Consider the following 115,343-nt stretch of genomic DNA (forward strand, 5'->3'; position numbering starts at 1 on the left):
CTGGACAGATCAATTACGCCTACAAAGTAAAGTTTCCTGACGGACGAGAAGAGACGCTTACTACTTATCCTGAGGAGGAAGTAGAGTTACTAGAGATGATCGTCACCAACCCAGAGGTGATGCCTAAGATCACTGATTTTAGTATTTGGAATGATGAAGGAGATCAGACAGAGTTAGCCTTTACAGGAACGAAGCTTTTTATCATCATTTATAATGTGCAAAAAAGTGAAGCGGACAATTATAAAGTCATCAGCGAGTTGATAGATCAAGTGGAGCAAGCGGGTATTGTACCTGTGATCTTGACGGCTTCTAGTGAAGCTGATATTGAGGCGCTTCGATTTGAGCATCAGTTAGCTGCACCTTTCTACTATGCAGATGCCACAGTACTCAAAACCATCATTCGATCAAATCCAGGTTTGATGCTGGTCTCTGAGGGGACGATCTTAGGTAAGTGGCATCACAATGACACCCCAAGTCTGGAGGAGATTAGCACAAAACTCAATCAGTGAACAAGATTCAGAAAATCGTTTTACTTGGATTACCAGGTAGTGGTAAAAGTCACCTTGGAAATCAACTGGCCAGTGCTTTAGGCTTCGGTTTTATTGATTTGGATGCTCAGATAGAAAGTCGAGAGCAAACAAAGATTTCGACTATTTTTAGCGAAAGAGGGGAGGCCTATTTTAGAAAAATAGAGCATGAAGTTTTGCTTGATGTACTGAATCAGGAACACCAATCTTTTGTATTGGCATTAGGAGGAGGGACTCCTTGTTTTTTTGACCACATGGATCTGATCAATGCTCATGCGATATCAGTCTTTTTAGATACTCCTTTACAGACCATTGCGCAGAGACTCTCTACAGATGAGGTGGCTAAGCGACCACTTTTCGCTGGCTCAAATCATGGAGAGCTTATCCTCAAATTAAAAAGCCTGCTCGCAGAAAGGATTTATTTCTACGAACAGGCTCAGTTCAAAATTGATTCCGCAGACATTACAGTCGAACAGCTGACTGCACTGCTTTTTGATCAGTTGGCTAGAAATTAAAGCCTACTGTCAAAATTCCTGAATTAATACGGTTCTCAAACTCTGCCACAGGCGTATCAAACGAAGTTGAGTATGGTGAATACAACGTATTGAACTTGGTATTGACAAAGGCAAAATCTACATAATAGTTTTGGAACTTCAGCCCTGCACCAAAGCTAATTGCCTGTACACTGCGGTCATAATCGCTGTCAGCATATGGATCTCCTTGTATATTATATCCTGCTCTCAATCGGAACATGTCATATCTGAATTCACCACCTAAACGGTAATTGATCGTATTTTGATAGATGTTTCTGATCGTTTGATTATCCTCTCTAGGAGAGAAATCTCTTGAGTTGATTCGCATCCTTGTATAATCTACGAATTCCACATCTGCACTGACGAAACCAAACTTCCCTGCGAAAAGTGTCGCACTTGTATTGATTCGCATAGGAGTAGTGATGCGATAGTCAGAGACAAAAACAGGAGTCTCTCCAAATTCATCGTTGAGGAAGATGGACTCTAAGTCGCCATCCTCATTGATGAATTGATATTCGAAATTATTATAAAAGGCATCTATTCTGCCAAAGCTTTCTTCTGATAGACGATAAGTGGTAGGTGTTTTGATCGTAGCTCCCAAGTTGAGCCAGTGAATAGGTTTTACAATTACACCGACAGTAGCATTGACTCCAGTACCATTGATAGCCAATGTCTCGTCTATATTAAAACCACTGATCGCAGGATCATCAAAGCTCTCGGAAAACTGGTTATTGATCGAGTAGTTCAAAGAAGAAATTCCAATGGAAGCACCGAAAAACACTTTGTTGTCATAATTACCACCATAAGAAAAATTGATATCATCTATACGGCCCCTTGTCTCTATAAGCTCACTTTGAAAAGGAGGTGCTAGTGTAAATGGGATATACTCATTTGGAAAGTTAGGATCTGGATCGATCAAGTATGAATTATAGGCAGCACCAGCCAAGCCAAATCCACCAATCTCACTAGGAGAGATCCCTGAGCCTTGTTCTACAAATGAGTCGATAATCGAGGATACACCATTTTCTCCTACATATCGCTGATTATTTCTAAAGTTACGCATGCGGCTATAGCCAATACCGAAACTACCACCTCTCCACTTACCTAGTTGTAGCGGGTCTTTGACATTGCTGATAACTAGTCCTAAGTTACCAATATTAAAATTAGAAGCATTGTCGCTGTCATTAAAGCCAAGATAGTTGCTGTCAGAACCGAAACCACTAAAGCTAGGGCTAAAGCTAATTTCTGATCTTCTGATAAAGCCTAATCCAGCTGGGTTTCCAGAAATATTGCTAATATCACCACCTAGAGACATCTGCGCACCACCGATACCCAAGACTCTGGCAGAGGCACCATATTGTGTATTGCTAAAAAGTAGGGCGTCATTGTAGTATCCAGCTGCTCCTGGTACCACTTGAGCATATATAGGCTGAGCTATAAACAGTGCTGCTACGATGCCTAGTATGTTTTTTAACCTTTTCATATGCTTGAATTTAGAGATAGTTATTCCACTGACCCTGTCCAAAGGTCATTCCATTATTTAAAAATTTCGGAAAAATTTTGGTAAAAAAAAGAGGGAATTAATTCCCTCCTCTTCTTGAGCCACCACCTGAAGAGACACTTCCTCCTCTAGATCCTCCACCTGTCGATCCTCCAGTTCTTGCAGGAGGTGAGTAGTTACTTCTACTCGGTGGAGTATAAGTAGATCTACTGTTAGAGTTAGATCTGCTTGGTGGCGTATAGGTTGATCTACTGTTCGTATTTGTTCTAGGCGCACTATAAGTGTTTCTAGTAGGTGCAGTTGGTCTGCTATAAGCGCTTCTAGTAGGTGATGTTGTTCTACTATTAGGAATATATGTAGCTCCTCTTCTGCCTGTTGCTGCTGGACTTACTCTACTGCCAGTTGTTCTAGCAGGTGCAGCGTTTCTTACTGCTGGACTGTTAGTCGGGCTATAAGTTCTGCTGTTAGTTGTTGCAGGACTGCTGACCGCACCACTTCTCATAGCTGCTGCAGATCTCGTTTGACCATTATAGTTACTTACCGAACCTGTCGCTCTACTTCTATTGTAGTACTCATTTTGAGACTTTGAGAAATCACGACTATCTGTATTCGTATTAGTATAAGCTACTCTATTTGGTCTACCAGGAGTCACATTAGCATTATTAGCAGTTGAGACATTTGGTACTGTTGATCTACCCATTCTAGAACCTCTTACGATGTCTCTAGTTGGTCTTTCCACACCTGGGTTTACGATAATTACATTTGGTCTTCCCCAGAAAGGACTTCCCCAAGGATTACCCCAGAAGCCACCGTAAGGATTGCCCCATGCGTAAGTTGGTCCCCAGAAAGGATCGTAAAATCCACCACCGATAGGACCGCCCCAGAAAGGATCATAGAAACCATTACCCCATCCCCAAGGTGAACCAAAGCCAGTTCCAAATCCAAAACCTACATTAAATCCAGTCCAAGAGTTCCAGCCTACATTCCAACCAGTATTAAACCCAGGTCTAAATCCCCATGGATCATAGAAGCCACCCCAACCAAATCTATTGAATCTGTTAAATCTACCGAAAGTATTGAATGTATTGAAGTTGTTAAATACTGGTCCAGTAGGATTATTATATCCATAGAAGTTGTTGTACACATTGATGTCCTGCTGGCCATCAGCAGTAGTATTATATTGCTGTTGTTGACCTTGAGTTTCATCATAGTAATAAGCGTCATTACTTTGGCTGCTGTAAGCATCTCTACTAGTATCGTTAGACCCTTGATTTTGCTGCTGGTAGCGAGCAATATATTCGGGGTTCACATTTCTAGCGGAGAAGTTCTCCTCCTGAAGCGTGTTATAATTCTCTTGTCTTTGATAGGATACAAAGTTTTGAGGATTATTATTAGGCACAGCTCCTTGTATGTTAGCTACAGGGCCTCCTTTGGTGGAAGCAAAGTAAACATCATCGTACTGTTCACTGCTTGAAGCCATGAAGTCAGGGCTACATGAGTACATTGTGACACCTACTCCTAATAGCACAATCTTGGGCGAAATGGACTTGAACATAGTTTTCTCCTTTCTTATTGATTTCTCCTCTAATATACGGTAATATTTATTATGGGTTTAAAAATATTAAAAACTTATATTTGTTCCTCATCTAAATAATGAAATTTTAATAGTAATATTTTATCCTATATTAATCCATTATGAGCAAGGCGTTGCCAAAAAGAAGTGAGGATTACTCACTGTGGTACAATGAGTTAGTGAAAAAAGCGGATCTGGCAGAGAACTCTGCCGTACGTGGATGCATGGTGATCAAACCCTATGGATATTCTATATGGGAAAAAATGCAGGCGCAGTTGGATAAGATGTTTAAAGATACTGGTCATACCAATGCCTACTTTCCTTTATTCATACCAAAGTCATACTTAAGTAAAGAGGCTAGCCATGTGGAAGGCTTTGCCAAAGAGTGCGCTGTAGTGACGCACTATCGTCTCAAAAATGCGGAGGATGGCAGTGGCATCGTAGTAGATCCAGACGCTAAGTTGGAGGAAGAGCTGATCGTGCGTCCTACTTCTGAGACAGTGATTTGGAGTACGTATAAAAACTGGGTGCAATCATACCGTGACTTGCCTCTTTTGATCAATCAATGGGCCAATGTAGTCAGATGGGAGATGAGAACGCGTCTATTTTTAAGAACAGCTGAGTTTCTGTGGCAAGAAGGACATACTGCGCATGCGACTAGACAAGAAGCCATGGAAGAGACTGAGCAAATGCTTGGCGTCTATGCACGATTTGCAGAGGAGTTTATGGCAATGCCAGTGATCAAAGGAGTCAAAACTGCCAACGAGCGCTTTGCTGGTGCAGATGAAACGTATTGTATAGAGGCATTGATGCAGGATGGTAAGGCACTTCAAGCAGGAACCTCACACTTCTTAGGTCAGAATTTTGCCAAGGCATTTGAGGTGAAGTTTGCCAATAAGGAAGGAAAGTTAGATTATGTCTGGGGGACTTCTTGGGGAGTAAGTACTAGACTCATGGGGGCACTGATCATGGCGCACTCCGATGATGATGGATTAGTATTGCCTCCAAAGTTGGCACCTATTCAAGTGGTGATCGTACCGATCTTTAAAAGTGAGGAGGAGCTGGAGCAAATCACTGCTGAGGTCAAGAAAATCAAAGACAAACTTTTACCAGCTGGTATTTCTGTGAAGTTTGACAATAGGGACACACATAAGCCAGGTTGGAAATTTGCCGAGTACGAACTGAAAGGTGTGCCAGTTCGTATAGCCATTGGTCCTAAAGACTTAGAAAATGGTACAGTAGAGCTAGCTAGAAGAGACACAAAGACTAAAGAGGTGTTTGATTTAAAAAATGGGGATATCCTAGAAAAAATCAGTACACTTTTGGATGATATTCAAGCCAACATCTATCAAAAGGCATTTGACTACAGAGCTGCCCACATCACTGAGGTCAATTCTTATGAAGAGTTCAAGGAAGTGCTTGAGGGAAAAGGGGGCTTCATCTCTGCGCACTGGGACGGTACTTCTGAGACGGAGACGCGTATCAAAGAAGAGACTAAAGCCACTATTCGTTGTATTCCTTTGGATCAAAAGCAAGAGGATGGCAGCTGTATCTTGACAGGTAAGCCATCAAAAGGTCGTGTGATTTTTGCAAAGGCATATTGATACAAGGCTAGAATTTGTATATTGAGAAAAATATAAGCAAATGATAGAATGGATTGGGCTCATCGTACTAGCAGGACTAGGACTTGTACTGATTTTAGCGGAGATCATATTTGTGCCAGGAACCACTATAGTAGGAATCTTAGGCGTTTGTTTTTCTGCGATCAGTGTGTTCTTTGCTTTTAGTTATTTTGGTCCAACCATTGGTTATATCTTTTTGACACTCACTTTAGGAGTGAGCTTGTTTGCCTTGATTTATGGATTTAGATCTGGGGCTTGGGATAAATATAGTCTCAAGAGCTCTATAAATTCCAGAGTCAATGAAGGTGTTCATGATGGTCTGGAAGTAGGTCAAGAAGGGGAGGCACTTTCAGATATTAAGCCAGTAGGCAAAGCAGATATTTTTGGAAAAGTATATGAAGTAAAGTCTACTGGTACCTATGTGCCAGCTGGTACTAAGGTCAAAATCATTAGTTTGAAAGATAATAGAATCACAATTGAACCCTTAATTTAATTAATATGGATGGTAACATTTTAGTCATTGTGGCGCTTTTCGCGTCCATTATAGTTCTTTTTATATTTCTCTATTTCGTACCTGTCAATCTATGGATCACGGCTCAATTTGCCAGTGTGAGAGTTGGTTTGTTGGAGCTAGTTGGGATGAGAATCAGAAAAGTACCACCAAGTATTATTGTTAATTCATTGATTACATCGACTAAGGCTGGTCTTTCTTTGACAACAAATGATCTAGAGACACACTTTCTAGCAGGAGGTAATGTGCCAAATGTAATCAGAGCTTTAATCTCTGCTGATAAGGCTAATATCAACCTATCTTTTAAGCAGGCTACAGCTATTGACTTAGCGGGTAGAGACGTATTCGAGGCTGTTCAGATATCTGTCAATCCAAAAGTAATCACTACTCCTAAAGTAGCAGCAGTAGCCGCAGATGGTATCCAATTGATCGCTATTGCTAGAGTGACCGTTCGTGCTAACATCCAACAGCTAGTCGGTGGTGCTGGTGAGGATACGATCTTAGCCAGAGTAGGTGAGGGTATCGTTACCTCTATCGGTTCTGCTAATTCACATAAGAACGTACTAGAAAATCCTGATAAGATTTCTAAACTCGTACTTCAGAGAGGGCTAGATGCCGGTACAGCTTTTGAAATCCTGTCTATCGATATCGCAGACGTAGATGTAGGAACAAACATCGGTGCTAAACTTCAAATAGACCAGGCAACAGCAGATCTTAAGGTCGCAGAAGCTAAGGCCGAGGAAAGAAGAGCCATGGCCGTAGCTGAAGAGCAAGAAATGCGCGCAAAAGCACAAGAAGCAAGAGCAAAGGTAATAGAAGCAGAAGCACAAGTGCCTCAAGCTATCGCAGAAGCTTTCAGAAATGGTCAGTTAGGTGTGATGGATTACTATCGCATGCAAAACATCCAGGCAGATACTGACATGAGAGAAACTATCTCAAACTCAGGAGATAGCTCCAAATCTGGTGGCAAATCCACTAAGAAATAAAGTAATTGAGGCTCGATTTATTCGAGCCTCTTGTTTTTAATCGTTATTCCATAGCGGTTTTATCCATTCATACCGATATAATTATATTTTTTTGAATTAAATGTTTGAGTAAAGCGTTTAGTGATTATATTTATAAAAATTCCAATCAACCTCAAATACCCACCCACACACATTACATTTCAATTACCATTATCCATTACACATGCTAGCACCAAGATTTAACACTAAGGGAACCTTCCACTTAGAGCTTAAAAACAGAATTTCTGCTTACTTTCAAGAAGTAGGTAAGTCAAGTACCGGTAATTACAAGTTATTTATCAAAGCCATTTTAATGGTTATCAGCTTTATTGCTGTTTATGTTCATCTAGTTTTCTTTACACCTCCTACACTTCTGGCTTTAGCAGAGTGTCTGTTATTAGGAGCGCTCACGGCTTTCATCGGCTTCAATGTCATGCATGATGGCGCGCATGGTAGTTTCAGTAAATACACTTGGGTCAACAAATTGGCAGGTTCTTCTATCAATTTCTTAGGAGCCAATGTCTTTATGTGGAGCACCAAACACAATGTAGTGCATCACTCTTTTACTAATATCAATGAAGTAGATGATGACATCGATGCTAGACCTTTCTTGAGGCTTTGTGATTCACAAAAACGATATGGCATCCATAAGTATCAGCATATATATGCGATAGCAGCTTATTCATTACTGTATCTATACTGGGTTTTCTTCACAGACTATGAGAAGTACTTTACCAAAAAGGTAGGTAATATGCCAATGGCCAAAATGAAAGTGAGAGATCATATTTCTTTCTGGGGCTTCAAAGCTTTGCATTTAGTTTTATTCCTAGCGATTCCCATTTATTTCATAGGCTTCTGGCCATGGTTGATAGGATTTGTAATCTATGGAATGTTTGCAGGAATTGTACTTAGTGTGGTATTCCAGCTGGCACATACTGTAGAAGATACACATTTCCCATTGCCAGATGCTGAAACTAATCGTATCGAAGATGAGTGGGCTATCCATCAGTTGAAAACTACAGCTAACTTCGCTACTAATAACAAGATCATCTCTTGGTTCTTGGGAGGACTTAATTTTCAAATAGAGCATCACCTTTTCCCAAAAGTGTCGCATGTACACTATCCTGAGATCAGCAAGATCATTAAGCAAGTTTGTCAAGAATATAATATTCCTTACATAGAATATCCGAAGATGAGAGTGGCTTTTGCTTCCCATATTTCTCATTTGAAAAATTTAGGGAGAGCCTAATCACTTCCTATTTAACATAAAAAAGGGATGCTGTATAATTACAACATCCCTTTTTCTTTTCTATTCAGATTCTATTTTAGTTCCCCGGAGAAACTCCTCTATCTTGAGTCGTTTTTTGCCCTCCATCTGAATTTCTAAAATGGCTATCTGATGATCTTTAGCATGAAAATGTAGATGAGTTTTACCATCTGTACTAAAACTCCCAGGAGTCTTTGTTGCTTTTTGATCAGTCACTTTTGTAGCGTAGATCTTACAAGTTTTCTCCTGAAATGTAGTCCACGCAGCAGGATATGGAGATAATCCCCTTACTAAGTTATGGATTTCCAAAGCTGGTTTTTGCCAGTCTATTTCACATGTTTCTTTAAAGATTTTTGGCGCATGATGTTTGAAGTCGGCTTCATTTTGGGATAATTGAGGGTAATCACCAGAAGTGATCGCAGCAACTGTTTTTACTACTAGTTTAGCTCCCTTATTCATTAGTCTCTCATAGAGTGTCCCTACATTATCCTCAGGATGGATTGGTTCTTTTTCTTGAAAGATTATATTACCCGTATCTATTTCATGCTTTAAGAAAAATGTGGTGATACCTGTTTCTTTTTCACCATTGATGATGGCCCAGTTGATTGGGGCAGCGCCACGATAATTAGGAAGTAGGGAAGCATGTAGGTTGAAAGTACCCATGGGAGGCATGTTCCAAACGACCTCAGGCAACATGCGAAAAGCTACTACAATCTGAAGATCCGCTTGATAACTGCTTAATTCCTCTATAAATGTTGGACTTTTGAGATTGGTCGGTTGTAAGACCGGAATCTGTAGTCTGAGAGCCTCATCTTTAACTGGAGACCCTGTCAAAACACGTCCTCTTCCTTGCGGCTTGTCGGGTGCAGTGATCACAGCTACTACATGATAGCCTGCTTCGACTAATGCTGTCAAACTGGGTACAGCAAACTCAGGCGTACCCATATATATAATGCGTAATTTTTTATCCATGCTTAAGGGTAAATCAAATATTTCTTTCTCATCGATTGGTAAGCTGCCAGTGGCTCTGACCAGCTAAACCTTATCTCTTCTTCCGATAAACCTGCGATGATTTGAGCTTTGAGTTCATCAGTGCCAGCCAATTTGTCAAAAAAAGCATTAAAGAACTTCTCAGATCTTCCACTAGCTTCATAGGCTTTGAGTAGATAAGACAAGCTGAACTGACCTTTTATGGGGGCTTTTCTCAAATCCTCTCCATAACAAAGCTTATCCTTGTGTGGAGGTTGTGTGGCTCCTGTCTTAGCTTTGGGTGTAAATGTAAATTGACCATAAGCCTTGTCAGGGAAGCCATAAACTTGGAATGGAAAATCTGTTCCTCTACCGACTGATACATCCGTACCTTCGAATAAGCACAAGGATGGATAAAGTCGGATAGCCTGATCATTGGGTAGGTTAGGAGAAGGTTTGATAGGTAAACTATAAGCTGTTTGATGCGTATAGTTTTTGACTGGAATGACTGTCAAATCACAGCTAAGCTTGTTTGCTAGCCACTTTTCACCATTGATCATTTGAGCGAGCTCACCTACTGTCAACCCATGTACGATAGGGATGGGATGCATTCCAACAAATGAACTGAATTCCTTTTCTAAGATTGGTCCATCGATGTAGTCACCATTAGGATTAGGACGATCTAGTACGATGAGTTTTTTGCCTGACTCTGCACAGGCTTCCATGACATAATGGAGTGTAGAGATATAGGTATAGAAGCGAGCTCCCACATCTTGTAAGTCAAAAATGACAATATCCACGTCTGCTAAAGCTTCTTTGCTAGGTTTTTTATTGGCACCATAAAGTGAGATGATCGGCAGGCCAGTTTTTTCATCTATCTCATTATTGATAGTAGCACCAGCATCTGCCTGACCTCTGATACCATGTTCTGGGGCAAATACTTTGTTGACCAAGACACCTTCTAGTAAGAGGAAGTCAACTAAATGCTTGTTTTTGACAGTGGAGGTTTGGTTGACTACTAAGGCTACTTTTTTGCCTATGAGCAAATCGAGGTAGCGCTCAGGTTGCTCAGCGCCTACAATGATATCAGCTGAGAGAGGTTGTTCCGTTTTTTCAGCAGTTGACTTGCACTGAAAGCCCGTGATCAGCAATAATGTCAAGAGGAATGTATATTTTAGCATGGATTTTTCAATTGCTCAATCAAAATTACAACATCTTTGAACCTTTCCTATTTCATAGCTCAAAGAATCAAAGTCAAACAAGGAAATGGCTTTTCTTCGACAATCCATCAAATAGCTGTAGCGAGTATTGCCATTGGTTTGGCGATCATTTTAGTGTCTTTTTTGATTTTTGGAGGGTTCAAAAAAACAATTAGTGATAAAGTTTTCAACTTAGCGGGACACTATCAAGTATCAAAATACACTTTAGTAGAGGATTTTGAAGAGCCTCCTATCAGTAAGCGAAGTGAGTTTTATGAGCAGGTAGGAGACTATCCATTTGTATCGCATGTGCAAACTTATGCGCACAAAGCTGGCCTGCTCAAAGGAGAAGAGGAAGTGGATGGTGTCATACTCAAAGGCGTTGAGGCTAATTTTGATACTCTACGGTTTCAGCCTTTGATCCAGTCAGGTAGGATGATTGATTTTAGTGATAGCAATGCCATCAACCAAATAGTCTTGAGTGAGAAGATCGCAAATCGTATGCAGCTTGCTGTGGGAGACCGTGTGCTAATGTATTTTGTACAAGATCCTCCTAGATTTAGAAGATTGACTGTTGTGGGTATCTATAATTCCGCATTAGAGGAATTTGATAATAGGTTGGTCATAGGTCATCTCGATCTTATCAGAAGGCTCAATGGCTGGTCTGAGGATCAAGTAGGGGGCTATGAAGTGTTCATCAATCAGGCAGAGGAGATCGAAGCTCGTACTGCTGCACTCGTTGATATCTTGGACTTTGATTTGAAGCTTGAGCGTAGTACAGATAAGTACATGGAGATATTTGACTGGCTCACTTTGATCGGTCGCAATGTTAGGATTTTTCTAGTCTTGATCGTATTCGTAGCATGTTTCAATATGGTTTCGATACTTTTTATCCTCATCATGGAGCGCACGCAGATGATTGGATTACTCAAATCAATGGGAGCTACTCATAGACTGATCAGCAGGATTTTTGTCTTCAATGGTGTAAAGATTGTCTTAAAAGGCTTGCTTATCGGAAACGTGATAGGCCAGGGCTTTGGTTTGTTACAATATCAATTTAGATTGATTCCTCTAGATCCTGCAAACTACTACATGACTTATGTGCCTATTGCTTGGGATTGGTTGATGATTATTGCACTAAATGTCTTGGTATTTACTTCGGTAGCTTTGGTGCAGTTTTTACCTACAGTGATCATTTCTGGTATCTCACCGATCAAGGCAATCAAGTTTGATTAGGAATGGCTTGGTAACGGTTAAAAAGTGAGTTGATTTTCATAGAGATCACACCAAATACAGCTTCTTTAAATATGCCAGAGGACATCTTAGAACTACCCCTTGTGCGGTCAGTAAAGATAATAGGCACCTCCTTGATCTTGAAGCCATGCAGCCATGCAGTGAATTTCATTTCTATTTGAAAAGCATATCCGATAAACTTGATATTATCAAGGTTGATGCATTCTAAGACACGTCTATGATAACATTTAAATCCCGCTGTAGTATCTTGTATCTCCATGCCTGTGATGAATCTCACATATTTACTAGCGAAGTAGGACATCAAAACTCTGCCCATTGGCCAGTTGACCACATTCACACCATTGATGTAGCGTGATCCTATGGCCATATCATTTCCCTCTTCGGCACAAGCTTCATAGAGTTTGACAAGATCTTGCGGATTGTGAGAGAAGTCTGCATCCATTTCAAAAATGTACGTATACTGATGCTCCAGAGCATATTTGAAACCTGTGATGTAGGCTGTTCCTAGACCTAGTTTGCCTTCTCGGCTGATTAAGTGCAGGCGATTAGGATAGTCTTTTTGAAGGTCTCTAATAATGTCAGCAGTACCATCAGGGGAAGCATCATCTATGATCAATAACTCAAATTCACCAGGCAGATTCAATATAGCTGAGATGATATCAGCTACATTTTCACGTTCATTGTAAGTAGGTATGATGACGAGTTTATCTTTCATTAGTAAATGGCTAAGATTCAAAAATAAGGAAATTCATGGAAGGAGAAAGCCTTCATTTGAATTTTTTAGAATCATTCTAATTTATTCAACACGCATATGTGTTAAAATTCAAGTTGATCCTTGATTAGGATTTATTTGAAACCACCTGAAATTTATCTAGGTAAATTTGATCAAAGGTTATGATTCAGACGGCTTCTTTATTTCCTTTGCAGCCTAATGAAACCATAGTATCCCAATGAAAATAGCCTTGATTACTTGCCCAGATTTACTCAACTATAACGATAATGTTGAAAGTGAAGATGAGTTGCTGTATAAGTTTTTGACGACAAAAGGTGCTTCGGTGACTTTTGAGATTTGGTCTGATCCTAATGTGCTTTGGGGACAGTACGATCTTTTAGTGGTCAAATCACCTTGGGATTATTTTGATCGCTATGCAGAATTCACCGCTTGGCTAGCTTCTATGAAGTCTGCCGGTTACCCTATGGTTAATTCGGTTGACATTATCCAATGGAATGCGGATAAGCATTATCTATCAGAGATTGAAGCTGCTGGTTTTGACATCGTACCAAGTGTATGGGTCGAAAAAGGAGAGGAGATAGATTTATCCACTTTCTTTGGTCGCTTTGATACTGATCAACTGATCGTCAAGCCATGTGTCAGTGGAGGGGCTAAGCATACTTACAAGCTGAATCGCGAGTTAGCAGTAGCCAAGCAGGTGGAGATTCAGGCTTTGATCATGGAAGAGTCTTTTTTGATTCAGCCCTTTGTAGAGGAGATCGCCTCTGAGGGTGAGTGGTCCATGATTTATTTTGGAGGACAGTTTAGTCACAGTGTGTTGAAGACCGCTAAACCAGGAGACTTCAGGGTGCAACATTTTTTAGGTGGCACTATTCATACCCCTGCGTTGCCTGCGGAGATCAGAGCTTACGGAGACGCCTTGATGACACAGTTTGGTCAAGAGACCTTGTATGCTAGGGTAGATGGGGTGAGAAGAAAGGATGGCTCATTTCAACTCATGGAATTAGAGTTAATCGAACCCTTTTTGTTTTTATTCACACACACTGACGCCAAGGAAAACTACTGGCAAGCCCTTCAGCAAATTCATTCCTCTCTGACAAAGCAGTAAGTATTCATATTGGTAGATCTTTAAGCTTAGAGACACTATTTGTCTCATATTTCACAGCTTTTGTTCAGAAGCTCATCAAAATGTATAATTTTAGGCTATGAGTCCGATAGCCGATTTTTCTCAGAAGCCTTTTATTATTTATAAATCCTCTGCTGGGTCAGGAAAAACTTATACGCTCACATTAGAGTACCTCAAGCTAGCTTTGCAAGATGTCTATGCCTATAGAAATATTTTGGCGGTGACTTTTACTAATAAGGCTACCCAAGAAATGAAGGAACGCATCATTGAAGTCTTGGAGCGCTTATGTCACAGGGTAGATCCTCAAGAGAAGTTGGATGGGGATTTATTGACTCATCTGGCCATGTCCCCAGAACAACTTAAGGCTAGAGCTTCTTTGGTTTTGACAGAGATTTTGCATCACTATGCGGATTTTTCTGTCAGTACGATTGATAGTTTCTTTCAGCGCGTGGTGAGAGCTTTTGCTAGAGAGATAGACCTGCAGGCCAAGTTTGACATCGAGATGGACAATGAGGCCGTCCTAGATCGCTTGATAGAGCGAGTAGTAGAGAAGGTACAAGTTGATGGCGACTTGCGAAAGTGGTTGGTTGCCTTTGCAGAGTCTCAAATACAAGAAGGTGGTACTTGGGATATTCGAAAAAATATGGCCACATTAGGTAAGCAGCTATTTGAGGAAGATTTCAAGGCATCACAAAGAGAAATCAAGAATTTTCTAGCAGATAGCACGCGCTTAGATGCACTTAAGACACTACTAGATGAGCAGCGGAGATCACTCATTGATCAGTCACTAAATATGAAGCAAAGGGCCAATGAGATCAGGGAAAGATATGGACTTCAGTGGACGGATTTTGCAGGAGGAAGTCGCTCATTTACGCTGAAGTTTGACAAGCTTGGGGATAAAAATGAACCTTACAGTAAGACTTCTCCTACCATGCTGACTGCCATAGATGATACAAGTAAATGGCATAAGAAGTCCGATCCAAATGAGACGGCTATTCTAGCGGCATATACCGATGGTCTCGGTCAAATCTTAGGACAAATACCCGCAGGATTAATGGCATGGAATACCTTGCAAGCAGTTTACAAGAATTTCTATGTCTTTGGGGTGATCAGACATTTGCTCGAAGAGCTGCAAGCACTCAAGGCTGATGAAAATATCGTCATGATTTCTGATGCCAATGAGTTTTTAAAGGAAATCACCAGAGAAAATGAAGCACCATTTGTCTATGAAAAGGTAGGTACACGGTTTAAACATTTTTTGATTGATGAGTTTCAAGATACCTCAGGATTTCAGTGGGAGAGTTTTAGGCCTTTACTGGAAAATTCGCTAGCAGAAGGAAACACCAATCTACTGGTAGGAGATGTGAAACAATCTATCTATCGCTGGAGAGGTGGAGAGATGAAGCTTTTACTAGAAGGTGTAGAAGAGCAAATGGGCTCAGCTTATATTGAGAATAAAAATCTTGATACAAATTTCAGAAGTTTACCCAATGTAGTGCATTTTAATAATGCGTTGTTTGAGCTCCTACCTAGTGTGATGGAGGATGGTGTCAGAAGTAAAATAGGAGTAGAACTGGATACCTCTATGCTATCTCGAGCTTATGAAGCTGTCCATCAAAAAGTCTCTTCAAGAAAGCAAGCGGCTACTTTTCAAGGAATGGTCAAGCTAGAGTTTGTCCAAAAGTCAGCGGAGGCAGCTGATAAAAATGAAGAGATTCTGGAACGCATCCCAGCCATGTTGCGCAGCTTGCAAGATCATGGTTATGCGCTTAGAGACATTGCTATCTTGGTTAGAAAAAAGTCAGAAGGCCAACTCATAGCAGATGCGCTGATGAAGTACGCAGCAGAGCATGTAGCTGATGGGTATCAATATGATGTGCTTTCTGATGAAGCGATGAGCCTGAGCAAGGCTGCTGTAGTAAAGTGTCTCCTTGCAGCCATGAAGTACCTCTGGAATCAGGCTGATCAAGTACAAATGAAGACTATGTGGTACTATCGTGAGCTGATCAAAGGTGCTGAGCCTGCTCATGAGCTTTTTGATATAGAGTCTATTCCTGTAAGACTTTTATCAGAAATGGAACATTTCGATAAGATGACAGACGCTTGGAGACAGCTTCCATTATTAGAATTGGTAGAGGTATTGACAGAAACCTTGGATTTACAAGATGAGCCTAAAGAGCGTGCCTATCTTTCTGGCTTCAAAGAAGCTATTTATGATTTTGTGGGTAAGCAGCGTTCTGATCTTGGTGAATTTTTGATCTGGTGGGAAGACAATAGTGACAAGCGTACTGTGAAGATCCCTGAAGGACATGATGCACTCCGTATTTTGACTATTCATAAGTCTAAGGGCTTACAGTTTAAAGCGGTCTTGATGCCATTTATGACATGGGAAATCGTCAATTTGAAAAATAGCGTCACATGGGCTCCTTATCCCTGTGGTTTGGAACCGATGCCTGTAGTACCGATCAGTTTGACTACTTCATTACTCGAATCTCACTTTTCAGATTACTATGTAAATGAAGTCTTGCTCAACTATCTTGATTCTTTGAATATGATCTATGTTGCACTCACGAGGGCTGAGGAGATCTTTTGGGGACTGATACCTGATGGAGAGAAAAACACAAACTCTATAGTCAGGTTAGAGGATGTTTTCAAAAGACTGCTATCAAGTCAACATGTTTCAATTGATAATTTAAATCTGAGCGAAGGCTTTGATGCAAGTACAGGGATTTATCAATTGGGTGAATGGCCAAATCAAGAAAGAAGTTTGAGCAATCCACTTCCTCCAGTTTCACTCCAGTGGAGATATAGACATTGGACATCTTTGTTAGAAGTCAAAACCTATGCAGTAGATTTTTCTGCTGAGGGGCTTGAGCAGCGGAATAAGCGTAATTATGGTCTTTTGATCCATGAATTGCTAGAAAAGGCGCGTTATCGAGAGGACATCAAAGGGATTTTACAGTCTTATTTCTTTGATGGAAAAATCAATACTGAGGAAATGGAAAATGTGGAGCAACAATTAGATCAGTTATTCAAGAATCCGCTATTCGCTTCATGGTTTGATACGAGGTCTGAAGTGATGACTGAGCAAGGGATTTTGCTCCCAGATGGAAAGCAAAAGCGTCCAGATAGGGTGATTGTCCAGCCTAGTGGTGCAACAGTCGTTGATTTTAAAACAGGAGGGGAAAAAGCAGCTTACAATGATCAAGTAAAAGAATATATGCAGCTCATTAAGGAGCTTTTAGAAGTTCCTGTTAAAGGTTACTTGTGCTATCTAGAGACGGGGACAATTAAAGAAGTGAATTGATATGGAGACCTTTTTATCAGCAACTGCCAGCCAAATCTACCATAAGCATGAAGATCTCAGAAAGATCCGAATAGTTTTACCTAATAGGAGGGCTGGATTATTTTTCACTAAGAGTCTTGCGAGTCTAGTGACTAAGGCAACTTGGATGCCTGAGATATTGACGATAGAGGATGTTTTTTACAGCCATGCAGGGAGGAGACCTTCAGATCAGTTGACACTTTTATTTGAACTGTATAAAGTCTATCAAAATATCCATCCTCAGCCAGAGAGTTTTGATCGATTTTACTATTGGGGGGAGTTGATCCTCAGGGATTTCAATGATATTGATCATTTTCTAGTAGATGCTAAAAAGCTGTATGTCTATTTGAAAGATATCAAGGAGATGAGTTCAGACTATAGTTTTTTGACTCCAGAGCAGATTGAGTTAATCGCAGCCTTTTGGAAGGATTTCAAAGTTAGAGAAAAAGATCATCAAGATAAATTCCTTCGTTTTTGGGAGCTATTAGGCCCACTATATGAAGCATATAAGTCTTCTCTCCAAGTATCAGGACTGGCTTATGGTGGGATGCTCTACAGGCAAGTCGCTGAGAGCATTCAAGACATAGCACCGCCAACGCACCATTACATTTATGTCGGTTTCAATGCCTTCACGCTTACAGAAGAGATTTTGATCAAGCATTATGTGAGTGTCTTTGGCTCTGAGATTTTTTGGGATATTGATCAATATTATATAGCCAATAAAGCACAAGAAGCAGGACTTTTCTTTAGAGACTATATCAAAGACCCCATACTCGGACCTACTTTTCCCGCAGAGGTTCCCGCACATATTCAGTCTGCTAAGGCAGAGATTCAAGTCCATGCGATACCACTTCGAGTCAATCAGGCCAATTTGGTAGCCTCTTTACTCAAAGAAATTCAACCATCTGAGCCGCTGGAAGAGACAGTTGTCATCATGCCTGATGAGAATATGCTCTTTCCGATCATGCATCACTTGCCTGATAATATCAATCAAGTCAATGTGACGATGGGTTATCCTGTCCGAAATGCACCAGTTTATTCCTTTCTAGAATCTCTACTGAGCTTACAAAAGTACGCAGTAATGAAAGAGGATAGGTGGTATTTCTATCACAAGCCAGTGAAAGCTCTTTTGGGTTCTGTTTATCTCAGGATGGCCAATAAAGCTTTTTCTGAAGACTTGATCCAACAAATTGAAAGTCAAAACAAGGTTTATATTGGAGCGCATGAGTTAGCTGCTGGAGGAGATTTTTTTGCTTTAGTGTTCAAGTCACTGAGGGCTGATGATCTATTTGACTATTTAGAGGCAGTTATATTGGCACTTGGGGAATTGATCTCAAAGGATAAGCTACAGCGCACTTATCTCTTTCAATGTTTCAAACAGCTCAACAGACTCAAGGATCTCTTTGCTAAACAGCATGAACTGAAAGTCAATATGGATTTCTTTATCCGATTGTTTAGACAAGTTTTTAAGGAGGTGAGATTGCCTTTTGAAGGCGAGCCTTTGCATGGACTACAGTTGATGGGGGTGCTTGAGTCTAGAAATTTGGACTTCAAGCGAGTTATCATCTGTCAGATGAATGAGGCTAGTTTTCCTCCTAGTGTTTCGCTATCTTCCATGATACCTTTTAACCTAAGAAAGGCTTTTGGACTGCCAGTACAGGAGCAAAATGACTCTATCTATGCCTATACATTTTACAGATTGTTGCATAGAGCTAAGGAGATTCATCTCATCTATACGACTGAAGCAGAGCAAGGCAAAGCAGGTGAAAAGAGCCGATACATTCAGCAACTTCAACTAGAAAGTGGCTTACCGATTACAGAGCAAGTGATTCATGTGCCAGTTTCACTAGAAAGTACTCCTGAAATCACAATTGCAAAATCTCCAGATGTCTTAGCTCGCATGCAGAAATGGCTCAAAAGTGATGGAAAGGTGGTGAAGCAACTTTCTCCCTCTGCCCTAAATGTATATTTAGACTGTAGACTCAAGTTTTACTTTCAGTATGTGGCTGAAATCAAGGAAAAAGAAGAGGTACAAGAAGATATCGATGCAGCTGTCTTTGGCAACCTAGCGCACTACAGCTTGGAGTTTTTGTACAATGGTTTCATGAAACGCAAAGGTAGAAGTCATGTCACTAAAGAGGACATCGCAGGGCTCAAAGATTGGGTAGATCCAAGTGTAGAGCTAGCAATCAGGGCACACTATCAGTTGGCAGAAGAGGATAAGGTTCAAGAAAGTGGTTTGCTTAGTATCGTTAGAGATATTCTGCGAAAGTATATCAATCGACTGCTAGAGGTAGACGCGTCCACAGCCCCTTTTGACATTATATCTCTAGAAAGAGCAGAGCGATATCTGGCTGATTTGAGTACTGAGATAGGAGAAGTCGGTTTTACTGGGATCATTGATCGAGTAGATCGCGTAGGAGAGGTAGTGAGATTGATAGATTACAAATCTGGAAAGGACACCAAGAAATTTAAGTCTATTGAGAGTCTATTTGATAGAACCATCAAAGACAGGAATAAGGCAGCTATGCAAACGATGCTTTATGGCTGGTTGTATCAAAGTAAATTTCCTGACAATCAGTTAGCATTAAAGCCAGCAATCTTTAACCTAAAAGAGATTTTTGAGGAAGATTTTAATCCTTATTTGGAGATGAAGGAGGATAAAATTTCAGAGGAGGTCGATGCTTACCAAGACTATCAAGCAAACTTTGAACAACATTTTAGAGGGTTAGTGGAGGAGATGTTTGGATCAGAGCAAGCTTTTGATCAGACAGACGATGTCAATAAGTGTAGTTATTGTCCCTACAAAGAGATATGTGGCAGATAGCGTTTAGTTGAATGATGTTTAACAAGATAGCTTGAGAAGAGTTTGATAGTTAAACTTCTAATAAATATGCCACTCATCAAGCCTGAAGATTCACTAGAGACTATTTTTAATACGATTAAGCATGAGCTTCATAGAGCCTATCTAGATAAAAAGCACCCTTTTAGGTATGTTAATTTAGCCACTGTAGGTGTTGATGGTGTTCATCAGCGATTAGTAGTTTTTCGAGAGTTGAGTGAAGACCTGAAACTAACAATATACACGGATATCAGGTCTGAAAAAGTGGTAGATATCAACTTTAATCCTCGCGTATCTCTATTACTCTATCACCCGCAAAAACAAGTTCAGATAAGGATGGAAGGGCATGCAGGTATTCATCATAGAGATGAATTGACACACGATAGGTGGCAAAGAGTCCAAGGAGATGCTCGCAAATCATATGGAACTATATTGGCTCCTGGCACTGGTATCAAACAATCCACCTATGACGATTATCTAACTGAGAATGAAGGGCAATACTTTGCCGTGATATCAATCCAAATCTCCACCGTAGAGTTACTTCAACTAAACAGAGGAGAACACATCAGGGTGAAGTATGAAAAGAGTGCCACTAATTGGGTAGGTCAGTGGCTTGTTCCTTAAGCCTTCTTTTTGCGAAGCTTTCTTACCAATAAGAATATAAGGCCACCTACCAGATAAAAAGGCCATAGTCCAATCAGCACCAACATAAATCTGGTAAAGACAAACCATCCAGTATCTAGTGCTTCTTTGATGTTATCTAGAAGATTATCGCCTTTTTGACTGCCTTTGTATGGAAGCTCCTCATAGAAATTAAGCTGGATGGTGCTATACTGCACTTGCTTACTGAGATAATCCAGCTGTTTGGTGAAGTTATCTATATCAGTTCTAACTGCATTTAGACTTCTTTCTATTTCTAAGATTTCATTGATATTTTTTGCTTGCTTTAGTAGCTCCTCATAGCGTTGTTCTAGTACTTTTTTATTTTCAATATTGGTCTTTAGATCTAGGTATTGTTCGGTGACATCTTCTACATTCATAGAGCGACTTTCTAGTCTGTCAGCGATCAAAACTATCTGCTGAGACAAGCTGTCAAATTGATCTTTTGGCACCCGGATTTCAATTTGGAAAGAGATCCTGTAGTCATCTGTATATTCCTGTTCTGATGAGATATAGGCCTGATGTTGCTTGAGAATTGATAGGAGAGACTGATAAGCAGTCTGGATATTTTTGACCCTAAAACTCATATTGCCTCTCTTGATGAGTTGTCTTTCATCTAGGGTTACATTATTTTGGATATCGCCATTAGAGGCTTCTTGACTGCTTTTGACCGATGCGGCATCCATGTCAGCCATTTCATAGGCAGCGGTATTGAGCGAATTTGACTCATTAGTACTACAGCCTAGAGCGCTAAGAGAGATCCAAAGCGTAGCAAGCAATACATTCCTCATCAGGCGCATAGAGTGGTTAATTAAGTTTACTTTTTAGATTAAGATCAAAGACTTCTTCTCGATAGCTACCGTCTTTTTGTTTGAAAGCGACAAATATGAGGAGTTCATCTTCACTAGGTCTAATGTAGCTAATTCCGCTAAAATACAGTGCGTTTTTCTCTGCTTTGATCAGTCTAAAAGTTTCTGATTTATCTCGATCTTCCCAGCCTTCAAAGTCTTTGGAAAAGTGCTTAATCTTTAGCATCCAACCTATGCTGTCTTGGACCAAAGACATGTACTCTGTAAAAATGATTTGCCCATTGTTTTCCAATCTAAAAACCCCTTGAAGTTGCCCTTGGCGTGCAGGCATCCATAGTTCATCTACTTCTCCACCTAGTCCAGAACCTATCCAATGCCCAGTGATCATTTCAAAATCAGAAAGGACTATTTTGGGACAGGGCTGATTTTTATCTTCTAAAAAGACATGTGCAGTAGCTTTCTTTTGAGCATATACTTGGATACTCAGTAGCAAAAGTAAAAGTGATAAAGTTTGCTTTGGCATAGCTGTAATAACTTTCATACAAGTTAATTATTTTGAAATTAATAATTAACTATTTATAAAAATGTTGCAAAAGCAATTTTATTCAAAATATACTTAAATATTAAGTTGTGAAAACAAACTTAGCTAAGCCATGAATGAAACCATCTCTAGGACTTTTTGGCCGAGCTTTTCATCTCCACTGAGGCTTATCTGATCTTGAATAGCCTCTGATCTAAGACTCTTTGAAAACAGTTTCCAGGCTGATTTACCAGCTATGATGACTTTATTTTCTGTTTGTTGAGTAGAGTGGGATAATACTTCCCAGCCACTTTCATTTTTGGTCAAGCTCCATGTCATCAGCTGATCGATAGTAGGGATTTCTATTTCAATGCTTGTGCCTACAGGTGATTCTACAGCTCGAAATGTATGAGGCAATGCCAGCATCAAAGTGTCTAAAAAGGGATGATAAAATATTGCCTGAAGTAAATAGTCATCATCAATAGCAGCTCTAATTTGCTGCTGATGAAGCCACCGTTCAGTATACTCTCGTGCGACATGCTTCCAGTTGAGACTAGTGCTTTCTCCTGCCCAAGCCACACTAAAGATTGCTTCTTCTGCTAAGTCGAGACTTTGATAATGTGATTCGCAGAGTGGATTAGTTACTTCGAGCAATAATATCAATACTTCTGGGCTTAGTCTCTTACTTGCTTGTACCCAGTCAGCATTAAGTTGGTTGAGCCATGACACGAGTTCTGAATAAGTGGGATTAGAAGGAGGCTTTTCGCCAAAGTAGCGATCTCTTTGAATGGAGAGCGTTCTTAGATTGCCGTCAAGTAGATGTGCTGCCACATCTTTTACTTTCCACTTTTTGGCAACAGTTTGTCTGTCCCAATCATTAGTCTCCAAGGATTTAAGTAGGGTAATAAGGCTTTGATTTACTTGTATGATGAGTGGGTTTAGGTCTTTCATCCGCTTTGTTTATCAAGTGATTTTCTTAAAAGTTACAAATCTTTTGGCTTAACTGGATGTACTAATAGTGTGTCCTCTTTTTCTACTCTGACAGCACCTGCGGGAGTACCCTTTACTTTTCTCACAAACTTGGCTGGAGTGACGATGACAGTAGCTAGACTTTCATGTTTTAGCTTGGAATAATAGGCAGCTAGACCAGCTGCTTTTTCAATCACTGGCTTAGGGAAATTCTTTCCTGCTTGCTGCTTGATCACCACGTGAGAGCCAGAAACGTCCTTGGCATGCAGCCATAGATCTTCCTTTTTGGCATGTTTAAGCGTAAGTATATCATTAGACTTGGCATTTTTACCAACCCACACTTGAAAGCCTTCTACCACAAATGCGCGATAAGGTAATATATCAGCCTCCTCTGTCTGGGTGCGCTGCAAGCCAGATTCTTTTAGCCACGATTTGAGGGCTTTCGCATCGGAGATTTGTTCCAAAGCATCAAGCTGCTCTTTCCAATTTTCTGCTTGAGTTAGCTTTTGTAAGATGCTCTGCTCTAAAGTGTTGATTTCGATCTTTTTATTTTTCTCCTTTCGATAGTACTGCTCAGCAGATTTTTGTGGACTTAGCTCTTTTTTGAGTTTGATAGTGATCTCTCGATCATGATAAAAATCAAATAACTCAACCTCGGAGACTCCCGCTGGTATTTGATGCAAATTAGCCATGATGATATCAGCTATTTGACCAGGCTGTACGCCTTCTTGAATTTCACTTAGTTTGACCGTATTTTTATCTATGTAGGATGCAGCTTTTTTTAACTGCGTCTCTAGGTATTTTTTCCATTGATGCTTCTCACCTTCAAAACCTAAGCCCCTCATTTTATGAGAAAAGAATGCATTGGCTGCAGCTATAGGGTCTTCATATTGTGCGATCTCTTCTCCTATTGGAAGTAGGCTAAGGACTATTTCTTCTTGATATCTGCGGATGTATACTATCCCTAGTTCTATTTGTTTAAGCATATCAGAGATAGCAGCCCAACTGTCATCTCCATTTTCTTTTATATAGGCATAAGGTATTTTCCCTAGTGTAGGCAGCCACTTTTTCAGGTTTCGATCAAGTGCTTCATAGCGAGCCTCTGTCAATTCATAGTTTCGGGCTAGTTGATCGGCCTCTATGATAGTTTCTTCTGCGATGTCATGTCTAAAGCGCTTGAGTATTTGTCGATCTCGTATGAGTAGTAGATTGGAGCGATTGCCATGCATCTTGAAGAGCAGGTTATCACCGCCAGAAAAGTGAATATAGAAAGCCCTTTCAAATGGGATCAATGAGATCTTTTCAACGGTTTGATCGATGAGTTCTTCAAAAAGATCCACACTGTTTTTACGAGAGCGAGCATAGTCTTCTGGAAAAGACAGGTGGGTGAATTGAGGAGCACAATTGACTCTGATGTAAAATGAAGATTCAGAGGACGAAAATCCTAAAATAAGCTCATCCTTGTTTTGAGAAAAACAGGTACTTAAACTCAGTCCAATGAGTTTTTCGGATACTTTGGGAAGGAGAATTTTGAAAAAGTGATAATTGATATGCATAGATCAAAGCTCCAAAGAAAGCCCATCGTATGCAAGAAAAATATTGGTTGGAAGTGTCTTTTGTACTGCATGGTGCAAGCCCATTCGGTGGCTGATATGGGTGAAATACGTCTGTTCTGCTTTCATTTCTTGCGCAAATTCAACAGCTTCTTCAAGAGTGAAGTGTGAAATATGAGGATCTTGCTGCAGGGCATTGATGACAAGTATTTTACTGCCTCTGATTTTTGCTTTAGACTCATCAGGTATGGCATTGGCATCTGTAATATAAGTGAAATCACCCACTCTAAAGCCAAAAACAGGAAGCTTATGATGCATGACCTTAATAGGAGTGATGGATATACCCTCAACCTCAAAAGGCGTCTCGTCTATCTCTCTCAATAAGACCCTAGGTATGCCAGGGTATTTTTGCGGAGCAAAGATGTAAGCAAATTCTTGTTGTAGCTGTTGGAGCACTTGCTTTCTTCCATAGACAGGAATGTCTCTATTGTGCATGAAGTTAAAAGGACGGATATCGTCTAGTCCAGCAGTATGGTCCTTATGCTCATGGGTGTAGAGTACTGCATGGAGGTCGCTGATGCCAGATCGGAGCATCTGCTGCCTAAAGTCTGGCCCTGTATCGATGACGATACTTTTTTGATCTATTTGGAGGTGTATAGCACATCTGAGTCTTTTATCTTTGAAATCTATAGATCTACAAACGGCACAGTCACAGCCGATGACAGGGACGCCTTGAGAAGTGCCGGTACCGAGAAATGTGACTTTCAAATCTTCAAACTTGTTTGATGAAGCTCTAAGATGAGTTCTTGATTCTTTTTACTAAAGTGCTCAGGAGAGAGGTTAAGCTCCTTGAGGATGTCGATCAGGGTATTGATCTTACCCTCAAGGGTGTAGTATTTATTGACAATCACTATCCGAGTATCTTTCAAGATGCAGTATCCAGACTTGAAGTTTCCTTTTTCATATCTGAGGATATATTCAGACTCAGCAAAAAGGTTTTCTAATTTGTCCAAATAGTGATTGGTATACTTAATGGGCATTTACACGTACTTTTTGATAGTCGTTACGAGTAGGTCGTAGTCAAGTGGTTTTTGTAAATATTCGTTGATACCAGCTTTGTGAAACTCATCTAACGTGTAGTTTTTATAGTTTCCAGTAATGGCAATGATAGGAAGCTTAGAGATAGTCGCATTGCTATTAGCTCTGATAAGTTTGCTACATTCCATCCCGTCCATTCCTGGGAGATTGATATCCATCAGCACGAGGACTACCTCATTTTTCTCCAATGTTTTCAAAACATCGTTTCCGTTTCTTACAGGGATGATATCGAAGTTCTCAAATTGAAGAATGTTTTTAGTCAAGTTGATGATGACAGAGCTATCTTCAGCGACTAATATCTTTTTCTTATCACTCATTTTTAAAAATACTATGGTTAGACATATAAGACCTAAAGTAATTGAATTTTTCTAACAAATCTAGGAGATATTGACGAATATCTTTTTCAATCTCTTTTTTTACTTGAAATTCAAATTTTTCAGCACTTTCCATGAGTTGCATGGCTCCGATAGTGCCCGCATTTCCTTTGATGATATGGAGTTTTTCTCCGATTTTAGAAAGGTCCAGCTTATGTGTTAGTTCCTCTATCTCAGAGATCAGTTGCGCTGTCTCTTCTATAAATTCCTCATAGACCTGCTTGATCATGGTGATTTGGCCATATTTGGAGAGCTGATTGACTATTTGCTCATCTAAAACGCTGGCTTTATTCTCGGCAGATTTAGCTGATGTAGTTTCAGAAGGATGCTTACCTTCAAGCCAGATCGTTACTTTCTCTATCAAATTTTTCGGTCTAAAAGGCTTAGTAACCAAATCGCAAAATCCGATCGCTAAAAAATAGTCTCGATCATCATCAGAAGAATATGCCGTGATCGCCATGATAGGTGCATCACTTAATTGCTCTTCTCTGATCTGTCTCAATGCTGAGATCCCATCAAGTTCTGGCATTTGGATATCCATCAAGATGAGTTGATATATATCCTTTTGGATAGCCTCTATCGCTTCTAGGCCATTAGTAGCGGTTTCAAGTTGATAGCGATTGTTGAGAATATTCTGAATGATATTCCTATTCAATGCATTATCATCTACGATCAATATTTTCTTTGCTTCGACTGTCAATTGACAAGGGCTTTTAGTAAACTTGAAATCTCAATCGAGACCTTGATGCGCTAAAATACGGATATTGGTTTATGAATAAAAGGTGATGAAAAAGAAATATCTGTTAGTTGTCGTGGGACCCACGGCTGTAGGAAAGACAGATCTTTGTCTGGATTTGGCTACATACTTTCATACTGAGATCATTTCAGCAGATGCTAGGCAGTTTTATCAAGAGATGGTCTTGGGCACAGCTAAGCCTAGTGAGGAAGAATTGTCGAGAGTGAAGCATCACTTGATCAATAACCTTTCGATTCATCAAAACTATAACATCGCTCAGTTTGAGAAAGATGTCTTGCAAATATTAGATCAAGCCTTTCAAAGTCATGATATCATGATCCTCACTGGTGGATCTGGCCTCTATGTACAGGCTGTCTGTGAAGGTATCGATGAGATGCCGAGCATTCCTAGCGCACTTCGAGCATCTCTCAATCTCCAATATCAAGAGAAAGGTTTGGTATGGCTACAAGAAGAAGTCAAAAAGCTAGACCCAGTCTATTACGAGCAAGTAGATAGGCAAAATCCCCAAAGGTTAATCAGAGCTTTGGAAGTTTGCCTGCACACAAGTAAGCCGTTTTCTGATTTTAGGGTGAAGGATAAGGTAGAGAGACCATTTGAGATCATCAAGATAGGACTTACTCGACCTAGGGAAGAGCTCTATGAGAGAATAGACCATCGCATGGATTTGATGATAGAAGCGGGGCTCTTTGAGGAGGCTAAAAGTCTCTATGAGCATAGAGCACTCAATGCCTTACAAACAGTGGGGTATCAGGAGATATTTGCACACCTAGAAGGGAAGTATGATAGGGAAGAAGCTATCAGACTACTCAAACGCAACTCAAGACGCTATGCCAAAAGACAATTGACTTGGTTTGGCAAGGATGAATCAATCCATTGGTTTCATCCAGATCAGCGTCAAGAGATCATTCAATGGGTGAAAGAAGAAATGGAGCAAACTTAATCGAAAGTACGATGTCCTAAGAGCTTCCCCACCATTTTGGAAGGATTACTATTGAGATTTTTATGATAATCTCTTCTTAGACCTTTGAGACTCTTGAGCGTATTTTGGATATCTACAGTGGGAGAAGTAGCTTCTATTTCTTGGATAAATGCACTAAGTGGCATTTGCTCATAATTCTTATCTAGGGTCAAAAGCTTATTATCTTTTGCTAGCTCGATTACTTTATTTTTCAAACTTAAAATACCCTTTCTTTGGCTTTTAAGTGCATTTCCAGTCAAGATAGTGTAGAGCAAACTAAAACCTAGTATGCCCACAAACATTGGTATAAATCCCATATTAGATACTTAAAATATTCATCATTTTTAGATAGTCCTGATTGATAGGTTTAGACTTACTGATGCAGTCATCAAAAGGTGTATAGACTATTTGGTCGTTCATCACACCTGCCATACAGTTTCGCTGGCCTGCCATGAGTCCTTCTACAGCTGCGATTCCACATCTGCTCCCCAGTATGCGATCAGTTGCTGTTGGATTTCCACCTCTTTGGATATGCCCTAGTGTGGTGACCTTATACTCATTTTTTGGATTTTCTGCTTTGACTTTCGCCATCACTTCTGCAGCATTGCCTTCCTCATCTCCCTCAGCTACTACTACGATAGAGGAAGTTTTGGTTTTGCGAAGACCAGTGTCTAGTTTTTTGATGACATCTGCGATGGTCGTTTCGGTCTCAGGTACCATCACTATTTCAGCACCACCACCTATGCCACACTGAATGGCGATATAGCCACTGTCTCTACCCATCACCTCAACAAAGAATATACGATCATGAGATGCTGCGGTATCTCTGATCTTATCGATAGACTCTAAGGCAGTGTTTACCGCAGTATCAAACCCTATCGTGAAATCAGTACCGTAAATATCATTATCTATCGTGCCAGGACAGCCGATCACAGGAATGTCAAATTCTTCAGAAAAGATCTTTGCTCCAGTAAATGTACCATCTCCACCGATAGCGACAAGCCCCTCTATCCCATGTTTTTTGAGCTGGTCATAGGCTTTTTGACGTCCTTCTTTAGTCCTAAACTCTGTGCTTCTAGCTGACTTCAAGATAGTGCCACCGCGCTGTACGATATTGCTGACTGAGTGAGATTGCATTTTGATGATTTCTCCCTTGATCATGCCATCATAGCCATACTTAATTCCATAGACTTCTAGTCCATGATAGATACAAGCTCTCACTACTGCTCTGATACAGGCATTCATGCCAGGAGAATCTCCACCAGAAGTAAAAACACCGATTTTTTTCATTGCTTTCCGCTTAATAGGTTAATGCATCAAGTATAGCGAAAAAATGCCTGCCTTGAAATCATTTGGACGTATAAGCTTTATATTTGTTTGACATGTCTTATAGAAAAGTTCTCATCATCACCTATTATTGGCCGCCAAGCGGAGGATCTGGGGTGCAGCGCTGGCTCAAGATGTCTAAGTATCTGCCTGAGTTTGGCTGGGAGCCAGTGATTTTTACTCCAGAAAATCCAGACTTTGATCTCAAAGATGAATCACTATTGAAGGAGGTCAATCCACACATGGAGGTGATCAAGTATCCTATCTGGGAGCCTTATCAACTTTTCAGAAAACTGAAAGGGGATAAGAAGGCTGATCAAAAGGTACTGGAAAACAAGCAGCTAGGACTACTGGATCAATTAGCACTTTGGCTGAGAGGCAATCTGCTCATTCCTGATCCTAGACGCTTTTGGGTCAAGCCAGCCAGCCAATTCTTACAAGATATCTTGGTGAGCAATGAGATCGATATAATCATCACCACAGGTCCACCCCACAGCATGCACTTGATAGGAGCTTCTTTACATCAAAAAAGTGGCATACCATGGATTGCAGACTTTAGAGATCCGTGGACTGATTGGGATTTTTTAGATACTTTGAAGCTTAGTCGATGGGCGAGAGCTAAACATGATAAACTGGAGCAAAAAGTGCTACAATCGGCTTCTCATATATTGACAATAAGCCCTACGTTTGCGGAGCAGTTGCGTGTGAAAGGAGGAAAGGCTGCTATCAGTGTTTTGACCAATGGCTATGATACAGCTGATGTACCAGTACTTCCTGAGATTGATCCGGCAACAAGTCAGCTAAACATCGTCTACGCTGGAGTGATAGATGCTATCAGAGATCCTCGACCCTTATTTAAGGCATGTAAATCACTACCTGAGGAACTACAGTCTAAATGGCAGATTGATTTTGTAGGGAAGGTAAGTGAAAAGATAAAAGAGGAAGTGGGCAACGATCCTCAGCTAAAAGATCATGTGTTCTTTAGAGGGTATGTAAGTCATCAAGAGGTTTTTGACTATTATGAAAAAGCTGATTTGCTTTTGCTCGTACTGACCAATACGAAGAATGCTAAGGGCAATATCCCTGGAAAAATATTTGAATATGCAGCGTCAGGAAGGTTTATCTTAGCTTTGGGAGATCCAGAGGGAGATGCCGCGCAGATCATACATCAATATCGGATAGGTAAAGTTTTCGCGCATGATCAGATAGAAGCTTTGAGAGATTTTCTGCTCACTGTGATTAATGACAAGTCTTCGTTACGTGTCAAGTCTGATCAAGTAATGGCCTATGAAAGAAAAAATCTTACCCATCAACTCGCTAAAATACTAGACCAATATGTCAAAGATCCCCTTTCATGATTTGAGTCGGGCATTGAAAGAGATGCAGCCCCAGTATTTAGAGGTGATGAGCCAAGTGCTCAGCGGAGATTCTTTGATACATGGGAAACAGGTGTCTACATTAGAGCAAAAGCTATCTGAGCATTTGGGAAGGAGTGTAGTGACCTGCGCCAATGGCTCGGATGCGCTAGAGATCATCTTAGAGGTTTATGAAATTGGAGTAGGAGATGAGGTGATCTTATCACCACTAACTTGGGTGTCTAATGCAGAAGCAGTGATCAGAGCTGGAGCAATACCAGTTCTAGCACCACTCGATGAGCGGACAGGACTGATAGATTCTACTCGACTTTCTTCTTTGATCACCAAGCGTACCAAGGCGATCATACCCGTACATCTTTACGGTCAGATGGTACCAATGCAACCCATCCTAGACTTGGCAGAGGAGCATCAGCTCATTATCATTGAAGATTGTGCGCAAGCTTTTGGCGCAAAGCAAAAGGGTGAATTAGCTGGGACTTGTGGACACGCTGCGGCTTACAGCTTTTATCCAACCAAAAATCTTGGAGCATTGGGAGATGGGGGTGCTATGGCTTTTGCTGATCCGCTAAAGGCGCAAATAGCCAAAGAGATAGCCAATCATGGACAATCAAAGCGAGATGTGCACCAAAGGCTGGGGAGAAACTCCAGACTGGATACCTTACAAGCAGCGTTCTTACTAGAAAATTTAAAGCACTTTGACGACTGGCAAGCAAAGAGAAAATCACTTTCTGATCGATACAGAAAGCTGTTAGCGAATATTTCAACACTTACTTTGCCCTATATACATCTGAATAATGAGTCCAATCACCACCTTTTTGTCATTCAGACAGCACATCGAGATGCTTTGAAGCTATATTTGAATGATCTGGGTATTCAAACTGCCATACATTATCCGAAGACTTTAGATCAAATGCCTCACTTAAAGCAAACTACCAGAGATCTGACAGGTGGGTCATCTATTTGTGACAGGATACTATCTTTACCACTTTATCCATATTTGAAAGAAGCGGAGGTAGATCAAGTTTATGAGGCTATTAGGGCTTTTTTTGATTCTTCCAGCGTTAGATAACTGGTTATTTGTGAATAACTCAGGAGATGACTATGAGGTGATTGCTGAAGGAGCAGGTGAGAGTATTAATATTAGTAATTTAGAAAAATGGGAGATGTTAAAATCTAAATATTATGGAAAGTAAAGAGAAATTAAAAGAAGAGCGCGATAAGATTGTAAAAGGGCTAGAAGAAACGTATAAAAAATTAGTAGAGTATAAAAAGCAAAGGAATAGTCCTATGATAGTGCTTAGAGATGGAAAAGTTGAAGCTGTAGACGCTAATGAAATGAAGTCCACTATAGTATACAAGCGTAAAAAATAGTAGTCCATTATTTTATTTTATAAATCATCTCAAAACCCTTTTTCCAGATGATCATAAAATCATCAGACCACTTGGTCCATCTAAAGAGACCAATATAGGTCAAGGTGATCACCAATGATCTTAGTAAGATATCTAATATCCCATTGTTCAGTTTAGGCATGAAATATCCCACAGCATAGCTGATCGCTCCGAGGAGGGTAATGAAGAGTAGCTGTTTGTCCCAAGGACTGATCTTCAAGACGCTTTTGATATAGATAAATTTCACAAGGTTATAAAGCAGGATGGCTAAAAAGGAAGCCAAAGCCGCACCCTCCAAGCCATATAGTGGAATCAATAGGTAATTAAATCCAATAGTAGCGACAGCCATGATGGCAGTAGCGATGATATTAAACCTATAAAACCTACTCATGACGATGATCTCTCCATTGACACTTGAGATGACATCTATTAGCTTGGCTAAACCTATAATAAAAACTACCCAGAGACCTTTTACATAGATGTCCGACTTGGGGATCAGCGTGTAGAGCGTTTCTATATTTGCCCAGATTCCGATAAAGATCAGTAAACAGACGAGGTATTGACTTGTCGCTATACGCTTGTAGATGCGACCAACTTCACTGATGTTTTGCTCACTTAGTTCTTTACTCAGGATAGGAAGGATCGTCTGAGAAACTGCTCTGCGAGGCATCTCGATCACCACTGCGATAAAGAAAGCAGTAGTATAAATAGCAGTAGCCTCTTGACCCATTAGTCCAGTGACCATGACTGTATCTATCTTCATGACTAGCACAGATCCTGCAGTAGCTGCCAAGGTGATCAGGCAGTAGTTTACGATTTGTGAGACCAATTTTTTATCTATCAAGTTTAGCTTGAGTGTCAAGGCAAATTCTTTTTCTCTCAATAAGTATAGCCACATGATCAAAAGACCTGATACATATACCAAGATAAATCCATAAATCAAACCACTGATCTCTAAGTACCCTAGAAAATAAGCGGTAACAAGTAATGCAGTAAAAAGTCTGATCAGCACTTCTCTAATAAAAGCAGGAAAAGCAACTTTGAGTAAAGAACGTGCATAAGCATCTAAGATCGAATTGAGCACCATCAATAGCGTTACGACAAGTACCACATTGAGATACTGTGTAACTTGAGGGGCATTTGGGGTAAAAAAGTCTAAGATCAATGGCTTAGTCAAAAAGAAGAGCAAACCAAAAGCGAGAAAACCTAGTAGCGATGCCAGTAGCATAAAACTAAGCAACTGCTGTCTATGATGCTTACTCGCACTAAATAAGGGGAAGAACTTCTGCATCCCATGACCTAGACCAATCTGAGCAAAGGGTGTCAACAGAATCGCCAAGTCCTGAACGACACGAAAAAGCCCTAAATCACTAGGCTGTAAAACATAAGGAATCAGGAAAAGCGTATTGAAAAAGCCAATCAGTACACCTATGTATGAATAGATTGAGGTCAATATGCTTTGCTTGAGCACCTTTCCCATATCATGCAAATAGGTTGATCAAAGCTTCTTGGCGGGCATGATATGGATAGTTCTCAGCTATCTGTTTCCTAGCTTTTTGTGATAGCATCGGGCGATCAGCTTCTACAGCTTTGCCGAAGATCTCATTGAGTTGCATGACATCTTTTTCCTTCAACACAAAGCCGCTATCACCGATGATTTGTCTGATTGCTCCCACATCAGAGCCGATCGGAATACAACCACATAGCATCGCTTCACACAGTGCATTAGGAAATCCCTCAGACATGGAGAGCTGTAAATAAAACTCATGTGTGGAATAAAAACGAATCAACTCAGGCGCACTGCGGTGTCCGAGTATTCTGACATTTGGCAGCCATGATTTGTAGTTTTCGGTACCCAAGATGGTAAAGTCATACTCAGGGAACTGTTCGGCTATCTGAAATACTAAGTCAATGCCTTTGGTCATGAAGCGACTCTTCTTATTGATGCCTGTGGCAACGGTGATGAAGGAGTTGGCTTTTCTTCTGCGACCGTTGTATTGCCAAAAGTCTGCATCATAGGCATTGTATAGGACTTCAATAGGAGTTTTGAGGTCGGGGATAAAAGCTTTGATGCCTTGCTTATTGGGTGCTTCAGATACAAAATGGTAGTCTGTCTCTATGAGGCTTTCTGCTACAGGAAGGATTTTAGTCGCATTTTTAAAGCTATAGACAGTAAACCATTTCAAGTATTTGAGTCTAAAGTTGCCATAGTCGATATTAGGAAAGTGTACACAATCCGTTCCTCCTGCGATGATGTAGGTAGGCTTGCCAAAAATCTTACCCAAAAACACTGGCCAAAAGGCATGATAACCTGAAAAGCAGACTACCGTTCCTTTGCTGCTCGGTAAGTGCCATAGCATGAGGAAAAAGTGCTTGATAAAAGTGCTGATCAGTTTGCTAGGCTTATCTGTAAATCCAAAAGATTTTACTTGGTAAGCAGCACTCAGCATCTTGATATCCTTTTCGATGAAGGAACTCAAAATAGGATAAGTGTAGAGCACTTTATTTTTAGCCATTATTTGAAAAACTTACGTTTTTGAATATCCAAAAATACATCAATTTTAGGGCGATGTGTGGTTTTAGATAGTTTTTTGTTGGGTCGGAAAATGAAAAACTGATAGTCTCCTTCTTGATAGAAAATAGGGTAAGTTTCCATCTTGTCTAGGTAGAAACCACTGGCTTGCCAGTCACCTACCAAGCGTGCAGTATCCAAGGGTTGGTCGATGATTTGGAGTTTTTCAGGCTCATTGGCGATCATCCATTCGAGAAATCTAGGCGCAGGGATATTGATACAAACGACCGAGTTTTCATGGGTATGTGCTTTGATCTTAGCAAATAGTGCCGCATGGTCCGCGACAGGAATGTGTTCTAGCACATCAGGGAAAACCACCACATCAAAGACTTGATCATACTGGAAGTCGCTCATGTCTGAGACCATAAACTTCGCTTGCTTGAGGTCTTTGTTGAACTGCTGAGCTTCAGCGATGCTCTTAGGACTGATGTCTACCCCGAGAAGGCTTCCTTTTGAGACACGCTGTGCCAAAAGGCGACTCACCGTACCGATACCACAACCCACCTCTAAGACTTTAGACGACTTAGTCAGGCCAGCAGCGATGCATCTACTGAGGATTTCCCTGTGGCGTAAGTTGATGCCTCTATGCTTCTGATGAGTAACGAATTCATCGTAAAAGCCTTCTACTTCGGATTGTTTATCACTCATTTTTTTCGAATCGTTATCCATAAACTAGCCCCCAAAAGGATCAAAAGTAATACCTGAGCAATGGCCATAAGTTTGCTACCAATCAAGTAGGAGCTTGGCGCAAAGGTAAATTTGATCTCATGATTTCCTGCAGGTATTTCTAAGGCTCTCAACAAATAATTGGCGCGCAGGATATCTACTGGCTCGCCATCGATAGTGGCTGTCCATCCCTCAGGATAGTAGATCTCAGAGAATACACCCAAGGCATCTCCTGACGAAGTACTTTCATAAGTCAGCTCATTGGGTGTTTTAGCAGTCAATTTTATACTCCCTTGTCCAGTATAGTTCTTTTGACCTAGTGCGAATTTGCTTTCATCTATGATCGCCACTTCAGCAAGTGCTACGGTACTCAATGCTGCCAATTCTTCATCAGGACTATTGACTGAATAGATGTCATTAACCAGCCAAGCATTGCCCAGCGCATTTTGATTTTCAATGACAGCATTGCGGCTGCTACCTGCCAAGATATACTTGGCATTGAGCATGTTGACTACTTTCAGCGCAGAGAGATCGATTTCACCTTCCTGTAGCGGTGCCACGAAGTTTTCATACTCTACTGTCAGGTGTTGGTCGATGACATCCTGGTAGCGTCTCATTTTAGCGCCATGATAGCCTCCTAGTGACTGGTGATAGTAGGCAGTTCGCGCCTCATTAAATGGATTTTGTAGATTGAAAACTCTAAAGTCTGCTTTATCAGCCAATATCAATTGATCGGCTTCTGTAGGTTGAAAATAAGCCCTTGAAGGATTTTTGATGAAATTATCCTCATTCAAATAACGCTTACCAACTGACCAAAAATCTAAGGTGATCAAAGCCAGAAGTATAAAGGGTGTAACTGCCGCTGACACTTTCTTTTTATGATACAGGAACAATGTCAATGCTGATAAAGCGATCCAAAGAAAGCTGCGCATAGCATCCGATTGGAATAGGTTCTTTCGGTCATTTTGAAGTGCTTCCAAAAATGGCTCAGGCAATCCCATCATGGCATCGTTTGGAGCGGAGAAGCTAAACATGCCTGCAAAAACATAAAAGAGTAGTGATAGACCACCTGTAAGTCCAAGAGCAATGCCTCCTTTTTTCAGGATATCTTTATTCCAGCTTTCTGAGAGTAGCTTCTCTGCTGTAAGTGTGGCTAGCCATGGCATAGCAAGTAGCGCTATGCAGATCGCCATAGAGACCGATCTAAACTTATTGTACCCAGGTAGGTAGTCAAAGAGGAAGTAATTGACAAACTCTAAATTTTTCCCCCAAGACAAAATCAAAGAAAGTAAAGCGATGGTCAAGAGGAAATAGGCCATTCGGCTTTTAAATAAAAGCAAGCCTAATACAAATAGGAAACAAATAATCGCCCCACCATAGATAGGGCCAGCGGTAAACGGCTGATTACCCCAATAGGTACGGGCGTTTTGAGTGAACTCTCTGATCTGCTGTGGAGGGATGCCATTTTGTCTGAGGACTGTTCCTATCTCAGAGTCTGTGCCGATGTCCTGCACACTGGCACCTCCATAGAAATTGGGGATGAGCAGCGTGAAGCTTTCCATTTTGCCACTACTCCAGTTGAAAGCATAGTCTCTATCCAAGCCAGACCCGCTGTCCGTTTGAGTAAGTTCGGATTTACCTCTGATAGAGTATTGACCATATTCATACACAGTCCAGATCCTACCCAGATTTGATCCTAAAGCGATAAATACAGCGATAAAGAGGAGGGCAATGGATTTGCTAAAGGCAGGGACTTGTTTCGCTTTGTAAGCATCATACAACTGAAATGCGCCATAGATCAATACGACTAAAAGCGTGTAATAAGTGATCTGGAGATGATTAAAATAAAGCTGTAAAGTAAGTCCTAAAGCAGTGATAGCGATACCTAGCCATCTGTGGCGGTGCAAGCTAGTGTGGATTCCTGCTAAGATCAATGGCATGAGGCAGATCGCCCATACTTTGGCATTGTGGCCAGCTTCTATACTGATGAGGTTAAAGGTACTCAGTGCAAATGCCACGCTTCCCACCATAGCGATGCTAGGACGTACTTTGAAACTAAGCATGAGGATATAAAAACCGACCAAACCCGCAAAAAGCGAGTTGGCAGGATGGGCGATACCCAGCGTCAATACTTTGATCAATACACCTATGAAGTCCCCCGGATAGCTCATGTGTACCAAGTAAGCAGGCATCCCGCTAAACATAGAGTTGGCCCAGAGGCCTGTTTCTCCTGTCTCAGCTTGATAGTCCATCAGCGTTTTGGCACTGCCTTCCCACTGTAGGATGTCATTTTGTGAAAGAACTTTGTCTCCAAATATCATCGGCTGGAAGTAGATCACCGTGAGTAAATAAAAGACGATGACAGCGATCAGGTGAGGTAAAAAATCTTTCTTGAAATCAATTTTGGACATGGTGTAAGTCTAGTTTTGAAAATAACCCTCGCAAAATAAATATTATTGTTTGAAATAGGTAGCCTAGCAGAGATAAGTGCGAGAAGAAATGTAGATATGCGGAAAGCTTCTCTGGTGAAGCCTTCAAAAAATCGTTATTTTCATTATTTTTGCGTACCAAATAGCGAAAAGACATGTTTGATAATTTAAGTAATAAACTAGAGTTTGCTTTCAAAACCCTCAAAGGGCAGGGTCAGATCACGGAGATCAACGTGGCCAGTACGGTCAAGGAGATCAGAAGAGCACTGATCGATGCAGACGTCAACTATAAAGTAGCCAAAGAAGTCACTGATAAGATCAAGGAAGAGGCACTCGGTAGAGATGTGTTGATCTCTGTTTCCCCAGGACAACTCTTGGTAAAGATTGTATCTGAGGAGCTAACCAAGTTGATGGGAGGTACCAAGGCAGATATCAATATCAAAGGTGATCCTGCGGTGATTTTGATCTCAGGTCTTCAGGGTTCTGGTAAGACGACTTTTTCTGGTAAACTTGCCAGTTTGCTCAAAAAGCAAGGCAGACAAGTGATGCTAGCAGCATGCGATATCTACCGTCCTGCTGCGATTGACCAATTGAAAGTGCTAGGAGGACAGATCGGTGTAGATGTCTACGCTGAGCCTGAAAATAAAGATGCTGTCAAGATCGCCAAAGCAGCCATAGAGCAAGCTAAGAAGACTGGTAAAAAGATCGTGATAGTCGATACTGCTGGTCGTCTAGCCGTAGATGGTCAGATGATGGATGAGATAGCAGCGCTTAAAGCAGCTCTTAAGCCATCGGAAACACTTTTTGTAGTAGACTCTATGACGGGTCAAGATGCAGTCAATACAGCCAAGACCTTTGATGAGCGCTTAGACTTTGATGGGGTAGTTCTCACCAAGCTTGATGGTGACACCCGAGGTGGTGCCGCCCTCTCGATCCGCAGTGTGGTCAACAAGCCCATCAAGTACATTTCTACAGGGGAAAAGATGGAGGCCATAGACCTCTTCTATCCAGATCGTATGGCACAGCGTATCCTCGGCATGGGAGACGTAGTCTCTCTCGTAGAGCGTGCGCAGCAGACCTTTGATGAGGATGAAGCGAAGCGTATCAACTCTAAAATTCGCAAGAATCAGTTCAACTTTGATGACTTCCTGTCTCAACTAGAGCAAATCAAGAAGATGGGTAATATCAAAGATCTCATGGGCATGATCCCAGGCATGGGTAAGGCGCTCAAGGGTGTGGATATCGATGATGATTCATTCAAACCGATAGAGGCAATCATCAAGAGTATGACTTTGGAAGAAAGAGAAAATCCAGACTTGATCAATGGTAGTCGCAGAAACCGTATTGCCAAAGGGAGTGGACGCTCTATCCAAGAGGTGAACAACCTGATGAAGCAGTTTGGTGACATGCGCAAGATGATGAAGACCATGAATAAAATGGGTGGTGCTAAAAATGCCCTCGCTGGTCTCAATCCATTTGGTAAGCGATAGACATCAATTCATGATAAGTATATAAAAGCTGCTCTTAGGGCAGCTTTTTTTGTTCATGAGGTAGTGGTCATATTTTTTAATAGATGCCATTTCCATGAGATAGTTGAACCTACTTCTTCCATGGAGATATTATGCTACAGCCACGACTGCACGAATATTCGTAGAGACGTCTATTGATGAAAGAATACCTGACCCCGAAGCGGGTCGCATAAATAATTCATGTTGACCTAACTGGATTGCTTCGGGTCAAGCCCTCGCAAAGACGTACCCCGTCTGCATTGTCACCCTACCAGAGGTAGGCAAGCCTGAGGCACGAAGGCCTGCCTCCTGAAGGGAGGGGTCTCGGAGTAGCGCGTTTATGCACGGATAGGACTAGCTGGGCGCAGGGTATAATAGTTTATAGCATTAAATTGTCTCAACTGATATCTTCTACGACCAGCTAGTAGCGGTAGGACAGTAGCCTTGGTAGTACAAGACCCTTCCTTCGTCAGGCCTGCCTTCTGTAGGGAGGGTGACAAAAAGGGCATTTTACATCAAACCAGCATTTCAGTAATTGTTAACGGTATGAAGTATCTGTATTGAAATGTAGCATGCTTGCATTGTCATCCCGAGGAACGAGGGATCTCGGGTCAGCGCGTTTATGCACGGATTGCGCTAGCTGGTCGCTAGATGCTTCTGAACAAACGAGATCATGACCCCGCCTGCCTCCTGCAGGAAGATATTTGTAGCACGGGAATAAAACCCCGTGCTCATAATATCATATTCCCTTATGCTTGTTGTAAAGCAATTGACATACTTTATCCATTGCCTTAAAAGTTGAGGTATCAAAATGTTCTGGACTAGTCAGCATAGTCAATAAGGCTACCGCTTCATAAAGTGGTTTATTATCTTGAAGCGCTATTCGTTCTACAAAATTGACCTTTTTACTTCCTTTAGGAGATTCAGACACGATGACTTCCTGGGTTTCTCGATCTATTGCAAATAGCATAAAAGTGAAATTTAAGATAGTTGAGGTATTTTTCTTAGTGCAAATAACACCTTCTATTGGCATTGGTTGTCCTGTTTTTACAGCGAGCACCTTTTTTAGTCGTTCCAGTGCACTGACTTGCGGTACTAGTCTTTTGGGTTGTAGAAGCTGGTTTTGATGATTCTTTGACAGTAGGATTTCCTTGACAACAGTCTTTCCCAACTGTTTTATTATGGATTTTACAGATGCAACTGTTTGACTTACTTCGGTTACACTTCATACAGAGCAACTGTATATTAGAGGCATCATTACTTCCACCACATGAGAATGGGACGATATGATCGTACTCTAAGTCAACAACACTCTCGCAGCATTGACACTTACCACCATCTCTGGTGTAGACCACTTTTTTGGTCGTTTCAGAGACATACCTGCTTTGTGTAAAGCCACAAAAGCTAAGCAAAATCAGACTGAGTAATAAGAGAATTTTTTTCATAGAAGTGGTGGTTTAGTGGGGTAAAGTTTTTTGTTTGAATAGATAGGTTAATATTATAGCTATCAACCACTTAGCTTAAGATCGTCTACTTGATTGATACGCTGTTTTTTATTCCTTTTAGTAATTCTTCTTCATTAATAATCAGTCCGCTAAATTTGCAATATAGAGTCAATTTAGCATCGGAATATTTTTGATGTTCTTTACTTATCAACCAAGTTAAGATATTATCCCTTCCGTCATATACAAATTTATGAATTCTTCCTTTTATCCTATAAGCAAGTACTCCATTACCAAAACAATAATGTAAGTAATGAAACTCAATTAATTCGAACTCAGCGTTTGAATTAAGATTCGATTCTAAGTCAGCTCTAAAATTCTCAAAATTCATTTTCTAATCCCCATTTCGTTCTAGGCATGTCTTTCGCAATAGACAAGTCCTTGCAGTGTCAATTTATAGCACCCATTCCAAATACATTTTTTGTCTGAAACCCCTCTTGTTTTAAGCAATAAATCAATTCGTAATTCTTTGTCATCAAATTCTATCCAATTATCTGAATTATCAAGACGAACAAAAAACTGCTCATGATATTTATCATATTTATCAAGTCGCCAAAAAGTCTTATCAATCTTGTGTTGATATAGTTGATACCAGCTTTTATCCTCAATCAAGTCAAAGTCTGTTTTGATTGAGTCAAGAATCACTTTATCAACATAATATATTCTTTCTGTCATCGATGGTCATTTTGTTAAAATAGCGCACAACGTTCTCGTGCTTATTGCAGTGGCGGATTTCGGAGTCCCGCACATGCGGGATCAACCACCACAGAACTTGAATAGATACACAAAGCTCCAAGTTTGCACTTCAGCCCGCCTGACGCAAGTGTTATGAATCTATGCTTTCCTATTACCTTAAAACGAAACCTACAATTCAATGAACCGCTGTATACGAGACCCGTACGTACAGTGGTGTGAGAGGCTCTCCCCGTCAGTATCTACTGGCGGAGCAGTCTACTCGATTGTAGCCAGTTACTTTATTCGTACCAATTCTACCCGTCTATTCTTAGCCATATTTTCTTCACTATCATTTTCAACAAAAGGTTTAGATTGTCCAAAACCTGTACTTTTTAATCTGCTTTCTGCTATGCCCTTAGCAACAAGTTCGTTTTTAACTGATTTAGCTCTTTCTTCTGATAATCTTTGGTTATGTGCTATATCACCAGTACTATCAGTATGTCCTTCAATTGAAATATTGAGTGAATTATTATTATTGAGCGCATTAACTATTTGATTCACGACTTGTAATCCCTCATTAGTTAAATGAGACTTATTAGTTTCAAAATTGATATATAAAATAGATTTGCCATTATTCAACAATTCACTTTCAATTTCTTCAGCTGTTTTTAACGATGCTGATATTTGAAGGTTTTTAGTCTGTAAAACCCCAATGCAAACACTTGCATCATCATCTGATTCTGTTATTTGTATCCAAGTTTCTTTATCCTCATTTCTAATTAGATAGGAAAATGTTTTAGCATAACCAAGAAAGCCGTACCCATCATAATTGTATAATTTTACTTTTTCATTAATTTTCTCTACTGATTCCCTAGACACCATACCTTCAAATATCTTTTGACCTGCAGAACTTTCTATAACATTTTCAATATTTCTCAAAAGCTCTATAAGAGAAAATTTTTTGTTCCAATCAATCGTTGAGATTCTACTTTGAAAAAGTTTACCTTCTTTAAAAAGATAAGTTTCTTTGTCTACAAAAAAAGCAAATTGGTCATAGTCGATAATGTTTTTTGGGTTGTCAAATTTGTATCCATTGGGTAAATTAAAAAAAACCAAATCTGAAATATTGGTTTTTGAAATTGGTATTGCACTAATGTCAAAACCGGAACTTGTTGAAATGGATTCTGTTTTGGGATTTTCCATTTCTGAAGACATTTCCTTTGTATTGGATTCGTTGTTCTCAGGACTTTCCTTTTTTTGGTCACAAGAAAATAGAGAAATAAATGATAATAGTAAGATTAGTTTTTTCATATTATAATTGTTAGTTTCTGCTTTTCTAATTGGCTACAACAATTCGCTAAATACACCATAAGGTGCATTTAGCTACTATAAGGTAACTAAGACTGATTTTCAGTCAGTGATATTTTTTATTGTTGAATCAATATAGCGCAATCCAAGTCAATTCCCTACAAACTGGATGAAATTTTGACGATTGGTGTCTGAGAAAATGCGTAATGATTCAAGGGATCTTATCATTTCTTTTAGATAAAAGAGAGAATTCGTGGTATTATTTTAGAAGAGTACTACTGTTTTATAGGGGTTTCCTCGGGGTTATCCCCGTATGATCCTCGACCTAAAGGAGGGTTATAGTCGCTTAGAGGGTCAAAATACCCCTATATAACGCGACATATGCGCCATATACGCCAATCGCGCCAAATGCGCCAAACACGCCATCTCATTTGCGTCCTATTTTGAGATTTTTGATCTTGCTTTTCAGTTGATCGATTGTGCGTTCTTTGAGGTGTTGGTTTTTTATGTTGGGTGATATTGATGAAAGGATTGAAACGATTGGTAGGGGTGAGGTGGTCATCATTCCCACGGTTTAAACCGTGGCTATGGTGGTGTCGTTGATAATGTGGTTGCTTTTTTCACGAGGTTGAAACCCCGTGCTACAAATATGTGACCCACTTCGGGGTCTAGAGATACCCGTGTCATGAACCCATGCCCGTTTTGTCACCCTCCCTACAGGAGGCAGGCCTGACGAAGGAAGGGTCTCGAAGCAGAAAGGTCACTGTTCTACAGAAACTTGCTGGTCGCAGGATGCATCGAATGAGACTCTTTTTTTAAACTTTTATCTGTAGGTTCCTGCGACCAGCTGGTCTTATCCGCGCAGAAACAGGCTGCTCCGAGATCCCTCGTTCCTCGGGATGACAATGCTTGAGGGGTACGTCATCCTCCCTCTGGAAGGCAGGTGCGAGGGCTTGACCCGAAGCCATCCAGATGATCATCACTCTATTATTTATTCAACCATCTTCATCGCTATTCATATTCGTGCATTCGTGGCTTTAAAAAAATATCTCCACTTAGGAGAAAGGCGGGGTCTTGAATGGCTGTTTCAGCCAGCATATGGTAGCCCACCCAAGTCAAATCTCAGTGAAATTACCTCCCCTAAAAGTACAATCGCTATTTTCAAGCCTTATTTTTGGCAAAAGTTTCACTATTGCTAGAATCTATGGTATTTACTTGATGTTTATCCGACTTTACCTAGACTTTCCCCGGGGTTATCCTCGACTCTTCCCCGACTATACTTCGACATTATTTTTTTCGAGACCCTAAGTAGCTTCTCAGAAATGCCCTTTTTTCTAATCTTAAGAATACAATAGATTCTTAGAAATGGATAAAAAATAACTGTTTTGAGGAGATTGCCATCCTCGATGAAAATATCCCACTTTACAAGTTTCCCCAACTCAATCAGATCATCTTTTCCAAGCCTCCTTTTTACGCTAGCTTCTATACATCTTCTTGGGGGCTGAGCTTTCGATCTCACGGCATTTATGCCTATCTTTGTGCCCTATGACGAAGCAAGATTTTAAAAGATATACCATCACCGCAGCGCTACCTTATGCCAATGGGCCTTTGCACATCGGACACTTGGCAGGCTGCTATATACCCTCTGATATCTACGTGCGCTACCTGCGTGCCAAGCACCGAGAGGTGGCCTACATCTGTGGTTCTGACGAGCATGGGGTGGCCATCACCATCAAGGCACGTAAGGAAGGTAAGACGCCTCAAGAGATCGTAGACCGCTATGATGCCCTGATGAAACAGAGTTTTCAGGAGTTTGGGATCAGTTTTGACCATTACTCTAGGACTTCTGCTAAGATACACCATGAGACAGCAGGGGAGTTTTTCAAGCATTTGTATGACAAAGGAGAATTTATCGAGCAAGAGACGGAACAGTACTATGACCAAGAAGTAGGTCAGTTTCTAGCCGATCGATACATCGAGGGAACTTGCCCTAAGTGTAGTTTCGAACATGCCTATGGCGATCAGTGTGAGAAGTGCGGTTCATCCCTCAGTCCACTAGACCTGATCAATCCTAAGTCAAAGCTCTCAGGCAGCGCGCCTGTATTGAAGCCTACCAAGCATTGGTTTTTAGCATTGGATCGTTACACCAAGTTCCTTCAGAAGTGGATCTTGGTAGACCACAAAGAAGACTGGAAAAACAATGTGCTCGGACAGTGTCGCTCATGGTTGGAAGCAGGAGAGGGACTACAGCCACGTTCGATGACCAGAGACATGGACTGGGGTGTACCAGTGCCTGTGCCAGGTGCCGAAGGTAAAGTGCTTTACGTATGGTTTGATGCGCCTATTGGCTATATCTCAGCGACCAAAGAGTGGGCAGCTCAGACTGGCAAGGATTGGAAGCCTTACTGGCAGGATCAGGATACCAAGCTGGTGCATTTCATCGGGAAAGACAACATCGTTTTTCACTGTATCATCTTCCCTGCGATCCTCAAGACGCATGGAGACTATATCTTGCCAGATAATGTCCCTGCCAATGAATTCCTCAACCTAGAAGGAGATAAGATATCTACCTCTCGCAACTGGGCGGTATGGTTGCATGAATACCTGCAAGACTTCCCTGGTAAGCAGGATGTCTTACGCTATGTGCTGACAGCCAATGCACCTGAGACCAAGGACAATGACTTCACTTGGAAGGATTTTCAGACGAGGAATAACTCTGAGTTGGTGGCCATCTTTGGTAACTTCATCAACAGAGCTGCTGTCCTTACGCATAAATACTATCAGGGAGTGATCCCTACACAAGGGAAGCTTTATCAGATCGATGAGGAGGTCTTAGAAGCCCTCAAAACGTATCCTGATAAGATCGCAGGAGCTATAGAGAAGTATCGCTTCAGAGAGGCGCTGAGCTTCGTGATGGATCTAGCACGTGTGGGCAATAAGTATCTGGCAGATACCGAACCTTGGAAACTGATCAAAACAGATGAAGAAAGGGTGAAGACCATCATGAATGTGTCCCTACAGTTGGCCGCTAATCTAGCCATTGTAGCCGCACCATTCTTGCCCTTTACAGCTGACAAACTCAAAGCGATGATGGGTCTAGAAGACCTTTCTTGGCAGCTGGCAGGGAAGCCTGACCTATTGCCAGTAGGGCATACCCTCAGCACAGCAGAGTTGCTATTTGAAAAGATAGAAGATGAGACTGTAGCAGCACAAGTGAATAAATTGCTTGCTACGAAAAAGGAAAATGAATTAGCTACTAAAACAGTTGCCCCAGTGAAAGACACGATTGCATTTGATGATTTTATGAAGATGGACCTGCGTGTAGTGACCGTGCTAGAGGCAGAGAAACTCAAAAAGTCTAAGAAGTTGCTCAAGCTATTGGTAGATACAGGCGTAGATAAGCGCACAGTATTGAGTGGGGTAGCAGAGCATTTTGAGCCAGAATTCTTGGTAGGGAAGCAAGTCACCATGCTGATCAATCTGGCGCCAAGACCGATCATGGGCATCGAATCCCAAGGCATGATTTTGATGGCAGAAGACAAAGATGGCGCGTTGAGGTTGCTACAACCCAATGAACCTACCGCCCCAGGATCCACAATCAGTTAAAGACTATTCCAGCCCACGGTTTTAAACTGTGGGATTTTTTCATCTCAGGGACTATCTATTAACCAAGTTCTTGGTAGAGTTCCTGTAATTTTTTGGTTTCTTGGACAGTCTTGTTTAATACCTTGTCTATGATGAAGCTATAAGTGATCCAAACGAGTATAGCAAAGATAAATATGCTACCTAGCCAATGGTCTAAAGCCACGGGATTTTTCTTTTCTATGTAATTCATGGCATGAATATAAAATTGTAGAAATGGCGCTGTTCCTACTAATGAAATGCTGCTGATTTGATAGGAGCGATATTTCCTCAAATCTTTTTGCTTGAAGTGATATTTAATAAAAAAGTAGATCAACTTAGCTACAGTAAATAATACCAAGCTTGTGAGAAAGACCAACCAAAAATCAACTCTATCGCGTAGTAAATTAGCTAGGAGGTATATTATTGTAAAAAGACCTAAAGGATAAAGTATCTGAATACTACTAAATAGTGCTTTCGCTTCTGACTTGATATTGCTCCAAACCCTCTTTTGAATCAATGCCATATAGCTGTCCTCTAACACACTAAAGCCTAAGGGGCCAAAACTTGCATGTACTTGTTTGAAAGCCTCTTCAATAGAGATATTTGGGTTTTCCTCTCTAAGCGCTTCGATTTTGCAAGCGACATGGTCTAAGATTTCGTATTGCACATCTACATGAGTAAACCCTCTCTTTGCAATGAGTGATTTGATGATTTGAATGTCCTCTTTACTCAATTTCATGCCATGCTTAGTTTAGCCTGATTGATCACGCATTGGTATCCTATGATGATGTGTGTGATAGATAATGTAATCAAGGAAATGACCAAGGCAGGTGCAGAGGTGAAGACACTGATGAAGCCTATCAACGTACTGATCAGTACCAAAGACAACCAAAAGGTATTACCTATCGAAACTACCTTAGATCGTTTGAGATAATCCCTTTTAAAGAGACTTACAGTGAGCAGTGGTAATATGATAGCCAACAAACCTGTTCTAAGGAGCTTGATCATATCATCTACTGGTACGAACGATTGCTGATAAGTCATATACACCAAAGCTCCTATAGCTAATATGTAGATCACTCGATAGCTAGTCAATAACTTTTTCCAAGCAGTGGACAACTGTATCAAAGCACCTAAATGGCTATTGAGTAAGGCCCTCATTTGGAAGTTTGAAGGTTGAATCAAATCAACAGCTTCATTGAGTAGTACATCAAAATTATCTTCATTCAGGCGTGGATCATGTGTCAATTGCTCTGCTATATGATCCGTGAGTTCCTCTACTAGATCTGTATAGTAAAGAGGTGTTTTACGTACCCTTTCTCTAATGATGTCTATTTGTAATCGACTTAGCTCCATAGTAGTTTAGCATCTAGTTTGGTGCGAAATACCTTAAGTGAGGCATAGGTATGTGCGATGATGATGGCATAGATCACTACAATATAGACTGCATACTGAGGGATAAAGAAGTTAAAGTCCTCCTCAAAAAAGATTCTAGGCATTAAAATAGTCAATTGCATGATCGTAATGCCAAGGTTAGCATTTTGACCTACCTGCTCGATCTGTGCATAGCGCGCTTTGTGTTCTTTAAACTGGATATTTTCCGTTTTTCTCAAGCGGTATCTTTTGTAGGATACCCAGAAAAATAATACTACGGGTACAGCTGCTATAGATAGCATTGATATGGCTAAGGCTATTCCAAAACCAGCATCTAAGAGCATGGGTACAGCAATGTACAAGAGCAGCATCATGGCTAGGCTGGTCATCACATAGGGCCATCTAAAGACCGATATGAAATTTTTCCAGTGTAGTCTTCTGACTTCCTTATTAAGTGCTTGGTAAAATTTGGCTTCAGTAGCCGCCACTCTTCCAGCCGTCCAGATCTCATCTTGCTGAGAGATGATGGTATCTAAATCTTCAGTACCCGCTTCATAAGCAGCAGCATAGTGGTCTAAGATTTCTCTATAGAATTCAATGTACTTAAAAGGCTTTTGACTAAGATGGTCAGCCAGTTTTTGCTGTTGTGAGTCAGTTAACTTTCTCATGAATCTAGGGCAGTTTTAGGTAAGAGGATCTTATCTAGGGTATCTAAAAAGGCTTTCATTTCTGCTATTTTGGTGCTCACCTCTTTTTGGCCTGATTTAGTAAGACTATAATATTTGCGTACACGGTTATCCACCATTTGCGTTTCAGTGGTGAGGAGTCCTTCTGCTTCTAGTTTGTGTAGGGCAGGGTAGAGAGCACCTTCTGTGATCTTGATTTCTCCCGAAGTGAGTTCTTTTACCTTTTGCGTGATCTCATAGCCATACATTTTATCATGACTCTCCATGAGTTTGAGGATGATCGTTTGTAGGCTTCCTTTGATGAGTTGGCTATTGGACATATCGTCTTTAATTAATACTCCAAATATATAAGAAAATTATATACATTAGAATCTTATGTATATATTTAACTCGAAAAAAAGAGACCCTGATATAGGTCTCTCTTGATAAATGGTTTAAACAATGCCATGTGTCTTATTGATTTGAGCCTTTGGCTGTTCTATAATTTATGCTTAAACCTACATCAATGTGCGAATTTGGCTGTTTTCTCTCCCATCGAGACGTCCCCACCATTTCTGATGTGCATTCTGTAGTAGACGAGTACTTCATCTGCTCCTGCATTGAGGACTGCCTGCTGTGCTTCTAGTGCGATCTGCATGAGTTGTTCTTGTGGGCCTTCCATGACTGTCTCAAAGGGTGTCACTTCATAGGGTACGCCTGACTGTTGGATCACCGCGATGGCTTGGTCTACGAGTAAGTAGGTGTCAAGTGTTTTACTTTTTGGGACAATTTGTATGCCTAGATTGATGTGATGCATGATGGTATATTTAGTCGTTAAATTGAGTCATGGTCATGTTGATGCCGATGGTAGAGAAAGCATAGATCATCTCGATAGCTTTGTCCATAAAGATCGGTAGCTCATCGATCTCTTGCTGTGTCCAGCGACCGAGCACGTAGTCTACTTGACGTCCTTTGGGGAAATCATCTCCAATCCCAAACTTGAGTCGAGGATAGTCTTGCCCTCCTGTGAGCGCTTCGATATTTTTGAGACCATTGTGTCCAGCACTGGAGCCTTTGCCTCTCATCCGCAGCTTCCCAAATGGGAGCGCCACATCATCCACGATTACGAGGATGTTTTCTTTGGGTATCTTGAGCTCATTCATCCAGTAGTTGACTGCTTTTCCACTGAGATTCATATAAGTCGTAGGCTTGATCAGGTGTAGCTGTCGGCCTTTGTACTTGATCTCCGTGCTAAAAGCTAGTCGGCTGCTTTGCCAAGTTGCGCCTGCCTTGTCAGCCAGTCGGTCTAAGGTCAGAAAGCCTACATTGTGTCGAGTGAGTTCATATTCAGGGCCGATATTGCCCAATCCTATGATGAGGTATTTCATGGAGATCGTGTGTATCTTTTGTGATGTGGTACAAAAATAAAAAATCCTGCCTTTTTGGGGCAGGATTCTCTGATAAATGCTTGTTGAATATTATTCAGCAGCTTGCTTACCTCTAAGTGCTCTAGGAATTTCGATAGAAGCGATAGAGACATTAGGGCTGTTGAGTACTTCAAGACCTTCTCCAAGTTGTACTTCACCTACTTTCACTGACTTACCTAGGTCAAGTGAAGAGATATCCACAGGAATAGAATCTGGCATATCCTTAGGGAATGCTTTGATCTTAAGTGTTCTCAATTTAAGAGAAAGTTTACCCCCTTTTTGGATACCGATAGAAGAACCTGTGATTTCTACAGGGATTTCCATTTTCACTGGCTTAGTATCGTCTACTGCCAAGAAATCTGCGTGAAGCAAAGCATCACTTACTGGGTGGTACTGGCTATCTTGAATAATGGCTTTGATGATCTGACCTTCAATGTTCAGCTCAACCATGTAAACGTTTGGTGAATAAAGCAATGGTCTGAACTGAATCGCTGGAGCGTAAAAGTGAACTTGCTCACCTTTTCCGTAAACTACGCAAGGGATGTTACCCTCAAGTCTGTTTGCTACAGCATCTTTCTTACCGAGATTTGCTCTTTTAAACCCTATAATCTCTAAACTTTTCATTTGTGTGTGTTTTATGTAAATTAAATTGTTTCTATTAAATAAACAGTGAACTGATCGAATCGTGGTCTGTCACTGCTTTGATCGCTTTGGCAAATAGATCCGCTACGGTCAATACTTTTATCTTTTCAGACGGCCTTTTGAGAGGGATAGTGTCTGTGACTACCAATTCCTCTAAGACCGAGTTTTCAATGTTTTCATAGGCATTGCCAGAGAGCACTGCATGTGTGGCGATGGCTCTAACTGATCTAGCGCCTTTTTCTTTGATGATCGCGGCAGCTTTACAGATCGTACCTGCAGTGTCAATCATATCATCTACTAGGATGATATCTTTACCTTCTACATCACCGATCACTTGCATAGAAGCGATCTCATTGGCTCTTTTGCGGTGCTTGTCACACACGACCATTTCTACCTCGAAGTGCTTAGCGTAGCTTCTCGCTCTTCCTACGCCTCCCACATCAGGAGCAGCAAAGGTCAATTCTGAAAGCTGTAAACTCTGTAGATAAGGCACAAAGATGGCAGAACCGTTGAGGTGATCAAGTGGGATGTCAAAGAATCCTTGGATCTGACCTGCATGCAAGTCACAAGTGATCACTCTGTCAGCACCTGCTGATGTCAATATGTTAGCAATCAATTTGGCTGCAATAGACACTCTAGGCTTATCCTTTCGGTCTTGTCTGGCATATCCATAATATGGAATCACTGCTACTACCTTACTCGCACTGGCTCTTTTCGCGGCATCTATCATGAGCATGAGCTCTAAGATATTGTCTGCTGAGGGGTTGGTCGACTGAATCAAGAAAACATCACATCCACGCACACTTTCATTGAAGCTAGGAGAGATTTCTCCATCACTAAACTTCGATATTGTCAATGCGCCTAGTGGCTTGCCATAGCTTTTGGCTATTTTCTCAGCCAAATAGTTAGAGTTGGTTCCTGAGAATAGCTTGATTTCTGATGACATCAGTCTGGGAGTTTTGGGTTAGTAGTGATACTGCCTTTTACAAGGTGCAAAGGTAAATAATTTTGAGTGTCTTCCTACAGCAGTATATAAATTATTTTAGACTCAAAAGTGGCTGCAACTATATATAATCCAAGAAACTCTTCATTTTAGAATCTGGATCTTCTACATAGTCATCATAAAGCTCTAATTTATCTATCGCTTCATAGAATTTTTTCACATCCACTAAGTAAGAAATCTTCAAGTACACATTTTTGTAAATGGCGATTTGTTTGCCCTTAGTGCCAGTGATCACGATCGTCTTTTGCTCTGATTGGGACAAAAATTCTGACTCAGAGATCACTTCATTGGTCACGTACTTGTGGTGTATAGCCTTGAGAATCAGTGGTGAGCTCTCTATGTCATCAAACTCATTCATCACCATGCAGAGGTTATCATCCATGAGGAAAAAATACAGTCTGATGCGTGACTTACCTACTCTCCTCGAATATTTGATACTTGTGATATCTTGGCCTTTGATGGTAGATTGCACTTTGAGTGCAGGCTTTCCATACAAGTCAAATATGGCTTTTTCAGAACTGATGTCATCAAAGTTGAGAAGAGAGCTTAGGTCTTTAGTCGTATTAAACTTGAGCAGTTGACTTTCGTCTTTGAGATAAAAAAAGGTACTATTGAAAAAGGAGAGGGGTTCGAATATTCTCGTTTCACGGAAAAAGAAGAACTTGTGAGTTTCGTTTTTGTACTTTTTCTCAACGATACTCACACCAGTAACAACTTCTTTTACTTTTTTAAGATATGAAACGAGGCCCATCTAACGGTGTTGAATAATAATATGTCTGACAAATTAAGCAGAAGCTATGGTAATTAAAAGATTCTCTGCTGAATAATTTAACTAGCCATATCAAGGCAAATATGACACCATAAAAAAAAGGGGAGTGTAAAGCTCCCCTCTTGTTGACCGACTAGGGCTCGAACCTAGACTCTTCTGAACCAAAATCAGACGTGTTGCCAGTTACACCATCGGTCATTGTTTTAACGTCTGCAAAAGTAGTAAGCTTTGATTATTACACAAAACTTTGAAAGAGAATTTTTAAGACTAAAGTTTAAATGATTAAAAATCAGTCAGAAATTTTTCAGCCTAACTGAGAATCTACCCACTTTCTTGCATTGACGAATGCTTCTATCCATGGAGACACTTCATCCGTGTTGCGATCTTCTGGATAATGCGCCCAGTTCCAAGGGAAGAGTGAGCGCTCGATGTGTGGCATCATAGCCAAGTGGCGACCATCCTCACTATAGATACCTGCTGTAGCATGATCTGATCCATTTGGATTGCCAGGGTATGCTTCATAGGCATATTGCATGGCGTAGTGGTATTGATCCTTAGCCAATGGGAGATGGAATTTACCTTCCCCATGTGCTACCCAAACACCTAAACGCTGTCCACTGAGTGAACCAAGCATGATTGATTGATTCTCTGGTACGATTACATTGAGGAAGTTAGACTCAAACTTATGGCTCGCATTGTGGAGCATCTTAGGCTTTTGGGCGTGATCTGGTGTGATCAAACCTAGCTCGATCATGAGTTGGCAACCATTGCAAACACCTAAACTTAGGGTGTCTTTTCTAGCGTAGAAGTTGTCAAGCGCTTTTTTCGCTTTCTCATTGTAAAGGAAGGCTCCTGCCCATCCTTTGGCTGAACCAAGCACATCTGAGTTGGAGAATCCTCCCACAAATACGATCATCTGCACATCACTGAGGTCTTCCGCTCCAGAGATAAGGTCTGTCATGTGGATGTCTTTCACTTCAAAGCCCGCTAGGTATAGTGCATAAGCCATCTCACGGTCACCATTGACTCCTTTTTCACGGATAATGGCCGCTTTGGCTTTGCCTGTAGTCTGACGATGAGGATCTAAGCCTAGACTAGCGTATGTTCCTTCAAAGTTTCTATCAAACTCAAATGACAGGACTTGTTGCTTATAATTTTCAAATCTGGCTGTAGCAAATGATTCACCACTTTGCTTTTTGTCTAACTGATAAGAAGACTGGTACCAAGTGTCTCTCATCTCAGCCACTGATAAGTTGAGTCCAATGTCTGAAATCCTTACTTCTGGCTGTTGGATGACCTCTGCCAATGAGATGTATTCGATGCTGAGATTGTCCAATACAGCTCTCACATAATCTTCGTCTTCGATCTGAATGAGGATGCCAGGGTTTTCATTGAAGAGTGCTTTGATCAAGTCTTTTTCTCTCAATCGATCAAGCTTGACTTGAAGTCCTAGTCCAGGACTAGGGAAGCACATTTCTAGTAAAGCGGTAATCAATCCACCTGAAGAGATGTCATGACCTGCTGCTATTTTACCGTTTTTGATTAATGACTGAGTCGCCATGAAAGCTTTAGCAAAATAGCTCGCATCAGCCACATCTGGTGCTTGAGTACCTAGCTGGTTACAAACTTGTGCAAAACTACTTCCTCCTAGTTCAAAAGCGCTTTTTGAAAGGTTGAGATAGTAAATTTTTGAGCCTATTTTATTTTTTAATGCTGGACTGACGATCTGTTTTACATCAGCACATTCACCTACAGAAGAGATGATCACCGTACCTGGTGAATAGACAGTTTGTCCGTCAGGGTACTTCTGGGTCATGGAGAGAGAGTCCTTGCCAGTTGGTACGTTGATACCTAGTGCGATAGAGAAGTCACTGACTGCTTGTACCGCCTCATAAAGTCTTGCGTTTTCACCTTCATTTTTAGCTGGCCACATCCAGTTGGCACTAAGGGAAACACCCTGTAATCCGTGCGTCAAAGGAGCCCAGACCAAGTTAGTCAAAGCCTCTGCAATGGCCAATCTCGAGCCGGCCGCTGGACTGATCAGAGCGGCAACTGGTGCATGCCCTATGGCAGTAGCGATCCCTTTTTCTCCGAGATAGTCGATGGACATAGCGGCTACGTTATTAAGAGGGAGTTGTAAAGCACCTACTGTTTGTTGTTTAGCCACTCGGCCTGTTACCGAGCGGTCTACCTTGTTGGTTAACCAATCTTTACAAGCGACTGCTTCTAGTTGAAGTATCTGTGTGATATAGTTTTTGATCTCAGCAGCATCATAAGTGATCGGAGCAAAGTTAGCAGTCCTTGTTTTATCCTCTAGTATGGTCACTGGTGAAGAGCCAAACATGTGCTTGAGTTCCCATTTGACTGGACTCTCAGCAGCATTTTTACCTAAAAATGTAAAAGACATATCGCCTGTAGTCTCACCGACAACATAGAAGGGTGCACGCTCTCTTTTAGCTATTTTCTCTAGTTGTGCTAGGTCTTGCTTTTTCACCACAAGCCCCATTCTTTCTTGAGACTCATTGCCTATGATTTCTTTATCAGATAGGGTAGGATCACCTACAGGTAGTTTTTTGATATCGATGGTGCCACCTGTGTTTTCTACGAGTTCAGAGAGGCAGTTAAGGTGACCACCTGCTCCATGGTCGTGGATAGAGATGATCGGGTTTTCTTTGTTTTCCGCCATAGCACGGATCACATTGGCTACGCGCTTTTGCATCTCAGGATTGGATCTTTGGATGGCATTGAGTTCGATGGCGTTAGAGAATACGCCTGTATTCACCGAAGAAACAGCACTACCTCCCATACCGATGCGGTAGTTATCTCCACCCATCACTACGATCTGATCACCTTTGGCAGGTTCTTTTTTCTTGCTGTAAGATTTACGCGTGAAGCCTACACCACCAGCCAGCATGATGACTTTATCAAAGCCATATTGCTTTTGGTTTTCAGCATGCTCAAATGTCAAGACAGAGCCGCAGATGAGTGGCTGTCCAAACTTATTCCCGAAATCACTAGCACCATTGGAGGCTTTGATCAGGATGTCCATGGGTGTTTGATACAACCAAGGACGCTCTTTGTAGTTTTTCTCCCAAGTACGTGCGCCTCCAGATCTAGGGTATGATGTCATATACACTGCTGTCCCAGCAAGTGGAATAGAGGCAGTACCTCCAGCAAGCCTGTCTCTGATCTCTCCTCCCGAACCTGTAGCAGCACCATTAAATGGTTCTACAGTAGTAGGGAAGTTGTGCGTTTCTGCTTTCAAAGAAAGGACTGTATCTATAGTTTCGGGTTTGAAGAAATCTGCCCTGTCTTGAGAGATTGGTGCAAACTGCTGCGCAGTAGGACCTTCTATGAAGGCAACGTTATCTTTATAAGCAGATACGATCTTATTAGGATGCGTTTTAGCGGTCTTTTTGATCAGTTGAAAAAGCGTGTCTTGCTTAGTTTCTCCATCTATAATGAAAGTACCGTTGAAGATCTTGTGTCGGCAGTGCTCAGAATTGACTTGCGAGAAGCCAAACACTTCACTATCAGTCAAAGGTCTTCCAAGTTCTTTACTCACGCCATTGAGGTAGTCGACTTCTTCTTGGCTTAGCGCTAATCCTTCCTCCTGATTGTAGCTAGCGATATCTGTGACGTGCTTGATAGGCTCAGGCTGTCTAGAGATGCTAAAGATCTCTTGGTCTAGGCTAGTGTAAAGCTGCTCTAGCATAGGATCATACTGTGCTTCACCACTTACTTCAAAAAACTCTTCAATTCGCTCTATCCCAGTGATTCCCATATTTTGGGTGATCTCTACAGCATTGGTACTCCATGGAGTGATCATTTCTTTTCTTGGCCCGATATAGGTTTTGGAGATGCTGTCTTGATTTACGAGAGTCGCTTCACCAAATAACCACACCAATTTATCGATGTCTGCACTTTGTAGAGGAGTAGTCGTACCCACTGCAAAGACCTTGTTTTGGGGAGCTGAAAAGAATAAAATCATAGCGGAGAAGAGATTGTAATGGTTTTGATAATGATGCGACAAAGGTAGTAAAATCAAAAAAATATCAGCGGTTTACTCTGAAATTTGATCTTAAGCTTTTTTCAGGTGTTTAGCGAGTGCTGAAAGTAGATTATTATGCCCGCAGTCTAGGATATGAAGCTGGTATTGATGCAATTTAGATAGCAATCTGTCCATATTTTTTTCAGAGATGATTTGATCATATTTGCCCAGATACATGGTCAAGTCGATATGCTTAGAGTTGATCAATTGTGCGATATGTGCCATATCAAAGGAAAGCAACCTAAAACTAACCCAAGTATCATACACCTGCTGACGCTTACGTGGCGTGTCCATTTGAAATTTAGCAAATTTCAAGAGGCTTTTGTCCATCAGTCGTAAGCTTCTTAAGGTCTTTAGTAGTGCATAGTATGGCTTAGGTTGATGAATGATATTTTCAAATATTTTTCTAAAAAATAGCGGGTAAGTAGCCAAACTGTACCAAAAACTCGTCTTGATACCGTCAGGAGCAATCAGGGTAATCTCATTGACATGATCTGCGAAATTTTCTAAAGTGGCTAAGACAAATTTTCCTCCCATACTAAATCCTACGAGGCTAAATCTCGTAATGTCTTCTTGGATCACAAAGGCTTTGATGATGGCTTGCCAATCAGCTTTAGTGAGCGGTCGTTCTTTGCCATTTGGCCAAAAACTCTCACCATGAAAGTAGATATCAAAGGTATAAATGGTATAATTATCCGACCAGATTTTGATGAGTTCATCGAAGTATGATTTGTTTTGACCAAAGCCATGGAAGGCTAAAAGTACTTGGCTGCCAGTGCCTGATTTTTCATAGTGAAGTTTTGAGTCTTGGTAGTACAAGATGCCTTCATTCATGAGAATAGATTTTTATATGGTTTAAAACCTAAACACAAAATAATCATGTGTTTTAATAAATTAGCATTAGGATTTTTCGCTATGAACCTTTCATTTACTCAATATTAAAATTTTATTTTGAATATTAATAATTAAAAAACTTTGAAAACTTTTGAACAATAAAAAGTTTCCATAGTTTTGTGTGTCAAAATAGCATTGCATTTGGATACAAGAAAAAAGATACAAGAAACGGCCACTGAGCTCTTTATGACCTATGGCATCCGAACTGTCACAATGGATGAAATAGCAAAAAGACTTTCTGTCTCTAAGAAAACCATTTATCAGGAATTTAAAGATAAAGATGAGCTAGTCAGTGAAGTGACCAAAGAAATGTTAGAAGAGGATATCTGTGTATTTCATCAACTAGAAGGTGAGGCGGAAAATATCTTAGAGCATTTCTATAAGGTTTCAAAATATATGAGGACGCGCTTTAATAAAGTGAATCCTTCCGTACTTTTTGATTTGGAGCGTTATCATCCTAAGGCGTATCAGCTTTTTAAGGATTTTAAGGAAAAGCACCTCAAAGACACCATCAGAAAGACCCTAGAGAAGGGAATCGAACTTGGATACTTTAGAGACGATATCAATCCCGAGATACTTTCAGTGCTGAGAGTCGATCAGATGCAGTTGGCGTTTAACATCAGCAACTTCCCCATGGAGAAATTCAACTTTGGTGAGGTGCAGGGTCAGATATTTGACCACTTTGTGCATGGGATTTTGACAGACAATGGAAGAAAAATTTATGAACAATATATCAAACAAAGCTAATATGTTTTCTATCAAAAGCAGATGGGTGCTAGGCGCCTTACTATTTTTTGCTGTGGCTGGTGTACAAGCCCAACAAAAGCCAATGACGCTGGAGGAATGTGTGACTTACGCACTTTCCAACAATATCAATGTACAAAACGCACAATTGGAGACACTAGCCTCCAAGGCTACGGTGGGTGAGACGAGAGCGCAAGGCTTGCCTCAAATCTCAGCTACTATCGATTTTACTAGGAACTTACTCATACCAAGAGTCTTCTTACCAGCAAACATCTTTGACCCTTCTGCTCCAGAAGGGGAGACTGCTGCTGCTAAGTTTGGGGTGGACTATCAGGGAAATATGGTAGTAAGCGTTAGTCAACTGATTTTTGATGGATCTTATTTTGTAGGACTGAGAGCAGCGGCTACTTATAGAGAGTTGGCTGATTGGGATAAAGTTCGCACCGAGATAGAAACGATCGAAACCGTAAGAAAGGCTTACTACAGTGTTTTAGTAAATGAAGAAAGATTAGAATTACTCAATAAAAATGTCTCTAGACTAGACACGCTTCTTAAGGAAACCAAGGCTATGTATGCCAATGGCTTTGCAGAGAAAATCGATGTCAGCAGAATTCAAGTACAATACAATAATATCAAAGTAGAAAGAGACAATGTAGCAGAGCTTCAAGGGATCAGTATTCAGCTTTTGAAATTGCAAATGGGTATGCCACTAGTGGAAGAGATTCAGTTAGTGGGTAGTTTGTCTGACTTCATAGGTGAGATTGACTATGCGATAGACGCTACAGCTGAAGTCAACTACAATGATCGTGTAGAATATAAACTCAATGCTACCAATTTAGAGTTGGCAGACTTGGATTTGAAAAATAATCAGGTACAATACATGCCAAAACTCAATGCCTTTGGTAACTGGGGTAGAAATACTGGTACGGATGATTTTTCTAGACTATGGCAAAACGACTCTTGGTTTAGCAACTCAGCAGTAGGGCTTTCATTAAACATCCCCATTTTTGATGGATTGGCTAAAAGCTATAGAGTGCAGAAGAACAGGATACAGATCAATCAGCTAGAGAATCAAAGGAGATTTTTGGAAGATAATATCCAGCTAGAAATCAGACAAGCGAGACAAAGTCTGAAAAATAGTCTTGCTAAGTTAGAAGCTCAGAAAGAAAATAGAGATCTGGCCAATGAGGTCTTTAGAGTCACTAAAGCCAAGTATCAGCAAGGCGTAGGATCAAACTTTGAGTTAGTCGAGGCGGAGACTTCTCTCAAAGAGGCAGAGACGAATTATTTCGCAGCGATCTACGATGCACTTATAGCGCAAGTAGAATTAGAAAAAGCACTAGGAACATTAAATCAATAAAAACACCATCTCACAAACCATGAAACGAATCAATATCGCACTCAGCGTAATCGGTACTTTTTTACTTTTCAACTGTGGTGGAAACGACAGCATAGAAGCTAAGAAAGAGGCTCTCAAGGAGCTGAAAAAAGAAATAGCAGCTAAAAATGCCGAGGTAAGGGCATTGGAAACTGAATTAGCAGAAATAGATCCTGAATTTGCTAGTGATAACAGAAAAGCCACACTAGTAACCACAAAGCCAGTGCAAAAGAAGGTTTTTTCACACTATGTAGATGTGACTGGTTCTGTAGCGTCCAAACAAAATGTGGCTTTAGGAGCTGAAAATGGCGGTCGTGTCGTAGAAGTCAATGTGACTGAAGGACAGCAAGTACAAAAAGGACAAGTCCTCGTACGCATGGATGCTGAATCTGTACAGCGCAATATCGATGAAGTGAAAACTGCCCTAGAACTAGCTACTACGATCTACGAAAAACAAAAAAATCTTTGGGATCAAGAAATCGGAACAGAAGTACAGTTCTTAGAAGCTAAAAATAGAAAAGAATCCCTTGAGAGGCAGCTTGCTTCATTACAAACACAGTTGTCTAAATCTGTCATCAGAGCACCTTTCTCTGGGATAGTGGAGATGGTGTATGCAAAGCTAGGAGAGACATTACAGCCTACTATGACAGTGGTACAACTAGTGGGGAGTACTAATATGTATCTTGAGGGAGATGTATCGGAGCGATTCATCGGGACACTTCAAAAAGGAGATTCAGTAGAGGTTAATTTCCCTTCACTCAATAAGAATTTGATCACACGCATCAGTGCGCTTGGTGCTGTCATCAATGAAAACAATAGAACTTTCAGAGTGGAGGCGGCACTTCCTGATGATATCAACTTGCTGAAGCCAAACCTGATCGCAGTGATGAAGATCAAAGATTATGAAAATAAAAATGCGATCACTGTCCCTACTAATTTGATCCAAAGAGATAATAGAGGGGATTATATCTATATCATCAAAGAAGAAAAAGCCAATAAGGTATACCTTAAAAGAGGAAAAACTTATCAAGCTGAGACGGAGATCCTAGAGGGACTTCAAGGTGATGAGACGATCATAGACAAAGGCTTCCGAGAGGTAGGAAATGGATTTACAGTTGAAGTTGTTAAATAATTTAGCTCATTTTTCAAATGTCAGAACAACAAGATAAAAAACAATCATTTAGAGAGTTTGGGCTGAGCTCCTTGTCTGTGGACAATAAGACCTCGGTCATCATCCTCTCTTTGATTATCACATTTTTGGGGATTGGAGCTTATGTCTCTATGCCAAAGGAGAGTTTTCCGGAGATTGTCATTCCTCAGGTATATATCGGTACTTCCTATCCTGGCAACTCGCCAGTCGATATGGAGAACCTGATCACGAGGCCTATAGAAAAAGAACTCAAAAGTCTAAAAGATGTAAAGGACATCACGTCTACTTCGATACAAGATTACTCTACGATTTTGATCGAGTTTAATCCTAATGTGGATGTAGCCAAGGCGCTTCAGGACACAAAAGATGCAGTAGACAAAGCGAAAAGTGAGTTGCCTTCTGATTTAGATCAGGAGCCAAATGTCTTTGAGGTGAACCTTTCGGATATTCCGATCATGTTTATCAACCTTTCAGGAGATTATGCCCTTGAAGAGCTGAAAGAGTATGCGGAGTATTTACAAGATGAAATCGAAAAGCTCCCAGAGATCTCGGATGCTGAGATCAAAGGTGCTCCAGAGCGCGAGATTAGAATTGATGTTGATCTCTATAAGATGGAGGCTATGGGAGTGTCTTTTTCAGATATCTCTGATGCCATCGCTGCTGAAAACAGGACTATCTCAGGTGGTAATATCCTAGCTGGAGACTACAGAAGGTCTTTGAGAATTACGGGTGAATTTACAGAGCCTAGACAGATCGAAGACGTCATCATCAAGAATGAGAACAGCAAAATAGTCTATGTTAGAGATGTCGCTACAGTACGCGATACCTTTGAAGAAAGAGAAAGCTACTCACGTGACAGCAAGCTCCCAGTAGTGACAGTCAATGTAGTCAAAAGAAGTGGTGAAAACCTCCTCTATGCAGCGGATCAGATCAATGATATCATCGCAAAAGCGAAGATGAGTAGGTTTCCTGAGGATCTCAAAGTATCGATCACCAATGATCAGTCTCGTGATACTAGAAACCAAGTAAATAACCTGGAGAATAGCATCATCTCAGGGGTAATCCTTGTAGTAGTAGTGTTGATGTTCTTCCTCGGATTTAGAAATGCGCTCTTTGTAGGGGTAGCTATACCGCTAAGTATGTTCATCTCATTTATGGTGTTGAATGCCTTTGGTGTGACGCTCAACTTGATGGTGCTTTTCTCACTCATACTTGCACTTGGTATGCTCGTAGATAATGGTATCGTGGTAGTAGAAAACGTCTACAGACTCATGCAGGAGGGTAAATCTGCTGTGGTAGCAGCTAAGCAGGGTGTAGGTGAAGTAGCTTGGCCTATCATTACCTCTACTGCAACTACACTTGCGGCCTTTTTACCTTTGGCTTTTTGGCAAGATATCATTGGAGAGTTCATGAAGTTCTTACCGATCACACTGATCATTGTATTGTCTTCTTCTCTATTTGTTGCCTTGGTAATCAACCCTGTGTTGACGGCTATGTATATGAAAGTAGTAGACCCGAATAAGGTAAAGGGAAAGAAAAAGCCATTGATCACTGCTGGCGCATTTGCCATTTTTGCTATCATATTTTATGTCATGGGAAGTTTGACCATGGGAAATTTACTGATGCTCGTAGCGATCCTGACAGTATTTAATACTTTCGTCTTGATCAAAGCACTCAAGTGGTTTCAAAATGTATTTTTGGTCAATCTTGAAAATAGATATTCTCAATTGCTGACTTGGTCTCTTGATAAAAAGAAACCGTATTATGTATTCTTCGGTACAGTATTGCTATTGTTTCTTTCTTTAGTATTGCTAGTGGTGAGAGCTCCAAAAGTGCTTTTCTTTCCAGATAATGAGCCAAACTATGTCAATATATTTATCCAAAAGCCCATCGGTACTGATATAGAGGCGACTAATGACTTCACTATGGAGGTGGAGACTGAGATGATAGAGATGATGAAGCCTTATGACTTCATGGTAGATGCCATCATCGCGCAAGTAGGGGAAGGGACAGCAGATCCTTCAGAGGGACCTAGCCAAGGAGCCACTCCTCATAAGTCTAAGATCACGATTAGCTTCGTGGAGTATGAGAAAAGACAGGGTGTAAGTACTGGCAAGATACTAGAAGATATCAGACAGGCTACTGATAAGTATCCTGGTGTACAGATCACCGCTGAAAAGGAGAGAAACGGTCCTCCTGTAGGTAAGCCGATCAACATAGAAGTGAGTGGTGAGGATTATGAGCAGTTGATTACCTTAACAGATCAAATCAGAAACTTGATCAATGAAGAAAATATCCCTGGGATAGAAGAATTGAAGACAGATCTAGAAACAGGTAAGCCAGAGTTGGTAGTTAATATTGATCGTGAAAATGCCAGAAGATTTGGGCTTTCTACTGGGCAGATTGCTACTGAACTCAGAACAGCCCTATTTGGACAAGAAGTCTCTAAATACAAAGAAGGAGAGGATGAATATCCTATCCAGCTACGATTGGCAGATGAGTATCGATATGATGTAGAGTCATTGATCAATAAAAAGATAGCTTTTAGAGATAAGCTAGGTAATAAAAAAGATATTCCGATATCTTCCGTAGCTACAGTGGATTACTCCAGTTCGTATGGATCTGTCAAAAGAAAGGATTTGGATAGAGTCATCACGATATATTCTAACGTGAAGGAAGGTTTCAATGCCACTGAGATCAACGATCAGATCAAGACACTTATAGCAGACTTTGATGTTCCTACAGGCTTCTCGGTCAAGTTTACAGGAGAGCAAGAGGAACAGGCTAAATCTATGGCTTTCTTGGTAAATGCTTTGATTATTGCTGTAGCCATGATATTCTTGATTATAGTCACACAGTTTAACTCTGTTGTGACGCCATTTATCATCATAGCTTCAGTAGTCTTGAGTACTATTGGCGTATTTCTCGGCTTGGTGATTTTCAATATGGAATTTGTGGTGATCATGACGGGTATAGGTATTATTTCTTTAGCGGGTGTGGTGGTCAATAATGCCATCGTTTTGATCGATTATACCAATTTGGTAAGAGAAAGAAAACGTCAGGAACTAAATACCCCTGAGGATGAGTTACTACCTTATGATGAGATACTTGGTAGTATCATCGAAAGTGGAAGGACGAGATTAAGACCAGTTCTTTTGACAGCGATCACGACAGTTTTGGGATTGATCCCTCTAGCGATTGGTATGAATATTAATTTCTTTACTTTATTCTCAGATTTTGACCCTCAGTTTTACGTAGGAGGGGATAATGCTAACTTCTGGGGACCGATGGCGTGGACTGTAATATTTGGTCTAACCTTTGCAACGTTTTTGACGTTAATAGTTGTACCAGTTATGTATTTGATAGCTGATAAAATAAAATATAAAACAAAAAGCCTAGTAAAGGCTGTTTAAGATAAAGGTTGGTGGTTTAAGTGTTTGGACATCCGTTGAGTTATGCTCTTCGGATGTTTTTTTATGCCTTTTCAAATGGGATGACACGCTTTTCAGCAGCACTTTGGTAGGCTAGTTCGATAATTTTGATCTGCTGCAAGACATCAAGTGGCTTAATAGCTAGTGTATTTTTTGCTTGGATAGATTGGACTACATTTTCATAAAACAATCCGTAGTTTCCCATTTCACTTTTGATTTTTCGTGTATGATCTTTTTCTTCAACTAGTGTTGATAGTGTTCCCAAGTTTTCCTCATTTTCTATACCCCAGTTTTTGGTGAGGTGAGGTAGTAGTCCTTGTTTTAGCGCATTTTCTTGTGGGTCCATACCATATTTTACAAATCCGCCCTGATCTCCCAAAACAGCAAATCGAGGGAGCTGTACTTTGACTAGCATACTGGCTTTAAGTGAAACTTGGAGCCCTTCGTAATAAAGGTTGAGATTGAAATAATCTACGATAGAGGCATTTGCTCTTTGCGTACCGAGATCAGCATATATGGCATCAGGCAAACCAAATAACACAATGGCCTGATCGATCAAATGAGAACCTAGATCATAGAGTGCTCCTGAACCTGGTGTGGCCACTTCCTTCCAAGTATTAGGTCTGAGCTCATTTCTAAAACGGTCAAATCTGCTCTCAAAAGATACAACTCTTCCTAAAACGCCACTTTCTAGGATTTTTTTAACCGTCAAAAAGTCACTATCATATCTTCTATTTTGAAAAATAGCTAAGATCAAACCTCGCTGATGCGCTAATCTGATCAGTTCATCTGCTTCGCTCACTGTTATGGTAAAAGGCTTATCTACTACTACATGTTTGCCTGCTAGCAGTGCTTCTTTAGCAAGTTTATAGTGGGTGCTGTTTGGTGTAGCGATCACTACCAGATCGATCATAGGATCAGATATGATATCTACAGCTTCGGCTACGATTTGTGCTTTGGGGTATCTCGTTTGAGCAATCTGTATGTTTGCTGGATTTTGTGTAGCGATTTTGTGGAGGTGTAGTCCATTTGTACAAAATATAAAAGGTGCATGAAAGACCTGTCCAGCCATACCGTACCCAATGAGTCCTACTTGAAGGGTGTTTTCCATAAGTTTGATTTCTATCTTGAAGTTAGTCTATCGTAGCGGATATGAAAACAGAAAGCATAAAAAAACCGTGAGGCTCTCGCTCCACGGTTTAGATTTATTCAAGCTAGGCTTATTTCATATAAAGTTTTAAATCTGAGGATAGTTCAAAGCTATTGTTTGACCTATCTACATCAGCCATTCTGCCACTAGGATCGATCTCTACAGATTTGATTTGTCCAGCGCCTTTAGGAATGCTCAATTCATAGTATGGGTGTGTCCAAGACCATCTTTTTGCATCAACTCTCTTGATATTAGACTCTGTTGGCTTACTGCCTCTCATGATTTCAAGAGGGATATAGTATAGCTCTTGCGTACCATCTGCATAAGTAACGACTACATCAAGTGGCATAGGCATGTCTCCTACACGCTCCAATATTAGTTTGGTCTCAGAATCAGTGGCGCGAACTTCCTTGATACCATAATCAATTGTTTTGGTAGTAAATACAAAGTATTCCTTGTACCAATCCAGTTCTATTCCTGACGTTTTTTCCATCACTCTGATGAGGTCATTGACATTTGGATGCTTAAACTTCCAAGTCTCGAAGTATCTTAACATACCTTTATCTCTATTTTCAGCACCGATGATATATCCCAATTGTTCTAGGAAAACAGCTCCCTTAGAATAAGCTGCGGATCCATAGGCTCTGTTGGTATTGTAGTGATCAGCATGAGTAGACATCGGCTCTTCCAATCCAGACCTAACGAGACCATAGTAACCGCCATATGAGCCTCTGTGTGGATCGTTACTTTGTGTGTTGAAAAGATCTCTCATAGCTAGGCTGGAAGCATATGAAGTGAATCCTTCGTCCATCCAAGGATATAGACTTTCATTTGACGCTAGGACACCGTGAAACCAGCTGTGTGCTAGTTCATGTACCATGACACCTACTAGGCTTCCAAGATTTCTCTCACCAGTGATGAGCGTGGACATAGGATACTCCATACCTCCATCTCCACCTTGTATAACAGAAAACTGCTTGTATGGATACTGTCCAAAGTTTTTACTCAAGAAGTCAATAGCTTTTGGTGTGTATTCTTTCAGCTTTTCCCAGTTTTCAGCTGTCTTACTATTCTTTTGGTACAAGTGGTGTACAGTGATGCCATTTGGCATTTCTACTACGTCATGTGTGTAGTCAGGATCTGCTGCCCACATGAAGTCATGCACCATAGGTGCTTTGAAGTGCCAGGTGAGCGTTTGACCACTTGGTCTGTTGACTGTAGAGCCTGGTTTTTCATAGCCATAGCCTATTTGCTGCGGATTTTGTAGGTAGCCAGTTCCTCCTAGGATGAAGCTTTTGTCTATCGTGATTTTCACATCAAAATCACCCCAAATACCATAGAATTCTCTACCGATGTAGGGATTTGCATGCCATCCTTGATAGTCATAGTTGGCCATTTTAGGATACCACTGAGACATAGAATAAGCGATGCCTTCATCACTATCTCTACCAGATCTGCGTACTTGAAGAGGGACCTGACCTTTGAAGTCTAGCTCAAAAGTAGCCGATGATTTTGGCATGATAGGCTTATCCAAAGTGACTTCTAGTATAGTACCAACATGCTCATATTGAGAGATGGCCTTACCGTTCATTTTCAAGTTAGATACTTGAAGAAATCCAATCTCTGAATCATCAAGTTTAGAGATGCGATCTCTAACTCTAGCATCTGGATCTGATATCGTTCTAGACCTTACATCCATTGCCGAGTTTGGTTGGAATGCATTGTAATAGAGATGATAAAATACTTTGTGTAAAGTATCAGGAGAGTTATTTGTGAAAACAAGTTTTTGAGTACCTGTGTATTGGTGATTTTGGGTGTTAAGACTTACCTCCATTTGGTAATTTACCTTTTGCTGCCATCTTTCTGGCTGAGCATGAGCCACTAGTGAGGCGATGCTTAGCACTAGACTAAATGCAAAAGTCATATACATCTTTCTCTTCATATTTTTGGTGCTTGATTGAAATCACAATTTATCCTTTAGGGGCATAAATGAAAAACCTTTGATCAAAAATATGCGTGTTTTCTGGCGAAATAAAAGGCCGATCACTCCTAGCGATCGGCCTCTTCAGTTAGTGGTCTAAGTGATTTCATGTCTTTAGATAATGAAATCTATAACATAAAATTAATAGAACACTTATCAATTTGAAATACCCAGATGTGGGTATTTTGCTTTTTTAGTCAATAGTAGCAGATACGGAGCCACATCTGAGCATCTTATCCCCAAAGTACGGGTTGGCGATTTGCTCTTCTTTTGCGATCCAATAGGCACCTGCATCATCAAATGCCATCGGGCAATACTGTAAATAAAGTGTAGCTTCGCTGACATCATAGGCTTTGGTTAGCTGAAATACCTCATCAGATAATTCATGAAAAGTGGTTCGCTGAGCTTCTACATCTGTTTCATTAGCGATTACAAGTGCATTAGATTTGATTGAAGTAAAAGCTTCTTCACTTTCTGTGATGGCATCAGCCAGTTTCTTCGCTGCAGCTTGTGCGCTGGTAGCGTCTGTTTGTACCAAGGCATCCTTGAGGTCAAAATATAGATTTACGATAGTAGCAGCTTGCTCATTCGCTACTTTTGGATCACCATCTGTCAGTTCTGGCATGACGCGGTGCTCGTGACCATGTGTATTTTCAGCAGTATCATTAGTCTGTTCTGTATTACCACCACAAGCTACTATAGCCGAGATGATAAGGAATGAAAAAAAGATGTTCAGTTGATTTTTCATGATAGATTGATTTAAGAGATTACAAATTTTTAAAGTTAAAGTCGAAACTAATATCACTCCACTTGAAAGTGATCTGTCCCTCATTTTCATTGATGGCTTTAACTTCAAATGTCAGCTGTTCTACATTCTCAGTTAGTTTAGTCGGAGTGACTTGCCATCTGATGACATCATCTTTAGGGTCATATTCATCTGCTAAGTGCTGATCCCAGTTTCTATTGATGATGATAGTCCATTTGTCTTGTCCCGGTATGGTGAAAAGCGCGTATTTACCAGCTTTTATATTTGTTCCTTCGATGATGACGTCTTTGTCAAAATTAATATTGGTAGCATTATGTGCTCCTGTAGCCCAGACTTCCCCAAATGCTACTAGACCACCAAAGATGAGTCTACCTCTCACACTTGGCGCGCTGTAGGAAATATGCACGTGATTATCACCTACGTTGGCCATAGCAGCTGTTAAAGGGCTTTTCGCTTTGGCTTGTGTAGTATCTGTCATAGGCATTTCATGTTGATGCTCCACTGGAGTTTCAGTATTTTTGGTTTGACAAGCAAAAGTCATTACCGATACTAGCGTCAGGATGATTAGTTTTTTAGTCATGGTTTTAGTGTTGGTGTGTGGTTGATTGGTTAGATTGATTTGTGGTACTTCCATAAGTAGTTTGTCCTTTTTTATAAGTTTTCTTGATCTCACCGCAGGTAAGCATCTGATCCCCAAAATATGGGTTTAAAACCTCTTTTTCCTTTGTAAGCCAATAAGCTCCTTTGTTGTCAAAAGCCATCGGGCAATAGACACTATAAACCTCAGGTAACATGATGCCAAAGGTTCCTACAAGCTCTATAAATTGCTCGGAAATAATTTCAAATGGCACTCTTTGATCTGAAATATTTTTAGCTTCTATGACTTTATTGAGCTGTTGTTTTAGGGTCATTTCTATGGACATCCATTGGTCGTGAGCCTCACCTTCCACAGCTTTCATAGGCACTTTTGAAAGTTCAGAGAGGGTAGCAGTCGCTGATTTTTGTGCTGCTGATACATCTGATGCGACAAGATTTTTTTGTAAGTCAAAGTATTTTTCGGTCAGGCTCGTCAAAGACTTTTTGAATGTATCACTAACCTCTATAGTTTTGACAGCAGGCTTGTTCATCATGCTATAATGACCGTTGAGCTGGGCTGCTGCATCTATGGCAAAAGTACCATTGCTGACGATTTCCTCACCAGCCTCTAGTCCTTCTATCACCTGATAGTAGTTACCAGATAGCGGGCCTATAGTGATTTCTCTCCATTGAAAAGTTGGAGTTTCTGCATCTTGCTTTACATATACGATAGACTGCTTACCTGTCCAAAGTACTGCTGATTTTGGTATTTGCAGTTGCTTTTGTTGAGTATTGGCACTAGTACTGATTTCTCCTTCTAGAAACATTTCAGGTTTGAGTAGCTCTTCTGTATTATCAATACTTGCTCTTACGGCTACCGTTCTGGTATTTGGGTTTACCAAAGGATCTACAAAAGTGATCACACCGGTAAATGAACGACCAGGAACAGCTGGAGTCGTGAATGAGATTTTTGAGCCTTTTTTGATCATAGGCAAGTCTGTCTCGTAGGCATCAAATATCACCCAAAGTCGCTTAAGATTGGCCACTTCATAGAGAGGAGTGCCTGTGTTGACATAGTCTCCTTCTGAAACTAGTCTGTTGATCACGACCCCTGATCGAGTAGCTAGGATAGAAAACTGAGTACGAATCTCACCCGTCTGTATGATTTCATTGATTTGATTTTCGCTGATTTTCCATCTTCTCAATTTTTCTTTACTGGCTTCAAAAATCCCAGGGATTTGTTCATTGCTTTTTTGGGCTTCTAGCAATTCCTTTTGTGCAGTCACGAGCTCTGGAGAGTAAATGCTGCCTAGAACATTTCCTGTACGAACAGTCTCACCTGTGAAGTTGATCAATAGTCTATCAATTCTGCCAGGGAAATTGGCAGTAATCGTTTGTCTACTGGTTTCATCGATTTGAACTTTACCAGATAGCTGTATACTCATTGCTTGTTCACCAAGTCCGACTTTGGTTGTCTGTACATTAGCTAATGCTACAGCTTCTGCGGTCATCTCTGTGATAAATGGATCGAAGCTTGCTGTCTGACTGCCTGCTTTGGTGAGCTCCATTCCGCATAGAGGACAGAGTCCAGGCTCATTTTGTCTGATCTGAGGGTGCATGGAGCAAGTATAAGTAGCACCTTCTTCATGCGCATGTTCAGTATGCTCGCTCATGTTTTCAGAAGAGCTGCTAAACATCCATTTGCCAAGCAATAGTCCAATCGCTAGCAAGCCAATATATATTATCCAATTTTTATTTTTCATGGTCGTATGATTAAAGATCTATTTCGTTTGCAAGCAACATCTCTAGGGCTGACTTGATCTGCCAATGTTGTGTGACTGTAGTATTTTGTTTGATTTGATAATCTAAAAGCTCTCTTTGGATCTCTAGTATTTCATCGAATCCAACACCTTCACTGATGTAGCTGCTGAGCATGACTTCATAAGTCTTTTCAGCCAGTTTGTATTGAGCATTGTACAGTTCGTGGTCTCTTTCTAAATTATTTAATTCAGTACTGTATTGTTGCCACTGTACCTCGAGTAGTCCTTTCGTATTATTGATGTCTTGTTCTATAGCTTGTTGTTTATACTTAGCTTGATTGGACATGGCTTTGTATTTTCCTCTAAATATGGGAAGAGAGAGGGTTGCCATTGGCATGATCATGTTTTCACCACCCATTTCCATATTGTTTTCCATTCTAGGACTTAAGATCATGTAGTTGAGACCTAATCCAAACATAGGTCTACCAGCATATTTTGCCATTTCTTCTTGTTTCAAGGTGGCTTCTTGCTCAGCTTCAAGCATGTTGATCATAGGGTTGTTTGACCAATCTACTTCAGAAGCAAATAGTGGACTGATTGATAAGTCATCTGTCAAATCAATAGGTGTAGACAAAGGTCTATCCATGAGTTGGTTAAGCTTTGCCACAGAAGGACTACGTTCAGCCTTGAGTTTATCTATGGTGTTTTGAATGCGCATCTTTTCTATGTTGATTCTATAGATTTCTGCTAAGCCTTTTTGAGCCATGCCAGTAGAGGACATAGAGGATTCGGACATTTGATTAGAAGTAGTAGCTTTTTGATCAGTGCCCCCCCATATTAGACATGCTTCCACCAGATTTTTTAGAGTCTTGATTCATGTTGGAAGCTCTTTTTTGGGTAACGGCACTGCCACTTTCACCTTCGTATTTGGTGACAGCCACTCTTTCTATAGTCTCAAGTAATGCGAGATTTTTTTCATTGAATGAGATCTCTTTCTCTATCCTGTAGAGTTCGTAGTAAGCTGTTTTAACTTGAAAGTAAAGCTCATTTTTGTTATTTCTAAAGGCTTCATAATTAGCTCTAGCCATAGCTGCCGCTTCACTTTTTTGTGTTTTGAGCATACCAAACCAAGGGAACATCTGCATGATGGACACTTGTCCTCGCTGATTGCCCATGAGTATCTCCATTGGTTGTATGAAATAGCCAAAGGTGAGCTCTGGATCTGGCAGGGCTCCCACTTGAGGCACTTGCTCTAAGCTAGCCATGTATCTATCAAAACTAGCTTTTAGTTGTGGGTTGTTTTCGGCAGTCTGCTTTAGATAGTCTTGTAACTTACTGTCTTGAGCATAAGCTGACAGCATTCCCACGCCTATACAAATGATTAATAAAATGTGTTTTTTCATGACTTTATGATTGTGTAAACACTTGATCGTCTTGACGTACTTTTCTCTCTGCCCATAACGAATAGAGCACAGGTACTATGAATAGTGATATCAATGCTACAGCCATACCTCCAAAAGTCGGTATCGCCATAGGGATCATGATATCTGAGCCTCTACCAGAAGATGTTAGTACAGGAAGTAGTGCTAGTAAGGTAGTCGCAGTAGTCATCAGACATGGTCTGATACGCTTCATCCCCGCTTCTAGTACAGCTTTTCGAACTTCTTTTCTACTTGTAGGCTCGAATTTTTCAAAGCTTTGCTTCAGATAAGTTCCCATCACGACTCCATCATCCGTAGCGATGCCAAAAAGTGCTATGAAGCCTACCCAGACTGCCACACTGAGATTTACGGTGCCGATTTGAAAGAGAGACTGCATATCTGTACCGAGTATGGAAAAGTTTAGAAACCATGACTGATCATATAGCCAGAGCATCAAAAATCCCCCCGAAAATGCCATGGCAATCGCAGTGAAAATCATCAAAGCTGTAGAGACAGATTTGAACTGGAAGTATAAGATCAAAAAGATCACAATCAAGCAAATAGGAATCACAAAAGCCAATCTAGCTTCTGCTCTTACTTGATTTTCATAACTTCCTGAAAACTGATAGCTGACACCATTCGGAATCTTTAGTTCTCCATTTTCTATTTTCTCATCGAGATATCTTTTTGCAGACTCTACTACAGCTACTTCCGATTCACCCACTTTCTTGTCAAAGAGCACATAGCCTACCAAGAATGTGTTTTCTCCACGGATCATCGCTGGACCAGGCGTAAAGTTGATTTCAGCTAGCTGACCCAATGGAATTTGAGTTCCATATGGAGTGCTTACAAGCATTTCTCTGATAGTATTAGGATCTTCGCGATATGCTCTAGCGTATCTAGCTCTGATCGGGAATCGCTCTCTACCTTCTACAGTTGTACTGAGCGTCATACCACCCAATGCCATTTCTAGATATTCTTGAACTTCTTTGATACTCAATCCATGTCTTGCGAGCTGTCTACGATCCCACTCGATCTCTAGATAGGGTTTACCAAGTGATCTATCGGCAAATACTGCTTCGGCTTTGACGCTTGGAACCTCTTTGAGCACTTTCTCTAATGCTAAGCTGAAGGATTCGATACTTTCTAAGTCAGCTCCAAATACTTTGATACCCATAGGAGCACGCATGCCAGTTTGGAGCATCACCAATCGAGTTTCTATAGGTTGTAGTTTCGGAGCAGAAGTGACACCAGGTATATTGGTATTCGTAACTATTTCATTCCAAATGTCATCTGGCGATTTGATATGTTCTCTCCATTGTCTGAAGTATTCTCCATTAGGATCCGGTATGAGTTCCCCATTTTCATCTTTACTAAAGTCCCCATTTTCATCTGTGGCGAATCGGAGTTTCTTTCCATTTTCATCTGTGATGTATTCAGACTTGTAATTGATGATATTCTCGTACATGGACATAGGAGCCGGGTCCAGTGCGGTCTCAGCTCTGCCAGCTTTTCCAACTACCATATCTACTTCAGGGATAGCTGTGACAGCCATATCTAATCTTTTCACAGTTTCCATATTGGCTTCTACCCCTGCGTGAGGCATGGAGGTAGGCATGAGGAGAAATGAACCTTCATCTAGGGCTGGCATGAATTCCTCTCCAAGACCCGGAAATGTATGTGTAAGATTGCTCCAGAGAGCATTTGTTCTGACATTGATTCCCAAGTAGTCAAAGCCAGTCGCGATAAAACCGAAAACCTGACCAAAGCCTAGCCAGATATTCAATCCGAGCAATATAATGACCGCTGGCAAGAGCAAAAACTTCTTTTTGTTATCTAAGCACCAAGTGAGAAGCGTAGGGTATAGCTTGATGAATCCTTGAAAGAGTAGGAGCGTCCCACCTACGATCAGCGCGATGAATAGAAAATTGATCACAAGACTATTGCTCACACCCAATGGTCTCCACACTTCAGCTAAGAGCCAGCTGATGGAGGCTGAGGCGATAAGGACTAGTGCTAATGAATGGTATCTATTCCAGTTTTTGACTTCATAAATCTGTAATAAATTATTGGAAGCTAGTGCTAATAAGACGATTCCAGCGAGCCATTGACTAAAGATAAGCGCAATCAAACCCAGTGCAACAAGGCCGAAATTGATCCACTTTCGCTGATTTTCACTGGCTTTCTTTTGTCCTAAAACCCAATGGGCAAAAGCAGGCATGATCAATAATGTAAAGATCAAAGCGGCAATCAAAGCAAAGGTTTTAGTATATGCTAATGGACCAAAGAGTTTGCCTTCTGCCGCTTGCAAAGTAAATACAGGTAAGAAACTGATGATAGTCGTACTCACCGCTGTGATGATCGCACCAGCTACTTCAGTAGTAGCCTCATAGATTACCTGCAACTTTGGCTTTTGTTCATCAGCTGATTCCAAGTGTTGCAAGATGTTTTCATTGAGGATGATCCCCAGATCCACCATAGTACCTATGGCGATTGCTATGCCTGAGAGCGCTACGATATTAGCATCTACATCAAAATATTTCATAAAGATGAAACACATGATCACAGCAATCGGCAACAGAGCTGAGATGAGTAAAGATGCCCTCAGGTTATATACCATCACGATGATCACGATGATGGTAATGAGAATCTGTAGATTGATCGCTTCTGCTAGAGTACCGAGTGTCTCATAGATCAAACCAGTCCTGTCATAGAATGGTACAATGGTCACTTTAGATTCACGACCATCTGCCAGAGTTTTGCTAGGCAATCCCTGAGAGATCTCTTCTATTTTGGCTTTGACATTATTGATTACCTCTAGAGGATTGTCTCCATATCTTGCGATCACCACACCTCCGACAGCTTCTGCACCATCTTTGTCCAATATAGCTCGCTCTGCACGGCTGGCAGGACCATAGGTGACACGGGCGATATCCTTGATTTTTAATGGGACATTATCCGCCATATACACTACGGCTTCTTCTATGTCACTCAGTTTATCTACATAGCCTAGACCTCTGATGAGATATTCCACTTTATTGATTTCTAAAGTATTGGCTCCCACATCTAAATTGCTGTTTTTAATCGCTTCCATGACTTGCATGAGCGATATGTTGTGAGCTTTTAGTTTGATGGGATCTAAGTCTACTTGGTATTCTTTGACATGGCCACCTATCGTAGCTACTTCTGCTACGCCCTCTGCGCTAGTTAGACCATATTTTACATAGAAGTCTTGGATAGTTCTTAGTTCATAAAGATCCCATCCGCCAGCTGGTTTACCATCTTTGTCTCTACCTTCTAGAGTATAAAAATATACTTGCCCAAGCGCAGTGGCATCAGGGCCAAGTTTAGGTTGTACACCTTCAGGAAGCAAATTTTGAGGAAGTGCATTGAGTTTTTCTACTATACGGGATCGAGTCCAGTAGTATTCTGCGTCATCATTAAATATGACGTATATACTCGAAAAGCCAAACATGGAGGTACTACGAATAGTCTTGACCTCGGGTAGACCCAGAAGAGCAGTTGTCAGAGGATAAGTGATCTGATCTTCAACATCCTGTGGGGATTTGCCCATCCACTCAGTGAAGACGATTTGCTGATTTTCACCGATATCAGGGATAGCATCCACAGGGACAGGATCTCTTGGTAAAAAGGATATGTTCCAATTAAATGGGGCTGTGATCACTCCCCATACCAAGATGAGTAAGAGTACTAAAACTGTTACTAGCTTATTTTCAAGGAAGAATTTGATGATACGATTAAGCATACTCGATTTGAGATAAGTAAATAATAAACCTACCGCTAGAGGCAAAATGCTCTAACGTGAATTATTAAAATCTCAAATCAAATTAAGAATGACTGTATAAAGACAGGAATGTCTTTTTCTATCAGTGGGGAGTGTATAGTCTTGTAATCAGCAGCTATGATAACTTCTGAAGCATAGCTGTAAGCATAAGTAGCTACATAAGCTAAAATAAAAGACAGCTGCGCTTGATCAAAATCAATGTGCTTTTCTGCAAGGGTTGTCTCTAGGTTGATACCATCTATTTGACCTTCTTGTTGATCACAACAGTTATCTTCGGTGTCTTGCGCATGGAAAGGACAATCTATGGGCATTTTCTGTTCCATAGGACAGTCCTCAGCTTCAGTGAAAAAAGCAAAGTCCTTTAGAATTTCTCCACAATAGTGCGCACTAAAGCTGATCGTCATCGAACTGATGACTACCATAAGTGACAATATGATTGTAGAGATAGATTTCATACTAAGCCTATTACGATTTAAAGTTAAGAAGGTTTATGAGAATATAAAAAAATACTTATCGGAATAGATAATATCTCAATTGTAAGTGGCTGTCCGTAAGCGTATTGCCTTCTATGGTCTGAAGTCCCGAGCCGATGACATTACGGTCTGTATACCTTGTCTGTGCTATACGACCGTATAAAGTCAAGCTACTGTTTACTTGATATTGAAGGAGTAAGTAGGTTCTCACTCCTTGACCAAAGTATGCAGGAATAGAGAAAGCATAGAGTACATTTTTCTCATAGACATACTGCCTATTATCAAAATCACCCGCATCAAAAAGTGCAAATCTAGTGCTTAGTTTTAATCGATTACCAGCTTGAAAATTAACATCTTGAAGTATGACAAAACCATTCGTTTGTTGTCCATTGAAGTCAAAAGTGCTAAACTGAATCCGTGATTTGAAGCTGAAACGTAGGCTTGAGTTTACATCTAGATTGAGTACAAAGTTTCTCCGGATCCCTTGGTCTAATTGGAAGGCATTATTGCTCTGTTCCGAGATGTTTCTTGCTTTGCTTTCTTCTCTGACTTGTGCAAATAGGCGGATATCTCTGCTTGGGCTGTAGTCTAGTCTGATGAGATATTCATGACCTTCTGATGGGGCATAAGCTCTAAATCTCATCCACGGGAATCTGAACCGGTCATAATAGGCATTGATGCCAAACTTCCGACTTGGTCTGTATTTGATCCCCCAATAGATACCTCTTTCATTGGCATTTCTAGTGTTTTCTCCGAATCCATTGCCATAAAAGCTATGAAAATCTCGGTCATAATCTCTCCAGACGATAGCCAAATCTACATTGTAAGACAGACTAGCCATCAATCCTGCGATGGCACCTCTGCCCCCGCTTTTGGATTGTGCCACTTCGCTAAAGAGAAAGAAATTTTGTAAATTATAATTGACGAAGGCGCCAGCATTATAGTTTTCATTACCTCTAAAGTCAAATTGATTATAATTTCTCAGTGGTCTGTCAAAAAAGGCGCTATAGCTGGTTTGTAGAAAGTTAGTTCCAATCTGAAGATTCTTGTCAGTGGATTTGTAGGTGATATTAGCTCCGATATTTTGCTCAGTTACTTGATTTTTGTTAGCGAGCTCAGTAGGCGTTCGATGAAAACCAGAGAGTTGGAGGGAGGTCGTCACGTCACTTACATTGTCTAGCGTATCAAGCGCGGCTTGCAAGCTACCATCTCGCTCCGCAAGTGAGTACAGTCCTGTGATTTCTACAGTTGGACTCAACTGATATGTGGCAGCAGCTCCACGCATAAAATTGACTTCTAAAACAGAAGTATAAGGTCTAAGTCCCAGATTACTCCTTCTCACTGTTGCGATCGTTTCACTACCTTTTCCTACACCAAATCCAGCTCCAAAGATGAGACCTTGTCCAAACTGCACTTGATAATCTCCGATAGCCAGAGACTTGAGTTTACCTCTATTTTGTAAATAAAAGTGCCCAGAGTAGAAGTCAAAGCCATATCGAGAGGTACTAGGTTCCCAAATAAATTGCTCCCCTGGATCTTTTTCTACAGTGAAACCGAGGCTGTAATCTTTGGGATGTGAGATCCTCAGCCTTGCAAATACTTGATCTGGAGATCCTAGATATCGACTACTTAACCTTCCACCCGAGAGCGTATCTGGAGGAGTATAGCCCCTTCGTGTCTCCCATGTTCTGGCATGTCTAAGCATGAAGTAAGCACTTTTTTCAGTTTGTATTTTTTTCCAGAGTGGTCGATTGTCCCCAATATTATCCGTCACAGTCACGAATGGGAGCAGTCTATAGATCGTATTGATATCAAAGTTTGGAATCGCTTGTAGTTCATAAATGCTGAGCAGCTTCCCTTTCGTTTGGATATGCTCTAAGAGACTATTGATCTGGAGTGGAGAAAGGATATAGATCGACTTAAGCTCATCAGCAGTAGTGTTATTTAGGTTGATAGGATTAGCATATAGGAGAAGTAAGTTTTCATAAAGATCCTCATAGTTGAGCTCTTCATCTTGAAGTGCAAAGAATTCTTCTACGAAAGCTTCTATATCAATATCTTTTTTAGGATATGTCTGAGCATGTATGGACTGATATCCTAGCAGAAGCAGTATGATTAGCCATATCGTTTGAATCCGCTTCATTGCTTTGACAATAGATAGCTCATAGAGACATGATGAGTGAAACCTAGTTGTGCATTATTGCCTAGTGCGTAGTCAATCTTAAATTTCTTTGGGGTAAAGGATAAGCCAAAGGCAGCATTTGCTGGACTAGTGTTGACTCCTGTTCTGAGCCATATTTTTTCTAAAAAGTTGTATTCTAAGCCTATCTTGACTTGAGGATCATTTTCTATTTCCTTTTGTGCCTCTACGTTGAACATCAAACGATCATTTGGACGAAAGGAGATACCTGTTTTCACAACTGATGGCAGCCGTTCTTCTGTCATTTGGCTTAGTTTAGCTTGGTTGAGGTTGTAGATGTGTGCACCAAAAAAGAGCTTAGGACTTAGTTCTGCGACACCACCAAACTCTAGCACAGCTGCTCCATTTCTACCAAAACCTTCTATGTTGGTTTGCAGATAATTGACTTTGACTCCAAAAGATACGATACCTAGCGTATTGCTAAAACCTAGCCCTACCGCCTGTTGGTTGAAAAAATCATCTCCAAATCTGAAGACACTAGCTCCGATGAATCCATTTCCCAAATGAAAACTAGTACCTAAAGCCAAGGTGCTAAGTTCTTGAAGTCCAAAGCGCTGGTCAAAGCCTACAAAAACGGCATCATGATCCATCCTGCCTAATGCTCCAATATTGTTGAACACTGCCCATTCATCTGCTAGGGTAACATTGGCATTACCTATTCCTACACTTCTAGCACCCTTTGGATAGATCTCATCTGAACTGGTTTGAGCTAAAAGTTGGAAACCTAAAAAGAGAAATAAAAAATGACAATAAACGTGTTTCAATACTAGTTTTATTGATTAACAAAACTAATATAATGAAAAAATTATATAGCCGAACGAAAATTAAGGAATAAGCCTCCTGTTCCAATTTTGTTTCTGCTATACTCAAGCCTAATGACTGTATCGTAAATAGTCCTCAGCTCAAGCCCTAATCCGTAGCCATAAATATATTGATTGGCGAGTAGTCTATTGCTTACATTTCTGGTACGATCATCTGCCCAACCTGAGTCAAAGTTGGCACTCAGATAAAGCTCAACGGGGATTTCATTGAACTCATCTAGTGGAGAGTATTTATCTACATTCCACTTCCAGTTGATCAGTCTTTTTTTGATACTTCCTCTTTGCAGTAAATAAGTTTGGCCCTCAACTACATACCGCTCATATCCTCTGACAAAGTCGGGCTGATAGCCTAATCCCACTATTTGACTATACGGGGTAGTTTTGTTAAAGAGGTGATAACCAGTCAAACTGCCAGCTACAAAGAAATCTTTACCCAGTGGCTGATATCCTGCGGCATAGAATTTTAGCTCTGTTTGATTAAGCTCATTGGCTCTAAGTATCCCAGAATGTGCGATCGATGCACCTAGATAAGTGCCAGAAAGTGGATAGGCATTATTGTCGCGATTATCATATCTGAAATTATAGCTTGTAACCAGATAGCTTTGGTTAAGATCTCCAGTACCAAAGTAATCAGGTCTTCTATCAAGCAGCTCTTGGCTGATTTCTTGTTTGCGATAGCCTACTGACAAGCCGTGATAGTAATAAAATGATGGTCTATAAGTGTATGTAGCTGTAGCTCCATAATAATTTCTAAGGGTATTATCACTTCTCAAAAACACTTGTCGATTGTTTTCGCTGGCTACCGCGACTGTTTTGTTGTCAAAGTAATAGCCTAAAAATGACAGTCCTTGCTTTCGTGACTTATCAAAATAAGGAATGCTATAGCCGAGCTCAAATAACTTGGTAAAACCGAATTGAGCGATGACTCTTAGTCGCTCATTTCTACCAAACATGTTAAAGTGAAGCAGTCTCGCTCCATAATTGACGCGATCGAGGTCACGATCCTGATTGACCCACCACTCTGTGAAGTTTCTATCAGCTAACTTAAATATGATGCCAGGCCAGATGTACCAGCGTTCCGAAACTCGAACTAGGATATTGGTTTCAGCGGTATTGGTGCGCAGTGCTGTGACTTCTACGTTGGTAAATAGGAGCGTATTGTAAATCCTCTGCTGATCCTTTAGAAAAATCTTCTCAAGTTCTGAGGCTTTTACGGTATCTCCTTTTTGTAGTTGTAGTTCTCTTTTTATGATATAATCTTGGGTTTTATCATTGCCCAAGATGTATATTTCTGCTATGATCAAAGTGTCATCTTCAGTTACTTCTTGAGCTTCCAGTCTGCAAAAGACAGCGACTTGCAAGAGTAAAAAAATAAAACTGAACTTTTTGATCATCATGAACCTATGATAAATATGAAGACATTTCTGAGGAAGCTGTTTATTCTTCCAGTACTATTTTATCAATATGCTATATCGCCCCTTTTTCCGGCTAGCTGCAGGTATCATCCTACTTGTTCACAATATACGAAGGAAGCTATCCTCAAGCATGGCCCTATCAAAGGTGGCTGGCTTGGAATCAAAAGAATTCTTAAGTGCCACCCTTGGGGCGGGAGTGGTTATGATCCTGTTCCCTGACGTTTTTGTTTTTTGAGTGAATAGATAAAGATCACTATACCTGCTAGAACCAGCGGGATACTCAAGATCTGTCCCATATTGAGTGCTAGACTATCTTCGAAATCCACTTGATTAGTTTTGAAGTATTCCCAAACGAATCTAGCTCCGAATAAAAGCACTAAGAATATCCCAAATAGGTAGCCTTCAGGCACTTGACTTTTCTTACGAACCCATATCCCAAACAGTAGGATGAAAATAGCCAAGTAGCTCAATGCTTCATAGATCTGAGTAGGATGCTTAGCAATCCCCCAAGTATATACAGTAGCTACATATTGCCCTTTATCCATCTTCAAATCATAATTGAGAGGTGTATCTTTAGGTTCAGCGATATCCCGTCTCACATAAGGATAATCAGTCAACATGGATTTGACATTGCTATCTATGGTTGATTTTATTTGATCTTCTGTATAATTGCCCTTGAGAAAGGTGAATTGAAAAGCTATTGGAACTAGCCCATCTTTTGGACTTTCCCAGTCACTTTTCATAGCTTCTATATTTTCTAAAGGCATTTTGCTAGACATCATGAAATCTTCCGCATCTCTCGCGAAGACAAACCCATAATCGCTCTCTGTAGGTTTCCCACCAATTTCAGAGTTCATGAGATTTCCCAATCTGATCAGCACGGCAGTGATGGCTACTACGATGACGATACGGTCAACTATCCATAAGAAGCTCTGTCCAGCGGTCTTTTTGGTATAGAGATAGAGCGCTATGAGGATACCGATAGCTGCACCATGACTGGCCAATCCTCCCTCATATATTTTCAATATGTCGATAGGATTGCTCAAATACTTATCAGGCTCATAAAAAAGTACATGACCAAGACGCGCTCCCAATATGGTCGCGATGACCATGTAAATAGTCAAGCGATCTACGTCTGATTCCTTTTTGCCTTCTTTTTTAAACATATACACCATGATCTGCTGGCTGATGATGAAGCCTAGTGCAAAAAGTAAACTGTACCATCTAGGAATAGACCAACCAGAGATGACTTCAGGAATAGGATCCCATACGATATAGCTAAGAAATGACATGTTTAAAGTATTTTTTGTTGAAATAAAGGATAAAATATGTGCTTTCCAAAAGCTCTGTTTTTAAAGATGATTTAGTGCGTCAAGTTCTTCTTCAAAACTAGCACTGACAATCGGGAAACGATACCATGTTTTAGGATCGACATTAAATTCATCTAGATGAAAAGAAGGAGCTAAGCGTTCCCTTTTCCATTGATTTCTTGACCATAGCTTGAAAAACTTAATGATATAACCTTTTAATATCTCATCAGCGATTTTACCTTCTTCTTGCATGATGTGGTATATGGAAACTGGATCTCTGCCATCTCTGATCGCATGGCGTTCTATCTCCACTATGACGCTGTATGGCATCAAGTCTTGCTCATCGGTCTGAGATTGCTCACTAGGTCTAAGTTCTGCGCTAGGTTGTAGCGCATTAACTTTATTGAGTCCAGGATACGTAAGCGCTTTTTCGGCCCATTTCAACCATTGAAGGATGAAATATTTATCCACGCCAGCGATTGGGGCGATGCTACCACTGGTATCACCATCCATCGTGGTGTAGCCAACATCTCCTTCACTTCTATTGCTAGTAGTGAGTAGAAGTGCATTTTTGAGATTAGCCAATAGCCAAATAATAGGAGATCTAGATCTCGCTTGGATATTTTGCAGTGCGATATCGTCTTTCTCCCAATTGAGAGTCCTTCCGATGGCTTTTTCTATTTTGCTAGTGTAAGAGTCTACCTCTGAGGCGATTTCCCATTGATAGAAGCTAGCGCCTAATGAGGTTGCCAAATATTGTGCACTTTCTAAAGTGTCTTTTGAAGAGTTGTTAGAGCTTTGATAGGCTGTATGCAAGATATGAGCAAGGATATCTTTTTCTAAATAGGCAGAGCTAAGATCAAAGACGTCCTTAAAACCAAGTTTATTTAGAAAACGCTCAGGACCAAGCTGTGCGATCCCTCTTCTAACCATCTGTGCCACAAGTACAGCACAAGCTGCTGAATCAGCACCGCCACTAAGTGATAGCACGAAGCCTTGGCTTTTGACTTTTCGCATGTAGTCAAATAGTGCCAGAGAGGTAGCATCTGCAAACTCTACATTTTTATCGTAATGGTGTAGGTAAGGAGTATACTGGTTATTTGAATCGTCTTGGAAATCAACTGTGGCGATGGTTAAGTTGAAATCTTCAAATGATAATAACGGATTCTTTGCAATGATTTTACCAGATTTAGCGATGATGGTCTCACCATCATAGATCATTCTTCCAGCTTCGTTGCCTAGTAGATTGCAGAATAGATAAGTGCAGTTAAACTTCAGTGTGCTTTCTGTGACTAGATCTTCTCGGATTTTAGATTTAGCCATGGCAAAGTGACTGGCACTTGGATTCATGATTAGGTCTACCTTTCTATCGCAAAGTCGGTATCCAGGTCGCGCATCACCGCGCCAAGCATCTTCACAGATCTCAAATCCTATCTTGATGCCATGTAGATCGTAAGTAATGTCACCGAAAGGATACATTTTACCATCAAACTCAAGAGATGTCACTTCATTGGCTGGCCAAGGATCAAACCATCTAGGCTCATAGTGCACACCGTCTCTAGCGAGAAATTGCTTGGCAGTGAAACCTAAGATTTCTCCATCTTTGATCATACAGACGCAGTTATAGAGCAGGGTATTTAGCCTTACAGGCAAGCCTACTGCAACGGTGATTCCGTCAGTATGTGGAATGATGACTTTGAGTTGATCAGAAGCCTTTTTGGGAAGCCAATAAGTCAAGAAAAGGTCTTCACAGTTGTATGAGGTGATAGCGAGTTCTGGAAAGCAAAGTATTTGCACACCATTGGTTTTAGCTTCTGCTATTGCATCTAATATATGGGCAAGGTTGCTTTTCCAGTCAAGAGGTGTTTGGTTGACAGTAGCTCCTGCTATTTTGATTTGAGACATGAATCGCTTTATCTTATAAATACAAGAATCTCAGACAATGTTTAATTTCTCGCAAGCGATTTTAGCAGCTTCTTGCTCAGCCTTTTTCTTGTTAGGCCCTTTGCCTTCTGAGATAAACACATCATCTAAAAGTAGCTGTGCTTTAAACTCTTTAGTATGTTTAAAATATACCACATCTACTATCTCAAAGTTAGCTCTTTGATTTTCTTTTTGAGCCCACTCAATGATTTTACTTTTATAGTTGACGGTGGTATTGACTATTTCGTGTAAGTCAAAATGATTAGAAAGGAGTCGGTTGATGATAAACTTTTTACAGAAAGAAAAGCCTCTATCAATGTATACCGCGCCAATCAATGCTTCTAAAGTATCTCCATGAATAGATTTGTGGCCGTAGTTTCCACGACTATTGCTATCATAAGAGAGGATTTTACTAAGACCGATCTTGATGCCTACTTGATTAAGCGACTCTCTATTGACGATTCTAGAGCGGGTTTCTGTGAGAAAGCCTTCATCTTTGAAGGGGTATTTTTTGAAAAGATATTCTGCCACTACTGCTCCCAATACGGCATCTCCTAGGTATTCAAGTCTTTCATTGGAGTCTTTTACTCCATTGCTAAACTCCTTGGCTACGGAAGCATGCTGCATGGCTAGTCGGTATGGAGCCAAGTTAAAAGGCCTGCCACCCACGATCCTTTTGATCGAAGTAGCAAGCCTTCTGTCTTCTTTGCTATAAAATAAACTTTGAAATCTAATGCTACGGAGTAACCGCACGTATTATATCTTTTTGAGGATTATAGAGCAGTTATGTCCACCAAAACCAAACGTATTACTTAAAATTGCATTGACTGCCCTCTTTTGAGGCTTATTGAAAGTAAAGTTCAATTTATTGTCAAACTCCTCATCATCAGTAAAGTGATTGATAGTAGGAGGGACTTCTTGGTGTTTGATGGCTAGTATACCAGCGATCGCTTCTATGGCTCCTGCTGCTCCGAGCAAGTGACCAGTCATCGATTTGGTCGAACTGATATTTAGCTTGTAGGCATGATCGCCAAAGACTTTTTGGATAGCCTTGACCTCACTGATATCACCTAGAGGCGTTGAAGTTCCGTGCACATTGATATAATCAATGTCTTCAGGCTTCATATTGGCATCTTCTAAGGCTGATTTCATCACATTGGTAGCACCTTCTCCTTCAGGATGTGGGGCTGTGATATGGTGTGCGTCAGCTGACATACCACCACCTACGACTTCTGCGTAGATTTTAGCACCTCTAGCCTTAGCATGCTCGTATTCTTCTAGTATAAGGGCTCCTGCACCTTCACCTAAGACGAAGCCTTCACGGTCTTTATCAAATGGTCTCGAAGCTGTTTCAGGAGAGTCATTTCTTTGTGAGAGTGCTTTCATTGCATTGAATCCACCGATACCCGCTTGGGTCACAGCAGCTTCAGAGCCACCACAGATAGTCACGTCCATTTTACCAAGACGTATGTAGTTGAAAGCATCAATGATAGCATTGGTGCCAGAGGCACAGGCAGATACAGTCACGAAGTTAGGGCCTTTGAAGCCATACTTAATAGAAATATACCCAGTGCTGATATCAGCGATCATTTTTGGTATAAAGAAGGGGTTGAAACGTGGTGTTCCATCACCCTGAGCGAAGTACATGACTTCATCTTGGAATGTCTTGAGGCCTCCGATACCAGAGCCCCAGATCACCCCAGCTCTATTGAGGTTGATTTTTTCTAAATCCAAACCCGAATCTAACATGGCTTCATCCGTAGCGATCATCGCATACTGAGTGAAAGGATCCATTTTTCGGGCTTCTTTTTTATCGATGTGAGATTCTATATCGAAATTTTTCAATTCACAAGCGAACTGCGTCTTGAAGAGTGATGCGTCAAACTTAGTAATAGGTGCAGCACCACTCACACCATTTGTCAAACCCTGCCAATATTCTTCGACATTGTTACCAATCGGTGTGAGTGCGCCTATACCTGTTACTACAACTCTTTTCAAATTCATAAATGAATTTTAAGTGAGTAAGAATTTATTTTACGTTGGCTTCTAGATAAGAGATAGCCTGACCTACTGTTCCGATTTGTTCAGCTTGGTCGTCTGGGATAGAGATATTGAATTCTTTTTCGAATTCCATGATCAATTCCACTGTGTCAAGTGAGTCAGCTCCTAGATCATTTGTGAAGCTCGCTTCTGCTACTACTTCAGACTCCTCAACGCCAAGTTTGTCAACGATGATAGCTTTTACTCTTTGTGCGATATCAGACATTTTATAAAGGTTTTAGATTAAACACTCCGCAAAGAAATACATTTCGATCAATAATGTCAAACAATTTTTTGAAACTTGATAAGAGAATCTTCACTAACGAAGGCTTTGATCAAATAAATTTTTTACATTTGAATTTGATTTTAATTCTTCCTACATGAAGAAGAATAAGCTTCTCATCGAGTATGAGTACAACTTTGACTTGATTGGAATCATCTCGCCTGCAAGAGAATATAAATTAGCGTGGTCTCTCAATCAGGTGCTTAAAAGTGGTCTAGTGAAACAAAAAGATATTATCCTTGAACTCACTGACAACAGAAGTTTGATCATTTCAAATTTTATCGAACGCAAGCATTATGGTTTTATTCAATTGCTAAAAAATAGATCCTTTGCTCCAGATAGTAGAGTAGATTATTTGCTACCTGAGCTGAGGCAGTTTGACTTTTTCCTATTGATACAGGATGAGACGGAGACTATAGATATCGCGGAGATTGTTCAAATTTTAGCTTCAAACAATGAAATACAAAGTGTCGTCAAAATAGATATTGACAAAGTAAAGTCTAAAGAAAACCTATTAACTTATTAAACCTAATTATGAGTTTTATTGACAAAAGAACCAAAATAGTGGCCACGGTAGGCCCTGCATGTAACAACAAGGAAATGCTTAGTAAGCTAATTCATGCAGGAGCAGATGTGTTCAGACTTAATTTTTCACATGGAAGTCATGATGGTCACGCACAAGTGATCAAATATATCAGAGAGCTAAATGAAGAGCTCGGTACGAGTGTGAGTATTCTCCAAGATCTCCAAGGACCAAAGATCAGAATCGGTGAAGTAGAAAATAATGGCGTAGAGATACATGATGGAGATCAGATCATCATCACTTCTGAAACTATGATAGGCAATGCTAAGAAAGTAAGTACTGTCTATGAAGGTTTGCCAAAAGATGTGGTCAAAGGCGATAGAATCCTCATCGATGATGGTAAACTAGAGTTGATCGTAGATCATGTACAGGGTGTGGAAGTAACTTGTACGATCAAGCATGGGGGTATTTTGAAATCTAAAAAAGGCATCAACCTGCCAACAGCGAATGTATCTGCACCGTCTCTGACAGATAAGGATATTGAAGATTTAGCTTTTGGTCTAGAACAAGAAGTAGACTGGATAGCGCTCTCTTTTGTAAGAAGAGCTGAAGATATCACTGATCTCCGTGAGCGAATCAAACGATCTGGAAAGGACTGTAGAATCATAGCTAAGATAGAAAAGCCTGAAGCAATCAGAAATATAGATAGCATCATCGAAGCTACAGACGCGATCATGGTAGCTAGAGGAGACTTAGGGGTAGAAGTGCCTATGGAGCAAGTGCCGCTTCTCCAGAAGATGATGGTGCAGAAGTGTATAGAGGCAGCTAAGCCAGTGATCATCGCTACTCAAATGATGGAGAGCATGATCGAAAATGCCAGACCGACTAGAGCAGAAACGAATGATGTCGGCAACTCTGTGCTAGATGGTGCTGATGCTGTGATGCTTAGTGCTGAGACAGCTGCTGGTAAGTTTCCTGTAGAGACTGTACAAAGCATGGTCAAGATCATCCAATACATAGAGGCCAATGCAGATATTTACTATAAGCATAGAGATATGGATCCTACGCATCCTACATTCCTCAATAATTCAGTGGTTCAGTCAGCTTGTCGTTTGACGAGAACTACTAATGCAAAAGCTATTGTAGGAAATACCATGTCTGGGTTTACAGCATTTAGAATCGCCTCGCATAGACCGAAGTGTAAAATATTTATTTTCACACCAAGCAAGCGTTTGTTGAATAAGTTGAATTTGGTATGGGGTGTCAAAGGGGTGTATTATGATAAAATGTCATCCACTGATCATACCTTCCAAGATATACAAGACACACTCAAAGTAAATCACGAAGTCAAAAAGGGCGATGTGATCATCAATACAGCGAGTATGCCTATAGAAGCTAAAAAGCGAACTAATATGTTAAAGGTACATATAGTAGATTAAAAAAATAGCTAAAGGGGAGTCGATGAGACTCCTCTTTTTTTGGAATAGATTTTATCCAAATATTATTTATCAGCTCTAATTACTTTTGATACTTAATATTTTGTACTTTGTGATCATTCAGGAGAATATCTGGCAAAGTTGAATAATGAGTAATGGATAGATTTCAGCAAGAGCCAATTTTCAGAAATAGGTTTTTTAATAAACCTTCGCAGTATGGCTTTCTAGTTTTTCTGGTGGTTCTTGGCTCTGGAGTGTTTTTGACACTTTTGAGTTATCAACTTTTGTCTAAAAATGAAGAGGAAGACTTAGAAAACCTCATGACTGTCGTCACCCAAAACATCAGACAGTCACTTGACTATAGTCAATCAGCGGCTTTTACTTTAGCCATGGGGGTCTCTTCTGACGGAATCTCTCCCAATATAGATGAGTATGCAGCGCAGATTATTGATAATAATACCTACCTCGATGCTGTCCAACTAGTGCCTGATGGGGTCATACAGTACGTTTATCCATTAGCAGGTAATGAACCAATCATAGGATATGATATCCTATCTGATACGCTCAGAAATAGAGAAGCATACGAGGCAATAGAGAAAAGGCAAATCGTCTTTTCTGGTCCATACGAACTCAAGCAAGGAGGTACCGGCATAGTGGGTAGAATTCCTATATTTATTGATGCAGAGTTTTGGGGATTTTCGGCTGTGGTCATTAGACTAGAGACACTCGTTAGGCTTTCAGGGATGGATATTTCTACAGAGTCTCCTTATTACTACCAGTTTTCTAAGGTTAATCCAAACACTGGTGAACTAGAGTATTTTTTACCCCAGAGATCAGAGTATGAAAAAAATGTCTCAAGAACTACTTTTTTTCCAGAGGGGAGTTGGAATCTGACCATCTATAAATCTAAAATGAGTAATGCTATTTTTGGTGTTTACTTTCTTGGCTTGATGAGTCTCATTCTCTCAGTGGTCTCTGGTATTTCCGTTACCAATGTGCTCAAAAAGCCATATGAACTGGAAAAGATGGTTAAATCTCAGGCTAAGGAAATCTCTAAGACCAATCAAAAAAATGCAGCCATCCTCAAGGCACTTCCTGATTTACTTTTTATTCTTGATAAAAATGGCGTTTTCCTAGATTATCATAAACCTCAAGGAATGAGTACACTTAGAAAGCCTGAGGAATTTTTAGGAAAGAAAATTGAGGATGTCATGCCGGATACTTATATGCAAGAAGTTCAAGGTAAATTAGAAGAAGCACTCAAAGGCTCTCAGTTGGTAGAGCATGAATATTCTTTGGATTATCCTACAGGCAAGCGAGATTTTGAGGCTAGATATGTCAAATGTGGATTAGAGGAAGTTCTAGTCATCGTAAGGGATGTCACACAAGAAAAGCAAGCCTCTGATCAATTGAAGCAAAGCGAATTGCGCTACAGAGAACTGGTAGAGCAGGCTTCAGATGGTATATTTCTAATTGATGATCAGGGGATCATACTTGATATAAATGCGAGTGGTTTGGAGATGTCGGGCTATGATAAGTCAGATGTAATAGGTAAATCAATAGACGAATTTTTTATCAAAGAAGATGATGCTATGGAGCAGCAGCCTTTTCAAAGTTTAAAACAGGGCGAGCAGATCATCAGTACAAGAAAAATAAAAGCAAAGTCTGGTGAGGTGCTTACTTTAGAGATCAGTGCCAAAGTACTCAAAGATAATCAAATACAAGGAATAGCGCGAAATGTGACAGAGCGCATACGCTACATCCAAGCGATAGAAGAGCAAAATACCAAACTCAAAGAAATAGCTTGGATGCAATCTCATGCTGTTAGAGCTCCTTTAGCGAGGATTCTAGGGTTGGCTGATTACATCAAGTTTCATGCGAGTGCAGAAGAACGAGAAGAGATGCTACTTCATCTGATACAATCTAGTAAAGAACTAGACAATGTCATCAAAGAGATCGTTAAAAAGAGCTCACAAATCAATGAAGACAGTCTCAGCTAAAAGACCTTTTTTAGAGTAGCCCAAAGAGATTTTTTATAAGCAACATTTTGCTCTAGTTCATCAAAGCTATGAGAAAGAATGTAAGTTTTACCTTCAAAATAATACTCTTCATCATATTTAGATTTATCAGAGCCAAGCGCCCTTTCTTTGATGCCAAAGATCAACATCTTCTCATGTGGCAGTTCTAAAATCTGCTCCCAGAGATTAGGGATGTGCCTCTGAGCACCAATATTGATAAATGCAGCATCTTCCATTAGAGAATAATTAATGGCCTTGAGGATGTTTAACATCAAGTCTGCTTGAGCTTTTGGTAGTTTTTGCCCTTGGGGTGTCTCAAATACTACTAATAGACCTCTTTGATTTTGCCCTTTGTAACTGAGTGATGGATATGGACTAGGAGTAGTTTTTTCTTTAGCAAGTGGAGCAGCCTCAGCAATTGGAGTACTCTCTTTTTCAATAGCTTTTTGAGTTGGCTTAGACTCTATCCTAGGTTCAGGTTGAGTGTCAGATACGGGATCTAGGTAGATCGGTGTATCTATAAAGTTAGCCAAAAAGAGTGCTTGCTCTAGCGCATTTTCATCCATGATCAAAAATACATTTTTGGCAATACATAGGCAAGAAAAAACGACTAGGGTAGATGATATTACCAAGCTAGTCGTCATTCATTGGAAAGGTATAAAAGATTTAAGCCTTTTCGTCTAATTTGAATATGGATTTTAGTTCTTTGGCGTCTTCAGGTTTCATACGTTGAGCTAATACTAATCTTAGTTGTCTTCTTCTTAGCGCACTTTCATAGAGTTCTTTCTCATCTGCGGTCTCTGGTTTGAGTTCAGGCACCTCTATTGGTCTACCATTCTGATCTACAGCTACGAAAGTGAAAAATGCACGGTGAGTTTTCGCTTTTTTATTAGCAGGGATATCTTCAGCCCATACCTCTATGTAAACTTCCATGCTAGAGTTGAAAGATCGCGTTACTTGAGCTTCGAGTGTCACTACATTTCCTAATGAAATGGGATGATTAAATGAAATGCTGTCTGCAGAGGCAGTGACTACGATGCGATTAGAGTGACGCTGAGCAGCGATAGCTGCTACTACATCCATCCAGTGCATAAGTCTTCCTCCCATGAGGTTGTTTAGTGGGTTAGTGTCATTGGGTAACACTAGCTCTGTCATGACGACTTTCGACTCTTTTGGGGTTTTGATCTTAGCTGGCATAAAATTTCGTTTGATTCAAATATAAAAATTTATTCAGATAAAAATATAAACTATTTTTAAATATATCAAATTATATTTTGATTACTTCCAACCATCAGTTCCAAGGAGAGGTACAAAAGCAAAGTTATCGAAGACCTCTTTTTCGATGGTTTTTTCTGTTTTCTTAGTGAGTCTTAGCATCTGTTGTTTCTTTTTATCCCCAACTGGGATGACCAATATTCCGCCAACTTTAAGCTGTTGCAAAAGTGCCTTAGGAACTACTGGTGCACCAGCGGTGACGATGATTTTGTCATATGGGGCATACTTAGCCAAACCCAAGGAACCATCACCTTGGAAGAAATTAGCTTTGAAGCCTAGGCTAGGTAGAAATTTCCGCGTTCGCTCAAAAAGTACTTTCTGATATTCTATGGTATAAACTTGAGCGCCCAGTAACATCAATATAGCAGCTTGATAGCCAGATCCAGTGCCGATTTCTAGTATTTTGTCTCCTGGCTTGACTTGCAGGAGTTGTGACTGAAATGCCACGGTATATGGTTGTGAGATCGTCTGACCTTCTCCGATGGGAAAAGCTTTGTCCTCATAAGCATGTTCCAATAGTGCGCTTTCAAAAAAGAAATGTCTTGGCAGGGTATCGATAGCTTTGAGCACTTCAGTGCTTTGAATGCCTTTTTCCGAAAGTAAGCGGACAAGTGCTTTGCGCATGCCTTTGTGTCTATATGAATCAGTGAGTGCCATGGAAATTTAATCTGAAAGCGAATATAAAGGAATAAGGTAGGGGACTCAATCAATGAATGAAAAATATGTGCAGACTTGAAGCTATTTTTCCTTTAATTTGGTTGCTTAATAAAAGGAACCATTCAAGTCATGTTTACAGGAATCATAGAAACCTTAGGGGAAGTCAAAGCAATAAAAAGGGAAGGCACTAATGTGCATTTTACCATAAAGTCATCTATTACCCATGAGTTAAAAATAGATCAATCAGTGGCACATAATGGCGTCTGTTTGACAGTAGTACAGATCAATGGTGATGAATATGTCGTGACAGCTATCGATGAGACTTTGCAGAAGACAAGTCTAGGGTCTTGGCTGGTGGGTTCCAAAGTCAATATAGAGCGTTGCATGCCAGCTAATGGGAGATTTGATGGGCACATTGTCCAAGGCCATGTAGATCAAACGGGAACAGTCACCAATATTCAAGAGCAAGATGGTAGCTGGTTATTTGATTTTAGCTATGATCCTGATAAAGGAAATATCACTGTAGAGAAAGGATCGATCACCATCAATGGTACGAGTCTGACTTGCTTTGCTTCTAAAAAGGGTGCTTTCAGAGTAGCGATCATTCCCTATACTTATGAACATACCAACTTTCATCAATTGAAAATAGGAGATATCGTAAACTTAGAGTTTGATATTATAGGCAAGTATATCCAGCGAATCACGCGTGGCTACAGTGAGTAGGCCTAAAAGTTGAGGTTCTTTTTAAGCATGAGCTTCCTAGTCACCAAGTAGCCTATATATCCTGCAATCACTCCAATGAGTGCTCCTACGATGATGTCTGCAGGGAAGTGTACTCCTAGGTATATCCTGCTATAAGAGACGATGGCCGCCCAAAGAAACATCCATTTGGCCCATTTTTTTTCTCGAAACATCAAAAAGATAAAGGTCGCTAAGCCAAAGGTATTGGAGGCATGTGATGAGGCGAAGCCATATTTACCTCCGCATCTTTTGTAAGTATGTACGAGGTGGCTGATATCAGGGTCTTGACAAGGTCTGAAGCGCTCAAAGTATGGCTTCATGATGCCACTCGCTGTCTGATCCGCTATCAATATCACTACTCCTACTCCCACTAAGAGCCACAATGTATTTTTGCCAAACTGACGATACATCAAGTAGATGAGGAGAAGGTAAAAAGGTACCCACTCTATACGTCCGCTGATCACAGACATGATTGGATCTAGCCAATCAGCATGTTTGCCATTGAGCCAAAGAAAAAGTGCTACATCCCATTCTATTAACTGCTCTATCATGCCAACCAGTTGATGTCTTTTTTCAATAAGGAAAGTGTTTTAGCTTCTGGACTGTTATCTTTTACTTGATGGGCATAAGTCCAGTGAGCTTGAGGAGGTAGACTCATCAGGATAGACTCCGTACGGCCATCCGTATCCAACCCAAATTTAGTGCCTTTGTCCCAGACTAGATTAAACTCCACATAGCGTCCTCTGCGATGATACTGCCAGCTTTTTTCATTTTCACCATAGGGGATCTTACTGTTTTTGTTCATAAAGTAGCGATAGGTAGGAGCGAAGAGCATGCCTACGTCTTTTACAAAAGCAAAGATTTGATCAAAACTCATTTCATCGCTTTCCATTAGTCTATCAAAGAAGATACCACCTACGCCTCTAGTTTCTTTGCGGTGTTTGAGGTAAAAGTAGTCATCCGCCCAAGTTTTGAATTTCGGATAGTAGTCCGCATGGTGCTTGTCGCAGACATTTTTGACCTGCTGGTGAAAGTGTCTCGCATCGGCTTCATCGATATAGTGTGGGGTAAGGTCTATCCCTCCACCAAACCAATATGTGCCATTGCTCATCTCAAAATAGCGGATATTCATATGGATGATCGGTACCATTGGACTTTGAGGATGCATCACTATAGATACTCCAGTAGCATAAAAGTCCGCCTGCTCCAACTTAAGTGCTCTCAAAATATTTTCTGGAGTGGGGCCATATACAGCTGAGAAGTTGACACCACCTTTCTCTATTATTTTACCATTTTCTATGACGCGTGTTCTTCCACCTCCGCCACCAGGTCTTTGCCAAGCATCTTCTTGAAACTTAGCTATAGAATCTTCTGCCTCCAACTCTCGACAGATATGGTCTTGTATGGCTTTAAACTGTTCTGCTATTTCCTCTTTAGTCAATCTACTCATGATAAATTATTATATATCGCTATGTTAAAATGGATATCCAATACCGAAATTGAGAATCGTCTGACCAGATCGGCCAAATGGCCTTCTCCATGAAATCTGATCAATCACCCAACGCTCTCCCTCAGGTAGTCCTGGCTCGTGTAGCTTAATCCCAGCATCCAGTCGGATGATGAGAAAGTCAAAGTCTAGCCTAAGTCCAAGTCCCGATCCTAGAGCGATCTCTTTATAGAACCTATTGGCTTCAAAATTAGCTCCCGGCCGCTGTGTATCTTCGCTGATCGTCCAGACATTACCTGCATCAAAGAATAGCGCTCCATCGATGAAACCTACTATTTTTCTTCTAATCTCTAAAGTAGCTTCCATCAAGATCTCTCCTGGTTGCTCAAAGGCATAGTTGACCGTACCGTCATCATTGAGTCTGGAGTATGATCCAGGGCCTAATCTCCTAGGTTGCCATGCCCTGATACTCGAACTACCTCCCGTGAAGAAATATTTTTCATAGGGAAGAGCATTGACATCACCATAGGGGCTAGCTACACCTAGATTTAGTCTAAAGGCCAGCTTATGATACTTATCTATTGGCAAAAAGTGTCTAAAGTCTGTTTGAAACTTTAAAAACCTGAAGTAGGTCAGATTTGTATTCGGAAAAATATCGTTAGGGTCCACTAAGTTTTGTGTGGTACCTCCACTCTCTGCGAGTAGTCGTAGCATAGAGGACTGCTTTTGTAGGGTACTATACCCATTGAAATCTATGATAGCCTGTCCTGATACCGAGCTTACAAAAGACGGTGTGAAAGATAAAAAGAGGTTATTGCCACCTTGTGCCAATTCATCTAATGTGTTTTGAAATGCCTCTGATGTGATCCTAGAGTCGATGACGTTTAGATCTACAGCATTGACAGTAAAGGCAATTTTATTATCTGGAGTATTCCAATTATAGGCAAGAAGTCCATTAACACCTTGACGGATGTATTCTGGTCTATTGACATAGTTGACCCCAAAACTCAGCCTAGTTCTAGGGTTATATCTACCAAAGTTTTCATTTTTGAAGGGCACCAAAAATTGAGGGAAAATCAAGGCCGCATTTGTGGAGATCTCTTGGCTACGATAGACTCCACCCAGTTCGGTCACAGCAGCTACTCCTTCAAAACCAAATCTAAAGTTGAATTCAAATATCTCTAAGCCTTTGAAGATGTTTCTATTTCTCAGTGACAAACTGTAAAATGGTCCTGGTAGACCTTCTGTGATATTGACCCCACCTTCATTAGATAGTGAGTACTTATCTAGTGGTCTCGTGAAAATATTGGTAATCAACTGATCTCCATCTCGCTCATACTGGATATTAACAAAGCGAAACATGTCCATATTGGCAAGTTGCCGCTGTGTCTGCAGGCGATCTTCTTGGTTATAGAGATCGTTTTTCTTGATGAATATCCTAGAGTCAAGTACTTTGGTAGAGTAGCTGTCCTTGTACAGAGAGTAATTGGTTTTATTATAGACTTTATTGACCCGATTGTAAGGGACATTTTCTAATGCTGGTTCGATGAAGAAATTAATTGAATCAATTCGGTAAAGGATGTGATTTTCAGTATCAGCAGGTTTTTTGATCAACATTTCAACATCCATACTTTTCTGCACTGAATCAAAAAAGACTGTATACTCTATGTACTGTTTGCTAAAATCAAAATAGCCATTATTGAGTAAAAGTTCTTCTACACGATTGCGCTCCTGAGAGAGTCGATCTTGACTATACCTAGCTCCTTGGATGATGAGTCTATCTGATTCGTTTTCTTCCAGTAGTTTATATATTTTTTCATCATCACTTTTGACAAAGAAAGTATCTATGACATAGAGCGGCCCTTCTGAAACTTCGTAAGTAAGAAAAATTTTCTTTTTGTCTCGTGATGTTTCAAAGTCCACTTTACTTTCAAAAAAGCCATTATTGTAGAGATAGACCTCCATCTGCTGTGCGGTCTGCTGGGTGATCAGACTGTCATAAATAGTCAGTGGACGCCCCCATCGCATAAACTGATTGCCTCGCTCGATCTTTTTATTGAGTTGATTGAGCTTGAGTGTTCTTCTACCTTCTAGCTTTTCCTTTTTGCGACTCTTCTCTGCTTCGGCTACTTTTTCATCAAATTTTTCATTGATGCTTACTTTCTTTTTTTCTAATGCCACACTATCGTATAGTGATTCTCCGAAGTTGTAGAGTTTGACATAAGGATAAAAATTAATGAGGGGAAATTTGGTGTTAGGCTCTTGTTGTAGAAGCTCCTCAAGTTCATACTTCTTAGTCTTTTCTAGGCCTTCAATATTGACTTCGTCTAGTTGATATTGCCCATCTTTTAGTTGTCTCGTCACAGAGCAACTGCATAGCAGAAAAAGTAAAACTAAAGACTTATGTATATATTTGGATTTGAACACAGACGCCTTGAAATAAATGTTAAGCAAAAATACAGTTAAGTTTATAAAATCCCTGCATTTAAAGAAATACCGTAGGCAAGAAAAAGCTTTTTTAGTAGAAGGAGCGAAGAGCTTGCAGGAATTACTCAAATCTCAGTATGACATTCGCTTCATGGTGCTAACGCAAAGTCAAGCTGACTTATTAGCCAATGAGCTAAAAAGTAGGCGAGTGGAAGTGATCATTGCTACTGCCAATCAACTAGAGCAGATATCTACTTTCAAATCCAATGATGCTGGACTAGCAGTGGTGACACTTCCAGAGGAAAGATCTCCAAAACCTGCAAGTAAAGGACTCACGCTTTGCCTAGATGATGTAAGAGATCCAGGCAATCTAGGGACGATCATCCGCATTGCGGATTGGTATGGTGTCCGAGAGATAGTTTGTTCTGAAGAGACAGCGGAGTTTTACAACCCTAAAGTGATCAGTGCTACTATGGGCTCTTTTTGTAGAGTAGGGGTGAGCTATACTTCGTTGACCGAATATCTTTCAGAGATCAAGCTTCCTGTTTATGGAGCCTTTTTGGCAGGGGATAATATCTACAAATCTGAGTTGCCATCAGATGCGGTGATTGTCATGGGCAATGAGTCAAATGGAATCAGTGATGAAGTAGCCGCTTTGATTTCTCACCGACTTACGATACCTAGCTTTGGAGCTGCTGAATCACTCAATGTAGCCATCGCTACAGCTGTTATTTGTGATAACTTTCGTAGAGGAGCATAAAAAAACCTCCGTCTGATCCAAACGAAGGTCTTGTAGGTTGTACTGGATTCGAACCAGCGACCTCTGCCCTGTCAAGGCAGCGCTCTAAACCAGCTGAGCTAACAACCTATTTGAGCTCGAATATCTTTGATTTTATTCATATTCACAAGCATTCAGAGATACTGCCATTCAACTCTTTTTTAGTGAATTGTAAATGAGTCGCTTAATTTAATTCCTGAATGCTTTTTCCACCTGAGGAAGTACATCCACCCCTTCATGAGGATTGATCGCGCCTTTGCCTAGTATATGCCAGACACCATCTCCTAGACTGATATACTTTCCTGCCTTGCTAGGATCAGCTTCTATTGCTTGCTCATAGTCATAGTCAGGAATGAAGATAGTTTTTAACTTAGATTTGAGCTCTTTCCAGTCTATTGTACGCTCTGAGGTTTTACCATCTTCCGTATAGCGCATCAGGGCTGTTCTTGTGCTAAAATAGACCTTGATCTCTGACTGATAGCGAGACTTGTCGGCAGAAATATCCAAAAAGGTCAAGTGCATAGGAGCTTCCTTTTTACTGACTTCATAGATCGCTTGGATTAGTTCTTGGAGTAAGTATTCCCATTCCTCCTTATTGGCAGGGACAGCGCGATAGGTTTTATCATGCTTATCTTTAGCCATGATTTTTAAAAATGGCTCCTCAGATTCTGCTTTAGTTTGGTTATTTGGCCAATTAGTCTTCCCGTAGATTTTTCTAAGCTCTTGTTCCCAAATCAGTGGGAGCTCTCCAGTCCATTTGAAATCATCCTCTAGCGTAAATCCCTCATCAAGGATCTCTTCCTCAGTCAATTCCTCTCTATCAGTATAGGTCATGTCGAAGCTGACATTGACAAATTTCTTTTCAAATACCAAGCGAAGCTTATACCCAAAAGCATAAGGTGGAGGGATACTACCAGTGGAATAGTCCACATCTATTCTGATGATTTCGTCTGTTCGTAGATGCATATTTGATCTTTAAGCATGCAATTTAGGTATTTTATCGCTAAGGCACTGAAGACAATTAGGATAAATAAAGGTGAAGCAAATGAGTCAGTAAAGCTGATTTTGCGTTTAACTTTGTGTAGGTGAATATTATGGAAGAGAAATTTGAAGAAATTATAAATCAGCTGTTGGATAGAGGTTGGGCAGAGATGCCGGACTTTTTGGATGATGAATTCAGAAAGGCGCTCAGAGCTGAGCAGTTGGCGTTGATAGCAGAGGGAGAGTTTAGGCAAGCTGGAATCGGACGAGGCACTAGCTTTCAAGTAAGACCTGAGATCAGAAGTGATCAAGTGCTCTGGCTAGAGCCAGGTGATCTATCTCCACTGCAGCAACAGTACTGGCAATTATTGGATGAGCTAAGGCTACATATCAACAGGAGCTGTTACCTCGGTTTACGGTCTTTTGAAGGGCATTTTGCACGCTATCCACAGGGCTCTTTTTACAAAAGACACTTAGATCAATTCAGTCAAGTGAGCTATCGGATCGTATCGGCCATCACTTATCTCAATGAGAACTGGCAACCAGGGGATGGTGGAGAACTGCGTATATATGAAAGTGCCGCAGATGATGCGTCTTATGTGGATATAGCGCCTACAGGAGGAAAGTTGGTTTGTTTTCTCTCAGGAGAGATTTTTCATGAGGTACTTCCTGCACACAAGGAGCGATATAGTCTGACAGGCTGGTTTAGAAATATCGACTAGTAGTTCATTTTGATCCTTAGTGAGGCGGTTTTAGTATGCTTATATTTAGCTTTTTCAAAATCAGGAGGACCAAAAGTGCCTTTGACGTCATTTGAAAAACCATAACCCTCCTTAGGTATTCCGACCATATTGGTGTCTAGTTTTCCATTGTTGTTTTCATCATGAACTACTGCAAACACATAATCACCATGAGGCAAATCTTCCAGGGAAAGTGAAGCAGTTTTATGACTTGTCACGTTGACTTGCTTAGAGATGAGAGCCTTCGATGGATCGTCTGGATAGCCATCCTTTTTGTCAAAAACTAAGATCAATATTTGACCTTTAGCACTTCTGAGCGCATCAAATTTGAGTGTAAGGGTAGAGGAAGCTTGCTGATAAATGATGCTAGTAAGGATCGCTAAAATGAGTACTAAAAATTTCATTTCTTTTCAATTTTATAGTTCAAATGATTGCTTCCGTTGGATCTTTCCTGTGGCAGTCATCACGAATGAGGGCCTGTAAAGGATTTCCTTAGGAGCATGATAGGGCGGAAGCTTTTCTTTAGCTAATGAAAGCAATTTCCCTTCCAAGTTTGCATCTAGCGGATCACGTTCCAATATCAACACTACTTTTTGGCCAAATTGAGGATCATCTTTTGCCCAGATAAAGTACCGATTTTTGATTTGAAGACTTGTGAGTACTTTACTGATTTCTTTTTCTACTTGCTCTGGTTGGATTTTTACGCCTCCAGAATTGATCACAAAATCCGCTCGACCAAGCCAGTGAAATCTACGCGAATCTAGGAGTTCCACTAGGTCATTGGTCACTAAAAGCTCATGATCTGTCAATGCAGATGAGATAGTGAGGCAACCTCTATCATCAGTACCGATTTTGATTTCATCAAACACCTCAAAAGCACTACTAGCTTTTGGTCCGTTGAGTCTTCGAAGGGCAATGTGAGAGACAGTTTCAGTCATCCCATAGGTAAGATAGATCGGTGTGTTGATCGATTGAAGTTTATCTTCGGTGTCTTGATCCAATGGTGCTCCACCGATCAGTACTGCCTTCATGTCTTCTAGCTTAGCTAGTGTGCGTGGCTTCTGAATGATCGCTTGTAACTGCATAGGTACCAGTGCAGTGAAGTCATATTGGTGGTCATCAGCAATCAGGTCAAATGGATTGATACCTGGCTCTATGATGTGCAACTCCATATCCCACTCAAATGCTCGAACCATCATCATTTTACCAGCGATATAGGCAGTGTTGAGGCAGTTGAGCACCTTCCAAGAAGGATCAAATCCCAAAGCTTGACCTGTCAGCTGAGCACTAAGCGCCATCTGAGTCCTGCTTGCTTCGAAGTGCTTGGGACTTCCTGTAGAGCCCGAAGTTTGAAGGTTGAAAACTTGCTTGCCAGAAAGCCAATCATGTGCAAAACCTAATGCATGTAACTCAAAGTCATTGAGTCCAGGCTGTAGGTACTTTTGCTCTAATATATCCTTAAAAGTATAGGTGCGTTGATTGAGGTGGAGTTGAGTTTGCTTCATATCGACAATTTACACAAAAGGGAAGACATCTAGATAGACATCTTCCCTTTGGATATTTTTTGCGGGTATATTTTATGGGAACTTCGGAAACTGTTCAAAGTTAGGGTCACGCTTTTCTAAGAAAGCATTTTTACCTTCTTGTGCTTCTTCCATGAGATAAAACATCAAAGTAGCGTCACCTGCAAACTCCATCAATCCAGCTTGTCCATCAAGTTCTGCATTGAGGCCACGCTTGATCATACGAAGTGCCATAGGGCTACGCTTCATGATCGTCCTGCACCACTCGACAGTGGTATCTTCTAGATTTTCTAAAGGAACAACCTTATTGACCAAGCCCATCTTTTCGGCTTCATCTGCTGAATATTGATTGCATAGGAACCAAATCTCACGAGCTTTTTTCTGACCTACGTGTCTTGCTAAGTAAGAAGATCCAAATCCTGCATCGAAGCTACCAACCTTAGGGCCAGTTTGTCCAAAGATGGCATTTTCAGAAGCGATCGTTAAGTCACAAACTACGTGTAGTACGTGTCCACCACCGATTGCATATCCATTGACCATAGCGATCACAGGCTTAGGAAGTGAACGGATCTTCTTGTGGAGGTCAAGTACATTGAGTCTTGGTACGCCATTTTCACTGATGTATCCGCCTACACCTTTTACATTTTGATCTCCACCAGAACAAAAAGCTTTGTCTCCCTCACCAGTCAAAACCACCACGTTGATATCTGTACGCTCTCTACAAATATCCATAGCTTCGATCATTTGCATATTGGTCTCAGGACGAAATGCATTGTACACTTGAGGTCTATTGATCGTGATTTTGGCGATGCCTTCAAAAAACTCAAACTTGATATCTGAGTATTCTTTGATGGTCTGCCATGCGTAGTTAGATTTCATATGCAGTTTTTATTTGTTGTTTAAATGCTTTCAAAATGTTTGTATTCGTTTCACTAGTAGAGAAAACCTCTATCAACTTAGCTGTTTGGCTAGGTTGATAAAAGTTCTCTAAAGCTGTTTCTAATCCTTTTGTATCATTGACTCCATGATAGTCAAACCCAAACTCATCGGCTAAGTTTTGAGCTTTGAGCAGTTGCCTTGTTTCAAAATACTCTACTAACTCGGGTTGTGCAGCTGGTCCATCGATCATTCTAAAGATACCACCAGCTTGATTATTGAGCACAATGATACGTAGGTTTGCTAGAGGATAGTTGTGCCAAAAGGCATTGCGATCATAGAAAAAGGCCATATCGCCAGTGATCAGAGTAACAAAGGCATCTGTGTTCAAGGAAGCGCCAACGGCTGTACTATTACTGCCATCGATACCGCTAGTACCTCTATTAGCCATCACTTCAACGGATCTTGGAAGCGATTGGAGCATATTAGCATAACGGACAGTCATGCTATTAGCTAGATGCAGGTAACTGTTTGCAGGTATTTTTTGCTGCACCATGGCGTATGCTTTCAGTTCTCCAAAGGCAAGCTTTGGCCAAGTGTCGACCAATATTTCATTTATTTTAGACTCTTCTGAAATCCAAAATGCATGATATTCCGCATTTGCCTGAGCATGTGTGTCAAAGGCTTCTAAAAATGCTAGTGGCTCAGCAGTCCATACCTGAGTCAATTTTTTAAAAGTATCTGCGGTAGCCCCATCATGAGCTTGTATATGCCAGTGTGCTGCCCGGCTTACTTCGTTTCTTAGAAACAGTTTGAGATTTTTAGAGATGATGGATAGGCCAAAAGTAATGATCAAATCAGGCGTATAATCTTTGACGACATCTTTGATCAAAGGCAAAAAGAAATCATGATGTTGTAAAGATCCTGGAAAAGCTTGATTGGCGATCACATCGGTGACGACTACAGCTTTACCCGATTGGTGTATTTGTTGTAAAAGATTATTGATGTTCTCATCAGGAACCTGCTGACCCACTACGATCATTGGTCTTTTATATGACTGGAGTGATTTGTTTAGATTATTGATTTGACTAGGAGACAATTTAAGGTCGGCACCTAATTTTTTGATGATTTTGAGGTCTTTACGAAAGCTGATTTGCTCCTCTGCCTTAGGATAAAAAGGCTCTCTCAGCGGAATATTGATGTGCACAGGTCCCAGTGGAAGACTCTGGCTGAGATTGATTGCCTCATTGATCATGCGTTGGATATGCCAAAGTGTATCAGGATGCTCATCTAAAATAGGCAGTTGAAAGGATCCTTTGACATGATTGCCATAAATGCCTATTTGGCGTATCGTCTGTCCATCTAGCTGATCGATCCACTCACTAGGTCTATCAGCCGTGATGACTAGAAGAGGGATCTGCTGAAAAAATGCTTCAGCTATTGCGGGAGCATAGTTATAAGCTGCGGAGCCAGATGTACATACAAGTCCTACGGTTTTTCTACTTTGCTGGGCAATACCAAGCCCTATAAAAGCTGCACTTCTCTCATCAGATACAGTTCTAGTCCTGATCTCTGGATGGCGTGTCATCGCTAGCGTGATCGGTGCACAGCGTGACCCAGGAGATATGATAAATTGATTGACACCCTTCTGGGCGCATATCTGAGCGAGATCAAGTATGTGAACTGGTATCAACGGATCGAGTTTAGATAGAGGTTGGATTTAAGACAGCTTGCATGATTTTACATTTCATTTCCGTTTCTATCCATTCTTTTTCTGGATCAGAGTCTTCGGTTACACCTGCACCAGCGTAGAGGATAGCTTCTTCATCAAGGAGTTGCGCACAACGCAGATTGACAAAGAGCTGAGTTTCCTCTTGGATATTGACTGGCCCAAGAAAACCACTGAAAAATGAGCGGCTAAAGGATTCATGAGCAGCTAGAAAATCCATAGCGGGCTGCTTAGGCATGCCACAAATAGCGGAGGTAGGGTGCAAAAGAGAAAGCATGACTGTTCCCAGTTGCGGAAAATTAGTTGCTTTCATATTGACACGATAGTCCGTTCTCAAGTGCATCAGATGACCAGCTATGATGGTCTTTGGCCCCACTTCTTCATATTCTCTAAGTCTAATCTGCTTGAAGCAATTGATGATATAGCGACTGACGAGTGCCTGCTCTTCGATCTCTTTTTGTGTCCAAGCTACTTCTTTTAATGGATTTTCTCCTTGTACGACTTGTGTCCCCGCAAGTGCCATGGTGTGAAAATAATCATCCTTATCTACTCTGATCAATACTTCAGGACTAGCACCAAGCCATGTGCCTATTCCAGGAAGACTTACGAGAGAGACGAAAGCATTGGGATATTTTTCGCAGAGTGTCAAATATGCCTTCACTAAATTGAATGATTCACTCAGTGGGATACGCTTCGTTCTAGCAGGCACCACTTTATAAAACTCACCTGCTTGGATGGCTTGTACAGCTTTTGATACAGTCTGTTTGAAGCTTTCTGGTGTGGTGCTTTTAAAATCTAATGTATTATCAGCAGTATAGTAAGACTGGTTAGTCTTTGTTTTTAGTTTGGTTTGCAAAAGTGCTTCCCAAACTTCTTGAGCCTTATAGCCTTGCAGATTTGGTTCAGGACTTTCTTTTTCACCTTTACCTAATGTGAAATAGATGTCTGACTGAAGGTAAATGGCTTCTTTGGTATCATCTTGCTGATAAGGTGAAAATACAAAACCACTCTTGAGCTCTTCAAGATCTACTTTGCGATGTTTGATAGTACCAGTAAGATCAAGCAAAACATTCGTCTCGTGTGATTTAGGCAGTTTCCAGCAAGCTATTTGGAAATTATGCTCAAAACTGAGTTGAGAGATACGCTGTAGCCACTCGTCTTGTGGAAGACTAGTTGGATGAGAGGTTTGTATGACTGATTCGGTATTTGTACGCATATTATTTACGATCCAATACGGCTAAAGTGATCCTGCTGATACAAGTCAATTGCTCTTCTGAGTCATAGACTTTGATCTCCCATACTTGTGTTTTCTTACCCATATGAATGGGTTTAGCGACCCCTTTCACCCTGCCGTCTTTGACACTTTTGAGGTGATTCGCATTGATCTCTAATCCTACGCAGTATTGTTTTTGAAGATCTAGTGTATAGGTGGCGGCAACACTGCCTAGCGTCTCTGCTAGAACCACATTTGCTCCTCCATGTAACAGTCCGAGAGGTTGTTTGGTTCTGTGATCTACAGGCATGGTAGCTACTAAATAATCAGTTCCAATCTCCGTAAATTGAATATCCAAATAGGACACCATTGTACCCTCACTTTGATTATTTAATTGCGCTAGTGTTAAGTTTTTTGGAAAAATCATAAACAGTTGTCGGTCATTTATGCCTAATTTGCCCATAAATCGAACAAAAATACCAAAAATTGGCTATCAAAAAAATTTACCTCGTCAGACACGGACAGACTGACTACAATAAAAGGGGCATCGTACAAGGCAGTGGAATAGATGCACCGCTAAATGAAACTGGAAAAGCACAAGCGCATGCTTTTTTTGAAGCTTATAAATCTGTGGCATTCGATAAGATCTATGTATCAAGTCTACAGCGAACGAGGCAATCTGTACAGGGTTTTATCGACTCAGGTATTCCTTATGAACCATTAGCAGACCTCAATGAAATCAGCTGGGGAGACTATGAGGGCGTGCCCATGACGCCTGACGAAAATGTCTATTATCAAAAAATGCTCACAACTTGGCAGTCTGGGCAACTAGATTATGCGATCAGAGGAGGGGAGAGTCCACTGCAGGTTCAAGCTCGCTTGCAAGTCGCCCTAGATTACATCTTATCTCAAAAGGAAGAGACAATCCTGATTTGCATGCATGGTCGTGCTATCAGGATTTTACTGGCCACCTTGTTGAAATATCATCTGAGTACAATGGATGTATTTACGCATGCCAATCTGTGTCTATATGAATTGACCTATCTGGGACAAAGCTTCAGAATCGATCGGTTTGATGAGCGAGGACATTTGAATTAAGTTCTATTTGAATAAGTAGTTGGATTCCATTAACTTGAGATTGATAATTAAGGTAAATGAAGTGTTTTATGAAGAAGCTTATTTTTACTATCGTGACATTTAGTCTAATGTTAAGTTGCAAAACTCATCAAGATATGGAAGCTCAACAAAAAACTATGGTAGAAAGCTATATTGATGCTTATAATAGCTTTGATGTAGAAGGAATGACGCAGCATTTAGATGATGCACTAATCTTTGAAAATATCGCTGGAGATGAAGTGAATCTACATATAGAAGGGCTTGATGCATTCAAAAAGCAAGCAAAGGAAGCCACACAATATTTCAGTGAGCGAAAGCAGACAGTCGAGTCTTGGACTTTTGGCGAGGAAAAAGTGCAAATCAAAATCTCCTACTTTGCTGTAGTGGCTGTAGATCTTCCAAATGGGCTTAAAAAAGGGGATACGCTTCAGCTAGAAGGAGAATCGATCTTCAAATTCAAGGGAGATAAAATTGTGAAAATAACAGACAAGAGCTGAGTTTATTTTCTACATTATTTAAAGAGGATTAATTTGATTCAAGAAGTAATTTAACCAAATTAGGTTAGAAATCGAATTAGTCTAGCTATGAAAGTATTTTTTAAAGAATTGTTTAATTACAATAAGCATGTCAACCTTCAACTCATCGACTTATTGAGTCAGCATGAGGCAGAGCTTTCAGAGAATGCCAAACTTTTGATGAGTCACATACTAAATGCGCACCATATCTGGAATCACCGTATGCTAAATAGATCAGCTAGATTTAGTGTTTGGCAATTGCATCTAGTATCAGATTTTCATAAGATACATGAGACCAATCTAAACATGACCTTGGAGATTATAGATAATTTAGATTTAGATAATGCCATCACTTATTCGAATAGCAAAGGGCAAGTCTTTCAGAATACAGTACAGGAGGTGCTTTTTCATATCATAAATCATTCAACTTATCATAGAGGGCAAATCGCCACTTCAGTCAAATCATCAGGTATAGCTCCTTTAGCGACAGACTATATATTCTATAAACGTTAAGTCTATATAACTCAAACGCTCTAAAAAATGACATCAACGATCAAAACCAAACAAACGAATGCCAGTGTGCTCGATTTCATAAAGGCAGCTGCAGACACACCCCAAAAGCTAACTGATAGCTTGACCATACTCAAGTTAATGGAAGAGGTGACGGGCTACCCAGCAAAAATGTGGGGAGAATCCATCATCGGTTTTGGTCAGTATCACTATAAGTCTGATCGCAGTAGGCAGGAGGGAGACTGGCCATTGGTGGGTTTTTCACCTCGCAAAGCTGCCATTTCATTGTATGTGTATAGCGGATGTGCAGGTCAGGAAGACTTGCTAGCTAAGCTAGGTAAGTATAAAATGGGTAAGTCTTGTATCTATGTCAAAAGACTCTCAGATATCGATCAGAAAGTTTTAGTCAATATAATTCAAACAACGATTAGTTTTTTGAGAAACAAATATCCTGATTGATCTAATAAAAGCAATATTTTAAAAATAATTATTCATATATTTTTGTAGAAGTTATTGTTTTGAATAGTTTTATTGAAAACTTAAAAACTATGAAAAAACTTATACTCATTTTACTGCTACTGCCTACATTGACTTTTGGACAGTTTTCTAAGGGAACTAAGATGATCGGTACAGACTTTAGCGTATCTTCTTATACTACTTCAGTCAATAATGAACCTCCCATTACTACAATAACAGGAAACTTTCATTTTGGATTTTTCACATCAGAATCATTTGCTGTTGGTCCAATATTAAATGTTTTGTATAACAGGAATTATAATATTAATCCTGTAACAAACACTTTTGATGAAATTAGTATTACTGGACTAAGCGGTGGTTTATTTGCCCGCAAATTCTTCAAAATATCTGATAAGTTCTTCTTCAGCTTAGAAGGAAGAGGGCTTATTGGTTATGCTCAAAGAAGCAATGACTCAAGATTGAATTTTGCCTTTCAAAGTGACGATAGAGTCACTAGGTTTGACATTTCAATCCTTCCCGCTTTTACATTTTTTCCAAGCGAAAGATGGGGGATTGATGCAAGGCTTGGGCAGATCTATTATGGTTCAAATGCCGCTAACTATTTTCAAGATTTCAAAGAGTTCAGATTTAACCTTGGCAGAGTTTCCCTTGGTTTCAACTATTACTTTGGGATAAAAGGAACAGAATAACTTCTTCTCAAATATCCTGAAACGAAAAAAGGCTGCGAATTTCGCAGCCTTTTCAGTTTATATAGAGAACTAGATTTATGATCTTGTTCTTCTTGTCTTTTTATCTTGATCCTCTTCTGGAGTGTCATCGACATCCGCCATGACTCTACCACAGTGTTCACATACGATAAGCTTCTTCTTCTCTCTGATATCAGCTTGTCTCTGTGGAGGCACGATGTTGAAACAACCTCCGCAAGCACCTCTTTTGACGAGGACAACGGCTAGGCCGTTTTTAGCGTTTTCTCTGATCTTCTCGTAAGACTTGTAGAGTCTTTCCTCGATCTTTGTGACAGCTTTTTCTCTTTCTTTTCTAAGCTTCTGCTCATCTGTTTCACTCTCAGCGATGATTGTGTTCAGTTCAGCTTTTTTGTTTTCAAGATCCTTAGTTCTGTCATCTAAGGTTTCCTTCAATATCGTCACTTCAGCTTTCTTGTTATCGATTTTGAAGTGATCTTCTTTTATTTTTTTCTCGGCAATTTGAATCTCGAGACCTTGTAGTTCAACTTCCTTAGTGATCGCATCATATTCTCTGTTATTTCTAACATTCATCTGCTGCTCCTCATACTTTTTGATCAGCTTTTCTGATTCTTTGATGGCTTCCTTGTGGGCTTTGATGCCAGCTTCTAAGCTTTGGATGTCGCTATCGTATTTGTCAAGTCTTGTTTGGTATCCTGCGATCTCATCTTCTAAGTCTTGAACTTCCTCAGGGAGTGCTCCTCTGATTTTTAGAATAGAATCTAGCTTAGAATCTAGGTTTTGAAGATGAAGAAGGTTTTCTAGTTTTTGTGCTACGGTACTTTCCATGTATTAAGTTAGGTAAGTAATTGGGTTAGTAACTACTTCGGTCAAATAGAGTGCAATATTAGTGAATTTTTTCTTCAAAAACTCGAATAATAAATCTTTTGTATAAACTTCACTCTCATAATGTCCAATATCTGCTAAAATCAATTGTCCATCCGCGTCAAAGTACTCATGGTACTTTACATCTGCGGTGATGAAGATATCTGCTTGGGCTGATTTAGCCGCTCCAAGTAGGAAGATACCCGCTCCACCGCAGACAGCAACAGTCTTTATTTTATCATTGCAAATAGAAGTATGCTTGATCACAGAGAGCTGCATGCTTGACTTGAGATGTTGCAAAAATTCTCCTGTTGGCATGGCTTCTTGGAGTTCACCGATCATGCCAGAACCCACTTCCTGGTAGGCATTTTCTAATGTCTGTAAATAGTAGGCAACTTCTTCGTAAGGGTGTGCCTTTTTGAGCGCGTTCAAGACCTTACCAGAGAGGTGACTTGGCAAGATTACTTCTACACGTCTCTCTTTTTCTATAGCTTGTTGGCCTACAGTACCAGTATGTGGATGGGTACCCTCAGTAGGGAGAAAAGTCCCCTCACCAGAGACGCTGAAGCTGCAATTTTTATATTCACCAATCTGTCCTGCACCTGCTGCATAGAGTGCCTGAGTCACTTCGGTCACTTGATCCTCAGGAATGAAAGTCGTCAACTTACTCAGCAGATCCGTTTTAGGAGACAATATCCTCGTGTTGATCAGCCCTAGTCGATCGCAGATACGTTTGTTTACTCCAGTATGGACATTATCTAAATTCGTATGGATGGCATAGATAGCGATATCATGCTTGATAGCCTTGATGATAGTTCGTTCGATGTAGTTTTTGCCAGTGAGTGATTTGAGTCCTTTAAAAATGATCGGATGGTGCGCGATGATCACATTACAATTTTTAGCAATCGCTTCATCTACCACAGCTTCTGTACTATCAAGCGCGATAAGTATACCACTCACTTCCCAGTGAGGATCTCCGGTCAGCAGCCCTGCATTGTCATAGCTTTCTTGGTACTGTTTGGGAGCAATAGTCTCTAAAAATTGGGTAAGCTGTTTTATATTTATCATTTTTGAGGAAATTTGCTGCTCAAATATAAAAATTAATCAATAGCTCCTCAGATGTCTTTTCTGAAAATCCTCTTGTGGCCTTTTGCTTTACTCTATGATCTAGTGACGCGCAGTCGCAACTATCTTTTTGATATTGGGTACAAAAAGTCCATTCGTTTCACCGTTCCTACCATCGTGGTGGGAAATCTTAGCGTAGGTGGTACAGGCAAGACTCCGATGGTAGAGTATATGATAAAGCTGCTTAGGCAAACAGAGCGATTGGCTGTGCTGTCTCGAGGATATGGACGAAAGACACGAGGATTTATTGCGGCAGATGCTAGTGCCAGTGCTGTAGCTATTGGAGACGAGCCTTTCCAGATTTATCAAAAGTTTGAGGGAGAGATACCCGTTTTTGTGGGAGAGGATCGTGTCTTAGCGGTTCCAAATATCTTAGTAGCAGCACCAGAGACAAGCTTACTATTATTAGATGATGCCTTTCAGCATCGCTATGTCGATGCACATTTAAATATCTTGTTGTCAGATTATCAACAACCATTTTACGAGGATTATCTCTTGCCTCTTGGCAGGCTAAGGGAAGCTAGGAAAGGCGCTCAAAGAGCTAATGCTATCGTCATTACCAAGTGCCCTCAAAACCTCACGTCATCAGAAAAAGTGCACATTACTCAAAAGGTAGCACAGTACACGAGTGCAAATGTTCCTGTTTTCTTTGCATACATCGCTTATGACGAGCCAGTATTCAAAAGTGGTGCAAAGATAGCTACCTCAGATTATTACCTCTTTGCAGGGATCGCTAAAAGCAAAATCTTTGATGACTACAGTAGAAAGGAATTTAACGTGCTTGGGTCAAAGTATTTCGCGGATCATCACCGTTATATGGAGGCAGAAGTAGAAGCCTTGGTGGAAGCGGCCAAAACCTCAGGAGCAAAAGCACTCTTGACCACAGAAAAAGATGCCGTTAAATTTGAGGCATTGACATTAAAGCAGGCACTTTCTGACTTCCCGCTCTATTATTTGCCAATAAAAACAGCTTTCTTTGAATCAGATTTTGATCAGTGGATCAAAGACAAAACAGCAGCGCTTCGTGATCAGTAGATTTCTATACTTTATTTGTTGCTTCTTAGTGGTCGGCTCCCTATCAGCTCAAGTGAGACTGGTAGAGGAGGAGGGTGATAGCACAGCCAATGTCACGCGTAAACGCACCCTGCTCAATGACTCAAGTGAATCTGTCTATGGGCCTAAGACCACACTATTTTTTACAGAAGCTAGTCTCCGCTACAACAGGGAGAAATTTTATGAGGTAGATACTGCATTGCACAGTTTTCATAGGTTCGATCCGATGGGGAAGGCCAACTTTCTCTATCAAGATCTAGGCAATATCGGAAGTGCATCACAGCCTATATTTTATCAAACGCCAGAGGTGATAGGAAGACAGTCAGGCTTCCATGTCTATGACTTGTATTTCAAAGACCCAAGCAAATTCAAATACTACGATACCAAATCTCCTCATACCAATCTAAATGCAAACTTTGGAGGAGGCGGGCGTAATATGCTGGATGTCTTCTACACCAGAAATATCAATCCTAATTGGAATGTGGCTTTTAATTTCTCGACTATCAGAGCGGCCAAACAGCTCAACCTAACAGGAAGAGATGACCGCATGGTGACCCAGGATGCTTACAGTATTCAGACCAACTATCAATCAGAGGATAAGCGCTACAAAGCACTGGCGCATTTCTCTAGAATGAATCATGTGGTCAATGAGTCAGGAGGGATCATTCCTCCAGCGTTAGACTCTACCTCAGAGCTTTTTGAGTACAGGGATGCCAAGGTATTTTTGCAAGAAGCAGTGGCGCAAGACCTAAGACAGTCTTACCATTTATATCATCAGTATGAGCTGCGCAAAGGCTTAGAAGTGTACCATGTGATGAATAAGCTCAATCACTTTGTACGCTATAGCGATCAGCTGGAGGGCATAGATTCACTCTACTATCCAAGATACATTTTTAGTACAGACAGTACGAGGGAGTCATTTAGGTTTAGTGAGTTTTCCAATGAGGTGGGTTTCAAAGGACTACTTTCTGATGTAGTCTATTACAATGCCTTTCTCAAGAGTAGAGAACTGAGCTTTCGCAATAGTAAAATCGTAGGTTTTGATCGGATCAGTGAAGTGTCCATAGGTGGTAACCTCCGTGGACAGATTGATGATAAATGGCAGTTTGAGGCTTTCTTGGAGTATTTGATTACCGATGCGTATCAGTTTGGGGGAAAACTCATCGCTCCTTGGATTGACATTAGCTATACCAAATCTCTCGTCAGACCCAACTTCGTGCAGCTACGCATGCGAGCCAATCATGGTGACTGGACCAACAACTTTTCAAATATAGGCTCTGATGTACTCGGTGGGGTACTCAAAGTAGACACTAAAAATGTCAAGTTTAGGCCAGGACTAGAGTTAGCAAGAGTCAACAATCATATTTTCTTCGATCAAAGTCAGGTGCCAGCCCAAGCAAATGGTGAGGCTTTTATTTTACAGCCTAAGTTTGATCTAAGCATCTCATGGGGTAAGTTGCGCTGGCTGACCTCAGCTAGGTACACTTCCCTATCTGGTGCCGCGGCAGATGTATTCAGAGTGCCAGAGTTATTTGCCAACTCTCAGTTGTACATTGATACCCCATTATTTGACGAAAAACTATTCATACAAGTAGGGTTAGATGTGCGCTGGATGTCAGATTACTTTGCAGATGCATACAGTGCAGGCTTGCAGCAGTTTCACCTACAGGATGATTTCTTAGTGTACAATTATCCAGTGGCGGATGTATTTCTCAACTTGAGGCTTAACCGTACCCGCGTTTTCTTCAAGTTTAGCCACCTCAATGCAGGTCTCATGGAGCAAGAGGGATACTTCACGACACCTTATTATACTGGAGTGCCAAGAGTCCTAGATGTGGGGATCAACTGGTCATTTTTTGATTAATTGCCCAGTCATTTTAATTTTGCGTCATGAAGGAAGAGACGAGCACCGCGGATAAAATGCTACATTTGAAATTGCCTACAGATCCTCGCTGGGTAGATATCGCCTCTATGCATATCAAAGATATCCTCGTGGATCATGCTTATTGTGAGCAAAAAGCAGCTTCTTCCTGCATCTCTTTGATCGTAGGATTTCCTGAGAAAACCGAACTCGTGGACATGCTCACAGCGGTAGTAGCTGAGGAGTGGGGACATTTTGAACGAGTGCTAGAAATGCTCAAAAAGCGTGGATACAGTCTAGGACCTCAGCGAAAAGACGAATATGTGCTAGCCTTGGTAGCTTTTGTAATCAAAGGAGGCTCCAGAGATCAGCGATTGGTAGATCAACTATTGATGAATGCACTGATAGAAGCGAGAAGTTGTGAGCGATTCAAATTGCTCTGGAAAAATATTCAAGACGAAGAGTTGAGTAAGTTTTATTATGAACTCATGGTGTCAGAAGCAGCACATTATGTCAATTTCATTACTTTAGCCAAGCTATACATGCCAGATGACTACGTGAAAAGGCGCTGGCAAGAGTGGCTAGAAGAAGAGGCTAGGATATTAAAGCAACTTGAAATCAGAAAGGATCGTATGCATTGATGTCCGATCGTATAAAAATCAGCTATCTTGCATAAAAGATCGCGATCAACCATAATTTTTATTTACATTAGGGAAATATTTTTTCATTTATGAATCTAGTAGAAAACATCAAAGAGGGCTTACGCTCTATCAAAGCAAATCTTCTCAGAACAGTACTGACAGGTTTAATCATCGCCATAGGGATTACCTCTCTGGTAGGAATGCTCACTGCGATCGATGGGATCAAGTATCAGATCGAAAACAGTCTATCTAGCTTAGGTGCGAATAATTTTGACATTCGATCCAAAGGCTTCTCCGGCAGACGTAGCAATGTAGGAGGCGTAGAGGAGAAAGTTTATCCGCCTATAGACTACAAAGAAGCTACACGCTTTAAGGAAATTTATGATGAGCCTGCCAATGTAACCATTTTTGCTTCAGTGTCCTTTGCTACAGAGGTGAAGCGTGGCTCTAAAAAGACAAATCCTAACATCCGTGTTACTGGAGGAGATGAAAACTATTTTAGAATCAAAGGCTCTATCATCGAAAAGGGAAGAAACTTCTCTAACGTAGAAACACAATATGGTGCCAATGTGGCCATCGTAGGAACAGAGTTGGTCAAAGCACTTTTCAATGAAAATGAAGATCCATTAGGGCAGCAGATTGCCTTTTTTGGAAGGAAATATACAATAGTGGGCGTCTTAGAAGCCCAAGGAGGCCTCGGTGGAGACAATGCGCCAGATCGCGCTATCATCATCCCACTGATCAATGCCAATACTCTCGCTAGAAGTGGTGGCTTGCGCTATATCATCACTGTAGCAGGAGAAAACCCAGCGGTCATGGAGCGAGAAATGGGAGAGGCTACAGGCCTGATGCGCAAGGTAAGAGGAGATGAAGTCATTCAAGAAAATTCTTTTGAGGTAAGCAAAAGTCAATCACTCAGTGATAGTTTAGAAGAAGTGACAGGCTATCTGCGTATTGGCGGTTTTGGTATTGGATTTATCACTTTGCTAGGAGCCGCGGTAGGACTGATGAATATCATGATGGTCTCGGTGACAGAGCGTACCAGAGAGATCGGAGTGAGAAAAGCCCTTGGTGCTACTCCACTCAGAATTAGACAGCAGTTTTTGATAGAAGCGATTGTGATCTGCCAGCTAGGTGGGATCTTAGGAGCCTTTTTAGGAATTTTGATAGGCAATGTGGTCGCCAGCTTTATCGGAAGTGGAGGCTTTATCATCCCTTGGTTCTGGATCATGGTAGCCTTTATCATTTGTGCCGTAGTAGGTTTGTCTTCAGGATTCTACCCTGCATACAAGGCCTCTAAGCTAGATCCGATAGATGCCCTGAGATTTGAGTAGTGCATAAGAAATGAGTATATAAGACAAAAGCCAGTTTTCGAGCTGGCTTTTGCTATTCATAGTGTTTCTCGCTGTCCATCAAACCCTGAGGCGCATAAGTCCTCCAGCGACCGATCCTGCGGTCATACTCATAGTATCCCTCTTCTCGAAGTACCCCCGTTGGATGAAAGCGCTGCCATTCTCCTACTTTATGGTCTTGATCATAGAAGCCGATTTGTTTGCGCTTGCCTTTGGCAGTGTACCACTTCCATTCGCCTTGTTTCTTGTCATTGAGATAGTGACCTGTAGCTTTGATACGACCATTTTGGAAATAATAAGTCCATAAGCCAGTCTTTTGACCTTGAAGGTATTGACCTTCTTCGGAAGTCTGGCCATTAGTGTAAGTAGCAGTATGTGAAGTGATTTTTTGTGTCATGCTGTTTTTATTCAAATGAATTCGTAGCCTTTTAAAACTTGGATGCCAAATATACCCGTTTCGATCTGAAGTGTGACTTGCTGATGTCCATAAGTTTCTTCCACCGAGGGGAAGATACGTAGGGCAGGGTAGGCACCATAGGCATCATTTTCAAAGATTAGAAAGGAAGTAGGCTTACGGCCAGTACTCGATCTTTCATAGTGATAAGTAAAACCATAAGTTTCCTTGATCGGATCTTGACTAGTCCAATAATTGATCATCAAAAGACCATGAAATAGTCCTATGATAATTGAAGTGGTCAGAAGATACTGTGAGAATTTGAATTGAGGCACTTTTTTAATGAAATAGCCCCCTACAGAGACTAAAATCATAGCATAAACCAAAGCAAATAGCCATGTAGGTAAAAGTGTGTTGAAAACGATCGTCAGGACTAAGATCAAATTGACTACACTCATTAAAATACCCTGAAATAGCCGTACTTGAAGGATACACCAAATCGCTCTCCAAAGATCAGCTATATCATAGTAAACAAGGATCCGAAAAAGTGGTCGCCATTTAGGAAAAGTCAAAGCTAATAAAAGGATCACTGGAATAGGGGCTAATATTCCACCAGCTTTGATCAGTAAGAAGCAGATAAAAGTCAAGAAGAGACAAGCTAACAAAAAGCCTGTAAAGTCAACCAGCATTTTGAGCGACTGATAGATGCTGAAATACTCTGATTGTACAAACTCCTCATACCTCATCTTAGCATAGGCTCTTGCTTTTTGTCTCGCTTCATATTGTAGGCGTGCTGCCTTTTCTTGAGGGGTCTCGTAAGTCTGATAAGCTTTCTCTTGAGGAGCTTCTAGCTTAT

At 40.7% G+C, this 115,343-nt stretch carries 106 protein-coding genes and 2 tRNA genes (2 of these 108 only partly in view); 37 read left to right on the top strand and 71 right to left on the bottom strand.

Annotation, left to right across the window (positions count from 1 at the left end):
• Together I5349_RS01280 and I5349_RS01285 are read left to right on the top strand one after the other, a co-directional pair.
• Positions 1–509, top strand: partial view of a BT_3928 family protein gene (locus tag I5349_RS01280; RefSeq protein ID WP_226388911.1) — the final stretch only. The gene continues 589 nt to the left of window position 1, outside the view; 509 of the gene's 1,098 nt are visible here — the last part of the coding sequence; the start codon falls outside the window, past its left edge; the stop codon is at positions 507–509.
• Positions 506–1,042: a shikimate kinase gene (locus tag I5349_RS01285; RefSeq protein ID WP_226388912.1), complete on the top strand. Its 537-nt coding sequence runs from the start codon at positions 506–508 to the stop codon at positions 1,040–1,042. Before I5349_RS01280 ends, I5349_RS01285 begins: the two co-directional genes overlap by 4 nt.
• Here I5349_RS01285 and I5349_RS01290 read toward each other — a convergent pair.
• Both I5349_RS01290 and I5349_RS01295 read right to left on the bottom strand, forming a co-directional pair.
• Complete coding sequence (locus I5349_RS01290; RefSeq protein WP_226388913.1) at positions 1,032–2,543, bottom strand: OmpP1/FadL family transporter; 1,512 nt, start codon at positions 2,541–2,543, stop codon at positions 1,032–1,034. The two genes, I5349_RS01285 and I5349_RS01290, sit on opposite strands and share 11 nt — an antisense overlap.
• A gap of 97 nt (positions 2,544–2,640) precedes the next feature.
• The gene (locus tag I5349_RS01295; RefSeq protein ID WP_226388914.1) at positions 2,641–4,041 is read right to left on the bottom strand and encodes a hypothetical protein; all 1,401 of its coding nucleotides are present in this window, start codon (positions 4,039–4,041) and stop codon (positions 2,641–2,643) included.
• A gap of 215 nt (positions 4,042–4,256) precedes the next feature.
• On the opposite strand from I5349_RS01295, the gene proS reads away from it, so the two are divergent.
• The 4 genes from proS (at position 4,257) to I5349_RS01315 (ending at position 8,520) form a co-directional block, all read left to right on the top strand.
• Complete coding sequence (gene proS / locus I5349_RS01300) at positions 4,257–5,738, top strand: proline--tRNA ligase (RefSeq protein ID WP_226388915.1); 1,482 nt, start codon at positions 4,257–4,259, stop codon at positions 5,736–5,738.
• Between the two features lie 40 nt (positions 5,739–5,778).
• Positions 5,779–6,249, top strand: coding sequence for an NfeD family protein (locus I5349_RS01305; protein ID WP_226388916.1), 471 nt, complete (start codon positions 5,779–5,781; stop codon positions 6,247–6,249).
• A gap of 5 nt (positions 6,250–6,254) precedes the next feature.
• Entirely contained in the window at positions 6,255–7,253 is a 999-nt protein-coding gene (gene floA, locus I5349_RS01310) for a flotillin-like protein FloA (protein WP_226388917.1), read from the top strand.
• A 202-nt stretch (positions 7,254–7,455) separates the two neighbouring features.
• On the top strand, positions 7,456–8,520 hold the full coding sequence (locus I5349_RS01315) for a fatty acid desaturase family protein (protein ID WP_226388918.1): 1,065 nt from the start codon (positions 7,456–7,458) through the stop codon (positions 8,518–8,520).
• Positions 8,521–8,580: 60 nt separating this feature from the next.
• Here I5349_RS01315 and fmt read toward each other — a convergent pair whose 3' ends face one another.
• On the bottom strand, positions 8,581–9,510 hold the full coding sequence (gene fmt / locus I5349_RS01320) for a methionyl-tRNA formyltransferase (RefSeq protein WP_226388919.1): 930 nt from the start codon (positions 9,508–9,510) through the stop codon (positions 8,581–8,583).
• 2 nt (positions 9,511–9,512) lie between these two features.
• Positions 9,513–10,688 carry an exo-beta-N-acetylmuramidase NamZ family protein gene (locus I5349_RS01325; RefSeq protein ID WP_226388920.1) on the bottom strand — a complete coding sequence of 392 codons (1,176 nt, stop codon included), beginning with the start codon at positions 10,686–10,688 and terminating at the stop codon, positions 9,513–9,515.
• A gap of 36 nt (positions 10,689–10,724) precedes the next feature.
• Between I5349_RS01325 and I5349_RS01330 the strand changes: the two genes are divergently transcribed.
• Positions 10,725–11,942 (top strand): ABC transporter permease, encoded by a 1,218-nt coding sequence (locus I5349_RS01330; RefSeq protein WP_226388921.1) that lies wholly within the window; start codon positions 10,725–10,727, stop codon positions 11,940–11,942.
• On the opposite strand, the gene I5349_RS01335 is transcribed toward I5349_RS01330, so the two are convergent.
• Positions 11,929–12,675: a polyprenol monophosphomannose synthase gene (locus I5349_RS01335; RefSeq protein WP_226388922.1), complete on the bottom strand. Its 747-nt coding sequence runs from the start codon at positions 12,673–12,675 to the stop codon at positions 11,929–11,931. The two genes, I5349_RS01330 and I5349_RS01335, sit on opposite strands and share 14 nt — an antisense overlap.
• Before the next feature lie 235 nt (positions 12,676–12,910).
• On the opposite strand from I5349_RS01335, the gene I5349_RS01340 reads away from it, so the two are divergent.
• From I5349_RS01340 to I5349_RS01355, 4 genes are all read left to right on the top strand, one after another.
• Entirely contained in the window at positions 12,911–13,801 is an 891-nt protein-coding gene (locus I5349_RS01340; protein ID WP_226388923.1) for an ATP-grasp domain-containing protein, read from the top strand.
• Between the two features lie 97 nt (positions 13,802–13,898).
• On the top strand, positions 13,899–17,126 hold the full coding sequence (locus tag I5349_RS01345) for a UvrD-helicase domain-containing protein (RefSeq protein ID WP_226388924.1): 3,228 nt from the start codon (positions 13,899–13,901) through the stop codon (positions 17,124–17,126).
• Position 17,127: 1 nt separating this feature from the next.
• Positions 17,128–19,971, top strand: a complete 2,844-nt coding sequence (locus I5349_RS01350) for a PD-(D/E)XK nuclease family protein (protein ID WP_226388925.1) — start codon at positions 17,128–17,130, stop codon at positions 19,969–19,971.
• A 66-nt stretch (positions 19,972–20,037) separates the two neighbouring features.
• Positions 20,038–20,610, top strand: a complete 573-nt coding sequence (locus I5349_RS01355) for a pyridoxamine 5'-phosphate oxidase family protein (RefSeq protein ID WP_226388926.1) — start codon at positions 20,038–20,040, stop codon at positions 20,608–20,610.
• Here the strand turns inward: I5349_RS01355 and I5349_RS01360 are convergent.
• From I5349_RS01360 to I5349_RS01395, 8 genes are all read right to left on the bottom strand, one after another.
• Positions 20,607–21,446 carry a DUF4349 domain-containing protein gene (locus tag I5349_RS01360; protein ID WP_226388927.1) on the bottom strand — a complete coding sequence of 280 codons (840 nt, stop codon included), beginning with the start codon at positions 21,444–21,446 and terminating at the stop codon, positions 20,607–20,609. The two genes, I5349_RS01355 and I5349_RS01360, sit on opposite strands and share 4 nt — an antisense overlap.
• A gap of 7 nt (positions 21,447–21,453) precedes the next feature.
• Complete coding sequence (locus I5349_RS01365) at positions 21,454–21,996, bottom strand: DUF6265 family protein (RefSeq protein ID WP_226388928.1); 543 nt, start codon at positions 21,994–21,996, stop codon at positions 21,454–21,456.
• 105 nt (positions 21,997–22,101) lie between these two features.
• A complete protein-coding gene (locus I5349_RS01370) occupies positions 22,102–22,926 on the bottom strand; it encodes a maleylpyruvate isomerase N-terminal domain-containing protein (RefSeq protein ID WP_226388929.1) in 825 nt (274 codons plus the stop codon).
• A gap of 32 nt (positions 22,927–22,958) precedes the next feature.
• Complete coding sequence (locus I5349_RS01375) at positions 22,959–24,500, bottom strand: NFACT RNA binding domain-containing protein (protein WP_226388930.1); 1,542 nt, start codon at positions 24,498–24,500, stop codon at positions 22,959–22,961.
• Positions 24,501–24,503: 3 nt separating this feature from the next.
• Positions 24,504–25,265, bottom strand: a complete 762-nt coding sequence (locus tag I5349_RS01380) for an MBL fold metallo-hydrolase (RefSeq protein ID WP_226388931.1) — start codon at positions 25,263–25,265, stop codon at positions 24,504–24,506.
• Positions 25,262–25,537 (bottom strand): hypothetical protein, encoded by a 276-nt coding sequence (locus I5349_RS01385; protein WP_226388932.1) that lies wholly within the window; start codon positions 25,535–25,537, stop codon positions 25,262–25,264. The genes I5349_RS01380 and I5349_RS01385 overlap by 4 nt, the downstream gene beginning before the upstream one ends.
• The gene (locus I5349_RS01390; RefSeq protein ID WP_226388933.1) at positions 25,538–25,912 is read right to left on the bottom strand and encodes a response regulator; all 375 of its coding nucleotides are present in this window, start codon (positions 25,910–25,912) and stop codon (positions 25,538–25,540) included.
• Complete coding sequence (locus tag I5349_RS01395) at positions 25,905–26,669, bottom strand: response regulator (protein WP_226388934.1); 765 nt, start codon at positions 26,667–26,669, stop codon at positions 25,905–25,907. The genes I5349_RS01390 and I5349_RS01395 overlap by 8 nt, the downstream gene beginning before the upstream one ends.
• Before the next feature lie 85 nt (positions 26,670–26,754).
• Here I5349_RS01395 and miaA point away from each other — a divergent pair, with 85 nt between their 5' ends.
• Complete coding sequence (miaA, locus tag I5349_RS01400) at positions 26,755–27,666, top strand: tRNA (adenosine(37)-N6)-dimethylallyltransferase MiaA (protein WP_226388935.1); 912 nt, start codon at positions 26,755–26,757, stop codon at positions 27,664–27,666.
• On the opposite strand, the gene I5349_RS01405 is transcribed toward miaA, so the two are convergent.
• Together I5349_RS01405 and pfkA are read right to left on the bottom strand one after the other, a co-directional pair.
• A complete protein-coding gene (locus I5349_RS01405; RefSeq protein ID WP_226388936.1) occupies positions 27,663–28,001 on the bottom strand; it encodes a hypothetical protein in 339 nt (112 codons plus the stop codon). The two genes, miaA and I5349_RS01405, sit on opposite strands and share 4 nt — an antisense overlap.
• Before the next feature lies 1 nt (position 28,002).
• Positions 28,003–28,974, bottom strand: a complete 972-nt coding sequence (gene pfkA / locus I5349_RS01410; RefSeq protein ID WP_226388937.1) for a 6-phosphofructokinase — start codon at positions 28,972–28,974, stop codon at positions 28,003–28,005.
• Between the two features lie 92 nt (positions 28,975–29,066).
• Between pfkA and I5349_RS01415 the strand changes: the two genes are divergently transcribed.
• The 3 genes from I5349_RS01415 to I5349_RS01425 all read left to right on the top strand — a co-directional run bounded on the left by I5349_RS01415 (position 29,067) and on the right by I5349_RS01425 (position 31,757).
• Entirely contained in the window at positions 29,067–30,368 is a 1,302-nt protein-coding gene (locus tag I5349_RS01415) for a glycosyltransferase family 4 protein (RefSeq protein ID WP_226388938.1), read from the top strand.
• A complete protein-coding gene (locus tag I5349_RS01420) occupies positions 30,346–31,455 on the top strand; it encodes a DegT/DnrJ/EryC1/StrS family aminotransferase (protein WP_226388939.1) in 1,110 nt (369 codons plus the stop codon). The genes I5349_RS01415 and I5349_RS01420 overlap by 23 nt, the downstream gene beginning before the upstream one ends.
• Before the next feature lie 113 nt (positions 31,456–31,568).
• Positions 31,569–31,757 carry a hypothetical protein gene (locus tag I5349_RS01425; RefSeq protein ID WP_226388940.1) on the top strand — a complete coding sequence of 63 codons (189 nt, stop codon included), beginning with the start codon at positions 31,569–31,571 and terminating at the stop codon, positions 31,755–31,757.
• Positions 31,758–31,764: 7 nt separating this feature from the next.
• On the opposite strand, the gene I5349_RS01430 is transcribed toward I5349_RS01425, so the two are convergent.
• The 4 genes from I5349_RS01430 to I5349_RS01445 are packed head-to-tail and all read right to left on the bottom strand — an operon-like array spanning position 31,765 to position 37,424.
• Positions 31,765–33,255 (bottom strand): lipopolysaccharide biosynthesis protein, encoded by a 1,491-nt coding sequence (locus tag I5349_RS01430; protein WP_226388941.1) that lies wholly within the window; start codon positions 33,253–33,255, stop codon positions 31,765–31,767.
• 1 nt (position 33,256) lies between these two features.
• Complete coding sequence (locus I5349_RS01435) at positions 33,257–34,291, bottom strand: glycosyltransferase family 4 protein (protein WP_226388942.1); 1,035 nt, start codon at positions 34,289–34,291, stop codon at positions 33,257–33,259.
• Positions 34,291–34,995 carry a class I SAM-dependent methyltransferase gene (locus I5349_RS01440; RefSeq protein WP_226388943.1) on the bottom strand — a complete coding sequence of 235 codons (705 nt, stop codon included), beginning with the start codon at positions 34,993–34,995 and terminating at the stop codon, positions 34,291–34,293. The genes I5349_RS01435 and I5349_RS01440 overlap by 1 nt, the downstream gene beginning before the upstream one ends.
• Positions 34,992–37,424 (bottom strand): YfhO family protein, encoded by a 2,433-nt coding sequence (locus tag I5349_RS01445; RefSeq protein ID WP_226388944.1) that lies wholly within the window; start codon positions 37,422–37,424, stop codon positions 34,992–34,994. The genes I5349_RS01440 and I5349_RS01445 overlap by 4 nt, the downstream gene beginning before the upstream one ends.
• Positions 37,425–37,597: 173 nt before the next feature.
• Between I5349_RS01445 and ffh the strand changes: the two genes are divergently transcribed.
• Positions 37,598–38,932 carry a signal recognition particle protein gene (ffh, locus tag I5349_RS01450; protein WP_226388945.1) on the top strand — a complete coding sequence of 445 codons (1,335 nt, stop codon included), beginning with the start codon at positions 37,598–37,600 and terminating at the stop codon, positions 38,930–38,932.
• A gap of 356 nt (positions 38,933–39,288) precedes the next feature.
• Here ffh and I5349_RS01455 read toward each other — a convergent pair whose 3' ends face one another.
• From I5349_RS01455 to I5349_RS01475, 5 genes are all read right to left on the bottom strand, one after another.
• Positions 39,289–39,450, bottom strand: coding sequence for a hypothetical protein (locus tag I5349_RS01455; protein ID WP_226388946.1), 162 nt, complete (start codon positions 39,448–39,450; stop codon positions 39,289–39,291).
• A 239-nt stretch (positions 39,451–39,689) separates the two neighbouring features.
• Positions 39,690–39,920 (bottom strand): hypothetical protein, encoded by a 231-nt coding sequence (locus I5349_RS01460; protein WP_226388947.1) that lies wholly within the window; start codon positions 39,918–39,920, stop codon positions 39,690–39,692.
• A gap of 34 nt (positions 39,921–39,954) precedes the next feature.
• The gene (locus tag I5349_RS01465; RefSeq protein WP_226388948.1) at positions 39,955–40,395 is read right to left on the bottom strand and encodes an HNH endonuclease; all 441 of its coding nucleotides are present in this window, start codon (positions 40,393–40,395) and stop codon (positions 39,955–39,957) included.
• A 408-nt stretch (positions 40,396–40,803) separates the two neighbouring features.
• The gene (locus tag I5349_RS01470; RefSeq protein WP_226388949.1) at positions 40,804–41,127 is read right to left on the bottom strand and encodes a hypothetical protein; all 324 of its coding nucleotides are present in this window, start codon (positions 41,125–41,127) and stop codon (positions 40,804–40,806) included.
• 294 nt (positions 41,128–41,421) lie between these two features.
• Entirely contained in the window at positions 41,422–42,438 is a 1,017-nt protein-coding gene (locus I5349_RS01475; RefSeq protein WP_226388950.1) for an OmpA family protein, read from the bottom strand.
• A 1,542-nt stretch (positions 42,439–43,980) separates the two neighbouring features.
• Here I5349_RS01475 and metG point away from each other — a divergent pair.
• Positions 43,981–46,041 carry a methionine--tRNA ligase gene (gene metG, locus I5349_RS01480; protein ID WP_226388951.1) on the top strand — a complete coding sequence of 687 codons (2,061 nt, stop codon included), beginning with the start codon at positions 43,981–43,983 and terminating at the stop codon, positions 46,039–46,041.
• A gap of 58 nt (positions 46,042–46,099) precedes the next feature.
• Here metG and I5349_RS01485 read toward each other — a convergent pair whose 3' ends face one another.
• From I5349_RS01485 to I5349_RS01540, 12 genes are all read right to left on the bottom strand, one after another.
• Complete coding sequence (locus tag I5349_RS01485) at positions 46,100–46,798, bottom strand: hypothetical protein (RefSeq protein ID WP_226388952.1); 699 nt, start codon at positions 46,796–46,798, stop codon at positions 46,100–46,102.
• Positions 46,795–47,415: a hypothetical protein gene (locus I5349_RS01490; protein WP_226388953.1), complete on the bottom strand. Its 621-nt coding sequence runs from the start codon at positions 47,413–47,415 to the stop codon at positions 46,795–46,797. The genes I5349_RS01485 and I5349_RS01490 overlap by 4 nt, the downstream gene beginning before the upstream one ends.
• A complete protein-coding gene (locus I5349_RS01495) occupies positions 47,406–48,101 on the bottom strand; it encodes a hypothetical protein (protein ID WP_226388954.1) in 696 nt (231 codons plus the stop codon). Before I5349_RS01495 ends, I5349_RS01490 begins: the two co-directional genes overlap by 10 nt.
• Positions 48,098–48,439 (bottom strand): PadR family transcriptional regulator, encoded by a 342-nt coding sequence (locus tag I5349_RS01500; RefSeq protein ID WP_226388955.1) that lies wholly within the window; start codon positions 48,437–48,439, stop codon positions 48,098–48,100. The genes I5349_RS01495 and I5349_RS01500 overlap by 4 nt, the downstream gene beginning before the upstream one ends.
• A gap of 182 nt (positions 48,440–48,621) precedes the next feature.
• Complete coding sequence (locus I5349_RS01505) at positions 48,622–48,915, bottom strand: thiamine-binding protein (protein ID WP_226388956.1); 294 nt, start codon at positions 48,913–48,915, stop codon at positions 48,622–48,624.
• A gap of 10 nt (positions 48,916–48,925) precedes the next feature.
• The gene (gene pth / locus I5349_RS01510; RefSeq protein WP_226388957.1) at positions 48,926–49,486 is read right to left on the bottom strand and encodes an aminoacyl-tRNA hydrolase; all 561 of its coding nucleotides are present in this window, start codon (positions 49,484–49,486) and stop codon (positions 48,926–48,928) included.
• Positions 49,487–49,576: 90 nt separating this feature from the next.
• On the bottom strand, positions 49,577–50,149 hold the full coding sequence (locus tag I5349_RS01515; protein WP_226388958.1) for a 50S ribosomal protein L25/general stress protein Ctc: 573 nt from the start codon (positions 50,147–50,149) through the stop codon (positions 49,577–49,579).
• A gap of 34 nt (positions 50,150–50,183) precedes the next feature.
• The gene (locus I5349_RS01520) at positions 50,184–51,113 is read right to left on the bottom strand and encodes a ribose-phosphate pyrophosphokinase (RefSeq protein WP_226388959.1); all 930 of its coding nucleotides are present in this window, start codon (positions 51,111–51,113) and stop codon (positions 50,184–50,186) included.
• Positions 51,114–51,231: 118 nt separating this feature from the next.
• A complete protein-coding gene (locus tag I5349_RS01525; protein WP_226388960.1) occupies positions 51,232–51,921 on the bottom strand; it encodes a hypothetical protein in 690 nt (229 codons plus the stop codon).
• Positions 51,922–52,064: 143 nt separating this feature from the next.
• Positions 52,065–52,137, bottom strand: a tRNA-Gln gene (locus I5349_RS01530).
• Between the two features lie 106 nt (positions 52,138–52,243).
• Positions 52,244–55,930, bottom strand: a complete 3,687-nt coding sequence (gene purL / locus I5349_RS01535; protein ID WP_226388961.1) for a phosphoribosylformylglycinamidine synthase — start codon at positions 55,928–55,930, stop codon at positions 52,244–52,246.
• A 90-nt stretch (positions 55,931–56,020) separates the two neighbouring features.
• Positions 56,021–56,824, bottom strand: coding sequence for an alpha/beta fold hydrolase (locus I5349_RS01540; RefSeq protein WP_226388962.1), 804 nt, complete (start codon positions 56,822–56,824; stop codon positions 56,021–56,023).
• A gap of 201 nt (positions 56,825–57,025) precedes the next feature.
• Between I5349_RS01540 and I5349_RS01545 the strand changes: the two genes are divergently transcribed.
• Genes I5349_RS01545 through I5349_RS01560 form a run of 4 tightly spaced genes read left to right on the top strand, consistent with a single transcriptional unit; the run spans position 57,026 to position 63,569 of the window.
• Positions 57,026–57,631, top strand: coding sequence for a TetR/AcrR family transcriptional regulator (locus tag I5349_RS01545; RefSeq protein ID WP_226388963.1), 606 nt, complete (start codon positions 57,026–57,028; stop codon positions 57,629–57,631).
• 1 nt (position 57,632) lies between these two features.
• On the top strand, positions 57,633–58,988 hold the full coding sequence (locus I5349_RS01550; RefSeq protein WP_226388964.1) for a TolC family protein: 1,356 nt from the start codon (positions 57,633–57,635) through the stop codon (positions 58,986–58,988).
• Positions 58,989–59,007: 19 nt separating this feature from the next.
• Complete coding sequence (locus tag I5349_RS01555) at positions 59,008–60,138, top strand: efflux RND transporter periplasmic adaptor subunit (protein WP_226388965.1); 1,131 nt, start codon at positions 59,008–59,010, stop codon at positions 60,136–60,138.
• A 17-nt stretch (positions 60,139–60,155) separates the two neighbouring features.
• Positions 60,156–63,569, top strand: coding sequence for an efflux RND transporter permease subunit (locus I5349_RS01560; protein ID WP_226388966.1), 3,414 nt, complete (start codon positions 60,156–60,158; stop codon positions 63,567–63,569).
• Positions 63,570–63,630: 61 nt separating this feature from the next.
• Here the strand turns inward: I5349_RS01560 and I5349_RS01565 are convergent, their stop codons facing one another.
• The 12 genes from I5349_RS01565 to I5349_RS01620 form a co-directional block, all read right to left on the bottom strand.
• Positions 63,631–64,698: an oxidoreductase gene (locus tag I5349_RS01565; RefSeq protein WP_226388967.1), complete on the bottom strand. Its 1,068-nt coding sequence runs from the start codon at positions 64,696–64,698 to the stop codon at positions 63,631–63,633.
• Between the two features lie 109 nt (positions 64,699–64,807).
• A complete protein-coding gene (locus I5349_RS01570; RefSeq protein ID WP_226388968.1) occupies positions 64,808–66,679 on the bottom strand; it encodes a M1 family metallopeptidase in 1,872 nt (623 codons plus the stop codon).
• Positions 66,680–66,911: 232 nt separating this feature from the next.
• Entirely contained in the window at positions 66,912–67,466 is a 555-nt protein-coding gene (locus tag I5349_RS01575; protein WP_226388969.1) for a DUF3347 domain-containing protein, read from the bottom strand.
• A gap of 19 nt (positions 67,467–67,485) precedes the next feature.
• On the bottom strand, positions 67,486–68,064 hold the full coding sequence (locus I5349_RS01580) for a DUF2911 domain-containing protein (RefSeq protein WP_226388970.1): 579 nt from the start codon (positions 68,062–68,064) through the stop codon (positions 67,486–67,488).
• Between the two features lie 4 nt (positions 68,065–68,068).
• Positions 68,069–69,823, bottom strand: coding sequence for an efflux RND transporter periplasmic adaptor subunit (locus tag I5349_RS01585; protein ID WP_226388971.1), 1,755 nt, complete (start codon positions 69,821–69,823; stop codon positions 68,069–68,071).
• Positions 69,824–69,833: 10 nt separating this feature from the next.
• A complete protein-coding gene (locus tag I5349_RS01590) occupies positions 69,834–70,616 on the bottom strand; it encodes a TolC family protein (protein WP_226388972.1) in 783 nt (260 codons plus the stop codon).
• 25 nt (positions 70,617–70,641) lie between these two features.
• The gene (locus I5349_RS01595) at positions 70,642–71,223 is read right to left on the bottom strand and encodes a TolC family protein (protein ID WP_226388973.1); all 582 of its coding nucleotides are present in this window, start codon (positions 71,221–71,223) and stop codon (positions 70,642–70,644) included.
• Between the two features lie 4 nt (positions 71,224–71,227).
• Entirely contained in the window at positions 71,228–75,007 is a 3,780-nt protein-coding gene (locus I5349_RS01600; protein ID WP_226388974.1) for an efflux RND transporter permease subunit, read from the bottom strand.
• A 77-nt stretch (positions 75,008–75,084) separates the two neighbouring features.
• Entirely contained in the window at positions 75,085–75,501 is a 417-nt protein-coding gene (locus tag I5349_RS01605; RefSeq protein ID WP_226388975.1) for an HYC_CC_PP family protein, read from the bottom strand.
• Positions 75,502–75,556: 55 nt separating this feature from the next.
• A complete protein-coding gene (locus I5349_RS01610) occupies positions 75,557–77,662 on the bottom strand; it encodes a ComEA family DNA-binding protein (protein WP_226388976.1) in 2,106 nt (701 codons plus the stop codon).
• Positions 77,659–78,483 (bottom strand): PorV/PorQ family protein, encoded by an 825-nt coding sequence (locus I5349_RS01615; protein WP_226388977.1) that lies wholly within the window; start codon positions 78,481–78,483, stop codon positions 77,659–77,661. The genes I5349_RS01610 and I5349_RS01615 overlap by 4 nt, the downstream gene beginning before the upstream one ends.
• A gap of 41 nt (positions 78,484–78,524) precedes the next feature.
• A complete protein-coding gene (locus tag I5349_RS01620; RefSeq protein WP_226388978.1) occupies positions 78,525–79,937 on the bottom strand; it encodes a BamA/TamA family outer membrane protein in 1,413 nt (470 codons plus the stop codon).
• A 15-nt stretch (positions 79,938–79,952) separates the two neighbouring features.
• On the opposite strand from I5349_RS01620, the gene yidD reads away from it, so the two are divergent.
• Entirely contained in the window at positions 79,953–80,174 is a 222-nt protein-coding gene (gene yidD / locus I5349_RS01625) for a membrane protein insertion efficiency factor YidD (protein WP_226388979.1), read from the top strand.
• Here yidD and I5349_RS01630 read toward each other — a convergent pair.
• Genes I5349_RS01630 through I5349_RS01650 form a run of 5 tightly spaced genes read right to left on the bottom strand, consistent with a single transcriptional unit; the run spans position 80,156 to position 85,454 of the window.
• Positions 80,156–81,247, bottom strand: a complete 1,092-nt coding sequence (locus I5349_RS01630; RefSeq protein WP_226388980.1) for a prolipoprotein diacylglyceryl transferase — start codon at positions 81,245–81,247, stop codon at positions 80,156–80,158. The genes yidD and I5349_RS01630 overlap by 19 nt on opposite strands.
• A gap of 60 nt (positions 81,248–81,307) precedes the next feature.
• The gene (gene nadE / locus I5349_RS01635; RefSeq protein ID WP_226388981.1) at positions 81,308–83,170 is read right to left on the bottom strand and encodes an NAD(+) synthase; all 1,863 of its coding nucleotides are present in this window, start codon (positions 83,168–83,170) and stop codon (positions 81,308–81,310) included.
• Positions 83,171–83,200: 30 nt separating this feature from the next.
• The gene (gene rnc / locus I5349_RS01640; RefSeq protein ID WP_226388982.1) at positions 83,201–83,941 is read right to left on the bottom strand and encodes a ribonuclease III; all 741 of its coding nucleotides are present in this window, start codon (positions 83,939–83,941) and stop codon (positions 83,201–83,203) included.
• 3 nt (positions 83,942–83,944) lie between these two features.
• Positions 83,945–85,192, bottom strand: a complete 1,248-nt coding sequence (fabF, locus tag I5349_RS01645) for a beta-ketoacyl-ACP synthase II (RefSeq protein ID WP_226388983.1) — start codon at positions 85,190–85,192, stop codon at positions 83,945–83,947.
• Between the two features lie 25 nt (positions 85,193–85,217).
• Positions 85,218–85,454, bottom strand: a complete 237-nt coding sequence (locus I5349_RS01650; RefSeq protein ID WP_226388984.1) for an acyl carrier protein — start codon at positions 85,452–85,454, stop codon at positions 85,218–85,220.
• A gap of 154 nt (positions 85,455–85,608) precedes the next feature.
• Here I5349_RS01650 and I5349_RS01655 point away from each other — a divergent pair, with 154 nt between their 5' ends.
• From I5349_RS01655 to I5349_RS01665, 3 genes are all read left to right on the top strand, one after another.
• Positions 85,609–86,037: an IPExxxVDY family protein gene (locus I5349_RS01655; protein ID WP_226388985.1), complete on the top strand. Its 429-nt coding sequence runs from the start codon at positions 85,609–85,611 to the stop codon at positions 86,035–86,037.
• Between the two features lie 8 nt (positions 86,038–86,045).
• Positions 86,046–87,473: a pyruvate kinase gene (gene pyk / locus I5349_RS01660; protein WP_226388986.1), complete on the top strand. Its 1,428-nt coding sequence runs from the start codon at positions 86,046–86,048 to the stop codon at positions 87,471–87,473.
• 152 nt (positions 87,474–87,625) lie between these two features.
• On the top strand, positions 87,626–89,470 hold the full coding sequence (locus I5349_RS01665) for a PAS domain S-box protein (protein WP_226388987.1): 1,845 nt from the start codon (positions 87,626–87,628) through the stop codon (positions 89,468–89,470).
• Here I5349_RS01665 and I5349_RS01670 read toward each other — a convergent pair.
• The 3 genes from I5349_RS01670 to I5349_RS01680 all read right to left on the bottom strand — a co-directional run bounded on the left by I5349_RS01670 (position 89,467) and on the right by I5349_RS01680 (position 91,420).
• Positions 89,467–90,132 carry a hypothetical protein gene (locus I5349_RS01670; RefSeq protein ID WP_226388988.1) on the bottom strand — a complete coding sequence of 222 codons (666 nt, stop codon included), beginning with the start codon at positions 90,130–90,132 and terminating at the stop codon, positions 89,467–89,469. The genes I5349_RS01665 and I5349_RS01670 overlap by 4 nt on opposite strands.
• 22 nt (positions 90,133–90,154) lie before the next feature.
• Positions 90,155–90,685, bottom strand: coding sequence for an acyl-CoA thioesterase (locus I5349_RS01675; protein ID WP_226388989.1), 531 nt, complete (start codon positions 90,683–90,685; stop codon positions 90,155–90,157).
• Between the two features lie 81 nt (positions 90,686–90,766).
• On the bottom strand, positions 90,767–91,420 hold the full coding sequence (locus I5349_RS01680) for a protein-L-isoaspartate(D-aspartate) O-methyltransferase (protein ID WP_226388990.1): 654 nt from the start codon (positions 91,418–91,420) through the stop codon (positions 90,767–90,769).
• A gap of 129 nt (positions 91,421–91,549) precedes the next feature.
• On the opposite strand from I5349_RS01680, the gene I5349_RS01685 reads away from it, so the two are divergent.
• Positions 91,550–92,143, top strand: a complete 594-nt coding sequence (locus I5349_RS01685) for a riboflavin synthase (protein ID WP_226388991.1) — start codon at positions 91,550–91,552, stop codon at positions 92,141–92,143.
• 2 nt (positions 92,144–92,145) lie between these two features.
• On the opposite strand, the gene I5349_RS01690 is transcribed toward I5349_RS01685, so the two are convergent.
• The 3 genes from I5349_RS01690 to tamL are packed head-to-tail and all read right to left on the bottom strand — an operon-like array spanning position 92,146 to position 96,035.
• Positions 92,146–92,712, bottom strand: coding sequence for a phosphatase PAP2 family protein (locus tag I5349_RS01690; protein ID WP_226388992.1), 567 nt, complete (start codon positions 92,710–92,712; stop codon positions 92,146–92,148).
• Complete coding sequence (hemF, locus tag I5349_RS01695) at positions 92,709–93,611, bottom strand: oxygen-dependent coproporphyrinogen oxidase (RefSeq protein ID WP_226388993.1); 903 nt, start codon at positions 93,609–93,611, stop codon at positions 92,709–92,711. The genes I5349_RS01690 and hemF overlap by 4 nt, the downstream gene beginning before the upstream one ends.
• A 24-nt stretch (positions 93,612–93,635) precedes the next feature.
• A complete protein-coding gene (gene tamL / locus I5349_RS01700; RefSeq protein WP_498366191.1) occupies positions 93,636–96,035 on the bottom strand; it encodes a translocation and assembly module lipoprotein TamL in 2,400 nt (799 codons plus the stop codon).
• Positions 96,036–96,051: 16 nt separating this feature from the next.
• Between tamL and I5349_RS01705 the strand changes: the two genes are divergently transcribed.
• On the top strand, positions 96,052–96,795 hold the full coding sequence (locus I5349_RS01705) for a TrmH family RNA methyltransferase (protein WP_226388995.1): 744 nt from the start codon (positions 96,052–96,054) through the stop codon (positions 96,793–96,795).
• A gap of 33 nt (positions 96,796–96,828) precedes the next feature.
• On the opposite strand, the gene I5349_RS01710 is transcribed toward I5349_RS01705, so the two are convergent.
• Positions 96,829–96,903 (bottom strand) — tRNA-Val (locus tag I5349_RS01710).
• A gap of 99 nt (positions 96,904–97,002) precedes the next feature.
• Positions 97,003–97,779 (bottom strand): hypothetical protein, encoded by a 777-nt coding sequence (locus I5349_RS01715; protein WP_226388996.1) that lies wholly within the window; start codon positions 97,777–97,779, stop codon positions 97,003–97,005.
• 128 nt (positions 97,780–97,907) lie between these two features.
• On the opposite strand from I5349_RS01715, the gene I5349_RS01720 reads away from it, so the two are divergent.
• Complete coding sequence (locus I5349_RS01720) at positions 97,908–98,516, top strand: 2OG-Fe(II) oxygenase (protein ID WP_226388997.1); 609 nt, start codon at positions 97,908–97,910, stop codon at positions 98,514–98,516.
• Here the strand turns inward: I5349_RS01720 and I5349_RS01725 are convergent.
• The 6 genes from I5349_RS01725 to I5349_RS01750 form a co-directional block, all read right to left on the bottom strand.
• The gene (locus tag I5349_RS01725; protein WP_226388998.1) at positions 98,513–98,938 is read right to left on the bottom strand and encodes a DUF2141 domain-containing protein; all 426 of its coding nucleotides are present in this window, start codon (positions 98,936–98,938) and stop codon (positions 98,513–98,515) included. The genes I5349_RS01720 and I5349_RS01725 overlap by 4 nt on opposite strands.
• 12 nt (positions 98,939–98,950) lie before the next feature.
• On the bottom strand, positions 98,951–100,039 hold the full coding sequence (locus I5349_RS01730; protein ID WP_226388999.1) for an AMP-binding protein: 1,089 nt from the start codon (positions 100,037–100,039) through the stop codon (positions 98,951–98,953).
• A gap of 72 nt (positions 100,040–100,111) precedes the next feature.
• Positions 100,112–100,936, bottom strand: coding sequence for a 1,4-dihydroxy-2-naphthoyl-CoA synthase (gene menB, locus I5349_RS01735; protein ID WP_226389000.1), 825 nt, complete (start codon positions 100,934–100,936; stop codon positions 100,112–100,114).
• Positions 100,926–102,626 (bottom strand): 2-succinyl-5-enolpyruvyl-6-hydroxy-3-cyclohexene-1-carboxylic-acid synthase, encoded by a 1,701-nt coding sequence (menD, locus tag I5349_RS01740; RefSeq protein ID WP_226389001.1) that lies wholly within the window; start codon positions 102,624–102,626, stop codon positions 100,926–100,928. Before menD ends, menB begins: the two co-directional genes overlap by 11 nt.
• 10 nt (positions 102,627–102,636) lie before the next feature.
• A complete protein-coding gene (locus tag I5349_RS01745) occupies positions 102,637–103,878 on the bottom strand; it encodes a chorismate-binding protein (RefSeq protein WP_226389002.1) in 1,242 nt (413 codons plus the stop codon).
• Position 103,879: 1 nt separating this feature from the next.
• Entirely contained in the window at positions 103,880–104,302 is a 423-nt protein-coding gene (locus I5349_RS01750) for a hotdog fold thioesterase (RefSeq protein WP_226389003.1), read from the bottom strand.
• Between the two features lie 59 nt (positions 104,303–104,361).
• On the opposite strand from I5349_RS01750, the gene I5349_RS01755 reads away from it, so the two are divergent.
• The 5 genes from I5349_RS01755 to I5349_RS01775 all read left to right on the top strand — a co-directional run bounded on the left by I5349_RS01755 (position 104,362) and on the right by I5349_RS01775 (position 107,182).
• The gene (locus I5349_RS01755) at positions 104,362–104,973 is read left to right on the top strand and encodes a histidine phosphatase family protein (RefSeq protein ID WP_226389004.1); all 612 of its coding nucleotides are present in this window, start codon (positions 104,362–104,364) and stop codon (positions 104,971–104,973) included.
• Positions 104,974–105,107: 134 nt separating this feature from the next.
• Complete coding sequence (locus tag I5349_RS01760) at positions 105,108–105,488, top strand: nuclear transport factor 2 family protein (protein WP_226389005.1); 381 nt, start codon at positions 105,108–105,110, stop codon at positions 105,486–105,488.
• Positions 105,489–105,575: 87 nt separating this feature from the next.
• Complete coding sequence (locus tag I5349_RS01765) at positions 105,576–106,019, top strand: DinB family protein (RefSeq protein WP_226389006.1); 444 nt, start codon at positions 105,576–105,578, stop codon at positions 106,017–106,019.
• A 27-nt stretch (positions 106,020–106,046) separates the two neighbouring features.
• Positions 106,047–106,475 carry a DUF1801 domain-containing protein gene (locus I5349_RS01770; protein ID WP_226389007.1) on the top strand — a complete coding sequence of 143 codons (429 nt, stop codon included), beginning with the start codon at positions 106,047–106,049 and terminating at the stop codon, positions 106,473–106,475.
• A 161-nt stretch (positions 106,476–106,636) separates the two neighbouring features.
• A complete protein-coding gene (locus I5349_RS01775; protein WP_226389008.1) occupies positions 106,637–107,182 on the top strand; it encodes a hypothetical protein in 546 nt (181 codons plus the stop codon).
• Between the two features lie 75 nt (positions 107,183–107,257).
• Here I5349_RS01775 and I5349_RS01780 read toward each other — a convergent pair whose 3' ends face one another.
• Positions 107,258–108,025, bottom strand: coding sequence for a zinc ribbon domain-containing protein (locus I5349_RS01780; protein WP_226389009.1), 768 nt, complete (start codon positions 108,023–108,025; stop codon positions 107,258–107,260).
• Between the two features lie 3 nt (positions 108,026–108,028).
• Positions 108,029–109,129 carry a Nif3-like dinuclear metal center hexameric protein gene (locus I5349_RS01785; protein ID WP_226389010.1) on the bottom strand — a complete coding sequence of 367 codons (1,101 nt, stop codon included), beginning with the start codon at positions 109,127–109,129 and terminating at the stop codon, positions 108,029–108,031.
• Positions 109,130–109,180: 51 nt separating this feature from the next.
• Between I5349_RS01785 and lpxK the strand changes: the two genes are divergently transcribed.
• From lpxK to I5349_RS01805, 4 genes are all read left to right on the top strand, one after another.
• Positions 109,181–110,221: a tetraacyldisaccharide 4'-kinase gene (gene lpxK / locus I5349_RS01790; protein WP_226389011.1), complete on the top strand. Its 1,041-nt coding sequence runs from the start codon at positions 109,181–109,183 to the stop codon at positions 110,219–110,221.
• Entirely contained in the window at positions 110,163–112,103 is a 1,941-nt protein-coding gene (locus I5349_RS01795; protein WP_226389012.1) for a putative porin, read from the top strand. The genes lpxK and I5349_RS01795 overlap by 59 nt, the downstream gene beginning before the upstream one ends.
• A gap of 26 nt (positions 112,104–112,129) precedes the next feature.
• Positions 112,130–112,741 carry a MiaE family protein gene (locus I5349_RS01800; RefSeq protein WP_226389013.1) on the top strand — a complete coding sequence of 204 codons (612 nt, stop codon included), beginning with the start codon at positions 112,130–112,132 and terminating at the stop codon, positions 112,739–112,741.
• An 89-nt stretch (positions 112,742–112,830) separates the two neighbouring features.
• A complete protein-coding gene (locus I5349_RS01805; protein ID WP_226389014.1) occupies positions 112,831–114,075 on the top strand; it encodes an ABC transporter permease in 1,245 nt (414 codons plus the stop codon).
• Positions 114,076–114,127: 52 nt separating this feature from the next.
• Here the strand turns inward: I5349_RS01805 and I5349_RS01810 are convergent, their stop codons facing one another.
• Together I5349_RS01810 and I5349_RS01815 are read right to left on the bottom strand one after the other, a co-directional pair.
• Positions 114,128–114,490 (bottom strand): toxin-antitoxin system YwqK family antitoxin, encoded by a 363-nt coding sequence (locus I5349_RS01810; RefSeq protein ID WP_226389015.1) that lies wholly within the window; start codon positions 114,488–114,490, stop codon positions 114,128–114,130.
• A gap of 11 nt (positions 114,491–114,501) precedes the next feature.
• Positions 114,502–115,343, bottom strand: the 3' portion of a protein-coding gene (locus I5349_RS01815; protein ID WP_226389016.1) for a J domain-containing protein. It continues 169 nt past the right edge of the window; only the last 842 of its 1,011 coding nucleotides appear in the window; the start codon falls outside the window, past its right edge — the gene reads right to left on this strand; the stop codon is at positions 114,502–114,504.

The sequence above is a fragment of the Penaeicola halotolerans genome, assembly GCF_016464625.1.
GTDB lineage: Bacteria > Bacteroidota > Bacteroidia > Cytophagales > Cyclobacteriaceae > Penaeicola > Penaeicola halotolerans.

Excerpts from the sequence above, each read along its gene's own strand:
- I5349_RS01610 (WP_226388976.1), bottom strand. The coding sequence starts at position 77,662 with ATGAAGCGGATTCAAACGATATGGCTAATCATACTGCTTCTGCTAGGA.
- I5349_RS01560 (WP_226388966.1), top strand. The coding sequence starts at position 60,156 with ATGTCAGAACAACAAGATAAAAAACAATCATTTAGAGAGTTTGGGCTG.
- I5349_RS01430 (WP_226388941.1), bottom strand. The coding sequence starts at position 33,255 with ATGGGAAAGGTGCTCAAGCAAAGCATATTGACCTCAATCTATTCATAC.
- floA (WP_226388917.1), top strand. The coding sequence starts at position 6,255 with ATGGATGGTAACATTTTAGTCATTGTGGCGCTTTTCGCGTCCATTATA.
- I5349_RS01370 (WP_226388929.1), bottom strand. The coding sequence starts at position 22,926 with ATGAAAGACCTAAACCCACTCATCATACAAGTAAATCAAAGCCTTATT.
- pfkA (WP_226388937.1), bottom strand. The coding sequence starts at position 28,974 with ATGAAAAAAATCGGTGTTTTTACTTCTGGTGGAGATTCTCCTGGCATG.
- I5349_RS01750 (WP_226389003.1), bottom strand. The coding sequence starts at position 104,302 with ATGATTTTTCCAAAAAACTTAACACTAGCGCAATTAAATAATCAAAGT.
- I5349_RS01385 (WP_226388932.1), bottom strand. The coding sequence starts at position 25,537 with ATGCCCATTAAGTATACCAATCACTATTTGGACAAATTAGAAAACCTT.
- I5349_RS01785 (WP_226389010.1), bottom strand. The coding sequence starts at position 109,129 with ATGATAAATATAAAACAGCTTACCCAATTTTTAGAGACTATTGCTCCC.
- I5349_RS01775 (WP_226389008.1), top strand. The coding sequence starts at position 106,637 with ATGATCGGTACAGACTTTAGCGTATCTTCTTATACTACTTCAGTCAAT.
- I5349_RS01810 (WP_226389015.1), bottom strand. The coding sequence starts at position 114,490 with ATGACACAAAAAATCACTTCACATACTGCTACTTACACTAATGGCCAG.
- I5349_RS01655 (WP_226388985.1), top strand. The coding sequence starts at position 85,609 with ATGAAGAAGAATAAGCTTCTCATCGAGTATGAGTACAACTTTGACTTG.
- purL (WP_226388961.1), bottom strand. The coding sequence starts at position 55,930 with ATGATTTTATTCTTTTCAGCTCCCCAAAACAAGGTCTTTGCAGTGGGT.
- I5349_RS01550 (WP_226388964.1), top strand. The coding sequence starts at position 57,633 with ATGTTTTCTATCAAAAGCAGATGGGTGCTAGGCGCCTTACTATTTTTT.
- metG (WP_226388951.1), top strand. The coding sequence starts at position 43,981 with ATGACGAAGCAAGATTTTAAAAGATATACCATCACCGCAGCGCTACCT.
- nadE (WP_226388981.1), bottom strand. The coding sequence starts at position 83,170 with ATGTCTCAAATCAAAATAGCAGGAGCTACTGTCAACCAAACACCTCTT.
- I5349_RS01485 (WP_226388952.1), bottom strand. The coding sequence starts at position 46,798 with ATGAAATTGAGTAAAGAGGACATTCAAATCATCAAATCACTCATTGCA.
- I5349_RS01520 (WP_226388959.1), bottom strand. The coding sequence starts at position 51,113 with ATGTCATCAGAAATCAAGCTATTCTCAGGAACCAACTCTAACTATTTG.
- I5349_RS01290 (WP_226388913.1), bottom strand. The coding sequence starts at position 2,543 with ATGAAAAGGTTAAAAAACATACTAGGCATCGTAGCAGCACTGTTTATA.
- I5349_RS01580 (WP_226388970.1), bottom strand. The coding sequence starts at position 68,064 with ATGACTAAAAAACTAATCATCCTGACGCTAGTATCGGTAATGACTTTT.
- I5349_RS01345 (WP_226388924.1), top strand. The coding sequence starts at position 13,899 with ATGAGTCCGATAGCCGATTTTTCTCAGAAGCCTTTTATTATTTATAAA.
- I5349_RS01800 (WP_226389013.1), top strand. The coding sequence starts at position 112,130 with ATGAAGGAAGAGACGAGCACCGCGGATAAAATGCTACATTTGAAATTG.
- I5349_RS01600 (WP_226388974.1), bottom strand. The coding sequence starts at position 75,007 with ATGCTTAATCGTATCATCAAATTCTTCCTTGAAAATAAGCTAGTAACA.
- I5349_RS01590 (WP_226388972.1), bottom strand. The coding sequence starts at position 70,616 with ATGTCCGAATCCTCTATGTCCTCTACTGGCATGGCTCAAAAAGGCTTA.
- I5349_RS01715 (WP_226388996.1), bottom strand. The coding sequence starts at position 97,779 with ATGCATCTACGAACAGACGAAATCATCAGAATAGATGTGGACTATTCC.
- I5349_RS01720 (WP_226388997.1), top strand. The coding sequence starts at position 97,908 with ATGGAAGAGAAATTTGAAGAAATTATAAATCAGCTGTTGGATAGAGGT.
- miaA (WP_226388935.1), top strand. The coding sequence starts at position 26,755 with ATGAAAAAGAAATATCTGTTAGTTGTCGTGGGACCCACGGCTGTAGGA.
- I5349_RS01375 (WP_226388930.1), bottom strand. The coding sequence starts at position 24,500 with ATGCATATCAATTATCACTTTTTCAAAATTCTCCTTCCCAAAGTATCC.
- I5349_RS01440 (WP_226388943.1), bottom strand. The coding sequence starts at position 34,995 with ATGAGTGATAAACAATCCGAAGTAGAAGGCTTTTACGATGAATTCGTT.
- I5349_RS01765 (WP_226389006.1), top strand. The coding sequence starts at position 105,576 with ATGAAAGTATTTTTTAAAGAATTGTTTAATTACAATAAGCATGTCAAC.
- I5349_RS01685 (WP_226388991.1), top strand. The coding sequence starts at position 91,550 with ATGTTTACAGGAATCATAGAAACCTTAGGGGAAGTCAAAGCAATAAAA.
- I5349_RS01805 (WP_226389014.1), top strand. The coding sequence starts at position 112,831 with ATGAATCTAGTAGAAAACATCAAAGAGGGCTTACGCTCTATCAAAGCA.
- I5349_RS01555 (WP_226388965.1), top strand. The coding sequence starts at position 59,008 with ATGAAACGAATCAATATCGCACTCAGCGTAATCGGTACTTTTTTACTT.
- I5349_RS01325 (WP_226388920.1), bottom strand. The coding sequence starts at position 10,688 with ATGCTAAAATATACATTCCTCTTGACATTATTGCTGATCACGGGCTTT.
- I5349_RS01780 (WP_226389009.1), bottom strand. The coding sequence starts at position 108,025 with ATGGAAAGTACCGTAGCACAAAAACTAGAAAACCTTCTTCATCTTCAA.
- I5349_RS01650 (WP_226388984.1), bottom strand. The coding sequence starts at position 85,454 with ATGTCTGATATCGCACAAAGAGTAAAAGCTATCATCGTTGACAAACTT.
- I5349_RS01470 (WP_226388949.1), bottom strand. The coding sequence starts at position 41,127 with ATGACAGAAAGAATATATTATGTTGATAAAGTGATTCTTGACTCAATC.
- I5349_RS01360 (WP_226388927.1), bottom strand. The coding sequence starts at position 21,446 with ATGCGCCTGATGAGGAATGTATTGCTTGCTACGCTTTGGATCTCTCTT.
- I5349_RS01365 (WP_226388928.1), bottom strand. The coding sequence starts at position 21,996 with ATGAAAGTTATTACAGCTATGCCAAAGCAAACTTTATCACTTTTACTT.
- I5349_RS01745 (WP_226389002.1), bottom strand. The coding sequence starts at position 103,878 with ATGCGTACAAATACCGAATCAGTCATACAAACCTCTCATCCAACTAGT.
- I5349_RS01445 (WP_226388944.1), bottom strand. The coding sequence starts at position 37,424 with ATGTCCAAAATTGATTTCAAGAAAGATTTTTTACCTCACCTGATCGCT.
- I5349_RS01465 (WP_226388948.1), bottom strand. The coding sequence starts at position 40,395 with ATGAAAAAAATTCTCTTATTACTCAGTCTGATTTTGCTTAGCTTTTGT.
- I5349_RS01335 (WP_226388922.1), bottom strand. The coding sequence starts at position 12,675 with ATGAAAGATAAACTCGTCATCATACCTACTTACAATGAACGTGAAAAT.
- I5349_RS01760 (WP_226389005.1), top strand. The coding sequence starts at position 105,108 with ATGGAAGCTCAACAAAAAACTATGGTAGAAAGCTATATTGATGCTTAT.
- I5349_RS01540 (WP_226388962.1), bottom strand. The coding sequence starts at position 56,824 with ATGAATGAAGGCATCTTGTACTACCAAGACTCAAAACTTCACTATGAA.
- fmt (WP_226388919.1), bottom strand. The coding sequence starts at position 9,510 with ATGGATAAAAAATTACGCATTATATATATGGGTACGCCTGAGTTTGCT.
- hemF (WP_226388993.1), bottom strand. The coding sequence starts at position 93,611 with ATGAGTAGATTGACTAAAGAGGAAATAGCAGAACAGTTTAAAGCCATA.
- I5349_RS01725 (WP_226388998.1), bottom strand. The coding sequence starts at position 98,938 with ATGAAATTTTTAGTACTCATTTTAGCGATCCTTACTAGCATCATTTAT.
- I5349_RS01675 (WP_226388989.1), bottom strand. The coding sequence starts at position 90,685 with ATGCCAGCTAAGATCAAAACCCCAAAAGAGTCGAAAGTCGTCATGACA.
- I5349_RS01705 (WP_226388995.1), top strand. The coding sequence starts at position 96,052 with ATGTTAAGCAAAAATACAGTTAAGTTTATAAAATCCCTGCATTTAAAG.
- I5349_RS01350 (WP_226388925.1), top strand. The coding sequence starts at position 17,128 with ATGGAGACCTTTTTATCAGCAACTGCCAGCCAAATCTACCATAAGCAT.
- I5349_RS01420 (WP_226388939.1), top strand. The coding sequence starts at position 30,346 with ATGTCAAAGATCCCCTTTCATGATTTGAGTCGGGCATTGAAAGAGATG.
- pth (WP_226388957.1), bottom strand. The coding sequence starts at position 49,486 with ATGAAATACCTCATCATAGGATTGGGCAATATCGGCCCTGAATATGAA.
- I5349_RS01575 (WP_226388969.1), bottom strand. The coding sequence starts at position 67,466 with ATGAAAAATCAACTGAACATCTTTTTTTCATTCCTTATCATCTCGGCT.
- I5349_RS01305 (WP_226388916.1), top strand. The coding sequence starts at position 5,779 with ATGATAGAATGGATTGGGCTCATCGTACTAGCAGGACTAGGACTTGTA.
- I5349_RS01295 (WP_226388914.1), bottom strand. The coding sequence starts at position 4,041 with ATGGCTTCAAGCAGTGAACAGTACGATGATGTTTACTTTGCTTCCACC.
- I5349_RS01730 (WP_226388999.1), bottom strand. The coding sequence starts at position 100,039 with ATGAAGCAAACTCAACTCCACCTCAATCAACGCACCTATACTTTTAAG.
- I5349_RS01565 (WP_226388967.1), bottom strand. The coding sequence starts at position 64,698 with ATGGAAAACACCCTTCAAGTAGGACTCATTGGGTACGGTATGGCTGGA.
- pyk (WP_226388986.1), top strand. The coding sequence starts at position 86,046 with ATGAGTTTTATTGACAAAAGAACCAAAATAGTGGCCACGGTAGGCCCT.
- I5349_RS01505 (WP_226388956.1), bottom strand. The coding sequence starts at position 48,915 with ATGCATCACATCAATCTAGGCATACAAATTGTCCCAAAAAGTAAAACA.
- I5349_RS01405 (WP_226388936.1), bottom strand. The coding sequence starts at position 28,001 with ATGGGATTTATACCAATGTTTGTGGGCATACTAGGTTTTAGTTTGCTC.
- menB (WP_226389000.1), bottom strand. The coding sequence starts at position 100,936 with ATGAAATCTAACTACGCATGGCAGACCATCAAAGAATACTCAGATATC.
- I5349_RS01435 (WP_226388942.1), bottom strand. The coding sequence starts at position 34,291 with ATGGCTAAAAATAAAGTGCTCTACACTTATCCTATTTTGAGTTCCTTC.
- I5349_RS01390 (WP_226388933.1), bottom strand. The coding sequence starts at position 25,912 with ATGAGTGATAAGAAAAAGATATTAGTCGCTGAAGATAGCTCTGTCATC.
- I5349_RS01515 (WP_226388958.1), bottom strand. The coding sequence starts at position 50,149 with ATGAAAAGTTTAGAGATTATAGGGTTTAAAAGAGCAAATCTCGGTAAG.
- I5349_RS01690 (WP_226388992.1), bottom strand. The coding sequence starts at position 92,712 with ATGATAGAGCAGTTAATAGAATGGGATGTAGCACTTTTTCTTTGGCTC.
- I5349_RS01605 (WP_226388975.1), bottom strand. The coding sequence starts at position 75,501 with ATGAAATCTATCTCTACAATCATATTGTCACTTATGGTAGTCATCAGT.
- I5349_RS01475 (WP_226388950.1), bottom strand. The coding sequence starts at position 42,438 with ATGAAAAAACTAATCTTACTATTATCATTTATTTCTCTATTTTCTTGT.
- I5349_RS01495 (WP_226388954.1), bottom strand. The coding sequence starts at position 48,101 with ATGAGAAAGTTAACTGACTCACAACAGCAAAAACTGGCTGACCATCTT.
- I5349_RS01630 (WP_226388980.1), bottom strand. The coding sequence starts at position 81,247 with ATGTCATTTCTTAGCTATATCGTATGGGATCCTATTCCTGAAGTCATC.
- I5349_RS01670 (WP_226388988.1), bottom strand. The coding sequence starts at position 90,132 with ATGACGACTAGCTTGGTAATATCATCTACCCTAGTCGTTTTTTCTTGC.
- I5349_RS01770 (WP_226389007.1), top strand. The coding sequence starts at position 106,047 with ATGACATCAACGATCAAAACCAAACAAACGAATGCCAGTGTGCTCGAT.
- I5349_RS01500 (WP_226388955.1), bottom strand. The coding sequence starts at position 48,439 with ATGTCCAATAGCCAACTCATCAAAGGAAGCCTACAAACGATCATCCTC.
- I5349_RS01490 (WP_226388953.1), bottom strand. The coding sequence starts at position 47,415 with ATGGAGCTAAGTCGATTACAAATAGACATCATTAGAGAAAGGGTACGT.
- I5349_RS01665 (WP_226388987.1), top strand. The coding sequence starts at position 87,626 with ATGGATAGATTTCAGCAAGAGCCAATTTTCAGAAATAGGTTTTTTAAT.
- I5349_RS01355 (WP_226388926.1), top strand. The coding sequence starts at position 20,038 with ATGCCACTCATCAAGCCTGAAGATTCACTAGAGACTATTTTTAATACG.
- I5349_RS01415 (WP_226388938.1), top strand. The coding sequence starts at position 29,067 with ATGTCTTATAGAAAAGTTCTCATCATCACCTATTATTGGCCGCCAAGC.
- ffh (WP_226388945.1), top strand. The coding sequence starts at position 37,598 with ATGTTTGATAATTTAAGTAATAAACTAGAGTTTGCTTTCAAAACCCTC.
- I5349_RS01585 (WP_226388971.1), bottom strand. The coding sequence starts at position 69,823 with ATGAAAAATAAAAATTGGATAATATATATTGGCTTGCTAGCGATTGGA.
- I5349_RS01570 (WP_226388968.1), bottom strand. The coding sequence starts at position 66,679 with ATGAAGAGAAAGATGTATATGACTTTTGCATTTAGTCTAGTGCTAAGC.
- I5349_RS01425 (WP_226388940.1), top strand. The coding sequence starts at position 31,569 with ATGGAAAGTAAAGAGAAATTAAAAGAAGAGCGCGATAAGATTGTAAAA.
- I5349_RS01340 (WP_226388923.1), top strand. The coding sequence starts at position 12,911 with ATGAAAATAGCCTTGATTACTTGCCCAGATTTACTCAACTATAACGAT.
- fabF (WP_226388983.1), bottom strand. The coding sequence starts at position 85,192 with ATGAATTTGAAAAGAGTTGTAGTAACAGGTATAGGCGCACTCACACCG.
- proS (WP_226388915.1), top strand. The coding sequence starts at position 4,257 with ATGAGCAAGGCGTTGCCAAAAAGAAGTGAGGATTACTCACTGTGGTAC.
- I5349_RS01525 (WP_226388960.1), bottom strand. The coding sequence starts at position 51,921 with ATGGGCCTCGTTTCATATCTTAAAAAAGTAAAAGAAGTTGTTACTGGT.
- I5349_RS01620 (WP_226388978.1), bottom strand. The coding sequence starts at position 79,937 with ATGATGATCAAAAAGTTCAGTTTTATTTTTTTACTCTTGCAAGTCGCT.
- I5349_RS01595 (WP_226388973.1), bottom strand. The coding sequence starts at position 71,223 with ATGAAAAAACACATTTTATTAATCATTTGTATAGGCGTGGGAATGCTG.
- I5349_RS01315 (WP_226388918.1), top strand. The coding sequence starts at position 7,456 with ATGCTAGCACCAAGATTTAACACTAAGGGAACCTTCCACTTAGAGCTT.
- I5349_RS01460 (WP_226388947.1), bottom strand. The coding sequence starts at position 39,920 with ATGCTATTTGCAATAGATCGAGAAACCCAGGAAGTCATCGTGTCTGAA.
- yidD (WP_226388979.1), top strand. The coding sequence starts at position 79,953 with ATGAAGACATTTCTGAGGAAGCTGTTTATTCTTCCAGTACTATTTTAT.
- lpxK (WP_226389011.1), top strand. The coding sequence starts at position 109,181 with ATGTCTTTTCTGAAAATCCTCTTGTGGCCTTTTGCTTTACTCTATGAT.
- I5349_RS01680 (WP_226388990.1), bottom strand. The coding sequence starts at position 91,420 with ATGGCACTCACTGATTCATATAGACACAAAGGCATGCGCAAAGCACTT.